Source organism: Devosia ginsengisoli (assembly GCF_007859655.1).
GTDB lineage: Bacteria > Pseudomonadota > Alphaproteobacteria > Rhizobiales > Devosiaceae > Devosia > Devosia ginsengisoli.
Window position 1 is genome coordinate 2,484,001 of sequence record NZ_CP042304.1, and the last position, 115,028, is coordinate 2,599,028.

Annotated in this window: 99 protein-coding genes, 2 tRNA genes and 4 pseudogenes (2 of these 105 only partly in view); 56 read left to right on the top strand and 49 right to left on the bottom strand. The window is 64.1% G+C overall.

Annotation, left to right across the window (positions count from 1 at the left end; genetic code table 11):
- The 5 genes in view from FPZ08_RS12180 to dgoD are tightly spaced (at most 47 nt apart) and all read left to right on the top strand, a layout consistent with a single transcriptional unit that may run on beyond the window.
- Window positions 1-1,245, top strand: the 3' portion of a protein-coding gene (locus FPZ08_RS12180) for a tripartite tricarboxylate transporter permease (RefSeq protein WP_246132638.1). It extends 219 nt beyond the left edge of the window; the window shows 1,245 of its 1,464 coding nt (coding positions 220-1,464); its start codon lies beyond the left edge, outside the window; its stop codon occupies window positions 1,243-1,245.
- Entirely contained in the window at window positions 1,242-1,919 is a 678-nt protein-coding gene (locus FPZ08_RS12185; RefSeq protein WP_146290276.1) for a GntR family transcriptional regulator, read from the top strand. Before FPZ08_RS12180 ends, FPZ08_RS12185 begins: the two co-directional genes overlap by 4 nt.
- On the top strand, window positions 1,909-2,925 hold the full coding sequence (locus FPZ08_RS12190; protein ID WP_186766970.1) for a 2-hydroxyacid dehydrogenase: 1,017 nt from the start codon (window positions 1,909-1,911) through the stop codon (window positions 2,923-2,925). Before FPZ08_RS12185 ends, FPZ08_RS12190 begins: the two co-directional genes overlap by 11 nt.
- Before the next feature lie 47 nt (window positions 2,926-2,972).
- The gene (locus tag FPZ08_RS12195; RefSeq protein ID WP_186766971.1) at window positions 2,973-3,920 is read left to right on the top strand and encodes a dihydrodipicolinate synthase family protein; all 948 of its coding nucleotides are present in this window, start codon (window positions 2,973-2,975) and stop codon (window positions 3,918-3,920) included.
- Window positions 3,917-5,065, top strand: a complete 1,149-nt coding sequence (dgoD, locus tag FPZ08_RS12200; protein WP_146290279.1) for a galactonate dehydratase — start codon at window positions 3,917-3,919, stop codon at window positions 5,063-5,065. The genes FPZ08_RS12195 and dgoD overlap by 4 nt, the downstream gene beginning before the upstream one ends.
- A gap of 39 nt (window positions 5,066-5,104) precedes the next feature.
- Here dgoD and FPZ08_RS12205 read toward each other — a convergent pair whose 3' ends face one another.
- From FPZ08_RS12205 to FPZ08_RS12225, 5 genes are read right to left on the bottom strand one after another with little or no spacing between them, the layout of a single operon-like run.
- Window positions 5,105-6,010 carry a nucleoside hydrolase gene (locus FPZ08_RS12205; protein WP_146290280.1) on the bottom strand — a complete coding sequence of 302 codons (906 nt, stop codon included), beginning with the start codon at window positions 6,008-6,010 and terminating at the stop codon, window positions 5,105-5,107.
- Window positions 6,011-6,023: 13 nt separating this feature from the next.
- Window positions 6,024-7,004: a sugar phosphate isomerase/epimerase family protein gene (locus FPZ08_RS12210; RefSeq protein ID WP_146290281.1), complete on the bottom strand. Its 981-nt coding sequence runs from the start codon at window positions 7,002-7,004 to the stop codon at window positions 6,024-6,026.
- Window positions 7,001-8,500, bottom strand: coding sequence for an FGGY family carbohydrate kinase (locus tag FPZ08_RS12215; protein WP_210246790.1), 1,500 nt, complete (start codon window positions 8,498-8,500; stop codon window positions 7,001-7,003). Before FPZ08_RS12215 ends, FPZ08_RS12210 begins: the two co-directional genes overlap by 4 nt.
- A 5-nt stretch (window positions 8,501-8,505) precedes the next feature.
- Entirely contained in the window at window positions 8,506-9,459 is a 954-nt protein-coding gene (locus tag FPZ08_RS12220) for a transketolase family protein (RefSeq protein ID WP_146290283.1), read from the bottom strand.
- Complete coding sequence (locus tag FPZ08_RS12225) at window positions 9,459-10,307, bottom strand: transketolase (RefSeq protein ID WP_246132639.1); 849 nt, start codon at window positions 10,305-10,307, stop codon at window positions 9,459-9,461. The genes FPZ08_RS12220 and FPZ08_RS12225 overlap by 1 nt, the downstream gene beginning before the upstream one ends.
- Window positions 10,308-10,575: 268 nt before the next feature.
- On the opposite strand from FPZ08_RS12225, the gene FPZ08_RS12230 reads away from it, so the two are divergent.
- The 11 genes from FPZ08_RS12230 (at window position 10,576) to dxs (ending at window position 26,923) form a co-directional block, all read left to right on the top strand.
- Window positions 10,576-11,433: a DeoR/GlpR family DNA-binding transcription regulator gene (locus FPZ08_RS12230; protein WP_246132640.1), complete on the top strand. Its 858-nt coding sequence runs from the start codon at window positions 10,576-10,578 to the stop codon at window positions 11,431-11,433.
- A 301-nt stretch (window positions 11,434-11,734) separates the two neighbouring features.
- Entirely contained in the window at window positions 11,735-13,639 is a 1,905-nt protein-coding gene (locus FPZ08_RS12235; RefSeq protein ID WP_186766972.1) for an ABC transporter substrate-binding protein, read from the top strand.
- Window positions 13,640-13,710: 71 nt separating this feature from the next.
- Window positions 13,711-14,712: an ABC transporter permease gene (locus tag FPZ08_RS12240; protein ID WP_146290285.1), complete on the top strand. Its 1,002-nt coding sequence runs from the start codon at window positions 13,711-13,713 to the stop codon at window positions 14,710-14,712.
- Window positions 14,709-15,626: an ABC transporter permease gene (locus FPZ08_RS12245; protein ID WP_146290286.1), complete on the top strand. Its 918-nt coding sequence runs from the start codon at window positions 14,709-14,711 to the stop codon at window positions 15,624-15,626. Before FPZ08_RS12240 ends, FPZ08_RS12245 begins: the two co-directional genes overlap by 4 nt.
- Entirely contained in the window at window positions 15,623-16,531 is a 909-nt protein-coding gene (locus FPZ08_RS12250) for an ABC transporter ATP-binding protein (protein ID WP_146290287.1), read from the top strand. Before FPZ08_RS12245 ends, FPZ08_RS12250 begins: the two co-directional genes overlap by 4 nt.
- Window positions 16,528-17,352 (top strand): ABC transporter ATP-binding protein, encoded by an 825-nt coding sequence (locus tag FPZ08_RS12255; protein WP_146290288.1) that lies wholly within the window; start codon window positions 16,528-16,530, stop codon window positions 17,350-17,352. The genes FPZ08_RS12250 and FPZ08_RS12255 overlap by 4 nt, the downstream gene beginning before the upstream one ends.
- A 27-nt stretch (window positions 17,353-17,379) precedes the next feature.
- The gene (locus FPZ08_RS12260; protein WP_146290289.1) at window positions 17,380-18,978 is read left to right on the top strand and encodes a DUF5060 domain-containing protein; all 1,599 of its coding nucleotides are present in this window, start codon (window positions 17,380-17,382) and stop codon (window positions 18,976-18,978) included.
- A 5-nt stretch (window positions 18,979-18,983) separates the two neighbouring features.
- Window positions 18,984-20,495 carry a DUF5060 domain-containing protein gene (locus FPZ08_RS12265; RefSeq protein WP_425457540.1) on the top strand — a complete coding sequence of 504 codons (1,512 nt, stop codon included), beginning with the start codon at window positions 18,984-18,986 and terminating at the stop codon, window positions 20,493-20,495.
- Window positions 20,496-20,740: 245 nt separating this feature from the next.
- Window positions 20,741-22,441 carry a L,D-transpeptidase family protein gene (locus FPZ08_RS12270; protein WP_186766973.1) on the top strand — a complete coding sequence of 567 codons (1,701 nt, stop codon included), beginning with the start codon at window positions 20,741-20,743 and terminating at the stop codon, window positions 22,439-22,441.
- Between the two features lie 402 nt (window positions 22,442-22,843).
- Window positions 22,844-24,457, top strand: coding sequence for a peptidoglycan L,D-endopeptidase MepK (locus FPZ08_RS12275; protein WP_146290292.1), 1,614 nt, complete (start codon window positions 22,844-22,846; stop codon window positions 24,455-24,457).
- 597 nt (window positions 24,458-25,054) lie between these two features.
- Window positions 25,055-26,923: a 1-deoxy-D-xylulose-5-phosphate synthase gene (gene dxs / locus FPZ08_RS12280; RefSeq protein ID WP_246132906.1), complete on the top strand. Its 1,869-nt coding sequence runs from the start codon at window positions 25,055-25,057 to the stop codon at window positions 26,921-26,923.
- Here the strand turns inward: dxs and FPZ08_RS12285 are convergent.
- Complete coding sequence (locus tag FPZ08_RS12285) at window positions 26,920-27,270, bottom strand: hypothetical protein (RefSeq protein ID WP_146290294.1); 351 nt, start codon at window positions 27,268-27,270, stop codon at window positions 26,920-26,922. The two genes, dxs and FPZ08_RS12285, sit on opposite strands and share 4 nt — an antisense overlap.
- Before the next feature lie 7 nt (window positions 27,271-27,277).
- Window positions 27,278-27,742 (bottom strand): Lrp/AsnC family transcriptional regulator, encoded by a 465-nt coding sequence (locus FPZ08_RS12290; protein WP_146290295.1) that lies wholly within the window; start codon window positions 27,740-27,742, stop codon window positions 27,278-27,280.
- A 160-nt stretch (window positions 27,743-27,902) separates the two neighbouring features.
- Between FPZ08_RS12290 and FPZ08_RS12295 the strand changes: the two genes are divergently transcribed.
- Complete coding sequence (locus FPZ08_RS12295; protein WP_146290296.1) at window positions 27,903-28,613, top strand: aspartate/glutamate racemase family protein; 711 nt, start codon at window positions 27,903-27,905, stop codon at window positions 28,611-28,613.
- A 1-nt stretch (window position 28,614) separates the two neighbouring features.
- Window positions 28,615-29,388, top strand: a complete 774-nt coding sequence (locus FPZ08_RS12300) for a class II glutamine amidotransferase (RefSeq protein ID WP_146290297.1) — start codon at window positions 28,615-28,617, stop codon at window positions 29,386-29,388.
- Between the two features lie 158 nt (window positions 29,389-29,546).
- Here the strand turns inward: FPZ08_RS12300 and FPZ08_RS12305 are convergent, their stop codons facing one another.
- Window positions 29,547-29,810 carry a DUF2312 domain-containing protein gene (locus FPZ08_RS12305; protein ID WP_146290298.1) on the bottom strand — a complete coding sequence of 88 codons (264 nt, stop codon included), beginning with the start codon at window positions 29,808-29,810 and terminating at the stop codon, window positions 29,547-29,549.
- Between the two features lie 174 nt (window positions 29,811-29,984).
- Here FPZ08_RS12305 and FPZ08_RS12310 point away from each other — a divergent pair, with 174 nt between their 5' ends.
- The gene (locus FPZ08_RS12310) at window positions 29,985-30,554 is read left to right on the top strand and encodes a DUF1036 domain-containing protein (RefSeq protein ID WP_146290299.1); all 570 of its coding nucleotides are present in this window, start codon (window positions 29,985-29,987) and stop codon (window positions 30,552-30,554) included.
- A complete protein-coding gene (gene pyk / locus FPZ08_RS12315; protein WP_146290300.1) occupies window positions 30,551-31,990 on the top strand; it encodes a pyruvate kinase in 1,440 nt (479 codons plus the stop codon). The genes FPZ08_RS12310 and pyk overlap by 4 nt, the downstream gene beginning before the upstream one ends.
- Window positions 31,991-32,053: 63 nt before the next feature.
- Here pyk and FPZ08_RS12320 read toward each other — a convergent pair whose 3' ends face one another.
- From FPZ08_RS12320 to FPZ08_RS12330, 3 genes are all read right to left on the bottom strand, one after another.
- Window positions 32,054-32,740, bottom strand: a complete 687-nt coding sequence (locus FPZ08_RS12320; protein WP_146290301.1) for an outer membrane protein — start codon at window positions 32,738-32,740, stop codon at window positions 32,054-32,056.
- 56 nt (window positions 32,741-32,796) lie between these two features.
- The gene (locus tag FPZ08_RS12325) at window positions 32,797-33,198 is read right to left on the bottom strand and encodes an SRPBCC family protein (RefSeq protein ID WP_146290302.1); all 402 of its coding nucleotides are present in this window, start codon (window positions 33,196-33,198) and stop codon (window positions 32,797-32,799) included.
- Window positions 33,199-33,279: 81 nt separating this feature from the next.
- Window positions 33,280-33,756 carry a MarR family winged helix-turn-helix transcriptional regulator gene (locus tag FPZ08_RS12330; RefSeq protein WP_146290303.1) on the bottom strand — a complete coding sequence of 159 codons (477 nt, stop codon included), beginning with the start codon at window positions 33,754-33,756 and terminating at the stop codon, window positions 33,280-33,282.
- Window positions 33,757-33,816: 60 nt separating this feature from the next.
- On the opposite strand from FPZ08_RS12330, the gene FPZ08_RS12335 reads away from it, so the two are divergent.
- The gene (locus FPZ08_RS12335) at window positions 33,817-34,755 is read left to right on the top strand and encodes a quinone oxidoreductase family protein (protein ID WP_146290304.1); all 939 of its coding nucleotides are present in this window, start codon (window positions 33,817-33,819) and stop codon (window positions 34,753-34,755) included.
- 117 nt (window positions 34,756-34,872) lie between these two features.
- On the opposite strand, the gene ykgO is transcribed toward FPZ08_RS12335, so the two are convergent.
- The gene (gene ykgO, locus FPZ08_RS12340; RefSeq protein ID WP_046105532.1) at window positions 34,873-34,998 is read right to left on the bottom strand and encodes a type B 50S ribosomal protein L36; all 126 of its coding nucleotides are present in this window, start codon (window positions 34,996-34,998) and stop codon (window positions 34,873-34,875) included.
- A 201-nt stretch (window positions 34,999-35,199) separates the two neighbouring features.
- Between ykgO and FPZ08_RS12345 the strand changes: the two genes are divergently transcribed.
- Window positions 35,200-35,712 (top strand): response regulator, encoded by a 513-nt coding sequence (locus FPZ08_RS12345; protein WP_146290305.1) that lies wholly within the window; start codon window positions 35,200-35,202, stop codon window positions 35,710-35,712.
- A gap of 173 nt (window positions 35,713-35,885) precedes the next feature.
- Here FPZ08_RS12345 and FPZ08_RS12350 read toward each other — a convergent pair.
- From FPZ08_RS12350 to FPZ08_RS12385, 9 genes and pseudogenes are all read right to left on the bottom strand, one after another.
- Window positions 35,886-36,904 (bottom strand): annotated as a pseudogene (locus FPZ08_RS12350) (ABC transporter ATP-binding protein).
- Window positions 36,904-37,887 carry an ABC transporter ATP-binding protein gene (locus FPZ08_RS12355; RefSeq protein WP_146290306.1) on the bottom strand — a complete coding sequence of 328 codons (984 nt, stop codon included), beginning with the start codon at window positions 37,885-37,887 and terminating at the stop codon, window positions 36,904-36,906. Before FPZ08_RS12355 ends, FPZ08_RS12350 begins: the two are co-directional and overlap by 1 nt.
- Window position 37,888: 1 nt before the next feature.
- The gene (locus FPZ08_RS12360; RefSeq protein ID WP_146290307.1) at window positions 37,889-38,809 is read right to left on the bottom strand and encodes an ABC transporter permease; all 921 of its coding nucleotides are present in this window, start codon (window positions 38,807-38,809) and stop codon (window positions 37,889-37,891) included.
- Window positions 38,809-39,732, bottom strand: a complete 924-nt coding sequence (locus FPZ08_RS12365) for an ABC transporter permease subunit (RefSeq protein WP_056235791.1) — start codon at window positions 39,730-39,732, stop codon at window positions 38,809-38,811. The genes FPZ08_RS12360 and FPZ08_RS12365 overlap by 1 nt, the downstream gene beginning before the upstream one ends.
- A gap of 105 nt (window positions 39,733-39,837) precedes the next feature.
- Entirely contained in the window at window positions 39,838-41,454 is a 1,617-nt protein-coding gene (locus tag FPZ08_RS12370) for a peptide ABC transporter substrate-binding protein (RefSeq protein WP_246132641.1), read from the bottom strand.
- Window positions 41,455-41,714: 260 nt separating this feature from the next.
- The gene (locus FPZ08_RS21975) at window positions 41,715-41,870 is read right to left on the bottom strand and encodes a hypothetical protein (RefSeq protein ID WP_186766974.1); all 156 of its coding nucleotides are present in this window, start codon (window positions 41,868-41,870) and stop codon (window positions 41,715-41,717) included.
- Window positions 41,867-43,150: an acetyl-CoA C-acetyltransferase gene (locus FPZ08_RS12375; protein ID WP_146290308.1), complete on the bottom strand. Its 1,284-nt coding sequence runs from the start codon at window positions 43,148-43,150 to the stop codon at window positions 41,867-41,869. Before FPZ08_RS12375 ends, FPZ08_RS21975 begins: the two co-directional genes overlap by 4 nt.
- A 1-nt stretch (window position 43,151) precedes the next feature.
- On the bottom strand, window positions 43,152-45,113 hold the full coding sequence (locus tag FPZ08_RS12380; RefSeq protein ID WP_146290309.1) for a 3-hydroxyacyl-CoA dehydrogenase NAD-binding domain-containing protein: 1,962 nt from the start codon (window positions 45,111-45,113) through the stop codon (window positions 43,152-43,154).
- Between the two features lie 178 nt (window positions 45,114-45,291).
- Window positions 45,292-47,748 (bottom strand): acyl-CoA dehydrogenase, encoded by a 2,457-nt coding sequence (locus tag FPZ08_RS12385; RefSeq protein ID WP_146290310.1) that lies wholly within the window; start codon window positions 47,746-47,748, stop codon window positions 45,292-45,294.
- A gap of 463 nt (window positions 47,749-48,211) precedes the next feature.
- On the opposite strand from FPZ08_RS12385, the gene FPZ08_RS12390 reads away from it, so the two are divergent.
- The 3 genes and pseudogenes from FPZ08_RS12390 (at window position 48,212) to FPZ08_RS22360 (ending at window position 50,309) form a co-directional block, all read left to right on the top strand.
- A complete protein-coding gene (locus tag FPZ08_RS12390; protein WP_146290311.1) occupies window positions 48,212-49,921 on the top strand; it encodes a long-chain-fatty-acid--CoA ligase in 1,710 nt (569 codons plus the stop codon).
- An 8-nt stretch (window positions 49,922-49,929) separates the two neighbouring features.
- A pseudogene (locus FPZ08_RS22355) lies at window positions 49,930-50,067 on the top strand (MerR family DNA-binding transcriptional regulator); the annotation flags it as partial.
- Window positions 50,068-50,129: 62 nt separating this feature from the next.
- Window positions 50,130-50,309 (top strand): MerR family DNA-binding protein, encoded by a 180-nt coding sequence (locus FPZ08_RS22360; protein WP_246132907.1) that lies wholly within the window; start codon window positions 50,130-50,132, stop codon window positions 50,307-50,309.
- A 109-nt stretch (window positions 50,310-50,418) separates the two neighbouring features.
- On the opposite strand, the gene FPZ08_RS12400 is transcribed toward FPZ08_RS22360, so the two are convergent.
- The 3 genes from FPZ08_RS12400 to FPZ08_RS12410 all read right to left on the bottom strand — a co-directional run bounded on the left by FPZ08_RS12400 (window position 50,419) and on the right by FPZ08_RS12410 (window position 53,453).
- The gene (locus FPZ08_RS12400) at window positions 50,419-50,706 is read right to left on the bottom strand and encodes a UvrB/UvrC motif-containing protein (protein WP_210246791.1); all 288 of its coding nucleotides are present in this window, start codon (window positions 50,704-50,706) and stop codon (window positions 50,419-50,421) included.
- Window positions 50,707-50,871: 165 nt separating this feature from the next.
- Window positions 50,872-52,449: a cisplatin damage response ATP-dependent DNA ligase gene (locus tag FPZ08_RS12405; protein ID WP_146290312.1), complete on the bottom strand. Its 1,578-nt coding sequence runs from the start codon at window positions 52,447-52,449 to the stop codon at window positions 50,872-50,874.
- Complete coding sequence (locus tag FPZ08_RS12410) at window positions 52,446-53,453, bottom strand: ligase-associated DNA damage response exonuclease (RefSeq protein ID WP_146290313.1); 1,008 nt, start codon at window positions 53,451-53,453, stop codon at window positions 52,446-52,448. Before FPZ08_RS12410 ends, FPZ08_RS12405 begins: the two co-directional genes overlap by 4 nt.
- A gap of 256 nt (window positions 53,454-53,709) precedes the next feature.
- On the opposite strand from FPZ08_RS12410, the gene FPZ08_RS12415 reads away from it, so the two are divergent.
- Complete coding sequence (locus tag FPZ08_RS12415) at window positions 53,710-54,042, top strand: hypothetical protein (RefSeq protein WP_146290314.1); 333 nt, start codon at window positions 53,710-53,712, stop codon at window positions 54,040-54,042.
- 139 nt (window positions 54,043-54,181) lie between these two features.
- Here FPZ08_RS12415 and FPZ08_RS12420 read toward each other — a convergent pair whose 3' ends face one another.
- The 3 genes from FPZ08_RS12420 to FPZ08_RS12430 all read right to left on the bottom strand — a co-directional run bounded on the left by FPZ08_RS12420 (window position 54,182) and on the right by FPZ08_RS12430 (window position 59,362).
- Complete coding sequence (locus FPZ08_RS12420) at window positions 54,182-57,088, bottom strand: insulinase family protein (RefSeq protein ID WP_146290315.1); 2,907 nt, start codon at window positions 57,086-57,088, stop codon at window positions 54,182-54,184.
- A 251-nt stretch (window positions 57,089-57,339) separates the two neighbouring features.
- Window positions 57,340-58,314: an aldo/keto reductase gene (locus FPZ08_RS12425; protein WP_146290316.1), complete on the bottom strand. Its 975-nt coding sequence runs from the start codon at window positions 58,312-58,314 to the stop codon at window positions 57,340-57,342.
- Window positions 58,315-58,324: 10 nt separating this feature from the next.
- Entirely contained in the window at window positions 58,325-59,362 is a 1,038-nt protein-coding gene (locus tag FPZ08_RS12430; protein ID WP_146290317.1) for an aldo/keto reductase, read from the bottom strand.
- Window positions 59,363-59,444: 82 nt separating this feature from the next.
- Between FPZ08_RS12430 and trhO the strand changes: the two are divergent.
- Window positions 59,445-60,465: pseudogene (gene trhO, locus FPZ08_RS12435) on the top strand (oxygen-dependent tRNA uridine(34) hydroxylase TrhO).
- On the opposite strand, the gene FPZ08_RS12440 reads toward trhO, so the two are convergent.
- Both FPZ08_RS12440 and FPZ08_RS12445 read right to left on the bottom strand, forming a co-directional pair.
- Complete coding sequence (locus tag FPZ08_RS12440) at window positions 60,462-60,776, bottom strand: HigA family addiction module antitoxin (RefSeq protein WP_146290318.1); 315 nt, start codon at window positions 60,774-60,776, stop codon at window positions 60,462-60,464. The pseudogene trhO and the gene FPZ08_RS12440 sit on opposite strands and share 4 nt — an antisense overlap.
- The gene (locus FPZ08_RS12445; RefSeq protein WP_146290319.1) at window positions 60,748-61,032 is read right to left on the bottom strand and encodes a type II toxin-antitoxin system RelE/ParE family toxin; all 285 of its coding nucleotides are present in this window, start codon (window positions 61,030-61,032) and stop codon (window positions 60,748-60,750) included. Before FPZ08_RS12445 ends, FPZ08_RS12440 begins: the two co-directional genes overlap by 29 nt.
- A 125-nt stretch (window positions 61,033-61,157) precedes the next feature.
- Here FPZ08_RS12445 and FPZ08_RS12450 point away from each other — a divergent pair, with 125 nt between their 5' ends.
- Entirely contained in the window at window positions 61,158-62,087 is a 930-nt protein-coding gene (locus FPZ08_RS12450; RefSeq protein WP_146290320.1) for a LysR family transcriptional regulator, read from the top strand.
- A gap of 29 nt (window positions 62,088-62,116) precedes the next feature.
- On the opposite strand, the gene FPZ08_RS12455 is transcribed toward FPZ08_RS12450, so the two are convergent.
- Window positions 62,117-62,842 (bottom strand): LytTR family DNA-binding domain-containing protein, encoded by a 726-nt coding sequence (locus tag FPZ08_RS12455; protein ID WP_146290321.1) that lies wholly within the window; start codon window positions 62,840-62,842, stop codon window positions 62,117-62,119.
- 110 nt (window positions 62,843-62,952) lie between these two features.
- On the opposite strand from FPZ08_RS12455, the gene FPZ08_RS12460 reads away from it, so the two are divergent.
- On the top strand, window positions 62,953-63,465 hold the full coding sequence (locus tag FPZ08_RS12460; RefSeq protein ID WP_246132642.1) for a DUF2306 domain-containing protein: 513 nt from the start codon (window positions 62,953-62,955) through the stop codon (window positions 63,463-63,465).
- Here the strand turns inward: FPZ08_RS12460 and FPZ08_RS12465 are convergent.
- The 5 genes and pseudogenes from FPZ08_RS12465 to FPZ08_RS23025 all read right to left on the bottom strand — a co-directional run.
- A complete protein-coding gene (locus tag FPZ08_RS12465) occupies window positions 63,398-64,282 on the bottom strand; it encodes an alpha/beta fold hydrolase (RefSeq protein WP_146290322.1) in 885 nt (294 codons plus the stop codon). The genes FPZ08_RS12460 and FPZ08_RS12465 overlap by 68 nt on opposite strands.
- Window positions 64,275-65,255, bottom strand: coding sequence for an iron exporter MbfA (gene mbfA / locus FPZ08_RS12470; RefSeq protein WP_146290323.1), 981 nt, complete (start codon window positions 65,253-65,255; stop codon window positions 64,275-64,277). The genes FPZ08_RS12465 and mbfA overlap by 8 nt, the downstream gene beginning before the upstream one ends.
- A gap of 316 nt (window positions 65,256-65,571) precedes the next feature.
- A complete protein-coding gene (locus tag FPZ08_RS22365) occupies window positions 65,572-66,462 on the bottom strand; it encodes an NAD(P)/FAD-dependent oxidoreductase (protein ID WP_246132643.1) in 891 nt (296 codons plus the stop codon).
- A complete protein-coding gene (locus tag FPZ08_RS22635) occupies window positions 66,455-66,586 on the bottom strand; it encodes a hypothetical protein (protein ID WP_281285630.1) in 132 nt (43 codons plus the stop codon). The genes FPZ08_RS22365 and FPZ08_RS22635 overlap by 8 nt, the downstream gene beginning before the upstream one ends.
- 109 nt (window positions 66,587-66,695) lie before the next feature.
- Window positions 66,696-66,911, bottom strand: a pseudogene (locus FPZ08_RS23025) (RrF2 family transcriptional regulator); the annotation flags it as partial.
- 112 nt (window positions 66,912-67,023) lie between these two features.
- On the opposite strand from FPZ08_RS23025, the gene FPZ08_RS12485 reads away from it, so the two are divergent.
- Window positions 67,024-67,626, top strand: coding sequence for a hypothetical protein (locus FPZ08_RS12485; RefSeq protein ID WP_146290326.1), 603 nt, complete (start codon window positions 67,024-67,026; stop codon window positions 67,624-67,626).
- A 140-nt stretch (window positions 67,627-67,766) separates the two neighbouring features.
- Here the strand turns inward: FPZ08_RS12485 and FPZ08_RS12490 are convergent, their stop codons facing one another.
- Both FPZ08_RS12490 and FPZ08_RS12495 read right to left on the bottom strand, forming a co-directional pair.
- Window positions 67,767-68,891 carry a Gfo/Idh/MocA family protein gene (locus tag FPZ08_RS12490; RefSeq protein WP_146290327.1) on the bottom strand — a complete coding sequence of 375 codons (1,125 nt, stop codon included), beginning with the start codon at window positions 68,889-68,891 and terminating at the stop codon, window positions 67,767-67,769.
- A gap of 82 nt (window positions 68,892-68,973) precedes the next feature.
- Window positions 68,974-69,384: a VOC family protein gene (locus tag FPZ08_RS12495; RefSeq protein WP_146290328.1), complete on the bottom strand. Its 411-nt coding sequence runs from the start codon at window positions 69,382-69,384 to the stop codon at window positions 68,974-68,976.
- Between the two features lie 79 nt (window positions 69,385-69,463).
- Here FPZ08_RS12495 and FPZ08_RS12500 point away from each other — a divergent pair, with 79 nt between their 5' ends.
- Entirely contained in the window at window positions 69,464-70,048 is a 585-nt protein-coding gene (locus FPZ08_RS12500; RefSeq protein ID WP_146290329.1) for a TetR/AcrR family transcriptional regulator, read from the top strand.
- Between the two features lie 200 nt (window positions 70,049-70,248).
- On the opposite strand, the gene FPZ08_RS12505 is transcribed toward FPZ08_RS12500, so the two are convergent.
- A complete protein-coding gene (locus FPZ08_RS12505; protein ID WP_186766975.1) occupies window positions 70,249-70,911 on the bottom strand; it encodes a GntR family transcriptional regulator in 663 nt (220 codons plus the stop codon).
- Between the two features lie 222 nt (window positions 70,912-71,133).
- Here FPZ08_RS12505 and FPZ08_RS12510 point away from each other — a divergent pair, with 222 nt between their 5' ends.
- Complete coding sequence (locus tag FPZ08_RS12510) at window positions 71,134-72,414, top strand: Gfo/Idh/MocA family oxidoreductase (RefSeq protein WP_146290331.1); 1,281 nt, start codon at window positions 71,134-71,136, stop codon at window positions 72,412-72,414.
- A gap of 438 nt (window positions 72,415-72,852) precedes the next feature.
- Here FPZ08_RS12510 and FPZ08_RS12515 read toward each other — a convergent pair whose 3' ends face one another.
- Complete coding sequence (locus FPZ08_RS12515) at window positions 72,853-73,365, bottom strand: heme-binding beta-barrel domain-containing protein (RefSeq protein WP_186766976.1); 513 nt, start codon at window positions 73,363-73,365, stop codon at window positions 72,853-72,855.
- 200 nt (window positions 73,366-73,565) lie between these two features.
- Between FPZ08_RS12515 and FPZ08_RS12520 the strand changes: the two genes are divergently transcribed.
- From FPZ08_RS12520 to FPZ08_RS12560, 9 genes are all read left to right on the top strand, one after another.
- Window positions 73,566-74,270 carry an ABC transporter ATP-binding protein gene (locus FPZ08_RS12520; protein WP_210246792.1) on the top strand — a complete coding sequence of 235 codons (705 nt, stop codon included), beginning with the start codon at window positions 73,566-73,568 and terminating at the stop codon, window positions 74,268-74,270.
- Entirely contained in the window at window positions 74,270-74,590 is a 321-nt protein-coding gene (locus FPZ08_RS12525) for a hypothetical protein (protein WP_146290333.1), read from the top strand. The genes FPZ08_RS12520 and FPZ08_RS12525 overlap by 1 nt, the downstream gene beginning before the upstream one ends.
- A gap of 49 nt (window positions 74,591-74,639) precedes the next feature.
- The gene (locus FPZ08_RS12530) at window positions 74,640-76,817 is read left to right on the top strand and encodes an ABC transporter permease (RefSeq protein ID WP_146290334.1); all 2,178 of its coding nucleotides are present in this window, start codon (window positions 74,640-74,642) and stop codon (window positions 76,815-76,817) included.
- Window positions 76,818-77,812: 995 nt separating this feature from the next.
- The gene (locus tag FPZ08_RS12535) at window positions 77,813-79,114 is read left to right on the top strand and encodes an ABC transporter substrate-binding protein (RefSeq protein WP_146293130.1); all 1,302 of its coding nucleotides are present in this window, start codon (window positions 77,813-77,815) and stop codon (window positions 79,112-79,114) included.
- A 146-nt stretch (window positions 79,115-79,260) separates the two neighbouring features.
- Complete coding sequence (locus FPZ08_RS12540) at window positions 79,261-80,154, top strand: carbohydrate ABC transporter permease (protein ID WP_146290335.1); 894 nt, start codon at window positions 79,261-79,263, stop codon at window positions 80,152-80,154.
- Window positions 80,155-80,157: 3 nt separating this feature from the next.
- Window positions 80,158-81,051, top strand: coding sequence for a carbohydrate ABC transporter permease (locus FPZ08_RS12545; RefSeq protein ID WP_146290336.1), 894 nt, complete (start codon window positions 80,158-80,160; stop codon window positions 81,049-81,051).
- 189 nt (window positions 81,052-81,240) lie between these two features.
- Window positions 81,241-82,458: an ABC transporter ATP-binding protein gene (locus FPZ08_RS12550; RefSeq protein WP_146290337.1), complete on the top strand. Its 1,218-nt coding sequence runs from the start codon at window positions 81,241-81,243 to the stop codon at window positions 82,456-82,458.
- A gap of 70 nt (window positions 82,459-82,528) precedes the next feature.
- Entirely contained in the window at window positions 82,529-84,076 is a 1,548-nt protein-coding gene (locus FPZ08_RS12555) for an MGH1-like glycoside hydrolase domain-containing protein (RefSeq protein WP_425457541.1), read from the top strand.
- Window positions 84,077-84,410: 334 nt separating this feature from the next.
- A complete protein-coding gene (locus FPZ08_RS12560) occupies window positions 84,411-85,919 on the top strand; it encodes a helicase HerA domain-containing protein (protein ID WP_146290338.1) in 1,509 nt (502 codons plus the stop codon).
- A 153-nt stretch (window positions 85,920-86,072) separates the two neighbouring features.
- Here the strand turns inward: FPZ08_RS12560 and FPZ08_RS12565 are convergent, their stop codons facing one another.
- The 3 genes from FPZ08_RS12565 to FPZ08_RS12575 form a co-directional block, all read right to left on the bottom strand.
- Window positions 86,073-87,578, bottom strand: a complete 1,506-nt coding sequence (locus FPZ08_RS12565; RefSeq protein ID WP_146290339.1) for a tripartite tricarboxylate transporter permease — start codon at window positions 87,576-87,578, stop codon at window positions 86,073-86,075.
- A gap of 14 nt (window positions 87,579-87,592) precedes the next feature.
- Complete coding sequence (locus FPZ08_RS12570) at window positions 87,593-88,054, bottom strand: tripartite tricarboxylate transporter TctB family protein (RefSeq protein ID WP_146290340.1); 462 nt, start codon at window positions 88,052-88,054, stop codon at window positions 87,593-87,595.
- 64 nt (window positions 88,055-88,118) lie between these two features.
- Window positions 88,119-89,102, bottom strand: coding sequence for a tripartite tricarboxylate transporter substrate-binding protein (locus FPZ08_RS12575; protein ID WP_146290341.1), 984 nt, complete (start codon window positions 89,100-89,102; stop codon window positions 88,119-88,121).
- A gap of 207 nt (window positions 89,103-89,309) precedes the next feature.
- Here FPZ08_RS12575 and FPZ08_RS12580 point away from each other — a divergent pair, with 207 nt between their 5' ends.
- On the top strand, window positions 89,310-91,169 hold the full coding sequence (locus tag FPZ08_RS12580; protein WP_186766977.1) for a sensor histidine kinase: 1,860 nt from the start codon (window positions 89,310-89,312) through the stop codon (window positions 91,167-91,169).
- Entirely contained in the window at window positions 91,166-92,515 is a 1,350-nt protein-coding gene (locus FPZ08_RS12585) for a sigma-54-dependent transcriptional regulator (protein WP_146290343.1), read from the top strand. The genes FPZ08_RS12580 and FPZ08_RS12585 overlap by 4 nt, the downstream gene beginning before the upstream one ends.
- A 113-nt stretch (window positions 92,516-92,628) precedes the next feature.
- Here the strand turns inward: FPZ08_RS12585 and FPZ08_RS12590 are convergent, their stop codons facing one another.
- Window positions 92,629-93,492 (bottom strand): aldose 1-epimerase family protein, encoded by an 864-nt coding sequence (locus FPZ08_RS12590; protein ID WP_146290344.1) that lies wholly within the window; start codon window positions 93,490-93,492, stop codon window positions 92,629-92,631.
- Window positions 93,493-93,755: 263 nt separating this feature from the next.
- On the opposite strand from FPZ08_RS12590, the gene hrpB reads away from it, so the two are divergent.
- Entirely contained in the window at window positions 93,756-96,197 is a 2,442-nt protein-coding gene (gene hrpB / locus FPZ08_RS12595; protein ID WP_146290345.1) for an ATP-dependent helicase HrpB, read from the top strand.
- Window positions 96,198-96,576: 379 nt separating this feature from the next.
- Here the strand turns inward: hrpB and msrB are convergent, their stop codons facing one another.
- Window positions 96,577-96,981 (bottom strand): peptide-methionine (R)-S-oxide reductase MsrB, encoded by a 405-nt coding sequence (gene msrB, locus FPZ08_RS12600; protein ID WP_146290346.1) that lies wholly within the window; start codon window positions 96,979-96,981, stop codon window positions 96,577-96,579.
- A gap of 168 nt (window positions 96,982-97,149) precedes the next feature.
- Between msrB and FPZ08_RS12605 the strand changes: the two genes are divergently transcribed.
- Window positions 97,150-97,764: a pyridoxamine 5'-phosphate oxidase family protein gene (locus FPZ08_RS12605; protein WP_146290347.1), complete on the top strand. Its 615-nt coding sequence runs from the start codon at window positions 97,150-97,152 to the stop codon at window positions 97,762-97,764.
- Window positions 97,765-97,767: 3 nt separating this feature from the next.
- On the opposite strand, the gene FPZ08_RS12610 is transcribed toward FPZ08_RS12605, so the two are convergent.
- On the bottom strand, window positions 97,768-98,361 hold the full coding sequence (locus tag FPZ08_RS12610) for an NADPH-dependent FMN reductase (protein WP_146290348.1): 594 nt from the start codon (window positions 98,359-98,361) through the stop codon (window positions 97,768-97,770).
- Between the two features lie 124 nt (window positions 98,362-98,485).
- Here FPZ08_RS12610 and FPZ08_RS12615 point away from each other — a divergent pair, with 124 nt between their 5' ends.
- A complete protein-coding gene (locus tag FPZ08_RS12615; protein ID WP_146290349.1) occupies window positions 98,486-98,887 on the top strand; it encodes a winged helix-turn-helix transcriptional regulator in 402 nt (133 codons plus the stop codon).
- A gap of 66 nt (window positions 98,888-98,953) precedes the next feature.
- Window positions 98,954-99,742 carry a metallophosphoesterase gene (locus FPZ08_RS12620; protein WP_186766978.1) on the top strand — a complete coding sequence of 263 codons (789 nt, stop codon included), beginning with the start codon at window positions 98,954-98,956 and terminating at the stop codon, window positions 99,740-99,742.
- 158 nt (window positions 99,743-99,900) lie between these two features.
- On the opposite strand, the gene FPZ08_RS12625 is transcribed toward FPZ08_RS12620, so the two are convergent.
- The 3 genes from FPZ08_RS12625 to cpdR form a co-directional block, all read right to left on the bottom strand.
- A tRNA-Val gene (locus FPZ08_RS12625) sits at window positions 99,901-99,975 on the bottom strand.
- Window positions 99,976-100,004: 29 nt separating this feature from the next.
- Window positions 100,005-100,079, bottom strand: a tRNA-Val gene (locus tag FPZ08_RS12630).
- Between the two features lie 291 nt (window positions 100,080-100,370).
- Window positions 100,371-100,730, bottom strand: coding sequence for a cell cycle two-component system response regulator CpdR (cpdR, locus tag FPZ08_RS12635; protein WP_046105558.1), 360 nt, complete (start codon window positions 100,728-100,730; stop codon window positions 100,371-100,373).
- Between the two features lie 268 nt (window positions 100,731-100,998).
- Here cpdR and FPZ08_RS12640 point away from each other — a divergent pair, with 268 nt between their 5' ends.
- Both FPZ08_RS12640 and hisN read left to right on the top strand, forming a co-directional pair.
- Window positions 100,999-101,895, top strand: coding sequence for an N-formylglutamate amidohydrolase (locus FPZ08_RS12640; RefSeq protein WP_246132645.1), 897 nt, complete (start codon window positions 100,999-101,001; stop codon window positions 101,893-101,895).
- Window positions 101,896-102,133: 238 nt separating this feature from the next.
- Window positions 102,134-102,922: a histidinol-phosphatase gene (gene hisN, locus FPZ08_RS12645; RefSeq protein WP_146290352.1), complete on the top strand. Its 789-nt coding sequence runs from the start codon at window positions 102,134-102,136 to the stop codon at window positions 102,920-102,922.
- 218 nt (window positions 102,923-103,140) lie between these two features.
- On the opposite strand, the gene FPZ08_RS12650 is transcribed toward hisN, so the two are convergent.
- Window positions 103,141-104,115, bottom strand: a complete 975-nt coding sequence (locus FPZ08_RS12650) for an alpha/beta fold hydrolase (protein WP_186766979.1) — start codon at window positions 104,113-104,115, stop codon at window positions 103,141-103,143.
- A 523-nt stretch (window positions 104,116-104,638) separates the two neighbouring features.
- On the opposite strand from FPZ08_RS12650, the gene FPZ08_RS12655 reads away from it, so the two are divergent.
- From FPZ08_RS12655 to hpt, 7 genes are all read left to right on the top strand, one after another.
- Window positions 104,639-105,097 (top strand): Hsp20 family protein, encoded by a 459-nt coding sequence (locus FPZ08_RS12655; protein WP_146290354.1) that lies wholly within the window; start codon window positions 104,639-104,641, stop codon window positions 105,095-105,097.
- 267 nt (window positions 105,098-105,364) lie between these two features.
- Window positions 105,365-105,838, top strand: a complete 474-nt coding sequence (dps, locus tag FPZ08_RS12660; RefSeq protein WP_146290355.1) for a DNA starvation/stationary phase protection protein Dps — start codon at window positions 105,365-105,367, stop codon at window positions 105,836-105,838.
- Between the two features lie 317 nt (window positions 105,839-106,155).
- The gene (locus tag FPZ08_RS12665) at window positions 106,156-107,214 is read left to right on the top strand and encodes a hypothetical protein (RefSeq protein ID WP_146290356.1); all 1,059 of its coding nucleotides are present in this window, start codon (window positions 106,156-106,158) and stop codon (window positions 107,212-107,214) included.
- Between the two features lie 62 nt (window positions 107,215-107,276).
- A complete protein-coding gene (locus FPZ08_RS12670) occupies window positions 107,277-107,876 on the top strand; it encodes a class I SAM-dependent methyltransferase (RefSeq protein WP_146290357.1) in 600 nt (199 codons plus the stop codon).
- 595 nt (window positions 107,877-108,471) lie between these two features.
- A complete protein-coding gene (gltB, locus tag FPZ08_RS12675; protein ID WP_146290358.1) occupies window positions 108,472-113,217 on the top strand; it encodes a glutamate synthase large subunit in 4,746 nt (1,581 codons plus the stop codon).
- Between the two features lie 165 nt (window positions 113,218-113,382).
- A complete protein-coding gene (locus FPZ08_RS12680) occupies window positions 113,383-114,810 on the top strand; it encodes a glutamate synthase subunit beta (RefSeq protein WP_146290359.1) in 1,428 nt (475 codons plus the stop codon).
- 161 nt (window positions 114,811-114,971) lie between these two features.
- Window positions 114,972-115,028 carry the 5' portion of a hypoxanthine phosphoribosyltransferase gene (hpt, locus tag FPZ08_RS12685; RefSeq protein WP_146290360.1) on the top strand. Its footprint extends 483 nt past the window's final position, so only the first 57 of its 540 coding nucleotides appear in the window; it begins with the start codon at window positions 114,972-114,974; its stop codon lies off the right edge, out of view.

Consider the following 115,028-nt stretch of genomic DNA (forward strand, 5'->3'; position numbering starts at 1 on the left):
CCGGCTTCTGCCGCCTATGTCGATGATTCCTACCTCATGGTGCGCAGGGGCCAGGGCGGGCTGGCTCTGGGCCTGTGCGTGATCTGCTCGGCCATTGGCGGTGTCGTCGGTGCGCTGGTGCTCATGGGTGCGGCCCCCGCCGTCGCCCGGATCGCGTTGCAGTTTTCCAGCTACGAAAAATTCTGGCTCGCCTGTCTTGGCCTGACGGCCGCCGTCGCCGTGAGCGGCGGCAAGTGGTATAAGGGCGGCATCAGCCTGATGCTCGGTCTTGCCATCGCCCAGGTCGGCCTCGATCCGGTTTCGGGACAGATGCGTCTGACCTTCGGAAACAGCAATCTCATCGGTGGCCTGGCCTTCATTCCGGTCCTCATCGGCATGTTCGCCATCCCCGAAGTGCTGCGCTATGCCCTGGCCCCGCGCGAAATCGCGCCGCCGCCGATCCAGGCACTCGGCAACCTGCTGGCCGGCGTCGGCTCGACGCTCCGCCGCCTCAAGGGTGACCTGGTGCAGGGCTCGGCGGTCGGTGTGGTGATCGGCGCCATTCCCGGTGCCGGAGCCGACATTGCCGCCTACATTTCCTACGCAATTTCGAAGCGTTTCTCCAAGGTCGGCGACGAGTACGGCAAGGGCGTTCCCGATGCGCTGGTTGCGGCCACGACCTCGAACAATGCCGCAGTCGGCGGCGCCATGATTCCGGCCACCGTCTTCGGCATTCCCGGCGACAGCCTGACCGCGATCATCATCGGCGTCTTCTTCCTCAAGGGACTCAATCCCGGGCCGACGGTCTTCATCGAGAATGCGCTGCTGATCAATACCGTGTTCATGGCGTTCTTTGTCGCCAATATACTGATGGTGCCGCTCGGCCTGCTCGCGACCAGTGCCTTCCAGCGCGTGATCCGCGTGCCGCGCTACATGCTGATGCCGGCGGTGCTGGCCTTCTGCATCATCGGTGCCTTCGCCGTCGAAAACACGCATTTCGCCATCGTCACCATGCTGATCCTCGGGCTCGTGGCCTTCGTGATGGAGAAGTATCAATATCCCCTGGCGCCGGCGATCCTCGGCCTGGTTCTGGGACCGATGCTCGAGGAGACGTTCCTCAATTCGCTCATCCGGGCGCGCGGAAACGTCCTGGCCTTTGTCGAGCGTCCGCTCTCCATGGGCCTGGCAGCGCTGACGCTCGTTATCTGCATCACACCCTTGGCCATGTTCATCTGGCGCAAGGCCCGGAGCACACGAACCGCATGAGCGCCGTTGGCTATCTGACCGAAAGTCTGGCGGATGCCGCCTTCCAGGTGATCGAGGAAAAGATCGTCACGCTGGAACTGGCGCCGGGCAGCCGGGTTACCGAGCGGGCATTGTGCGACCTGACCGGTTTCGGCCGCACGCCGGTGCGCGAGGCGCTACTGCGCCTGTCGCAGGGCTTCCTGATCGAAATCCTGCCGCGCAACGGCATCCTGATCGCGCCGATGGATTTCGAGGTGATCGTGATGACGCTCGAAGTGCGCCGCCATGTCGAGCGCCTGATCGTCGAGCGCGCCGCGCGCTATTCCGACGACCGCGACCGGCGCAAGCTCGATAGCCTGCGCGCCGCGTTCCAGGACGCGACCGATCGCGGGGACGCACTGGCCTTCATTCGCACCGACAATCTGCTGAACCAGACCCTCAATGCGGCGGCGCGGCATCCGGTCGCCACCAAGGTTGCCCAGCCATTGCACAGCGTCAGCCGGCGCATGGGCTTCGCGATCGGCCGGGCCAATGGGGCAGGCTTCGATGTGACGGGACCGGGGCATCAGCGGCTGATCCAGGCGGTGGTAGCGGGCGACGTGCCGGCCAGCCTCACGGCGCTCGATGAATTGCTCGACGCTGTCGATGCGCTCAAGCAGATCTATTCGGCGATGGGAGAACCGCGTGCCTTCTGATCCAGCCTCCGCACTCAGGCGCATCGCCTTATACGGCTCGGCCTTCGCCGACCGGCTGGATCAGGTGCAGGCTCTGCTGGGGGACGGCTTTGAAACCGTTCACGTGCCGGCCGATCTCGGCCAGGCCGAAACTGCGCAGGCGCTCGGCGACGCCTACGCCGTGATTGCAGTCAGCACGGTGGAAGGATTGCCGCTGCCGCAGGGCTTGAAGCTGCTGCAGGTGCCCGGGATCGGCTGGGACGGCGTCAAGGTCGAGCATGTGCCGGCTTCGGCCAGCATCGCCAATGTGGCGGGGCACGAGATCGCCGTTGCCGAATATTGCCTCGCCCAGATGCTCGACTGGTGCCACCGGCTGCGCGCAGCGGATGCGGAATTTCGCGCCGGCTCGTGGGCGCGCTCGAGCCGCTATGGCGGCGGGCCGCATCGCGAACTGCGCGGCTCGACAGTCGGCATCATCGGCTATGGCGGCATCGGCCGCGAGCTGGCGCGGATGCTGAAAGCCCTCGGCGTGCGCGTCGTTGCGGCCAATCGGAGCGCATCGGCATTCGACGACCTGGTCGATGCGGGCTTCGCCCTTGCCGATATCCCGGCAATGCTGGAGCAATGCAATTTCGCCATCGTCGCGGCAGCGCTGACGCCACAAACCGAAGGCCTGATCGGCCAGGAGGCACTCGAAGCGCTCGGCCCCGATGGCGTGCTGGTGAATGTGGCACGAGGCCCCGTTGTCGCCGAACAGGCGCTCTATGATTCACTTGCCGATGGGCGGCTGGGCGGCGCGGTGATCGACGTCTGGTATCGCTATCCCGACCGGCTCGACGCTGCCGACCGCGCGCCGTCGCGGTTCGATTTCGCGGCGCTGCCCAATGTGGTGATGACGCCGCACATCTCGGGATGGACAGAGGGCACCGCGTCCCGGCGCGTCGCCATCATCGCGGAAAACCTGCGTCGCGCGGCGGCCGGCGATCCACTGCTTAACGTCGTGGCCATGGGAACGCGCACCGCGTGATCGCAATCGGGCGACCGTTTTGGCGCGCCCTTTCAGGAGGAAAAAGAGTGTCGCTGCTGCCAGGGGGCGTCCATCCCATTATCTATGCCTTGTTCGATGCCGAGGGGCAGCTCGACCGGCAGGCCATGCGCCGCCAGGTCGAGGTCTGCATCGCGCAGGGTGCCGTCGGCATCGCCACGCTCGGCCTTGCCACCGAGGTGCGCTTCCTCAGCGATGCCCAGCAGCGCCAGCTTGTCGAATGGAATGTCGAAGACATAGCCGGGCGGGTGCCGCTCGGCGTGACGATCTTCGCACAGACGCCGGATGAGCAGATCGAGCGCGTTCATCATGCCGCCGCCGCGGGTGCCGACTGGGTGGTGTTGCAGCCGCCTGCCAGTGCCGTGGACGAGACGAGCCTGGTTGCCGCCTTTTCGCGCGTGCTCGAAGCCTCGACAATGCCGGCGGCCCTGCAGAACATGCCGCAATTCATCGGCGTGGGATTGGGCGTCGAGGCCATTGCCGACCTTGCGGCGCGACACAAGCGGCTCATCGGGGTCAAGCAGGAGGTTTCGGCAACCGAAACGGCCGAACTCGTCGCCCGGCTTGCGGGACGTGCGCAGGTCTTGTCGGGACGTGGCGGCATCGAACTTGTCGACTGCATGGCGGCGGGGGTCGCGGGAAATATTCCGGCGCCCGAATATGCCGACTACCTCGTCACGCTGTGGGATCATATGAGCGCTGGCCGCGAAGACGAAGCGCGCGACGTCTATCGGCGCATATTGCCGATAGCGACCTTCGTGCTGCAATCGCTCGAGGCGCTGACGACCTATGGCAAGCTGCTGTTCTGCCTGCGTTACGATATCGCCTTCCACCAGCGCGCCGGCGCCATGGCCCCTACCGCCTTCGGGCTGAAGGCACTGGAAGGCCACGCGCGCGGACTGGGGATCGACACCTCCAGCTGGCATGCGCAGCTGGCATCGGTTCTCGACACGCAAAACCAGGGCTCGCAGCAATGAAGATCACCGCGCTCAAGACCTATCTCGTCGCGCCACGCTGGCTGTTCCTCAAGGTCGAGACCGATGAGGGCATATCGGGCTGGGGCGAGCCGGTGCTCGAAGGCCATGCCGAGACGCTGGCGACCAAGATTTCCGAACTCGCCGATTTCGTCATCGGGCTCGACCCGCGCCGGATCGAGGACATCTGGCAGATGCTGTACCGCAATGGCTGCTATCGCGGCGGGCCGGTGCTGATGAGCGCGATTTCCGGGCTCGACATGGCGCTATGGGATATCAAGGGCCGCGCCCTCGGCGTCCCCATTCATGAACTGCTCGGCGGCCCAGTGCGCGACCGGGTGCGCACCTATTGCTGGATCGGCGGTGACCGGCCAGAGAACCTGATCGCGGGTGCATTGGCGCTGCGCGACAAGGGCTACGATGCCTGCAAGTTGAACATCTGCTCGGAGCTGCAGATCGTCGACAGCTACGCCAAGGTGGATGGCATCATCCGCAACCTGTTCGAACTGCGCGAGGCCGTGGGCACGAGCATGGACCTTGCCTTCGACTTCCACGGGCGCGTCCATGCCCCCATGGCCCGCGTGCTGCTCAAGGAACTGGAGCCGTTGCGCCCGATGTTTGTCGAGGATGCGGTGGTTTCCACCATGGTCGAGACCATGGCCGACCTGGCGCGCGCCACCTCGATCCCGCTCTGCATCGGCGAGCGACTGCACAGCCGCTACGACTTCAAGCGCGTGTTCGAGCTGCGCGCCGCCCAGGTAATCAACCCCGACACAGCCCATGTCGGCGGCATTTCGGAAATGGTGCGCATCGGCCATTGGGCCGAGGCCTATGACGTCGCCTTCGCGCCGCATTGCCCCCTTGGGCCGATCGCGCTGGCGGCCAGCCTGCAGGTTGACGCCATCTGCCACAATGCCTTCATCCAGGAACAGAGCCTCGGGATCCACTACAACCAGCAGGGCGATCTCGGCGACTACACCCTTCCCGGCCGCGGCTTCAGCTTCGCCGACGGCATGCTGGCGATCCCTCAGGGCCCCGGCCTGGGCATCGAGGTGGACGAGGATGCCGTCATCCACGCGGCCCAGACCGGCCACCGCTGGCGCGCCCCGGTCTGGCGGCACAAGGACGGCTCGATCGCCGAGTGGTGATGAAACGCCCGTGATGTTGTAGGCACGCGACGCGCCGTATCAGCCGTAATTGGCCAGCTCCTGCAGGCCGCGATGAAAGCGGCTGAGCTTGGCATAGAAATCCTCCAGGATATAGCGGATGTCGATAGTGTCGTAGACCTTGATCGGCCGGTTCTGGCCGGTATGGACATAGTTCATGTGGCTGGTGAATTCAGGCGCCGGCCGCCAGTCGGACACGCCGCCATTCGGATTGAGGATGACCGACAGAGCCGGTGTATCGCCGAGCGAGCGATGCTCGATCGGACCCGGATGGACTCGGAAATTCCAGTCGATCAACTGCTCGACGAGATAGTCGCCGATCGCTCCCTTGCCGGCGCAGCGTTCCTGCAGTTCGGCATAGCTCACCGCCATCATGCGGTAGACCGTGGACGGGATTTGCCAGACCTGGATTTTCGAGCGCATCACCACATTGGCGGCGGCGATGTCATTCATCAGGTTGAATTCGCGCCCGCCCACCGGCCAGACGCCACCGCCGATCCAGACGCAGATGACATTGCGCTCGTTGAGCCGTGGCTCCGTCAGCAAGGCCGAGGCCATGTCGGTCAGCGGACCGAGAAAAGCCACGTAGAGCGGCCGGTCGTCATCGGCCATGGCCTGGTCGATGATCATCTGCGCGCCGGGCGAGGGCACGGGCGTGGTCTCGTCGGGCAGCGCCGTCGCCGCGCCATTGGCCACCGGGATACGACCCGAAAGCTCCATGAGTTGGAGCAGCTTGTCGATCTCGGCCCGGCTATCCAGCATGCTGGTCTGCGAGCGATGCGCGCCGAAATGGGCGGCGATGATGCCGTGGAAATCGAACGTCGGCGTCAGCAGGGCATGAACGATGGTGAACTGGTCGTCGGCCTCGTTCTTGGCATCGGTATTGAGGATGAGGCGGGCGCGCTTTTCGCGGGGCAGCGTGGTCATATTTCCAACTCCGTCAGAATGAGCCGAACAGGGCTCTTTGCGCGATCTTCAGCGCGCCGATGGCGTCATGCTTGCTCTGGGCCTCCTTGAGCGCATCGATATCGAGGGCGTCGAGCCCCTTCGAGGCGGCCTTGAGGAAGTCGATGGCATGGTTCGCGGTCGCGACGCTGTCCTCGCGGAACGGGAACTGGTCGAGTTGCCAGACGCCCTCCCACTTGTTCTTGCGCAGCACGTAGAAGAATTCGAACAGCTCGATGGGATGCAGGCTCCCCGCGACCAGGTCATCGTCCCAGGAGCGGTAATTGTCGTTGACGTCCATGCCGAAAAGGCGGCCGTAATCGATAGCCATCTGGGCGGAATCGGCGGCCGACTCCCCGCCGAACAGGGCATGGCCGAAATCGAGCAGGATGCCGACATTGGGCAGGCCGATCTTCTCGATGCCGAGTAGCGTGCGGGCGAGCGAGTCGAAGCTCATATGCACGCGCGGCTCACGCGGCTTGTATTCGATGACGAATTTGAGGTCTGGATTCTCGCTGGCGAGCTGGCCGACGCCATCGAGTGAGTGCTTCCACAGCGTGCCGTGATCGACCTGGAACGGATAGTCCCACCCATCCTGGCCCGGCCACAGCTTGACATAGTCGGCATTGAAGAAGCGGACCACGTCGCAGGCTTCGGTGATCAGCTCATGGGCCCGGCGGCGCACCCCGGCATCCGGGTTGGTGAAGGCACCCTTGGCAAATTCGCGGGTGTAGATTTCGGGCGTGATGCCTATGACCCCGAGCCTGTTGCGGTCGAGCGCCGCCTTGATCTGGGCGTTGCTGAACGCCCCGCCGAAGAACGGATAGTTGATGTCCACGACCGAAAGGTCTTTCACCTGGCCGGCTAGGTCGATGGCCTCGATGACGCTGCGCGGCGCGCCATAGCCGTCGGTGGCGTAGCGATCGACATAGGTGGCGAAGTGCCAGATGCCGGCACCGAAACGCTGGCTGCTCATTGTTGTCCTCCATGGGTCGGCCCGTTCGGGGCTTGTATGTTCAAGGTCTGGGTGATGGCAGCGCTCCAGCGGGCGCGATGCGCGATGCGGTCGGCCTCGGCCATGGCGGGTTCGCAGCGGCCGGCGGCAGGCACCGGGGCCATGGCGACCCCAAGGCGGGCAAAGGCCAGGGCGGCCGCGCCGAGTGCGCTGACCTCGGGCGCCGCCGCCATGGCGACGGGCCGCGCGATGATATCGGCCTGGAACTGCATCAGCAGCGGATTGCGCGAGGCGCCGCCATCGGCACGCAGCTCGGCTATGGGCAGACCCATATCCTGCTCCATGGCACTAACCACATCGGCCACCTGGAACGCGATTGCCTCGATGGCCGCCCGCGCCAGGTGCGCCGGTTTCGTGCCCAGCGACAGGCCGGTAATGGTGCCCCTTGCATCGGAGCGCCAATAGGGCGCGCCAAGCCCGACCAGGGCCGGGACGAAGGCGACGCCATTGCTGTCGGGCACGCTCTCGGCAAGGGCGGACAAGGCGGCTGAATCGGCCAGTCCCAGCATGTCGGCCATGAAGGCGGCACTCTGGCCCGAAACCGAAATATTGCCCTCGAGCGCATGCGCAACCATGCCGCCCTGGCTCCAGGCGATGGTGCTGGACAGGCCGTGCCGCGACAGCACGCGGCCCGGCGTGAGGGCCATCAGTGACGTGCCGGTGCCATAGGTCGCCTTGACCATGCCCGGACTGCGCACGCCGTGGCCGAATAGGGCGGCGTGGGAGTCGCCGATCATGGCATGGATCGGGATGCCGGCCGGAAGCGCCGTAGCGCCGGCAGCGAGACTGCCGAAATTGCTGTCGGACGATCGCACCTCGGGCAACAGCGCCATGGGCACGCCGAACAGGTCCGCCAGCTCTTCGTCCCAGTGCAAAGCCGAGGTGTCGAAGAGCTGGGTCCGCGCGGCGTTGGAATGGTCGGTGGCGTGCATGGCGCCCGCCGTCAGCGACCAGAGCAGCCAGCTATCGACCGTACCGGCGCGCAGCTCGCCCCGCTCGGCGCGCCGGCGCGCGCCTGGAACATTGTCCAGCAGCCAGGCAATCTTGGCTGCGGGAAAGAGCGGATCGAGGGCAAGCCCGGTTTTCTGCTCGATCATCCCGGCATGCCCCTGCCCCCGCAGCGTCTCGCAGGCTGGAGCCGAGCGGCGACATTGCCAGATGATACAGGGGCCGATGGGCTCGCCCGTGGCCGCGTCCCAGACAACGATGGATTCGCGCTGGTTGGAGATGGCAAGGGCGGCGATCCCCGCGCTGCCGCCCGCCTTGGAGACAATTTCGGCGATCACCTGGCGCACGCCCTCGACCAAAGCCGTGGCCGATTGCTCAGCCCAACCCGGCTGGGGATAGGTCACCACATTGGGCACCGCGGCCTGGTGCAACACGCGTCCATCCGCGCCCACCAGCAGCGCCTTGGTGTTCGACGTGCCCTGGTCGATGGCGAGAATGCGGCCGGTCATGCTCATCACTTGCGGGCGATGGTCTGCCGCACGGCGTCGGCTATGCCGGTTTCGGTCAGGCCAAAATGCTCCATCAGCCATGCTGCCGAACCAGTTGGCACGAAACCGGGAAAGCCCATGATGCGCATGGGGACGGGCGTATTGGCGGTGACGATTTCGGCCACCGCACCACCCAGTCCGCCGCGCACCGAATGCTCTTCCACCGTGACGATGGCGCCGGTTTCGGCCGCCGCGAGAATGGCGGCCTCGTCGAGCGGATTGACCGTCGCCATGTTGATCACCCGCGCCGAGATGCCCTCGACCGCCAGCGCTCGAGCCGCCGCCACCGCGCGATGCACCATGGTGCCATTGGCGATGATGGCGGCATCATTGCCTTCCATCAGCGTCTCGGCCTTGCCGATTTCGAAGCGCGCATGTTTACGCGCCAGCGCCGGCACCGGCATGCGGCTGATGCGCACGAAGACCGGGCCATCCATGACCGCGGCAGCGCGAATGGCCTGCTCGGTCTGCCAGGGATCGGCCGGCACGATCAGCGTCAGGTTGTTGAACAGGCGCAGCCAGGCCATGTCCTCGATGGAGTGATGCGTCGGCCCCAGTTCGCCATAGGCGACGCCGCTTGACTGGCCGATCAGCTTCACATTGACATTGGAATAGGCAATGTCGGCCTTGACCTGTTCCATGGCACGGCCGGTGATGAAACAGGAAGCGGCCGACACGAAGGGCACCTTGCCGCCATTGGCCAGGCCCGCGCCGACGGCCACCAGGGTTTGTTCGGCAATGCCGACATTGACCATGCGCTCGGGCCATTTCTTCCTGAAACCGGCCAGTTTGGACGAGCCGACACTGTCGCTGACCACCGTGACGATGCGAGCGTCCTGCTCGGCCAGTGACTCGATGGTGGCGGCGAAACTGTCGCGGCAATCGAACAGGCCAGCTTCGGCCGGGGCTGCTGCACTCATCAAACCAACTCCGCCATGGCCTGCTCGTATTGTTCCTTGTTGGGCACGCCATGATGCCAGTCAACATTGTCATGCATGAAGCTCACGCCCTTGCCCTTGATGGTATTGGCGATGACGCAAAGCGGCTTGCCGCGGCCCTTCGGGCTGGCGCTGAGCATGGCCAGCAGTTGATCGGGATCGTGCCCGTCAATGGTTTCGACATGCCAGCCGAAGGCCCGCCATTTGTCGTCGAGCGGGTCGAGCGAGGCCGTCTCCTCGGTGCGCGCGCCCTGCTGCAGGCGGTTGCGATCGATGATAACCGTCAGGTTCTCGAGCTTGCGATGGCCCGCCGTCAGGGCCGCTTCCCAATTACTGCCTTCCTGCAATTCACCGTCGCCGGTCAACACGAAGGTACGGAAATCGGCGCCGTCCATCTGGCCGGCAATGGCGATGCCGGTGGCAACGGGCAGGCCATGCCCCAGCGGGCCGGTATTGGTTTCGACGCCGGGCAGGTAATTGCGGTTGGGGTGGCCATTGAGCCGGCTCTGCGGCTCCATATACGTCGTCAGCTCCGCCTCGGGGAAATAGCCGGCCGCCGCCAGCACCGCATAGAACGCGCCGGTGCAATGGCCCTTGCTCATCACGAAGCGGTCGCGCCCTGGATCGCCGGGCTTTGTCGGGTCGAAGCGCAGCACGCCGAAATAGAGGGCGGCAAGAATGTCGGCCGAACTGAAATCGCCGCCGGGATGGCCCAGTTGCGCCTCATAGACCATCTGGAAGCTGCGACGGCGGATCCAGAGGGCCTTGTCGCGGACAATCCTGGCCAGATCATTGGGCAGAGTGGTTTGAACCGGCGCGGTCGATAGCAAAGCGGGCCTCCAGGCGACAGCAGCGAGCCGGCGTCAGCGTCCGCGAGCGATGCTACCTGTGCGGGTTCCCTCGGGGCGCGGCAATGTGGGTCGCCGTCTCTTGTTTAGGCGGAAGCTATAATGCACTTTGTTTTCGCGCAATACGGAAAAGTTTCGATTTATGCGTTTTCCTTTCGATATCTTTTGGCGCTGAGAGTGATTTGCCGCGTTGAATCCGTTGCATTCCGGCGCCGCCGATGACAAACAGGATTGGCAGGCAGGGGCGGAAATGCCTCGTCATATTGGGGTGATGATGCAAAAGGGCGGGACGAACAGGCCCATTCGCGAGCGGATTGCAGCGTCCGATACCGGGCGCCCGCAATTGCTGGCCGAGCCGCGGCGCATGAAAATTCTCGAATGGCTGCAGGAAGAGGGCAGCGCACGCGTGCGCGACCTGTCCGCCGCCTTTGCCGTGTCGGAGGCCACCATAAGGCAGGACCTCGAGCGCCTCGACAGCGACGGCTATATCACCCGCGAGCATGGCGGCGCCTATCTCCGCTCCGTGCCGCAGCAGGTGCAGTCCATGACGCTGCAGCACGGCCAGAACATGGACAAGAAACTGCGCATCGGCATGGCCGCCGCAGCCTTGGTCGGTGACAGCGAAACCATCATCATCGACTCGGGCACCACCACCACGCAATTCGCGGAAAACCTCAAGTCCCGCCGCGATCTCAACATCATCACCAATGCGCTCAACATCGCGCTGATCCTCGGCGCGATCCCCACCAATACCGTTCACATGCCGGCCGGCCAGTTCAAGGCGCCGACCCTGTCGCTGAGCGGGGAGAAGTCGGCGGAATTCTTCGTCGGCATCTATGCGCAAAAACTGTTCCTGGCCACGGCAGGAATATCCTTCGAGGCCGGCCTCACCTATCCCGCCATCGGCGACATCTACGTCAAGCGCTCGATGGTCAAGGCGGCCTCGCATATCTACCTGCTCGCCGACTCGACCAAGATCGGCCGCGTCTCCTTCTCCGCCCTGGGCGGTGTCGAGATTGTGCACACGCTGATCACCGATAGCGGCATCCGCGACGAAGACCGCGCAGAATTCGAGCGTCGCGGCGTCGACGTCATCGTCGCGGTCTGAGTTTCGACTTCCATTTTTTGGTATTTGCGCCGCTGGTTGCCGCCAGGGGCATTGACATCGCATATTCTCAATCATATTCGTTAGAAATCGCAAGGAAACGAAACTAGTCAAAAACACCTGCGATGCGCGTCAGGGTATGCGCGAAGGCCCGAGGGAGGCTCTGCTCAACCAACAATTGCCCGCCATGACATCCGTGGCGGCGGCATTGACGAGCAGGCGTGCCAGCCAATGGGTCTCGGAAGCACCCAAACAAGAGACGGCTCGGCCGAGAGGGATCCGGGTCAGTCGAGGAGGACGTAACATGGCACGGCTTGGCCGATTTCTGATGGCGCCCCTGATGGGCGCGCTTCTGACCACCACCGCCTTTGCGCAGACGATGACCGATGTCGGCACCCCGCGCGCCGAAACACTGATCGTACAGACCTTCGATGGTCGCGCCGCCAACGCTTCGGCACAGAACCCGATGAATTCCTATGCCATCTGGCGCGGTTTCCGCGAACTCGGCTGGAGCTGGCTGTGGGAAATGGATACGGCCACCGGCCAGTCCTATCCCGAGCTCGCCGCCGGACCGGTCGAAGTGCTTAACGACGAACACACCCAGTTCCGGGTGAAGCTGCGTGAAGGCGTCTACTGGAGCGATGGCACCGAATTCACCGCCGCCGACGTGATCTATTCGCTCGATACCTATGTGAAATATCGCAGCCAGCTCGGTCGCGTGGCGGTGATCGCCAACTTCGTCAAGAGCTGGAAGCAGATCGACGACTACACGTTCGAGGTCGAAACGATCAATCCGTCCTACGACTTCCAGACGGTGATGGGCGTCTATACCTGGGGTTCGCAATTCGTCATCGTTCCCAAGCATGTCTACGAGCCGCTTGGCGACGATGTGGTGACCTTCCAGAACACCAATGCGGTGACGCTCGGGCCCTACAAGATCAAGGAATTCGATCCCAACGGCTCGTGGCAGCTCTGGGAACTCCGCGAAGATTGGGAACGCTCCGGCTGGGGCAATCTCGGCCAGCCCAAGCCCAAATTCATCCTCTACAAGGATTTCGGCGCCGAAGAGACGCGTGCCCTGGCTTTCGTGCAGAACCAGTACGATGTCGACACCTTCATGAGCCCCGACTCCATCGAGGCCGCCAAGGCGCGCAATCCCAATGTCGAGAGCTTCTCGCCGACCTTCCCCTATCACGATATGAACGACGCCTGCTCCTATGGCGTCTATATCAACGGCCAGCGGGCACCCTACGACAAGCCCGAGGTGCGCTGGGCCCTGGCGCTCGCCCTCGACATGCAGCAGGTCGGCATTTCTTCGATGAGCGGTCAGTTCAAGGCCGGGGCACTGCCGCTGGCCGATACGCCGATCACCAACCCGCTCTACTACGCGCCGCTCCAGTCCTGGCTCGAAGAGCTGACCCTGCCGGACGGCTACAAGCCCTACAACACCAATTTCGGCGCCGAACTGGCCGAAGCCCTGGCCGCGCAGGGCGTCGATGCCGCCCAGTTGCCCACGGGCGATGCCATCGAAACCGGCTTCGGCATGGGCTGGTGGAAGCATGATCCGGCGGAGGCGGCAAAGCTGCTGGAATCGGTCGGCATGAAGAAGGGATCCGATGGCTTCTTCGCCCTCGAAGACGGCTCGCCATGGGTCATCGAATTCGTCATTCCAGGCGACTGGAACAAGGTCATCCAGCGCATCGGCTTCTCGATCGCCGATAGCTGGCGCCAGGCCGGGTTCAACATCAATACCCGCCAGGTGGACAATGGCGAATGGACCACGGTCCAGAACACCAATGCCCGCAACCAGCTGATGATCAACTGGGGGCAGTCCTGCACCTATAACTCCAACTGGCAGAATTCCTGGCGTCAGTTCGCCGAGACCTATGTCCTGCCGCCCGACTCGACCGATGCGCTCAACGGCAACTTCATGCGCGTCACCGACCAGCGGATTTTCGACATCGTGGCCGACAGCGCCCAGCTGCCGACCGACGATCCGCAATTCCTCGAGAACGGCCGGCAGATCGCGCAATATCTCACGGAAGATATGCAGATGATCAATCTGATGAACATTCCGACGACGATCCCGACCAACAAGACCTATTGGACCAACTTCCCCAAGCAGGACAACTTCTACGCTGCGCCCTACACCTGGTGGAGTTCCTTCAAGCAGACGGTCGTCAATATCGAACCCACTGGCCAGCAATAAGCTGACCGAGGGCGAGGCAGCCCATGTCCTCCCGGGCTGCCTCGTCACTTTTTCTCCTTGAGGTTTGACCTATGGGTGTCCTGGGCTTCGTGGCCAAACGCATCGGCCTTTATCTGGCGGTGCTGTTTATCGGCCTCACCATCACTTTCATGCTGCCCCGCCTCATGCCGATCAACCCGGTCGATGGCTATATCGGGCAGATCCAGAGCCGCGCCAATGGCACGCTGACGCCCGAGGCCATTGCCGAGATGCGCGCCAATCTCGAAGTGCTCTACGGCCTCAAGGGCGACCTGTTCACCCAGTATGTTTCCTATCTCAAGCGCGTCGTCATCGACTTCGATTTCGGGCCGTCCTTCACCTACTATCCCGCCGAAGTCTCGACCATGATCACCACGGCGCTGCCCTGGACGCTGGGCCTGCTGCTCACCGCCACGGTCATCGCCTGGCTGCTGGGCAATATGGTGGGCCTGGTCGCCGGCTACTTCCACAAGAAGAAAGCCGCCTCGATCCTCGAATTCGTCGGCATCCTGCTCTACCCGATCCCCTATTACATCCTCGCCGTTACCGTGCTGCTGGTGCTGGCCTACATTTTCCCGATCTTCCCGCTCTCGCCCACCTTCCCGGTCGGAGAGCTGACGCCCGCCAAGATGGGCATGATCGTCTACAATTCACTGCTCCCCGCCATCACGCTGGTGCTGGCTGGCTTTGGCTGGAACATCCTGTCGATGAAGGCGCTGGCGGTGGCGACCACTGAGGAGCCCTATGTCACCTATGCGCGGCTCAAGGGCGCGTCGAACTGGACGCGCATGACGCGCTACGTGTTCCGCAACGCGCTACTGCCGCAGGTGACCGCTCTGGCCCTGTCGCTGGGCATGATCTTCAACGGCGCGCTGCTGACCGAGATCATCTTCTCCTATCCCGGCATCGGGCTGATCATGCGCACCGCGGCGACGGGTGGCGACTACAACGTCCTCTATGGCGCGATCACGCTCTCCATCCTGGCTGTCGCCACGGCGGGCCTCGTCATCGACCTCATCTATCCTCTCCTCGATCCCCGGATCCGCAGCAAATGAGTATCGACGCCAACAATGCCGATCCGGTTGCGCTGGTCGTTGCGCCACCCGTTGCCGGCAAGCCCGGACCGCAGAAATCGGGGCTGCTCTGGCTCCTCAACGGCCGCCTCGCCGTGGGCCTTGTCATCCTTGTCGTCATGGGGCTCGGCAGCTTCATCCTGCCGCTCTTCGCGCCAGCCGACCCGTCGGTTCAGGCGACCTATATGCGCAACCTGCCGATGTCGGGCATCCACTGGCTCGGCACCAATGCCCTGGGCCAGGACATCTTCTGGTTCCTGGTGTTTTCCGTGCGCAATTCGCTGATGCTCGGCATCCTCGTGGCCGTGGGCGTGACCATCATCGCCACCATTGTCGGCCTCAGCGCCGGCTATATCGGCGGCACCTTCGAACGGCTGGTCATGCTGATCGTGGATACGTTCATCACCATCCCGCTGCTGCCCATCCTCATCATCCTGGGCGCGCTTATTCGCGGCAATACCAGCTTCTTCACGGTCGGGGTGATCATCATCATCTTCGGCTGGGCCTGGGACGCCCGCACGGTGCGGTCCATGGCGCTCTCGCTGCGCGAGCGCGAATTCATCAACATGGCCCGCTTTTCGGGCGCCAATACCTTCAATGTCCTGACCCGGGAAATCTTGCCCTATGTGTCGGCCTATATTCTGGTTGGCTTCATCAACACGGTGCTCTTTGCCATCAATACCGAGGCCACGCTGGCGGTGATCGGCCTGTCCAAGGTGGAGGTTCCGACGCTCGGTTCGATCATCTTCTGGGCGCTGAGCTACAACGCGCTGTTCACCGGGCAATATCCCTGGATCGTGGCGCCGATCGTCGCCACCGTGACCCTGTTCCTTGGCCTGTTCCTGACCTCCACCGGCTTCAACCAGGCCTTTGCCAGCAAGCGTGGTGTGTCATGATCCGCCTCAACGACCTCAAGATCAGCTATCGCATCGGCAACCGGGTCATCGACGCGGTGGACGGCGTGAACCTGACTATTCCGGACCGCTGCGTCGTGGGCATTGCCGGCGAGTCAGGGTCCGGCAAATCGACCCTGATGAAGGCCATCTATGGCGACATCCAGTCGCCGATGTACCTGTCGCGCGGCTCGATCGACTATGGCCTCAAGGGGAGCGACGGCCAGCCGGTGACGACTGCGAATGTGCGGCGGGAATGGTTCAAGTCCATGTCCTATATTCCGCAGAGCTCGATGAACTCGCTCAATCCGGTCATCCGCATTCGCGACCAGTTCATCGACTTCCCCGGCGCCGACAGCAACAAGAAGCGCGTGCTGGAACGGGCCCGCGACTATATCGGCAAGCTGGGCCTGCCGCCCGAAGCGCTCGATTCCTATCCCCATCAGCTCTCGGGTGGCATGCGCCAGCGCGTGATGATCGCGCTCGCCACCTTCTTCCAACCCGAACTGATCATCGCCGACGAGCCCACCACGGCGCTCGACGTGGTGGTGCAGAAGGAAATCCTGATGCTGCTGATGGAACTGCAGGAGCAGATGGGCAATACCATCCTCGTGGTCTCGCACGACATGGGCGTGCACTATCAGGTCACCCACAAGATGCTGATCATGTATGCCGGTCGCGTCGTCGAATATGGCGACACCGACAGTGTCTTCGCCGACCCGCAGCACCCCTATACCCGGATGCTGATCGACTCCCTGCCCACCATTGGCGACGACAGCATGCGCGGCGTCCTGGCCAGCGCCGCCGGAGCCGGTGGCGACCGCGCCTACGGGGTGACGCCGGACCTGATCGAGGTCAAGCCAGGCCACTTTGCGGCGCGCGCCGAGGAAGCGGGAGTCTCGGCATGACGATCATCCTCAAGACCGAAGGGCTCAACAAGGTCTACCGTCAGGGCGGGCTGGTCCGTGCCCGCCAGATTCATGCCCTCAACGAGGTCAACATCACGGTCGAGAGTGACAAGCCCGTGGTGATCGCCGTCGTCGGCGAGTCCGGCAGCGGCAAGACCACCCTGGCCAAGACGCTGCTGCGCCTGGAAACCCCGACCTCCGGCCGGGCCATCGTCTATGACAGCGTCGTGGCCGGCAAAGGCGCGACGCCCTCAAGGCGGGAATTCCTCGGCCTGGTGCAGCCCATCTTCCAGAATCCGTTCGAGGCCTTCAGCCGCTATCGACCCGTCGATGCCTATCTCCACGAAACGGCGCGACGCGTTGCCGGCATGGACGAAAGCCAGGCGGAGGCGGCCGTAGCCGAAGCGCTGCACAGCGTGGGCCTCGACGCTGTCGAGGTCCGCGGCAAATATAGCGGCCAGTTCTCGGGGGGCGAGTTGCAGCGCATTTCAGTCGCGCGGGCGCTCATCCCGCAACCCCGGCTCATCGTCGCCGACGAGCCGGTCAGCATGATCGATGCGTCCCGGCGCATGATCATCATCAACCTGTTCAAGCGCCTGCGCGACGAGCAGGGCCGCAGCTTCCTCTACATCACCCATGACCTTGCCACGGCCTATTACATCAGCGATTTCGTGGCCGTGATGAACAAGGGGCAGGTGGTCGAATTCGGCCCGGCGCGCCAGGTAATGTCCGACCCCCAGCACGCCTATACGCGCCTGCTGCTCGATTCCATTCCCACCATAGGCTCCCGCTGGCGCCCCCGCGCGCCGGCCGCCGCCTGACCAATTTCCTTGAAGACGGGATAGCAAATGACCAGTTCCGCCATTGCCGACAGCGCCGCGTCGCTGTGGGCCACCTATGAGCTCACCCTTGCCGGCCCTTCGGAGGGCAATCCGTTCCAGGATGTCGAACTGCGCGCAATCTTCCAGCAGGGCGACCGCCAAGTTCGGGTCGATGGCTTCTATGACGGGGACGGCACCTACAAGCTGCGCTTCCTGCCCGATACGACGGGAACCTGGACCTATCAGACGTCGAGCAACAGCCCGGCGCTGGATGGCGCGAGCGGTTCGCTCGATGTCGGCCCCGCCAGGCCCGGCCATCATGGTCCGGTCCGCGTCTCCAACCGCCACCATTTCCGCCACGCCGACGGCACCCGCTACATCAATATCGGCACCACCGCCTATGTATGGAACCTGCAGGGCGACGCGCTGGAGGAAGAGACCCTGGCGACCCTGGCCGAGGCGCCCTTCACCAAGATCCGCATGTGCGTCTTCCCCAAGCACTACCGCTACAACGAGAACGAGCCCGATCACTATCCCTTCCCGCTGATGAAACAGGGCGAAAGCAAGTGGACCGGCAGCTTTGCCGGCAGCGGTGCGGGCTGGCAATTCGATCTCGAACGTTTCGAGCCGGCCTATTTCCGCCATCTCGAAAAGCGCATCAATCAATTGGCCGAAATCGGCGTCGAGGCGGACCTGATCATCTTCCACCCCTATGACCGCTGGGGCTTTTCGAAGATGTCGCCGGCCCAGGACGATCGCTATCTCAGATACCTGGTCGCGCGGCTGGCGGCTTTGCCCAACGTCTGGTGGTCGATGGCCAACGAATACGACCTCATGCCGAGCAAGACGCTGGCCGATTGGGACCGCTTCATTCACATCGTGTCGGACAGCGATCCCTATGGGCACCTGCTGGGCGTCCATAACTGCTTCGCCTTTTACGATCACAACCATCCGCGCATCACCCATGCGAGCATCCAGCGCTCGGCCGCGGCCAATTCGGCGCTGTGGCGCGAAAAATACGGCAAGCCGGTGTCGATCGACGAATGCTGTTACGAGGGCGACATTGCCGAGCTCTGGGGCAATATCTCCGCGCAGAAAATGGTGCGCCGCTTCTGGGACGGCACGGTCAATGGCGGCTATGTCACCCATGGCGAAACCTACGGCAATGATAGTGACACCATCTGGTGGGCCAAGGGCGGCAAGCTGACCGGCGAGAGCGTCGCGCGCATCGCCTTCCTCAAACGCATTCTCGAGGAAGGGCCGGACGAGGGGCTCGACCCGGTCAAGTCGACCGGTGCCTATCGCATCCAGTTGAGCGGCGGGCTCGACAATGTCGTGCTGCAGCAACTCTTCATCCCGCCGGTGGGCGAGGAAGACTGGCCGCGGGTCCAGGCCTGGTTCGCCACGGCAGGTCAGCCGCATCGCTACTACCTGACCTATCTCGGCGAGAACACGCCCAGCGAATTCGCCGTCGCCGTCCCGCCCGGCGAGCGCTATTCGGCAACCCTGATCGACACCTGGCACATGACCGAGACCGCCATTGCCGACGGCGTGCAGCGTGGCGACCTGCTGCATTTCGCCCCCAAGCCTTATCAGGCGCTGCTGTTCAAGCGCATCGACGGATGACGATCATGACCACTATTGCCCAATGGGATATGTTCGAGGCCAGCTTCAACGGACCAGCCGACGGCAATCCGTTCCGCGACGTGCAGCTTGAAGCCACGTTTCGACAGCATGGCCGCAGCGTGCGCGTACCCGGCTTCTACGATGGAGAAGGCGTCTACAAGGTCCGCTTCATGCCCGACAATGCCGGGGCGTGGAGCTTCGTCACGAAATCGGGGGCCGCCGAACTCGACGGCCAGGCCGGCAGCGTCACAGTCACTGCGCCGCGACCGGGCAATCATGGCCCGGTACAGGTCGCCAATCGCTTCCATTTCGCCCATGCCGACGGCACGCCATTCCTGTCCTTCGGCACTACCTGCTACGCCTGGACACACCAGCCGCTAACCGAGCAGCAGAAGACCCTCGCAACCCTGGCCTGGACGCGCTTCAACAAGCTGCGCATGGGCGTCTTCCCCAAGGACTATCCCTACAATGTCAACGAGGCACTGCACGACGTCTACCAGCGCGATGCCAGCGGCAATCTCGATTTCGACCGGCCCAATCCCGAGAGCTTCCGCCACTTCGAAAACCAGGTGAAGGCGCTCGGCGACATGGGCATCCAGGCCGACATCATCATGCTGCATCCTTATGACCGCTGGGGCTATAGCGGCATGAGCGAAGCGCAGGACTACCGCTATTTCGCCTACCTGACGGCGCGCCTGGCCGCCTATCACAACGTGTGGTGGTCCCTCGCCAACGAATACGATTTCCTCCTCGACACCAAGCCGATGCACCAATGGGACCGCTACTTCCACATCATCGAGGAAAACGACCCCTATGGTCACCTGCGCTCGATCCACAATGGCGATCCCGAGGCCAATTACGATCACCGCAAGGCCTGGGTCACCCATGTCTGCATCCAGAACTGGGACGTGAAGCGCACGGGCGAATGGCGCGCCGCCTATGGCAAGCCCGTGGTCAATGACGAGCCGGAATATGAGGGCAACATCATCCAGAGCTGGGGCAATATCTCGGCCGGGGAACTGGTGCACCGCTTCTGGACCACGGCCATGCGCGGCGGCTATGCCGGCCATGGCGAAACCTTCAGCCATCCTCAGGACCTGATCTGGTGGGCCAAGGGCGGCGAATTGCATGGCGAGGCATGGCAGCGCATCGGCTTCCTGCGCGACGTGATGGAGGAGAGCGTCACCAACGGCTTCGATCCCATCGATCCGAAAATGGGCTTTCCCTGGAATCGCATTTCGGGCGCCCGCGACGGCGACACCACCATCATCTATTTGGGCGAGCACCAGCCCGTCATCTGGGCCGCCGGCCTGCCGCAGGACGACCGAAACTATGCGGTCGACCTGATCGACACCTGGAACATGACGGTCACCCCGGCCAGGATCGTACCCGCACCGGAAAACCACCCGACTCGCCACGGGACGCATGTTCGACCGCGCAAACCGGATGCCGCCTTTGCGGTGGAACTGCCCGGCAAACCGAACCTCGCCATCCGCATCCGGCCAGCCGGCAACTGAACCACGCCGCGTAGCCAGCGGTGACGCCGGCGCAGCCCAACACGTGACGTTTGTTGCACATCGGCACGGCCCGGTCGGGCCGCACAGCCGTTGCAGGCGCACCACAAATTCTGCTCACAACTTTGCGAGCGATTGCTCCCGTTAAGGTTTGCAGAGTATTGATTTTTGGTGCGGTGCGGCCCGCCGAGTCTGGTGCAATGACGTGGTGGAGAGGCCGCTGCAGCGTTGCCGTGCATGGAGTTCCGATGAACAAGTTCCTGGTCTGCCTCGTCGCCGCCCTTGCCGGTGCTGGTAGCGCATTGCCCGCTTTGGCGCAGGATGTCGCCGGTCTTGCCGCCGGCCCGGTCATCATCGCCCCACCCCAGACGCCCCTGGCCCAGACCATCAAGTCGGGCCTCGGCGCCGTCTATTACAGCGCCTCGCGCGACAGCACCGCCTATAACGAAGCCCAGAAACTCTATTTCTTCTATGGCAGCCGCCATTTCGAGCCCATCTGGCTCGATGAGGCCGCCAAGGGCGAGGTGGTCTTTTCCGAACCCGCTCGCAAGATTCTCAAGCTCTTCGAAAATGCCGCCAGCGAGGGCCTGCGCCCCTCCGACTACCTGACATCAGATCTCAACCCGGCCGGCGCCAAGGGCGACCCGATCAAGATGGCCGCGCTCGAAACCGCCTTTTCCGGCGCTGCCCTGCGCTATGCCGACCATATCTATAATGGCCGCATCAAGCCGCAATCGGTCAGCGCAAATCTCGATATAACGCCCAAGCCGCTCGACACCGCCGCCCTCCTGGTGCAACTCGCCACCAGCGCCGATCCGGTTGCCGTGCTGACCGCGCTCGAGCCCACCCATCCCGAATTCCTGGCCCTCAAGGCCGCCCTCGCCACTTTCGACGATACCAGCCTCGAGCGGCCGACGCCCATTGCCGAAGGCCCCACCTTGCGCCCCGGCATGAGCGATCCGCGCGTGCCGCTGCTGCGCGCCCGCCTCGACCTGCCGCCCGCCGACGGCCTCGTCTATGACGATGCTCTCGTCGATGCGCTCAAGGCCTTCCAGGCGACGCTCGATCTCGATGTCGACGGCGTCATGGGCCCGGCTACCCTCGCCGCACTCAATGGCGGCATCCCGGTCACCCGTGCCGATATCCTGGCCAATATGGAGCGCTGGCGCTGGATGCCGCGCGACCTCGGCCAGTTCAACGTCATGGTCAACGTCCCCGAATTCCGCCTGGCTATCAACCGCGACGGACGCGAGGAATACACGACCCGCGTCGTTGTCGGCACCACCAAGAACCAGACCCCGATCTTCTCGGACAATATCCGCCACATCGTGGTGAACCCCTATTGGAACGTGCCCTCGTCCATCATCAAGGGCGAAGTCGCACCCGCCGTGCTGCGCAATCCGGGCTATATCGACAACCAGAACATGGACCTGCTCTATAACGGCACGCCGGTCAGCCCCTGGCAGGTCGACTGGACCCAAGTCTCCACCAGTAATTTCCCCTTCCGCGTGCGCCAGCGCCCCGGTCCGGGCAATGCGCTGGGGCAGATCAAGTTCCTCTTCCCCAACAAGCACGACGTCTATCTCCACGATACGCCGTCCAAGTCGCTGTTCGCCCGCTCCTTCCGCGCCTATAGCCATGGCTGCGTGCGCGTGCAGAACCCGATGGAATTTGCCGATGCGCTGATGGCCAACGAGGCCAATATCTCGCGCGCCTCGCTCGAAGCCATGTTCGGCCCCTCCGAGCGCTGGGTAAATCCGGAACACCAGATTCCGGTGCACATCGCCTATTTCACCATCCGCGTCGAAGCCGACGGCTCCCTGCGCTCCTTCGGCGACGTCTATGGCCACAACGCCAAGCTGATAGCCGCCATGGGCCTCGACAAGCCCGACCTCGCCCGCGAAATCATCGCCGACGCCGAACCCGTCGTGGACGAACTGTCCCCCTGAAGTTGTCCATCCACCAGCCCCACCCTCCCCCTTGAGGGGAGGGTAGCGCCGCTCGGCCCAAAGGGCCGTAGCAGAGCTAGGGAGGGGGTGTCGGCGCCACGCCGGACTACAATGCCTGCGGCCCCCCACCCTGAATCCTCAACGGGAGGGTAACGACTGCAACCGCCTACCCCTTAACACCCCGTTTACAATTTCGCCTTGGTTGCGCCCGCTTTTGCTCGTAATAACATATGCGTGAGGGGTCCAGCTCAATGTGGTTGTGATCTTGTTAGCGTTAATCAATTCGACGAATTTTCGCGCTAACGTCCGACGACAACTGGCAATTACCGGGCAGAGTTTGGCGTGACGGGGACTTACCTTTTGATACGGCACCATATCGTGCGGCTTCTTGCAGCCGCCCTTATGAGCATCACCGTTATCCTGCCGCAGGCCATCGTGCCGGCCGCAGCCGCCTCCGAGCGCGCCCTCTATCTCTATTACACCCATACCAAGGAGACGGCGCGCATCGTCTTCAAGCGCAATGGGCAATATGTGCAGTCGGGCCTCAACGAGCTCAACCAGTTCCTGCGCGACTGGCGCCGCAATGAGCCCACCAAGATGGACCCGCGCCTGTTCGACCTGATCTGGGAAGTCTACCAGGAAGTGGGCGCCTCCCAGCCGATCAACATCGTCTCCGCCTACCGCTCGCCCGCCACCAATGCCATGCTGGCCGCCAATTCGTCTGGCGTCGCCGACAATTCCCAGCATATGCGCGGCACCGCGATGGATTTCTTCATTCCCGGCGTGCCCCTGGCCCGCCTGCGCGCCACTGCCATGAAAAAGCAGGTCGGCGGCGTCGGCTATTACCCCACCTCGGGCAGCCCCTTCGTTCACCTCGATACCGGTTCCGTCCGCGCCTGGCCGCGCATGACCCGCGCCCAGCTCAAGGACATCTTCCCCGACGGCAAGACCATGCACGTCCCTACCGATGGCAAGCCGCTGTCGCAGGAGGGCTATCAGGTCGCCCTGGCCGAGTGGAAGAAGTGCCACGCCTATCCTTGCAATGGCAGTTCCTCGTCCGGCACCCAGGTTGCCGAAAGCGGCGGCAGCGGCCGCACGCTGATGGACCTGTTCTTCGGCGGCAATGACAATCAGCCTGCCGCCAGCGCCGCCGCGCCTGCCCCGGTGCAGGTCGCCGCCGTCGCGCCGCAATCCGCCACGCCGCATGTCGCGCCCGTCCCGGCCCTGCGGCCCGCCTCGCTGGGCGGCGCCGCCGCCTCGGTCGATGTCGCGGCTGCCCCGGCCATGGGCGCCATTCCCTTCTCGACCGTGGGCAGTGCCCCGCTCGATCCATCCGAACTGGCCACCGCCGAAATCGCGCCCCTGCCGATGGCGAAGTCCCAGGCCCTGCAGCTGGCAACCGCCGGCGCCCTGCCCGCCGGCGACGCCGTCACCGCGCTGGCTGCCCTGACCGCCCCGGTGCCGCAGCCGCGCCTCATCATGACCGACCAGCCGGCAACCATGACCGCCTATCTGCCGGCGACCGCGCCGGACCCCGAGGCCCAGCGCGCGCTCGAAATGATCATCCAGCGCGAAACCACCGCCGTCGTCACGCCACAGGCGCCCGCCGCGCGCCCGGCCATCCTGCCCCCGCTCACCGCGGCCACCGGCCTGCGCACCGCCTCGCTCGGCGGTGACCTGGTCGGCCTGTTCAGCGGCACCTTCGGCGCCGCCCAGCAGAATGAGCCCGTCGCCGCCGCTTTGGCCGAGCATATCGCCAAGCTCCCCGAGCCGGGCGCCATGCGCAAACCCGACCTGATCGCCCCCGATCTCGAGCATATTGCCGAAGTCTTCATCACCCCCGCAGCGATGACCTCGTCCCACTTCGCCGTCATCTGGGACCACGACGAAGCCGATTTCGACCCCACCGCCGAAATGGGCCGCTACGTCACCGTCATGGGCGTCGGCGATTTTCCCACCGGCCTGTCCCACACCCGCTTCGTCACCGCCCGCCCGGTAGCCTTGGCCTCAAACTAGGCCAATCTGGCGCCCCCACCTCAATGCGATATCCGCAGCTCCTGCCCACCCTCCCCTTTGAGGGGAGGGTAGCGCCGCCTGGCCCATAGGGCCTTGGCAAAGCTGGGGAGGGGGTGTCGGGGCCTCATCCTGGCACCGAAATCGGGACGGCCTCGACACCCCCCACCCTCACTCCCCTCCCCACAAGGGGGAGGGAAGCCTGTCCCGTGCACGAGGCTATATTGGACCACTGTCATCGCCCATGCGCCTCCCTCCCCTTGATGGGGAGGGAATGAGGGTGGGGTGGAGTCCCTCGCACCGATCCGAGTAACAAGCACCAGACACCCCGCCTCAATTCAGTCCTCTTGCGCCTCTAGCACGCCCCTGCCGCAGTTTGGCGCAGGTGGTCTTGTTGCAAACCACAGGCCTGCGGCCTAAAGAATTGATAGAAGCGCTTCCAGGAAAAGTGCGTTAGCGGTTTTCCGGTTCGGAAGCGCGACAGTAAAAGAAATGGAGCGACTCCCGCTCCCGCCGTTTTGGCAAAGGACCGCCCGCTTGGCCGACAAGCCCTCCACGCCCCTGCTCGATACCGTCCAGTCGCCTGCCGACCTGCGCGCCATGCCGCGCGAAAACCTGCGGCAACTGGCTGACGAGCTGCGCGCGGAGATGATCGACGCGGTCTCGGTCACCGGCGGTCATCTGGGCGCCGGCCTTGGCGTGGTGGAACTGACCGTTGCCCTCCACTCTGTCTTCGACACCCCGCACGATCGCATCATCTGGGATGTCGGCCACCAGGCCTACCCGCACAAGATCCTGACCGGCCGCCGCGACCGCATCCGCACCCTGCGCCAGAAGGACGGCCTTTCCGGTTTCACCCGCCGCGCCGAAAGCGAATACGATCCCTTCGGCGCCGGCCATTCCTCCACCTCGATTTCCGCCGGCCTCGGCATGGCCGTCGCCAGCCAGTTGCAGGACAAGCCCCGCAATGTCGTCGCCGTCATCGGCGATGGCGCCATGTCGGCCGGCATGGCCTACGAAGCCATGAACAATGCCGGCGCCATGGATGCCCGCCTCATCGTCGTACTCAACGACAATGACATGTCCATCGCTCCGCCCACCGGCGCGCTGCGCACCTATCTCGCCCGCCTCGTTTCCGGACCGGTCTATCGCGGCACGCGAGAAGCGGCCAAGACTGTCGTGAGCAAGCTCCCGTCTTTCCTGCATGAACCGGCAAGAAAGACCGAGGAATTCGCGCGCTCGTTCTTCACCGGCGGCACGCTGTTCGAGGAGCTGGGCTTCTACTATGTCGGCCCGGTCGACGGGCACGACCTGGAAAACCTGGTCCCCATCCTCGAAAACGTCCGCGACGCCGCCGAGGGCCCGATCCTGGTCCATCTGGTCACCCAGAAGGGCAAGGGCTATGGCCCCGCCGAACACTCGGCCGACAAATATCATGGCGTGTCCAAGTTCAACGTCATTACCGGCGCCCAGGCCAAGCCCGCCTCCAACGCGCCGTCCTACACGTCCGTCTTCGCCGAAACGCTGATCCAGGAAGCCAACGACGATCCGCGCATCGTCGCGGTGACCGCCGCCATGCCCTCGGGCACTGGCCTCGACAAATTCGCCGAAATCCACCCCAGCCGCATCTTTGATGTCGGCATTGCCGAACAGCATGCCGTGACCTTCGCGGCGGGCATGGCCAGCGAGGGCATGCGCCCCTTCTGCGCCATCTATTCCACCTTCCTGCAGCGCGCCTATGACCAGGTCGTGCATGACGTGGCCATCCAGCACCTGCCGGTGCGCTTCGCCATCGATCGCGCCGGCTATGTCGGCGCCGACGGCCCCACCCATGCCGGCAATTACGACGCCGCCTATCTCGGCGCCATTCCCGGCATCGTGCAGATGGCCGCGGCTGACGAGGCCGAGCTGCGCCACATGGTGGCCACCGCTGCCGCCTATGACAACGGCCCCATCGCCTTCCGCTATCCGCGCGGCGACGGCATGGGCGTCGACATGCCCGCCCGCGGCGAAAAGCTCGCCATCGGCAAGGGCCGCGTGGTCCGTCAGGGCGCCACCATCGCCATCCTCTCCTACGGCACGCGCCTGGGCGAAGTCCTCGCCGCCGCCGACAAGCTGGCAGCCCTGGGCCTCAACCCCACCGTCGCTGATGCCCGCTTTTTGAAACCCCTCGACGAGGAACTGATCGCCAAGCTGGCCACCACGCATGACGTGCTGCTGACCACAGAAGAAGGCGCCATCGGCGGCTTCGGCAGCCATGTCGCCACCTTCCTGGCCAGCAATGGAATGCTGGACGGCAAGCTGCGCTTCCGCCCGCTGATGATCCCCGATCGCTTCGTCGAACATGCCAGCCAGGCCGACATGTATGCCGATGCCGGCCTCGACCGGTCAGGCATCGTCGCCACCGCCCTGACCACCCTCGGCTATGACGAAGCCGCCATGGCCAAGGCGCTCAGCGCTATCAGCTAAAGCTGCTCACCAGTTGGAGCATTGGCCGCCTGGGCCTTCCTGGCGGCGAAACGCATGATGGCCCCGATCGGGGCAAACAGCACAGCCAGCGCCCAGACCACGAAGTAAAACACTGCCAGCACCAGCCAGACGATCACCCCATAGATTTCCACCGGCGACCAGAGCGCTGCGGAATGCACGACCGCATCCGCCGGCAGGCGCGCGAGCGGAAAGACCATCGTCGCCAGCGTGAGATAGGCCAGCAGCGGCAGCTTGATCGCCCAGTGCCAATCCCAGGCGAGCCAGCCCATGCCCGCCAGAAAGGCCAGCCCGATCAGGTAGGAAACGGCAAGATAGGTCTTCGACATCGTTCCACTACTCCGCATATTTCGTCGGCACGCCCGTCGCCAGCTTTACCGTCTCCATCGAGATATAGGCCGACATGTCGAACAGCTCGACCCGCCGCACCAGTTGGCGATAGATCACGTCGTAATGCTCCACATTGGGCAGCACGAGCTTGATGATATAATCAAAATTCCCGGTCAGCCGGTGCACCTCGACAATTTCGGGGATCGTGCTCACCGCGGCATGGAATTCGTCCAGCCACCCCGCCTCATGCTTGCCCGTCCGCACGATGACGAAAACCGTGGTCGGCAGCCCCACCTTGCGCCGATCCAGCACCGCCACGCTGCGGGCGATATAGCCCTCTTCGCGCAACCGCGCGATGCGCCGCGAACAGGCCGAAGCCGACAAAGCCACCGCATCGGCAATATCGTTCACCGCCATTTCGGCATTGGCCTGCATCAGGTCGAGAATTTTGCGGTCTCTTTCGTCAAGCATGACCCATTTTTGCACGATTTTTTATGATGGCGCAATCTGGACGCACAACAATCCAAAAACACGCCGTAAGATTGCACACAGATTCTCGCCGCCCTCCGATTTCGCACGCCGCTTGCACGCGACCTGCTCCACACTGGATTTCAGCACAGGGAGCATATCCATGAAGACCATTGGCCTCATCGGCGGCATGAGCTGGGAATCCACCGCCACCTATTATCGTCTCATCAACGAGGCGGTGCGGCGCCAGCGCGGCGGTCTCCACTCCGCCGAGATCGCCATGCGCTCGCTCGATTTCGTCAATGTCGTCGAATTGCAGAAGGCCGGTCGCTGGGACGATGCAGGAAAACTGCTCGGCGAAGCCGGCGCCGGCCTGGCCCGATCAGGCGCCGCCTGCGTGCTCATCTGCACCAATACCATGCATCTGGTCGCCGACCCCGTCGCCGCCATGAGCGGCGTGCCGCTAATCGATATCATCGACGAAACCGCCAAGACCCTGCGCGTCGACGGCCGCCGCAAGCCCCTGCTGCTGGCCACCCGCTACACCATGGAACACGGCTTCTACACCGAACGCATGGCCCGCCACGGGCTGGAAGTCGTCACCCCCGATTGCGACGATCGCGGCGTGGTGCATGACGTCATTTTCAACGAACTCTGCCAGGGCCAGGTCCGCGACGCCTCCCGCGCCCGCTACCTCGCCATCATCGAGGCGGCTCGCGGCCAGGGCATCGACTCGGTCATCCTCGGCTGCACCGAAATCTCGCTGCTGGTCGATCCCGACGCCCTGCCTTTGCCCGGCTACGATTCCACCGCCATCCACGCCGATGCGGCCGTCCGCTTCGCCCTCAGCGACACCATGGAGCGCGCCGCCTGAAATGTGTCGCTTCCTGGCCTATACAGGCGAGCCGGTCTTTCTCGATACATTGCTGATCGAGCCGGCTTCCTCGCTGGTCAGCCAGTCCCTCGCCGCCCGCGAGGCCAAGACCTTGGTCAATGGCGATGGCTGCGGTGTCGGCTGGTATGGCGCCCGTGCCGAGCCCGGTGTCTATCGCGGCACCCTGCCCGCCTGGTCCGATGCCAATCTCGCCTCGCTCTGCCATCAGGTCGAGGCGCCCATGTTCCTCGCCCATGTCCGCTCGGCCACGTCAGGCGAAGTCTCCATGGCCAATTGCCACCCCTTCGCCGCCGGCCGGCATCTCTTCATGCATAATGGCCAGATCGGCGGCTATGACCGCATTCGCCGCTCGGTCGAAGCCATGATTCCCGACGATCTCTATGCCCGCCGCCGCGGCAATGGCGACAGCGAAGCCATTTTCCTCGCCGCCCTCGGCCACGGTCTCGATGCCGATCCGGTTACGGCCCTGGCCCGCACGCTCGCCGTCTGCACCCGCATGATGCATGCCAATGCCATTGCCAGCGCCTTGCGCTTCACCGCCATCCTGGCCGATGGCGACAGCCTCATCGCCATCCGCTGGGCCAGCGACGACCACCCGCCCTCGCTCTATTGGCGCCAGCTCGACACCGGCATCGCCATCGCCTCCGAACCCTTCGGCGACCCCGGCGATGCCTGGCACCCGGTCCCGCCGGGCAGCGTCATGACCGCCGGCCGCGGCGAAGTTTCGTTCAACGATTTCGTGGTGGCTGCCTAGCCACTACTCCCACTCCACCGGCCGTCACCCTCGGGCTTGACCCGAGGGCCCTACACTGACCGCCCGCTCAGCAAGTAAAGTGCCCTCGGGTCAAGCCCGAGGGTGACGCGCAGTGGGTGCGGGTATCGCCGCCTTTCAGAACCACTGCGAGCATCACCTCAATCCTCCGGAGGAGCGGCGACCATGCCCAATGCGCTCATATACAGCTCCAGCAGCGCTTCCTGCTCCATGCGCTCATTGGCATCCTGCTTGCGGATGGTCACGATCTTGCGCAGGATCTTGGTGTCGAAGCCGTTGCCCTTGGCTTCGGCGTAGATTTCCTTGATATCGGCAGCGATGGCGGCCTTTTCTTCTTCCATGCGCTCGATGCGTTCGATGAACGCCCTGAGCTGATCCTGGGCAACGCTGTCTTCGACGGCCATGGCATAGTCCTTTAAGTTTGCTGGCCCCGTTCAATCGTACCCGGAGGCATGGTTCAACCCCTTTGTCCGCCAATCCACATCGCTGCGCCGCTGCATGGCCGCAATTCCGTCAAATCGCCCCTTTTGCCATTGACCAATGCGTCACCATGGGCTCAAAGAAGGCACGTTTTTCCGATGTTTGCTGGCACCAGATTGCATATCCCCCGTCTCGGCATGACCCTGATCGGCGCGATGCTCGCAAGCCTCGCCTTTTTCGCCACGCCTGCTCATGCCGATCTGCGCATCTGCAACGAAACCAGCAATCTGGTTTCGGTATCTCTCGGCTATCGCGCCGAGCGTGGCTGGATGAGCGAAGGCTGGTGGGCCACCCCGCCCGGCGATTGCCGCACCCTCTATCAGGGCGATCTGGAAAAGCGCTTTTATTACATCTACGCTGTGGACGACATTGGCGGCGGGGCCTGGGACGGCTCGGTCTTCATGTGCACGCGTGACGAAACCTTCACAATATTCGGGGTTGAGGATTGCCTCGCCCGCGGTTATGAGCGCACCGGTTTCTTTGAAATCGATACCCAGAACCGCACCGATTGGACCCTGCAGCTCACCGAGAGCGCCGATGGCCCTGCCGTTGTCGGGCCTGATGCCAGCGAAGACCTCGAAGACCCCACATTCCTTGTCGATCCCGACGATGTCACGATCGATGTCCCCCAGGACGATATAGATACGCAGGAAACGGACACGCAATGAGACGCATGCGACGCGCGAAGATCATCGCCACCCTCGGGCCCGCCAGCCACGAAGAAAAGATGATCGAGGAACTGGCCAAGGCCGGCGCGGACGTGTTCCGCATCAATATGAGCCATGCCAGCCACGACCTGCTCAAGCAGACTGTCGAACGCATCCGCAATGTCGAAAAGCGTCTCAACCATCCCCTCGGCATCTTGGTCGACCTGCAGGGTCCCAAGCTGCGCGTGTGGAAATTCGCCGATGGCGCCATCAATCTGGTCGCCGGGCAGAAATTCACCCTCGACAGCAATGCCGACGCCCCCGGTACGGCCGAACGCGTCTACCTGCCCCATCCCGAAATCATCGAGAATGTCTCGGTCGGCGATCGCCTGCTGCTCGATGACGGCAAGCTGGCCCTCAAGGCCACCAAGGTCGGCAATGGCGCCATCGAGACCGAGGTCATCTATGGCGGCCGGCTCTCCGACAAGAAGGGCGTGTCCCTGCCCGATACGCTGCTGCCAACCGGCGCGCTGACCGAAAAGGACCATGCCGATCTGCTGGCCGGCCTCGCTGCCGAGGCCGACTGGATCGCGCTGAGCTTCGTGCAGCGCCCCGAAGACATCATCGATGTGCGCAAGATCGTGCAGGGTCGCGCCGGCGTCATGGCCAAGATCGAAAAGCCGCAGGCCATCGATCGCCTCGAAGAAATCATCAAGCTCTGCGACGCCATCATGGTGGCCCGCGGCGATCTCGGCGTCGAACTGCCGCTCGAAACCGTACCGGGCCTGCAGAAGCGCATGATCCGCATGGCCCGCCGCTACGGCAAGCCGGTAGTGGTCGCCACCCAGATGCTGGAATCGATGATCTCGGCTCCAGTGCCGACCCGCGCCGAAGTCTCCGACGTCTCCATCGCCGTCTTCGAGGGCGCCGACGCCATCATGCTCTCGGCCGAATCCGCCTCCGGCCAATATCCGGTCGAAGCCGTCGCGACCATGAACAAGGTCGCCGTGGCCGTCGAGGGCGATGCCAATTATCGCGGCATTATCCGCGCCGCCCAGACCGAGCCGGAAGCCACAGCCGCCGACGCCATTTCGGCCGCCACGCGCCAGGTTGCCGAAACGCTCGATCTGGCCGCCATCGTCACCTACACCGCCTCGGGCTCCACCGGCATCCGCGCTGCCCGCGAACGGCCCAGCAAGCCCATCATCGTGCTCTCGCCCAATATGCGCACCATCCGCCGCATGTCGGTGGTCTGGGGCGTCCATTGCGTACAGACCGAGGATGCCGTCAGCCTCGAAGACATGGTCGATCGCGCCTGTGTCATCGCCTATCAGGAAGGCTTTGCTCGCCCCGGCGACCGCATCGCCATCACCGCCGGCATTCCCCTGGGCACGCCAGGCGCCACCAACATGCTCCGCATCGCCTTCGTCCGCCAGGACGGCGCCGGCTCCAGCTGAGCCAGGCAGGCCACCAGTAAAAAAGCCCGGCGCTGCCGGGCTTTTTTTGTTTGAGAACTTGCCTCAGAAGTGGAAGTTCAGGCCCACCTTGACCGCATGAACGGCGGGCGAGACCGTGAAGGTCTGGATCGTGCCCAGCGTACCCAACGGCGCCGTGCGGCTGCCGAGGTTGGAATAGCTATATTCCGCCTTGACCGTCATAGAGTCGGTCACCGCGACTTCCACGCCCGCGCCGGCGGTCCAGCCGACAAAGGTGTCGCTGAACGTGCTGGTCGTGCCGGGGAAGGTCGGCGTGATCGTGCCCGTGCCGCCCGCCGCGGCGAGACCGCCCGTCACGAACAGCAGCACATTGTCCATCGCCACACCCGCACGGCCGCGCAGGCTTCCCAGCCAGTCCACCGAGGCATTGCAATCATAGGCCGGCACAGCCGTACAGGCCGTGGTGCCACCCATCCCCGACCACAGCACGTCGCCTTCAATGCCCAGGACGAACGAGTCGTATTGCACATTGCCGCCCAGCGTGACCCCGACCAGACCCCCATTGAGCGGCGTGTCGGTCGTGGTGCCGGTAACATCGCCCACCGAGCGGGCCGTGCCCGAGCCATAGCCGGCCGCCAGCCCGGCATAGAAGCCGCTCCAGTCAAAGCCGGCATCGGTGTAGTAAACCGGATCGTCAATAATCAGGTCGGCTGCCACTGCAGGCGCCGACAACGCGGTCATCGCCGCAGCCGCCAGGATAAACTTGTTCAACTGAGCCCCCACCAAAGCAATGTCAGTATTAGAGCTTTGTTATCCTTAAGGGAGCGTTACGATCGCTCCATCAATGTTTTGAGCACCAGCAGATCGGACATCATCCACTCCTCTTCCGAGGCAAACATCGCATCCGACACCAGCGGTTGCTGCACCGATGTATGGGTCAGCACGGTCCCCGCGCCATTGCGGATCACCCGCACATGCGCCGCATGGATCACCTGCGGCCCCACCTGCATGCGATAGTCCAGCACGAAAAAATCATTTGCCGGGGTGAAATGCACCACCACCGTGTCGCGCGGCCCGTCGAAGGCCCAGCTGTTCGGTCCGGCCGCCGGGTCCGGACGCCCATTCTGCACCAGTGTCCAGCCCGCCAGGTTGGCGGGATCGACCAGGAAATTATAGACGTCCTCGGGCGGGCGAGCGATCTGGATCGTCAATGTACGTGCCTTGAGCACAGTGCACCTCCCGCTCAGCGGCGGCACATTTGCGCAATCATCCTGCAATATCAAGGCCTTCTGCAAGAATCCGCCAACAGGCTATTCGGGCTCTGCCATCAGCGTATCGGCAAATTTGCGCATCAGCCGAACCAGTTCGGCGATATCCTCTTCCAGCCAATTCTGGAACACGGCGCTGCCGATACGCTCGCGCGCCGCATCGAGGGCATCGAGCATTGCCCGGCCCTGAGCGCTTATCACGGCCTCCCTCACGCGCCGGTCTGTGGCGCTTTCCTGCCGCAACACCAGTCCCAGCATTTCGAGCTTGCCGATCTGCCGGCTGACTGTGGTGTAGTCCCGCCCGACCCTGTCGGCCAGGTCCACGACGCCCACCGGACCCAGGCGACCGATGCCCACCAGCAGCGGAAACAGCGCCCGATCCAGCTTTATGCCGGCCGCATGGATAAGTGCATCGTCGCGCTGCGGCCGATTCATCACGCTGACAATATCGAGCAAAGCCCCGTGCAACTGCCGTAACTGACTCTTGATATGTGTATTTTGCACGCTTTCTCTTGACATGTTTTGATGCCTCTAATTATGTGCATATTACACATAATGACACATAGAGAAAGCCCCGCGATGAAAGCCGCAATCGTATCAGGCGCCGGTCAGGCGCCGATCTATGGAGATTTTCCGTCGCCCGAAGCGCAAGCGGGTGAAGAACGCGTAACAATCATCGCCGCCGCGCTTAGTCCGGTCGTCAGGGGTCGGGCCGCCGGCAAGCACTACAGTGCCCCGGGTGCCTACCCCTTCATCGCGGGCGTCGATGGCGTGGGCCGGCTCGATAGCGGGCGCCGGGTCCTCTTCTTTGGCTCGCGCCAGCCCTATGGCAGCATGGCTGAAGCTACCGTCGTGCCCACCGGCCAATGCGTGGCAATTCCCGACGCGCTGGACGGTGCCCTCGCAGCCGCCATTGCCAATCCCGGCGTATCGTCCTGGGCCGCCCTCCGGCTGCGCGCCGGACTCAAACCGGGCGAGACCGTGCTGATCAATGGCGCCACCGGCACGTCCGGCCGCCTCGCCGTGCAGATCGCCCGCCATCTCGGCGCCGGCAAGGTCATTGCCACCGCCCGCAATGCCGAGGCATTGCAATCGCTCGGTGCCGACGAAACCATCCAGCTGACCCAGGACCAGGATGCCATGGAACAGCGCTTTCAATCCGCATTCGCTCATGGCGTGGATGTGGTCATCGACTATCTGTGGGGGCAGAGCGCGGAACGCCTGTTGATGGCGGCGGCCCGGGCCGAGGGCGTGCCGATCCGCTTCGTCCAGGTCGGCTCGATCAGCGGACCGGACATAACGCTGCCGAGCGCCGTGCTTCGCTCATCCTCCATCACGCTGATGGGCAGCGGGCTGGGTGGCATTCCGCTGGACAATCTCATCACCTCGGTGGCCGAACTGCTGCAGGCCGCCGCCACCGCTGGCTTCACCATAGCGACCAGGTCCGTGCCCCTGGCCCAGCTCGATCAGGCCTGGAATGCCCCGGACGACGGCAGGCGCATTGTGTTCACCGTCTGACTCAAGGGTCTGCTCAGGCGCTGCCGCGCATCAGGGTGCCAGCATACCGGTAACCAGCTGCCGGAAAAATAAAAGCCCGCTTGCGCGGGCTTTTATCAATTCGATGCTGGATTGCGCTCAGCCCTGGCGGGCCTTGAAGCGCTTGTCCACCTTGTTGATGATGTAAACCCGGCCGCGACGGCGGACGAGCTTGTTCGCGCGGTGGCGAGTCATCAGCGCCTTCAGCGAGTTGCGGATCTTCATCTCTTGTATCCTCAGTCAAACAAAATGGGCGCCTGCGCGCCCGGAAACTTGGCGCATACATATGGAAATTGCCCCGGCCTGTCAACGCGCAAGGGGCCGGGAAATTGCGCTCCCGCACCGCTTTCCCACGCCAGCGTGACGCCGTGGCGATTAACGCCCTGTAGGGAAAGCTAAGCTACTGTAGTCCCTGTCAAATAGCCCATGAAGCGAAACCGCATGGCCAATGAGGAAATCACCAAGCGCGGCGTCCTGATCGCCGATCACAGCCAGAACATGGCCGCGCTTGTCGCCGTCATGCTGCGCAGCCTGGGCCGCAAGGATATCCGCGAGGCCTATGACGCCAACAAGGCCATGACCGAGCTCAAGCGCCGCGTCTTCGACGTGCTCATCATCGATGACGCCCTCGACGGCATGGATGGCGTGGCCTTTACCCGCAAGCTCCGCGCCAGCACCGATTGCCAGAACCGCCTTGTGCCCATCATCATGATGAGCGCCCTGCCCGACGCCAAACGCATCGCCGAGGCCCGCGATGCCGGCGTCACCGAATTCCTGCGCAAGCCCTTCGCCGCCAACCACCTGCTGGCCCGCCTCACCAGCATCGAAACCAATCCCCGCTCCTTCATCGAGGCCGAGCAATACAAAGGCCCCGACCGCCGCCGCCGCACCGTGGATATCGGCGAAAACGAGCGGCGGGAAGCCGGCAAGGCAAGTTAGCGGATACCCCCTCCTAACCTCCCCCTGATAGGGGGAGGACCAGATCGAGCTTGTGGCATGATCCAGCCAAACCCACCGAGTGGATTCCTCCCCCTATCAGGGGGAGGCCAGGAGGGGGTATCCCACCAAAAACAAAAGGCCCGCCAAAGCGGGCCTTTCCATTTCCTTGGATCCTATTCCCCCAGCACCGCCTCTTCCGGCACCTCGATCTCCCGCCAGCGGTGGCAGGCCACCAGCCGGCCATCCTCGATCGTCTCCAGCGGCGGCCGCGTTTCGGCGCAGAAGGGCTTGGCGAAGCGGCAGCGTGTGCGGAACGTGCAGCCCGAAGGCGGATTGATCGGCGAGGGGATTTCCCCTTGAGCGCGTCGATATTGCGCTGTCGCGCCAGCTTGGGGTCGGGAATCGGCACCGCCGTCAGCAGCGCCCGCGTATAGGGATGCTTGGGGTCCTCGTAGATTTTATCGCCCGTCGCCAGCTCCACGATCCGCCCCAGATAGAGCACCAGGATGCGGTCCGACACATGCCGCACCACGCTCAGATTGTGCGAGATGAAGATCAGTGTCAGCCCGAACTCATCCTTGAGCTCGGCCAGCAGGTTCAGGATCTGCGCCTGGATCGACACGTCCAGCGCCGAAACCGGCTCGTCGCAGACGATCAGCTTGGGCTCGGTGATCAGCGCCCTGGCAATGCCGATGCGCTGCGCCTGCCCGCCCGAGAATTCGTGCGGGTAGCGGTTGATCATTTCGGGCAGCAGCCCCACCGCTTCCATGATCTTGAGCACGCGCGCGCGGCGCTCGTCCTTGTTCAGCTCCGGTCGCAGGGTCCGCAGCGGATCGGCGATGATCTCGCCCACGGTCATGCGCGGATTGAGCGAGGCCAGCGGGTCCTGGAAGATGATCTGCAGGTCCGCCCGGCGCTGCCGCATCTCCTCGGCCGGCAGCCGCGTCAGGTCCTGGCCCAGCCACAGCACCTGTCCCTCGTCGGGCGAGAGCAGTTGCAGGATGCAGCGGCCCAAAGTGGACTTGCCACAGCCGCTTTCCCCCACAATGCCCAGCGTTTCGCCCTGGCGGATGTTGAAGTTGATATTTTCGAGCGCCGTCAGCGTCAGCCGCCGGCTGAACAGGCCGCCGGTCAGCGAGAACGTCTTCTTGAGGTCCTTGATCTCGAGCAGGTTGATCGGGGTCTGGTCCATCAGGCGACCTTTCCATAGGTCATCGGGCCCTCATAGAAACAGGCCTTTTCGCGGCCATTGCCGGTCTCGGCCAGCGGCGGCCGTTCGACGAGGCACCGATCGAAGGCAAAGGCGCAGCGCGGATTGAACGAGCAGCCCTTGGGCAAATGTTCCAGGCTCGGCGGCAGTCCCTGGATCGGGTCGAGCCGCGCCGCGCGATGGGCGATATGCGGCGTCGAATGCAGCAGGCCCAGCGTATAGGGATGGCGCGGATCGTAGAACAGGTCGTCGACCGTCCCCTTCTCCACCGCGCGCCCGCCATACATCACCATCATGCGGTCGGCCACACCAGCGACGACGCCGAGGTCATGGGTGATCAGCACCAGCGACGTGCCGAAATCCTCGGTCAGCGTCTTGAACAGGTCGAGCATCTGCGCCTGCACGGTCACGTCGAGCGCCGTGGTCGGCTCGTCCGCGATCAGGATCTTGGGCTGGCACAATAGCGCCATGGCGATCATCACGCGCTGCCGCATGCCGCCCGAAAGTTCGTGCGGATAGGCATTGGCGCGCTTCACCGGTTCGGGGATACCCACCCGCTCCAGCATCTCGATAGCCGCATTCGTCGCCTTCTGCTTGTCGAAGTCGCGATGCTTGACCAGCACTTCGGCCAGTTGCGTCCGCACTTTCAGCGTCGGATTGAGTGACGTCATCGGGTCCTGGAAAATCATCGCGATATCCTTGCCGCGATGCTTGTCCAGCTGCCCTGCCGGCATGCCGATCAGGTTGATATCGCCCATCATGGCCCGGCCACCGGCCCGGCCATTCTTGGCCAGCAGGCCCATAATGGCCAGGAAGGCCTGGCTCTTGCCCGAGCCCGATTCACCCACCACGGCCAGCGTCTCGCCCTCGGCGAGAGAAAAGTTCATGTCGCGCACGGCATGCACTTCGCTCTGGTGCAGTTCGAACGTGACCGACATGTCTTCGACTTTGAGGACTTCTTTCATGTCAGCGATCCTTGGGGTCGAGAGCGTCGCGCAACCCGTCGCCGATATAGGTGAGGCACAGCAACAGGCTCACCAGCACCACGGCGGGGCCGATCAGCATCCAGGGCAGCGTCTCGGCCACGGGCGAACCGAAGCTGATCAGCGTGCCGAGCGATGTCTGCGGCTCCTGCACGCCCAGGCCCAGATAGGAAAGGAAGCTCTCGGTCAGAATGATTTCCGGAATGGTCAGCGTGGCATAGATCACCACGGGGCCCGTCAGGTTGGGCACGATATGCCGGAAGATGATGGTCCAGGGCTTGGCGCCGCCGGCCTTGGCCGCCTCGACGAATTCGCGCTCTTTGATGGAGAGCGTCTGCCCGCGCACGATACGCGCCATGGTCAGCCATTCCAGGCACCCGATACCCACGAAGAGCAGCACCGGATTGCGCCCGAAGATCACCACCAGGATGATCACGAAGAGGATATAGGGCAGCGCATACATGATATCGACGAAACGCATCATAACCGCGTCGACCTTGCCGCCGAAATAGCCGGCAATGGCCCCGTAGCACACCCCGATGAACACCGAGACCAGCGTCGCGACGCCAGCCACGATCAGGCTCATCTGCGTGCCCTGCATGATGCGAGCCAGCATGTCGCGGCCATTCTGGTCGGTGCCGGCAAAGTGGCCGGCCTCGAAATTGGGCGGCTTGCGGATGCCGCTCCAATCGATCTTGTCATAGGTCCAGGGCAGGAAATACGGCCCGACAAATGCGAACAGCACGATGAAGATCACGACGAAGATCGAGACCAACGCCGCCTTGTTGCGCACCAGGCGCCGCATGGCGTCCTGGGTCAGCGAGCGGCCCTTGGGGGCGTCGATGGTTTCGAGCTTGCGCGCATACTCGGTGAGCACCGCGTCCTTGCCAGTAATGCCGGCCATCAGCGGTACCTCACCTTCGGGTCGAGCCAGGCATAGAGAATGTCGACCAGCAGGTTCACCGCCAGGATGATGAACATGTACAGAATGGTCGTCCCCAGCACGAGGCCATAGTCACGGTTGAGCGCGGCGCCGATGAAATACTTGCCGATGCCCGGCAGCGCGAACACCTGTTCCACCACCAGCGAGCCGGTGAGCAGGTAGCTCAGACCCGGTCCGAGATAGCTCACCACAGGCAGCAGAGCCGGCTTGATGGCATGCCGCGCCAGGATCAGCCGCTGGCCGAGCCCCTTGGATTTGGCGGTGCGCACATAATTGGTGCCCAGCACTTCGATCATCGAGCCGCGCATCAGCCGCGCCGTACGCCCGGCATGGGGCAGCACCAGCACCGTGACCGGCAGCACCAGATGGGCAATCGATCCGTTCCGCCAGCCGCCGGCCGGGAACCAGTCGAGATAGACGCCGAATACCAGCTGCATCAGCGCAGCCATCAGGAAATTGGGCACCACCAGGCCGATCATGACAAGGAAGACCAGCATATAATCCGGCCACTTGTTCTGGTTGACGGCGGAGAGCGCGCCGGCGACGAGGCCGACAACCGTCCCGATGATGAAGGCGGAAAAGCCCAGCATCAGGGTAAAGGGCAGGCCGATCCAGATCATCTCGGCCACGGTGAAGTCGTTATAGACCATCGAGGGGCCGAAATCGCCCTGCAGCAGCCGTCCGACATAGATGAAATATTGCTGGATCAGCGGCAGGTCGAGATTGTAATGCGCCCGCAGGTTGGCCAGCGTCACGGGAGGCAGCGCGCGTTCACCGTCAAAGGGACCGCCGGGCGCCAGCCGCAAAATGAAGAAACAGGCAGTAACGGCAATCAGCGCTATCGGAATCGCCGACAGCACACGCCGCGTCACATATCCAAACATGGATTCGGACCTTTCACATCCACGCCATCGGCCGCTCGCGCGCCGTCAGGTGGATAAAATACGGCGCCGCCCCTCCCAAGGGGCGACGCCGCCGGTTCTAGGCGATTACTCGGACTTGGACAGCCAGCGCGTACGGTGAATATCCGACGCGTTGCTGACGAAGCCGGTGACCTTCGGCGACACCACGTTCTGGGCGATGTACCAGTAGATCGGGAAAGCGGCAGTTTCATCCATCGCGATCGTCTCGGCCTGGCCCAGCAGCTTGGCGCGGGCGGCCAGGTCCTGCTCGGTGGTGGCCTGGTCCATCAGCGCGTCGAACTCTTCGTTCGAGTAGCGGCCGTAGTTGTTGCCCCAGTTCATCGCGCCGTCCTGCATGATGCCCGTGCGCAGCAGGTCGAGCGTGTTGGACGGGTCCGAATAGTCCAGCAGCCAGCCGGCACGACCGATATCGAAGTCACCGGCGCGCAGGGCGTCGTAGTGAACGGCGGTTTCGGAGTTGAACAGCTCGGTCTTCACACCGATCTGCTCCCACATGGACGCGATCGCCACGGCGATGCGCTGGTGGTTGTCATTGGTGTTGTACTTGAGCTGCACGGCCAGCGGAGAAGCCGAGGTATAGCCCAGGCCTTCCATGATGCCCTTGGCTTCCGCCACGCGCTCTTCGTAGGAGAGGCCGATCCATTCGGGCTGGTAGGGCTCGACGCCTTCATAATTGGCAGTGCCTTCCGGCACCCAGCCATAGGCCGGCAGTTCGCCGGTGCCCAGCACGTCGGGGCCGATCACGTCGCGATTGATCGCCATGGACAGGGCCTTGCGCACGTCGGCATTGTCGAACGGCGCCTTTTCCTGGTTGATCACGTAGTAGTAGATGCCCAGGAACGGGGCGAAATAGTCCTGGCCCGGCAGGTTTTCCTTGATCCAGTCAGCCTGGTCCGACGGAATGTCGGTCAGGATGTCGTATTCACCGGCGCGGTAGCGCGACAGGGCGGCGGCCAGGTCGTCCTGCACGAAGTAGTTCACTTCGTCGATCTGGACATTGGCGGCATCCCAGTAGGTCTCGGACTTGACCGACTTGATGTAGCTGCCCGGCACCCACTCGGTGGGGGTATAGGGGCCGTTCGAAACGATGTTCTCGACCTTGGTCCATTCGCTGCCGACCTTGTCGATCACGTGCTTCGGCACGGGATAGGCGGTGTAGTGCGTCAGCGCCTGCAGGAAGAACGGCGTCGGGCCTTCGAGGCTGATCTCGACGGTCTTGTCGTCGAGGGCCTTCACACCCAGTTCGTTGAAATCGGTCACGGTGCCTTCGGCGATTTCCGAACCGTTGACGATCGGGAACTGCAGGTAGGCATAGTCCGAAGCGGTCTTGGGATCGAACAGGCGCTGGAAGGCGAACACGAAGTCGCCGGCAGTCACCGGGGTGCCATCCGACCACTGGATGCCGTCACGCAAGGTGAAGGTATAGACCAGGCCGTCGTCGGAGATGGTGTAGCTTTCGGCTTGGCCGGGAACGGCCTCGGCATTGGCGTCTTCCGTCATCAGGCCTTCGATATAGTCGCCGATGATGCGGTTTTCCCAGTCGCCCGACGCCTGATGCGGGTCGATCGAACCAGGCTCGGAGCCGTTCATCATGTTGAGCGTTACGGCCGAGGCAGCGCTGCTCATGAGCAGCGCCATGGCGCCGGCGGTCGCTACCGCGGTCAGGGTTTGCGTGATTTTCATTCTCGTCCCATCTCCTTGTGGAATTCCCGAAATCGTCTTTTTCCCGCAGTCGTAGGCGCTGCGGAGTTCAAAAGCTCTTGCGGCCGGCGGATTTTATCCCCCGGTCAAGATTGCTGGACGGTATTACGCAAATCCGTCCACTGACAAGCAAAAGATTGACCTAAGCGTCAAGGCTGGCCGGATTATTAACACACTGTGCACACCAAAAAACCCGGAATGGCTTTGCACCCCGATCACGATCCGCGGAACAGCGTGCTAATTTAGCCGCCCAACCACCCTGCCTGCTGCACGGCCGTGATCGCCACCGCAGCGGCGATCAGCACCACCCAGGGCAGCCAGCCCGGCATGCCGGGCTTGGGCTTGTTGGGGTCCGGCTTCTTCTCGATCGGGCGGAATTTGACGACATTATCGCTCATGCGGCGCTTTCAACCAATGCAGCGACACCCATGCCGCCGGCAGTACAGACGCTCAGCAAAGCGCGTTTTCCCGGCTCCGTCGAGAGCATCTTGGCCGTCAGCCCCAGAATGCGCGCACCGGTCGCAGCAAACGGGTGCCCATAGGCCAGGCTCGATCCCTTGATATTGATCTTGCCGGGATCGACCGGCCCCAGCGGCGCATCACGCCCCAGCACCGTCTTGCAGTAATCCGCATCGTCCCAGGCCTTGAGCGTACACAGCACCTGCGCCGCAAACGCCTCATGCAGCTCGAAATAGTCGATATCGGCAAAGCCCAGATTGTGCCGCGCCAACATCTCGCTCACCGCAATGGTCGGCGCCATCAGCAACCCCTCGCCATGGGCGAAGTCATTGCCCGCCACCCGACCGGTGGTGAGATAGGCCAGGATGGGCAGCCCCCGCGCCTTGGCCCACTCTTCGCTCGCCAGCAGCACCGACGATGCTCCGTCGGTCAGCGGCGTCGAATTACCCGCCGTCAGCGTGCCGTGGCCGCTCGACTTGTCGAAAGCCGGCTTCAGCGTCGCCATCTTTTCGATATTGGCGTCGGCCCGCACATTATTGTCCCGCACGAGGCCCGCGCATTGCACCAGCAAATCGTCGTGGAACCCCTCGTCATAGGCCTTGGCGGCATTGCGATGGCTGGCCACCGCCAGCGCATCCTGCGCCTGCCGCGTAATGCCCCATTCGCGCGCCATCAATTCGCAATGCTGGCCCATGGACAGCCCGGTACGCGGCTCGTTGACCGAAGGCGCCACCGGCGTCAGCTCACCGAAGGAAAATCCCTTGAACGCCTTAAATTTCTCGCCCGTGCTGCGCGCCTTGTTCACGTCGAGCAGCCGATGCTGGAACTTGTTGCCAAAAACGATCGGGCTGTCGCTCACTGTATCCGACCCCGCGGCAATGCCGCTGTCGATCTCGCCCGCGGCGATCTTGGCCGCCAGCACCAGCGCCGCCTGCAGGCTCGTGCCGCAGGCAATCTGCATCGTCGTGCCCGGCGTGCGCGGCGACAGCCCGGCATCCAGCAGCGCCTCGCGCGCCAGGTTGAAATCCCTGGAATGATTGATGACGGCCCCCGCCATCACCTCATCCACCTTGTCACCCCTAAGCCCATATTTGTCGGCCAGCCCCGCCAGCACCGTGCCCAGCATGGAGAGATTGGTTTCCGCCACATAGGCGGTATTGCCTCGCGCAAACGGAATGCGTGCCGAACCGACAATGGCAACCTTGCGAAGTTCAGTCATCTTACGCCTTCCCGTCTTTTCTTGCCTTGAGCGGGCCACCAAGGAACGGCGCAAAGCCCGTCCCCAGGATCACCCCGATATCGGCCAGCCCCTCATTGGCGACGACGCCCTCGGCCACCACCACCTCGGTCATGTCGACCAGCGGCTTGACCAGTTCACGCCCCAGCCCTGCGAGGTCGGCATGCGCGGGCGTCTCGCCCTTCTGCGCCTTGCCATCGACCCATTTATAGAAGCCCTCGCCCGTCTTGCGACCCAGCTTGCCCGCCTTGACCAACGCGTCGAATTTGGACCCCTCGGGCACAGCGTGCCCCAGCTCGGTTGCCACCGACTTGCCGACATCGAGCCCGACAGTATCCATCAATTCGATCGGCCCCATCGGCATGCCGAAGGCCATGGCCGCCGCATCGAGCAATTCCTTGCTTTCGCCCCGCTCCACCCGCTCCACCGCGCCCAGCATGTAGGGCATCAGCACCCGGTTCACGAGGAACCCCGGCGCCGACTTCACCACGACCGGACTCTTGCCGATGGCCAGCGCAAAGGCCGCCCCCTTGCCGATTTCGGCATCGGTATTGAACGTCGAGCGGATCACCTCGACCAGCGGCAATTGCGCCACCGGGTTGAAGAAATGCAGCCCGATCAGCCGCTCCGGCGCCTTCAGCTTTTCCGCAATCCGTTCCAGCTCGATGGACGACGTATTCGTGGCCAGGATCGCCCCCGGCTTGAGCCGGTCTTCCAGCCCGCCAAAGATCGATTGCTTGACCTCGAGCTTTTCCACCACCGCCTCGATAATCACATCGGCCCGGCCAACCCCCTTGCCCTCCGGGTCGGCCTCCAGCCGCAGCACCGCCGCATCCACCTCGTGCTTTTTCTTCAGCCGCTTCTTGAACAGCTTCTTGCCGCGATCCAGCGCCGGCTTGATACGCTCCATGTCGAGATCCTGCAGCGTCACGCTCATGCCGCGCAAGGCGCACCAGGCGGCAATATCCCCGCCCATCACGCCCGCCCCGATCACATGCACCCGGGCAAACTTAACGCCCTTGGTCCCCTGCTTCTTGAGCGCTTCGGAGGCAAAGAACACCCGCCGCAGATTGCTCGCCGTATCGCTTCCCATCAGCGGCACGAAGGCGTCGATCTCGCCGCGGATCATCGCCTTCCAGTCGTCGCCATGCTTCTCGAACAGGTCGATCAGCGCAAACGGCGCCGGATAATGCTCCTTGCGCGCCTTCTTGCCCGCCTGGTCGCGCATCTTGCCGACCACATAGCTGCGCAACGGCCCCATCGCCATCAGCTTCTGGAACGGCGCCGCACCCACCGCTTTCCGCTTCTGCAACACCGCCTTGCGCGCTTCCCATGCCAGCATGTCGCGGTGGCGCACCAGCTTGTCGACCAGGTTCATGCCCTTGGCCGCACCGGCCTTGAGCATGCGCCCGGTGAGCATGATCCCCATCGCATCGACCGGCCCCGCCTGGCGGATGGACCTTCCGGTGCCGCCAAAGCCCGGAAAGATGCCCAGATTCACTTCCGGAAACCCGATCCGCGTCTTGTCGTCATTGACCACCACCCGATAATGGCAGGCCAGCGCCAGTTCGAGCCCGCCGCCCAGGCAGAAGCCATGGATCCCGGCCACCATGGGTATCTTCAGCGCCTCGATCCGCGCGAACAAAGCATGCGTGCGCTTCAGCGCCTCCGGCAGCACCGAAAAATCGCTCATCGCGTCGAATTCGGAAACATCCGCGCCGGCAATGAATCCGCTATCCTTGCCACTCAGCAGGATCACGCCCACCAGTTCCCCGGTCTGCGCCAGTTCCTCGAACCGTTCCACGAGCTGTTCGAGCTCCATGATGGCCTGCCGGCTCAGCGTATTCACCGGCGCGCCGGGCGTATCCATGGTGAGCCAACCCAGATTCTCCACATCGCGGTGGAAGCGCCAGTTCTTCGTCTCGGGCATCTGCGGCTGGATCATTTTCGCTCCTCTGCGTCTTGGACTTTGCGCCATTCCCGCCCATCCACCGGCCAGGCTTCCCTCCCCCTTGTGGGGAGGGAATGAGGGTGGGGGTATTCCACGCTCCGCGTTTGCTGCCAGAACCCCCACCCTTGATCCCTCCCCACAAGGGGGAGGGAGTCGACTGCAAACGCAGTCCCTATTCCGCCGCCACCTTGTGCTTGCTCTCCGAAGCCAACTCATCCGGCGCAAAGTCGTTCACTGCCACGGCCCGATCGGTCGCCTCATCCGCCGCCCGCATGATCCCGGCCTCATTGCCATTCAGCACCCCGGCCGCCACCGCATCGTCGATCGCATCGCGGTCCAGCCGCCGTTCGATCACGCCCTTGCGCGCCGCCTTGACGAACTTGGCCTCCACTTCCTCGGCCTCGGTCACCTTGATGAAGGCATCTTCCAGCACGCCCGTAACGTCCTGCGGGTCCATGGATACATAGGTCCCCGTGGTCAGCCGGTCGCGGAACGCCCCCGGCCGCAGCACGGCCCGCACGAAGCGATAGTTCACCCGATCACTCGCCGGCTTGGCATGCCGCCCCAGCGGGAAACACAGCACCCGCATGGCCCAGGCAAACAGTGCATTGGGGAAGTTGGCGAACACTTCGCCAAACGTCGTTTCGATCGCCGCGATCCGGTCCGCCATGATGGCGTCGACCAGCGGCTTGTCCTCGGCGATCTGCCCTTCGTCCTCGAAGCGGCGCAGGGTCGCCGACATGAGATAGAGGTCGCTCAATATATCGGCCATGCGGCCGGAAATCTTCTGCTTGCGCTTGAGCTGCCCGCCCAGGAACACCGTGGTCCAGTCGGCGGTGAGCGCAAAGGCCTGCGCATAGCGATGGAGCTTGCGATACCAGCCCGCCATCACCCCCTGGTTCGGCGTCGAAGCGAAGGCACCATTGGTCAGACCATGCAGGAAGCTGGCCACGATATTGCGCAGCATGAATTTCGTGTGGCCACCGAACGCGCTGTCGAACTGGTCGAGCCCCGCCTTCCGGTCCGCATTCTGCGCCGCCTCGATTTCCTTGTAGAGAAACGGATGCGCCCGCAGCACGCCTTGTGCAAAGGTCATCAGCGTGCGCGTCAATATATTAGCGCCTTCCACCGTGATGGCCACCGGCGTCGCCATATAGCCGCCGAACAGGTAATTGCCCGGCCCGTCCTGGATGGCGCGGCCACCATGAATATCGAAAGCATCGTCCACGCTGTCGCGCATCGCTTCGGTCGTCCGGTATTTCAGCAGCGCCGAAATCACCGCCGGCCGCTGCCCTTCGTCCACCATGGATGCCGTCAGCCGCCGCGCCGCTTCGAACGTATAGGCGCGCTTGATCATCTCGCCCAAGGGCTCGGCCACGCCTTCCATGATGCCGACCGGAATGCCGAACTGCCGCCGCACCCGCGCATAGGCCGACGTGACCCGCAGGCTCTGCTTGATCGAAATGGACCCGATGGCCGGCAGCGAAATGGCGCGCCCGGTCGACAGGCATTCCATCAGCATGCGCCAGCCCTGCCCAACATAGTCGGTGCCCCCGATCAGGAAATCCATCGGAATGAACACATCCGTGCCGCTGGTCGGCCCGTTCATGAAGGCCTGCCGCGCCGGGAAATGCCGGCGGCCGATTTCGACGCCGGGATGGTCATGCGGCACCAGCGCCAGCGTGATGCCGATATTCTCGCCCTTGCCGAGCAGATTGTCCGGATCCTTGAGAATGAAGGCCAGCCCCACCAAAGTGGCGATCGGCGCCAGCGTGATATAGCGCTTGTCCCAGCTCAGGCGCACGCCCAGCACGTCCTTGCCCTGATAATTCCCCCGGGTGACCACGCCGATATCGCGCATCCCGCCGGCATCCGACCCCGAATGCACGCCGGTCAGCGCAAAGCACGGCACTTCCTGGCCCCTGGCCAGCCGCCCCAGATACTTTTCCTTCTGTTCCGTCGTGCCGTATTTTTCCAGCAGCTCGCCCGGCCCGAGCGAATTGGGCACCATGACCGTGATCCCCGCCGCCACCGAGCGGCTGGCGATCTTGGAAACGATCATCGACTGTGCCTGCGCCCCGAAGCCCAGTCCGCCATGCTCCTTGGCAATCAGCATGCCGAGGAAACCCTTGTCCTTGAGGAACTGCCAGACTTCGGGCGAAAGATCCGCGCGATTATTGCGCGTATCCCAATCGTCGATCATGGCGCAGACCTCGTTGGTCGGCCCATCGAGGAAAGCCTGCTCTTCCTCCGTCAGGGTCAGCGGACGAATTGACGTCAGCTTGCTCCAGTCCGGGCGCCCCGAGAACAGCTCGGCATCCCAGCCCACCGTCCCGGCATCGAGCGCTTCCTGTTCGGTGCGGCTCACGCGCGGCAATATGGATTTGACCGCCCCATAGATCGGCGTGATCAGCAGCGGCTTGCGGATGGCAGCGACGCTCAGCAGCAGCATCACCGCGCCGATGACCAGCAGCACGATGCTCCCCGCCCCCAGCCCATAGCCGGCCGCGCTGATGCCGGACAGCAATCCGATGGCCAATACGGCTAGTCCCCACTGCCATAGCGGACTTTCCCGCATGGCCAGCACGGCGAAGATGACGAGGCTGATGGCGATAAGCGCAAAGATCACGACATGCCCTCCATGGCGTCGCTCGCGCCAGCAGGGCCGAGCAACTCAATCCCCGGAACGTCAGACCTCGCCGAATCGTTCGGCCGATCGGCCCGTCGCACCGGGATCATAGCGCGACCAGCCCTGATTGTTGAGGCCAGTCTAGCAAGGTTTACGTATACGTCAACTAAATGCCGATTACGTCTGTTTGAACTCAATCGCTCCGCGCTCACCGCGCGTCACCCTCGGGCTTGACCCGAGGGGTCTGCACTTGCTGTGCGTCCGATAAGTAAAGAGCCCTCGGGTCAAGCCCGAGGGTGACGATCGAGCTTATACGCCTCCCCCCTGCCCCATACGTCCAACCCCCACCCCATCCACAGGCTCGGGCATCTGTTTGACGCTAACGTAAAGCCATGAAATATTCGTCACACAACTGGGCAGCAAGCCCGTGCCAGAATCGGCACATTCCGGAGGAACCCTAGCCATGACGACGACCGATACCGCCGCCCCGCTCCGTCCCTGGATTGCCAACTACCCCGACGGCATGGTCTGGGACATCCAGGTCGATACCCGACCCATGCATGAACAGGTCCTCGCCGCCTGCGCCCGGACGCCTTCCGCCACCGCCCTCGATTTCCTGGGCGGCACCACCACCTTCGGCGACCTGGCCAAGAAGATCATCGCCTTTGCCGGCGCCCTGCAGCGCCAGTTCGGTGTCACCAAGGGCAGCCGCGTCGCGCTGATGCTGCCCAATACGCCCTTCTACCCCATCGCCTATTATGGCGTGCTCCGTGCCGGCGGCACCGTGGTCAATTGCAACCCGCTCTACACCGTCCCCGAACTTGGCCACATCACCGCCAATGCCGGCGCCGAGATCATGATCACGCTGGACCTGCAGCAGATCTACGAAAAGGCCGAAAAGCTGGTCGAGGCCGGCCAGGTCAAATCCATCATCCTCTGCCATTTCCCCGATGCGCTGCCGCTGGTGAAGAAAATCCTCTTCTCCGTGGCGAAGCGCAAGGACCTGGCTAGGCTGAGCGCCTCCCCGATCCGCGACCGGGTCACCTGGTTCCACGACATGCTCGACCGCAACGAGACCCCGGACGCCGTGGTCATCGACCCAGAAAACGATATCGCCGTCCAGCAATATACCGGCGGCACGACCGGCATTCCCAAGGGCGCCCTGCTCACGCACGCCAATATCGCCGCCAATGCCGATCAGTCGGCCAAGTGGTTCACCACCATGTTCAAGCCGGGCAACAAGGCCATCGCCGTCCTGCCCTTCTTCCACATCTTCGCCATGACCACCTGCCTCAACATGCCACTACGATCAGGCATGGTCGTCTACATGCTGCCGCGCTTCGAGCTGAAGGGCTTCCTGGCTCTACTGGTGCGCGCCAAGCCCAACCTCATGCCCGCCGTGCCGACGCTGATCTCTGCTTTGGCCAACAACGCCACCGTGACTCGCGAGCAGCTGGACAGTATCGAGCTGATCGTCTCCGGCGGCGCCGCCCTGCCCGGCGAATTGCGCGTGGCCTTCGCCAAAAAATCCAGCGCCCAGCTCATCGAGGGCTATGGTCTGACCGAGGCCTCCCCGGTGGTCTGCTGCGGCCAGTTCCACGGCGTGAACAAGGACATGTCCATCGGCCAGCCCCTCCCCGGCACCGATATCCGCTTCGTCGACGTCGATAGCGGCAAGCCCGTGGGCATTGGCGAGGATGGCGAATTGCAGGTCAAGGGCGCCCAGGTCATGGCCGGCTACTACGACGATCCCCAAGCGACAAGCGACGCCTTCATGGATGGCTGGCTGCGCACCGGCGATGTCGGCCATATGGACGAAGAGGGCTATGTCTTCCTCGTCGATCGCATCAAGGATCTCATCATCTGTTCGGGCTTCAACGTCTATCCCCGCACCATCGAGGAAGCGCTGATGACCCATGACGCCGTCGAGGAAACCAATGTCATCGGCGTCCCCGACGAATATCGCGGCGAGGCGCCCGTCGCCTATGTCAAGCTGAAGGCCGACCACGCCGTCACCGAAGACGACTTGAAGAAATTTCTTGCCGAGCGCCTCAACAAGATCGAAATGCCCAAGGAAATCATCTTCAAGGATACCCTCCCCAAGACCCTCATCGGCAAGCTCTCCAAGAAAGAGCTGCGTGAGGAATACGCCCAGACGAGAGCCAGGAAGTGAACCGTCCCGTGTCCGAAAACCGCGACCTGTTCGCCATTGCCGACCTCGCCAAGGAGTTCGGCATCTCCACCCGCGCCATCCGCTTCTACGAAGCCAAGGGCCTGCTCGCCCCCGAACGCGTCGGCGCCACCCGCATCTTCCGCCGCCGGGATCGCGCCCGGTTGATCCTCATCCTGCGCGGCAAGCGCCTCGGCTTTCGCTGCGCGACATCTCCGACTATCTCAGCCTCTACGACGCCAATCGCTCCCAGCAGGTCCACCTCCTCACCGCCAAGGTCGACGAACGCCTCGCCTCCCTCGAAGCCCAGCTCCAGGATTTGCAGACCACCATCGCCGAACTGAAAGAAATCCGGAAACTCGCCGACGAACGCCTGGACAAGGCGGGGTAACGCGGAGCCCGCGGCTTTCCCCTTCTCCCCTTGAGGGAGAAGGTGCCCGAAGGGCGGATGAGGGGTGTCGGGCTCTCCTCACGTTCAGAAGCGGGGAAAGCGTAGCGCCCTACTTCCGCCCCTTCACATTCTTCGTCATCAAATCCGGCTTCTTCGGCTTCACCCACCCCTTGGGCGGCTGCCGCACCGGCACCTGCGTACCCAGCCCCATCGCCCCCGGCGGCGGCTGGCTGACCGTCACCGTATCGGGATCACCCGCCTGCACCGGCGCCTCCCCCTTGATCCGCGCCATCTCATTGCGCAGCGCAGTCGCCTTCTCGAAATCCATTGCCTCAGCCGCCTCAGCCATCTGCTTGCCCAGCACCACAAGGCGCTCATGAATGGATCGTGATGACATCTATGCCTCCTTGGTTAGGCACGGAGAATGCGTTGAGATGCAGGTCAGGCCGAGTCGAAAACGGTGGGCTTCGAGAACCGGAGCGGAGCGTACTCCAGTACGTGAGCACCGGAAGCGCAGAAGCCTGCCGTTTGCAGGCCGGCATCACCTGCACATCAATGCATTCTAAGTCGTCCCAATAAACACCATCATATCCTCCAGCGTCGCCGCCTCGCTCGCCGGCTTGTCCCACCGTATCCGGCTGATCCGCGGAAACCGCAAAGCCACCCCCGACTTATGCCGCGTACTCTCCTGCGCCGAGTCAAACGCCACCTCGAACACCAGCTCCTTCTTCACCTCGCGCACCGGCCCGAACGCCGCCGTGGTATTGGCCCTGATCCACTTGTCGAGCAGTTTTAGCTCCTCATCGGTGAACCCGAAATAGGCCTTTCCAACCGGCACGATCTCATTCCCCTTCCACACGCCGAACGTATAGTCCGAATAGAACGAACTCCGCTTGCCATGCCCGCGCTGCGCATACATCAGCACCGCATCGACCACATTGGGGTCCCGCTTCCACTTGAACCAATAGCCCTTGGGCCGCCCCGGCACATAGGGCGAGGTTCTGAGCTTGATCATCACCCCCTCATGACCATGCTCATCGGCCCCCTGCCGCCTTTGCCGCGCCAGGTCCTCCCAATCCGCAAACGGCAGCACCTCCGACAGATCAAGCCTGCTCTGCGGATTGCCCGCAAACCACGCCTCCAGCCGCGCCCGTCTTTCGGTCCAACCCAGCGCCCTGATATCCTCCCGCCCATCGAACAGCATGTCATAGACCCGGATAAACGCCGGGCTTTCCTTGAGATGTTTGGCGCTCGCCACCTTCTTGTTTAGCCGCTGCTGCAAATCGTTGAACGAACCCGCCTCGAAATCCCGTCCCACCAGCAATTCGCCATCCAGCACGCCCAGCCCTTGCACATTCTCGACCACATCGGGGAAGGCCGCCGCGATATCGTCCCCCGTGCGCGAAAACAGCGACACCGTGCCCCCGCCCAACACCAGTTGCACCCGTATCCCGTCCCACTTCCACTCCGCCGAAAAATCCTGCGGATCGAGCTTGCCGAGGTCCTTCTCCTCGTCGATAGGATTGCTCAGCATCAGCGGATGAAACCGCGCCGACTGGTCGATATCCGGCCGCCCCGCCTTCCCATCCAGCCAGGCAAACAGATCGAGATAAGGCACCTTGAGCCCATGCCACACTTCCTCGATCTCCTGCACATCAACCCCGCTCATTTCGCTCAGCGCCGTCTTGGCCAGCCGCGCCGAAACCCCGATCCGCAAGGCCCCCGTCGCCAGCTTCACCAGCGCCCAGCGCTCATTGATCCCCGCCTGCGTCAGCAGCCCCGCAATCAGCTTCGGCAGCTCAGCCTTCGATGTCGTATTGAACAACTCGATGAGCTTGGTGAGTGACGGCAGATCGCCCTCCGCCCCATGATGCGGCCAGATCAGCGCGATCGTCTCGCCCAGATCCCCGACATAATCATAGCTCATGGCGAACAGCGTCTCATCCACCTCGCGCAGCACGGTCTCCTTGAGCAAAGCCGGCTTCACATTGCGAAAGCTCAGCGCCCCCGTGAGAACCGCCAGCGCATAGCCACGGTCCGGGTCCGGCACTTCGCGGAAATACTGCGTCAGTGCCGTCAGCTTGCGCGTCCGCGACGGCGTCAGCGCCAGCAGTTCCAGCAATTGGGCAAAGCGCTTCATTCCTCTGCGCCCTCCCCGCCATCGTCCTCGAAGCCCTGGATGTTGAGCGGCTCGGCCTGCAATCCCTGCGTCCGGCACCAATAGACCAGCGCATCCTCCCGCCCATGCGTCACCCACACGGTCTCCGCGTGCGTCTCATGGATGGTCTGCTGCAACTCGCCCCAGTCGCAATGGTCCGAAATTACCAGCGGCAATTCCACCAGCGCCTGCCGTGCCCGCTGCTTGACGCTCATCCAGCCCGACGCCTGGCACGTCACCGGATCGGGAAAGCGCCGGCTCCACCGGTCCCGGATCGCCGAGGGCGGCGCGATCACGATCTGCCCCGCCAGGTCCGCCTTGGGCACATCCAGCGCCGGCCGCAAATCCCCCAGCGACACCCCCAATTCCTCATAGAGCGCACACAGCCGCAGCATCGCCCCATGCAGATAAATCGGCGCGTCCCACCCCGCATCGCGCAGCAGCGCAATCACCCTCTGCGCCTTACCCAGCGCATAGCACCCGACCAGATGGCTCCGCTCGGGCTGGTCCGCCACCGATTTCAGCAGCCGCGCAATCTCCACACTCGGATGGGGATGCTGAAACACCGGCAGCCCGAACGTCGCCTCCGTCACCAGCAGGTCGCATTCCACCAGCTCATAGGGCTGCGCCGTCCGATCAGCGAGCCGCTTGTAGTCGCCGGTCACGACCACCCTTTGCCCGCTTTGCTCCACCAGCACTTGTGCCGACCCCAGAATATGCCCGGCCGGATAAAACGTGATCGTCACATCCTCGATCCGATACGGCACCCCAAAATCCAGCGCCTCGAAACTGCCGGCGCAATCCTCGCCATAGCGCACCTTCATGATGGCAATCGTATCCGGCGTCGCCAGCACCGCGCCATGCCCGCTCCGCGCATGGTCCGCATGCCCATGCGTAACAATCGCCCGCTCCCGCGGCACCGAGGGGTCGATATAGGCGTCGATCGCCCTGATATGCAGGTTCCGGTCAAGGATAGGACTGGCCATGGCACTTCCTAACGCAAATTGCCCAGATCAGGTTCACACCGAAGCCGCAGTCATCACCCCTCGCCCCTTGCGGGAGAGGGGGTAATTTCTTCGTCCAGAAGAAATTACGGGTGAGGGGTCCTGCGCCATCCCATGCTCCGATTGTCCCAACAGGCAGATATGAACCGGCACAATCTGCCGCCCAGCCCTGCCAGCCCCTGTCAGCAGCGGCCAAAACCCAACAATTCCGCCGCCCCGACAATGGCATAAAACTTGAATGACTTCCGGCATCTATCCCGCCGAGGCAACCATGTCCTTTTCCGTTTCCGCCAATATGCGGTCCTTCCCGCTGAGCAACCAGTTCGGCTCAAAGGATAGCGCCCCGCTCCAGCCCAAAACCGCCGAGGAAGAATTCCTCGAAATCGCCAGAAAATCCCCGCTGGAACGCCTGCGCGACAAGATCCTCGAAGACATGAAAATGAGCGAAGCGGACGTCGCCGGCATGACCCCCGAAGACCGCCAGGTCGTCGAAGACGAAATCAAGCGCCGCATGATGGAAGCCCTCCAGGCCTCCACCGATACCGGGGCCGTGGTGGACAAGACGGCTTAGTGCCACGCCCGCGTGGTTCGAGGGTCGCTACGCTCCCGCCTCACCATGAGGGCTACTCTTGGCGCGGTGTCCCAGTAGCCCTCATGGTGAGGTGCGCTTCTTCAGCGCCTCGAACCACGAGGGCGTGCCCGCAAAGCCCTCACATCACCTTGCTGACCTCAAGCAGCCCCGGCCGCTTCTCGTTCGCCGCCGTGATCGCCGCTTCCCCGCCCAGCACCACCACATGCCCATGCTGCGCCACCGCGTCCACCGCCTCCGCCATGCGCCGGAAATCGGCCACCGATGTCCCCAATATCTCATCCCGCCGCTGCTGGCGGATCGCATCCGTCGTCCCGGTCAACTGCCGCCACATCGACGAATAGCCCTTGGCATCGGGGAATTCATACCCGTCCACATCCCCGATCACCCCGATGATCGAGCGCGTCAGGTCATTCTCGCCAATCCCGGCCTTGAGCGCCTTGCTCGCCCCATCATAGGCGTCCAGCGTCTTCAGCAGGTTCGGATCGCGATAGCTCAAGAAGCTGAAATTGCCCGAGGTCAGGTCGAACCGGCTCGACCCGCCATAGGCCCCGCCCTGCACCCGCACCTTGTCCCACAGATAGGTCGTGTTGAGGAATTTCAGCACCACCGCCGACGCGCCTGTCATCTCGAAGCCGAGCGCCCGCAGATTGGCCCCCTTGCCCACATAATTGACCTGCGCTGGAATGATCAGCCCCTCCGACTTCGGCGCATAGTCGATTCCCCAGTCGGCAAAGGCAAAATCCCCATCCGGCAGCCGCTCCAGGAAGCCCTCGATCTCCCCGCGCGCCCGGTTCCACAGCGCCCCATCGGCGGTCACATTCACCACCATGCGCCCACGGTTGAACAGCGTATCGCGAATGCGCTTCAGCGCCGCCTCGACCGAGTCCCAGTCGTTCTCCACCCGCTGCACCAGCTCGCGCAGGAATTGCAGATAGCTCACCCCGCCCAACTGCTCGGCAATCCAGCTCGCCTCGGTCAGCCCGGCATTGAGCCGCGTATTGACGATGGCATTGCCCGAGGGCACCAGCCGCGCCTCGAAACCGGCCTTTTCCTCCAGCGCCATCTGCTTGAACCGCGCCCGGTTATCCAGTCGCGCATCGAGCAGCACATCGCCCATGATGGCGAGCATTTCTTCATGCTTGTCCGGCACCGCCTTGCCCGACAGGAAAAACCACGCCGCGCTACCATCGCTGCCCTGCCGCGCCGACAGGCCCCGATGCTGCGCAATGCCGCCCGTCGAACGCCCGATGCGCTGCGTCAGCGAAACGAAGTCTTCCTTGCTGGTCCCGGTCTGCAACAGCGCCCGCCCGAACAGCGGCAGATAGGGCAGCAGGTCCTTCTCCAGCACATGCAGGTCAAAACCCAGATCGAGATAGACGATCCCGAGCGTCGGCAGGTCGTGGTAGAATAGCCGCGCCTCGCCTAGATGCCCGACCTCGATCGGCACCGTCCGCGATTGCCGCGGCAAATCCCCCAGACCAAGCGTCGGAATCTTCGCCAGCAGCGCCGGATCATCCACCTCTTCCTGCAACGCCTTGAGCCGCTCGGTCTCGGCGACAGTGGCTTGCAGCGCCGTCTCATCCAGCCCGGCCCGCACCCCGGCCAGGATCTCAGCTTCCTTCGCCGCCTCCCGCGCCCCCTGCTCCGGGTCGGCGCTCAGCGTCACCGTGGTGCGATGCATATTGTCGAGGAACAACCGGCGGATTTCGCCCGCGAAATGCCCCTTGCCGGCCTTCTCCTTGAGCGCGGCCAGCGCCTCCTCGAACTTGAGCTGCCCCAAGGGATCCCCCTCATGCAGCCACGTCCCCAGCGCGTTGAACATGTACACCATGCCGCGCGGATAGGACCCGGTATTGTTCTCGCGCAGCGAAAACTCGAACGTATTGGCTGCCGCCTCGAGCTGCTCGGGGGCGAAGCCCTTCTCGGCAATTTCTTCCAACGTCGACAGGATCAGCGCCTCGACCTTGCCGGCATCCTGGGGGTCGATCCCCTTCATGCCAAAGCTCGCCATCGGCTGCCGCAGCCCCGAGCCGATCCCGCCGCCGGTGATGCCTTCGCCCAGCCCACTCTCGGTCAGCGCCTTGCGCAGGGGCGCGGCCGGATTGCCCGCCAGCAGATAGCTCAGCATGCCGTGGCTCAGCGCCTCGGTCCGATCCTCGGGCGGATCGATCATCCAGTTGACCGACACCATCCCGTCCCGCGCCTTGCCCTCATCTTTCGTGCCGGCATAGGTCGCCACCACCGACCGCGGCGCATTGAACCGCGGCTGCAGCTTCACCTCCGCATCGACAGGCGCCCGCTCGAACTGGCTGAAATACGCATCGAGTATCGCCAGCCGCTGCCCCGCATCGTCATCGCCGGAGAAGAACGCCCGCGTGTTGGACGGATGATAGAAGGTCTGGTGAAATTTCTTGAACTGCTGGTAGCTCAGCGCGGGAATGGCCTTGGGGTCGCCCCCCGAGCTCTTGCCATAGGTCACGTCAGGATAAAGCGAGCGCTGCGAAATATCGCGCATGACAGCGTCGGGCGACGAAAACACGCCCTTCATCTCGTTGAATACCACGCCCTTATAGACTAGGGGCGAGCCGGCATCCTCCAGCTCGTAATGCCAGCCTTCCTGCCGGAACGTGTCTTCCGAAATCAGCGGAAAGAACACCGCGTCCAGATACACATCGACCAGGTTGTAGAAATCCTTGAGATTCTGGCTCGCCACCGGATAGGCCGTCTTGTCCGGGAAGGTCATGGCATTGAGGAAGGTGTTGAGGCTCCCCTTGATCAGCTCCACGAACGGCTTCTTCACCGGATATTTCCGGCTCCCGCACAGCACCGAATGTTCCAGGATATGCGCCACGCCGGTCGAATCCTCCGGCGGCGTCTTGAAGGTGATACCGAACACCTTGTTCTCGTCGTCATTGACGAGGCTCAGCACCTCCGCCCCGGTCTTGCGATGCCGATACAGCAGCGCCTGACTGTTCACCTCCGCGATCTGTTCGTCGCGGATGAGTTCGAAAGCAGGATGGGACATGAAACTACTCGGCAGGGTTCTTGTTGTTAGGGACAAGGTAGGGACGTGAAGCGCAATGCGCTAGGGGCTCACCAAACTCTGAGCCTCTCCCCTTCCAGAACGTGGCACAGAGGGCATGTTGAGCTTCGTGTCAGGCCGAGTCGAAAATGGCTGTGCCCGAGAACCGGAGCGGAGCGTACTCCAGTACGTGAGCACCGGAAGCGCAGGGCACGGCCATTTGCAGGCCGGCATGGCGCGAAGATCGGCGTGCCCTAAACCTCGCCCCGGATCGCCGGCTTCACTTCTTTCTCATACCACTCCCCCAGCTGCCCTATCAGCGCGGGGAACAGGCTCTTGTGCGTGCTGGCCGCCACATTGTCCGCCAGTTGCTCCGGCTTGCTCACCCCGGCAATGACCGTGCTCACCTGCGGATGGTCCAATATCCACCGCAGCGCAAACTGGCTCATCGGCATGGCCTCGGGCGCCAGCCCGCGCAATTCACCCACCAGTTCCACCCCGCGTTCGAAGCGGATGCCCGAAAACGTCTCGCCCACCGAAAAAGCCTCGCCATCGGCATTGTAATTGCGGTGGTCGCTGGCATCGAACCGCGTCGTCTTGTCGAACTTGCCACTCAGCAGCCCGCTGGCCAGCGGCAGCCGCACGATGATGCCGACATTTTTCTCCGCCGCCCTGGGCAACAAGTCCTTGGCCGCATCCTGCCGGAACAGGTTGAAGATGATCTGCAGAGTGGCGCAACCGGGCTGTTCCAGGCAGATCAGCCCCTCCGCGATCGTCTCGACGCTGGCGCCCCAATGGCGCACCAGCCCTTCGGCCTTGAGTTCGTCCATCCAGCCGAAAATGGCGCCATCCTCCAGCACGGCCCGCGGCACGCAATGCAGTTGCGCCAGGTCTAGCACCGCCACGCCCAGCCTTTCGGCCGATCCCTTGAGGCTCGCGCGAATGCCGTCCTTGGAATATTTGTCGGGAAACAGCCCGCTGCCACGCCCCAGCTTGGTCGCCACATGCACGCCGGGCCCCTTGGCATGCGCCCCGATCCGGCTTTCGCTCAGCCCCCCGCCATAGACATCGGCCGTATCCCAGAAGTTGACGCCGGCAGCATTGGCCGCATCGAGAATAGCCCCCGCCGTCTCGTCCCCCACCGGCCCGAAATCCCCGCCAAGCTGCCAGCAGCCCAACCCGATTTCGCTGACTTCGTAACCCGTCTTACCCAGCAGCCGTGTCTTCATCTTTGTCCTCCTACCTCAGCCAACCGGTGGGGCGTGGATGCAGTTCCATCTGCCCGTCCTTCGTCGCTTCGTCGATAGCGGCGATTTCCTCGCCCGACAGGCTCAGATTGTTGAGCACGCCCAGATTGTCCTTGAGCTGGTCGAGATTGCGCACCCCGATCAGTGCCGAGGTCATTTCCGGCCGCCGCAGCACCCAGGATAGCGCCAGTTGCACCATGGTCTGGCCGCGGCTATGAGCGATATCCCCCAGCCGGTCGACCGCCGCGAGCACGCGCGGCTCGATATGGCTGGCGCGCAGCGACCCATTGGGATTTTCCCCGCGCGTGCCCGATTTGTTGCCCGAATTATACTTGCCCGACACCACGCCCTGCGCCAGCGGCGAAAAGGCGATGATGCCGATGCCCAGTTCCCCGCAGGCCTCGATCGTATGATCCTTCTCGATCCAGCGATTGATCATCGAATAGCTGGGCTGGTGGATGGTGGTCGCCACGCCCATTTCCTTGAGGATGCGATGGGCCTCGCGCGTTTCGGCTTCCGGATAGCTGGAAATGCCGACATAGAGCGCCTTGCCTGATCGCACCGCATGGGCCAGCGCCCCCATGGTTTCCTCCAGCGGCGTTTCGGGATCGTAGCGGTGCGAATAGAAGATATCGACATAGTCGAGCCCCATCCGCTTGAGCGACTGGTCGAGGCTGGCCAGCACATATTTGCGGCTGCCGAATTCGCCATAAGGCCCCGGCCACATATTATAGCCAGCCTTGGTGGAAACGATCATCTCATCGCGATACGGCCGGAAATCGCGGGTGATGACCTGGCCGAACAATTCCTCCGATGAGCCGGCCGGCGGCCCATAATTATTGGCGAGATCGAAATGGGTAATGCCCTGGTCGAAGGCATAGCCGAGGATTTCCATGGCGCTGGGATAGTCGCGCGTACCACCGAAATTCTGCCACAACCCGAGGCTGATGACAGGCAGCTTGAGCCCGGACCGGCCCGAGCGCCGGTATTGCATCGTGTCATAGCGCGCCGTATCGGCCCGATAGGTCATGGTCGTCTCCCGGTGATTTCTCGATTTGGCCCGGTGAGCGGGCAATGGTATGAGCGGGCCGATGACGAAACCGACGCGCAATATGAACGCTAATCTGCCCCAAGCCATCCAGCCATACAAGGTGATGGCAATCTATAAATTCGCCGACCTGCCTGATGCCGAAGCCATCCAGCCGCTCCTGGCCCAGTTCTGCTGCGCCCGCGACATCAAGGGCACGCTGATCCTGGCCCCCGAAGGCATCAACGGCACGGTGGCGGGCACCGCGGAAGCCATCGATGCATTGGCCGACCTGCTGTTGTCGGGCACGCTATTCGCCGGTCGGCTGGCCGGCGCCGAAGTCAAATATTCCACCGCCAGCGCCATGCCCTTCCTGCGCATGAAAGTGCGGCTGAAGCCCGAAATCGTCACCCTGCGTGCCCCCGAGGCCAACCCTTCCAAGACGGTCGGCACCTATGTCGAGCCCGAGGACTGGAACGGCCTCATCGCCCGCAACGACGTGGTGCTGGTCGATACGCGCAACGACTACGAAGTCGGCCTGGGCACCTTCCAGCGCGCACTGGATCCGGCGACCAGGAACTTCACCGAGTTCAAGCATTACGTGGCCACCCATCTCGATCCCGTCAGGGACAAGAAGGTCGCCATGTTCTGCACCGGCGGCATCCGCTGCGAAAAGGCCTCGAGCTATCTGCTCAGCCAGGGCTTCGAGGAAGTGTTCCACCTCAAGGGCGGCATTCTCAAATATCTCGAAACCGTGCCCGAAAGCGAAAGCCGCTTCAGCGGCGAATGCTTCGTCTTCGACGAACGCGTTTCGGTCACCCATGGCCTCGTCGAAGGCGACGCCACCCTGTGCCGCGCCTGCCGCCACCCGCTCACGGCAGCCGACCGCGCCACCCCGGACTATGTCGAGGGCGTCGAGCTGCCCCCATTGCGCCGGCGACACCGAAAAACACGCCGCCGCCACCGAACGCCAACGCCAGATCGACCTCGCCCGCCAACGCGGCACCGCCCATCTCGGCGACGACGCCGCAACCGTGGCAACAGCACGCAAAGCCGCCAAACAGGCTCTGGCCGAAGCCTCACGAGTACGGAACAAGGCGGGCTAAGCTGCCCGCGGCTCGATGGCGCTCAGATCGTCCCCAAGTTCCCGCCGCCGCTCCATCAGGTCGTAGTCGGCCTGCAGGCCGAGGAAAAAGCCCTCTGACATGCCGAAATACCGCGCCAGCCGCAGGTCGGTATCAGCCGTGACGGCCCGCTTGCCGAGCACGATCTCGTTGATACGGCGCGGCGGTACATGCACCGCCCGCGCCAAGGCGTTCTGGCTCAGCAGCAGGGGCTTGAGAAACTCTTCGAGCAGGATTTCGCCCGGATGCGGATTGGGCAGCAATTCAGTCATGGTAGTCGACGATTTCGACATCGCTCGGGCCTCCTTCCTGCCAGATGAAGCAGATGCGCCACTGATCGTTGATCCTGATGCTGTGCCGGCCGGCGCGATTGCCCTTGAGCGCTTCGAGGCGGTTACCGGGTGGAACGCGCAAATCCTGCAACACCTGCGCCTGATTGAGCAGACGCAGTTTGCGCAAGGCGACAGCCTGGATTTCGGGCGGCAGCTTGCGGCTGCGGCGGCCCGACCAGATCAATTCCGTCTCGACACTGGCAAAGCCACGGATCATGCGGAACTATAACGCTATCCGTTATATAACGCAACTCGTTACAGCTAAGCCTCTTTCCCATCATATTTACCAATGCTAAGGTCAAATTCTTCCCTGATAGACCACCGACATCATAAGAAAATCCAATGGACCTCGACCAGCTTCGCACCTTTGACCGCATCGTGCGGGAGCAGAGTTTTACCCGCGCGGCCGCCTATCTGAACATCACCCAGGCCACTGCCTCGATGCGCATCAGGGCGCTGGAAAACCTGCTCGGCGTCTCCCTGTTCCGGCGCGGTCGCACATTGTCGCTGACCGATCAGGGCATGACCTTCCTGCCCTTTGCCCGGCGCATCATCGGCACGGCGCAGGAGGGCCGCGAGGCCCTGCGGCGGGTGGAACGCGGCCGCATCGCCATCGCCTCGCTGCGCAGCCTCGTCTCGCCGCTGATCACCGAGCCCCTGTTGCGCTTCCAGGAGCAATATCCCGGTGTCGATGTCGTGGTCAGCGAAGGCCGCCAGGCCCAGATCGCCGCCATGCTGCATGAGCGCGACGTCGAAATGGGCATCCTGTGCTGGCCCAATATCGATCCGCTGGTGGTCGATCTGGTGCCGTTGGTCATTATGCGCGAGCGCGTGCCGCTGGTCGTCGCGCCCGAAATCGCAGCGCAACTCCCGACCCAGCCAGGCATCGAGGACGTGCTGGCGCTGGTCCCGCGCGTCATCTCGCTGCGCTGGTGGCAGGCCGAGCCCGAAACCGCCGCCGCCCTGGTGCGCCTGGCCCGGACCAGCGTCGAACTGCCCACCGGCCCGGCACGACGGCTGGCCATCAAGGGCCAGGGCCTGGGCTTTTTCGTCAATTCGGCGGTGGCCGACGATGTGAAGGCCGGCCGGCTGGTGGAAATCGCCCCCGTCGATTTCGAACCGCTGCACCGCGACACCGCCATGGTCGTGCGCTCCGCCGCCGCGCTGGAGCGCCCCATGCTATCGGCCTTCGTGGCCGAGATTGCCCGCGAATGCGAAAGCGTCGGCGTGATCGTGGACAACCGGCTGGAGACATTGAAGGGGGCGGCGTGAAAGGCCTCACCCGGCGCTGCGCGCCGACCTCATAAAAGCCCCGCGGCCTTCGCGTCGGCGAGATAGCTGCGGCTGATGGGGATGATGGTGCCGTTTTCCAGTTCAAGCACCGGCTTGCCGGACTGGCGGGCAGTCTTGCGCACGGCGTCGAGCGCGACCCAGTGGGAGCGGTGGACTTGCAGGCCCGCGACAGGGGCGGTTTCGCGGATAGCGTCGGAGAGGCGCATGAGCAGGAGCGCCCTGCCCCGATCGGTGGTGACTTCGACATAATGATCGGCCACCGCCAGATGCAGCAGGCGGCCGCGTTGCGGCAAGGCGAGCCGTTCGAGCAAAGCCGGGCCGGCTTCGGCCGCTGCGGGCACGGATGCACGCGCCGAGAGAAAGGCGCTGAGCATGGTGACGGCGGCGGATATGAGCGCGCAATAGACCAGCAGCGTCGCGGTATCGATAGCCTCGAAGGAAAGGCCATAGACAACGGCATTGATGAGCATGACGACGAGCGTGATCGGCAAGCCGGCAATGGCGCCGGCCAGGGCGGCGCCCACCAGGGGCGGCAGGCGATCCCCCAGCAGGCGCTCGCCGAGGCTGGCAAACAACGTGCCCGCTGCCGCCGTGCCGAAGACCACCGAGGTCCAATAGGCCAGGCGCCCGGGCACCGGCATGGCGAAGGTACCGAACGGACCGACGAGCCCGACAACCAGGCTCAGCACGGCCAGCGCCACCCAGCTACGAATATCGGTGGCAAGGACGCGCATTTCACGAAGCGTGGATTGCAAAGCGGGGAAATTCACGTAGCGGGCCGACCATTGGCGAAGGAGCGATTGCAGAGCGGAGTCTACAAGGCCATCGGGGACTGGCAAACCCCATGAAGGAGACCGCCCCGATGTCGCTCGACCCGCTGCTTGAGGCCGATTTGGCCATCCGGATCCACGCCTTTTCCGCCATCGCGGCCTTTGCCATCGGTGGCTTCGTGCTGTGGCGCAGGAAGGGCACCACGCTGCACAAGGCGCTGGGGCGGCTCTGGGTCGTGCTGATGCTGGTGGTGGCGACCAGTTCGCTGTTCATCAACGAAATAAGGCTGGTCGGGCCGTTCAGCCCGATCCATATTTTCGCAGTGATGACCTATCTGGGCATCGGGCAGGCGCTGTGGGCGATCCGCGTGAAGCGGGACGTGGCCGCGCATCGGGCCAATATGCAGGGCACCTATCTCGGGGCGCTGCTGCTGGCCGGAGCCTTCACCTTCCTGCCGGGGCGACGAATGCATGACGTGCTGTTCGGGCCCGATGCGGGTTGGACGCCATCGCTGATCGTTATCGGGGCGGCACTGGCGGCGACGGGATTGCTGTGGCGGCGGCTGATGCCGAGGGCAGCGGATTAACCGCCCAGAACGCCAGCAGCGCCGTCCGCAACGCCTCGGCAGCATCCAGATTGGCCATATGCCCGCCCTCGGGCAATTCGACCACGCTCAGGTTCGCCCGCGGCACGACCCGCGCCAGCGTCGGCCGCAGCCGGCGATTGACCGCAATGTCACGCCCACCCACCAGCACCAGCATGGGTCCGGCAAAGGCCAGCGCATTGGCGGTGAGATCGTAGCGGCGCACCTGATCGGAGATGACCCGCCCCACCTTCGGATCGAAACCGGCCAGCATATCGGCCACCAGCGGCCGCGCCGGACGATGCCGCGTCGTGCCCGCGGCCGCCATGCGCGCCAGCAGGCTCGCCCCGAACAACCGATAGAGCACGGTCACGGCCGGGCCGGATATGGCCGGCAGGTCGAGCGACCAGGACGTACCGAATGTCGTGAAACTGGCGAAGCGCCCGCCATGCCGCTCCAGCATATGCAGCGCCAGGATACCGCCCAGCGAATTGCCGACCCAATGCACCCGATCGGCCCCGGCATGGTCGAGCAGCCCCACCAGATCTTCAGCCATCGCGGCAATGGTAAACCCCTCCGCCGGATAGCCCGCCGGCGCGTCCGACAGGCCATGCCCCCGCAGATCCGGCACCAGCACGCGATAGCCGTGTCCGGCAAAGCAAGCCGCATCCGCCAAAAACTGCCGGCCGTTGGCGCCCAGGCCATGGCACAGCACCACGACCGGCGCATCCCGCCGGCCGAATTTCCGATAGGCCAGCCGCGTCCCGTCAACCGCCGCGAAGCGGCGCTCCGCCCCGGACGGATCGTCAAAATTAGGCATTACCGATGAGAATTCCTGCCGCAAAAACCAGCGAGCCCCCCAGCACCACCTGCAACACCGCCCGCCAGAACGGCGTCTGCATATAGCGGTTCTGGATGAAGGCGATAGCCCACAATTCCACGAGAACCACGATAATGGCAACCGTGGTCGCCGTCATGAAGTCGGCAATGAGATAGGGCAGCGCATGGCCCAGCCCGCCAATCGCGGTCATGATGCCGGCCGCCAGCCCCCGCTTGATCGGCGACCCACGCCCGGTCAGCTTGCCATCGTCGGAAGCCGCTTCGGTAAAGCCCATGGAAATGCCGGCGCCCACGGCCGCCGCGAGGCCGACGAGAAACGTCTGGTGCGTATCGCCCGTGGCAAAGGCTGCGGCAAATACCGGCGCCAGCGTCGACACCGACCCATCCATCAGCCCGGCCAGCCCCGGCTGCACATAGGTCAGCACGAACTGCCGATGCGCTTCGGTGGATTCACTGTCGCGGCCCTCCGCGCCGAGCACCTTGGCATCGATCCTGTCGGCGGCATCGGCATGCTTGCGCTCCTGCGCCGCCAGGTCTCCGAGCAGCTTGCGAATACCGGCATCAGTCGCCTGCTTGGCCGCCTCCATATAGAAGCGATAGGCGCCCTCCTCCATTTCCCACACCTGCTGGCGCACCGCCTCCAGCGTCAGCGTCTTCATCAGCCACAGCGGCTTGCGCGGCACGAAGCCCCGCACATGCTCGCGCCTGATCGGCACCAGCCGCTTGCCGAACCGTTCGACATAAAGATCGAGCAGGCGCCGGCGATGCTCGTCCTCCTCGGCCGCCATGGCTTCGAACAAGGCCGCCGAACCGGGATAGGTCTCGGCCAGCCGCGTGGCGAATTCGGAATAGATGCGCCCATCCTCCTCCTCGGCCGCCACCGCCAGCGACAGGATTTCCCGCTCGGACAGGGAGGAAAAGGCGCGGCGGGCATCGGGACGGAGAGAAAACATGGCGCTTCACACTTTGGAACGGTTCTAAACAATGATTAGAACCATTCTAATGTGTTGGCAAGAGTGCGTGACGGTGGAAGGGGTTGGGAACATTGATGTGGTGCCTGGGCGCTTTCCCTTCTCCCCTTGAGGGAGAAGGTGCCCGAAGGGCGGATGAGGGGTGCCGAGCCTTCAGCCGACATAGAAGCAAGGGAGAACGCAGCACCCCTCACCCGGAAATCCGCTGAACGCGGATTTCCACCCTCTCCCACAAGGGGATAGGGGTCGGGCCGCCTCACGCATCCAAGTCACACTCCCGCGAAGTTGAGGCAGCCCCCTAAACCAGCATCGACTGCTGCGCGAAAATCGCCGCCATCGCCCCGTGCGAACTGGCCAGCGTCACCGACGCCATCGGATTAGCCAGATCCCCCGCCGCATAGATACCGGACACACTGGTCTCGCGCCGCTCGTCCACCTTCAGCGCAATGCCCGCAGGCGTATCCACCACCTCCAGCCCCAGCGTCTCATGCAGGTTCGCCGAAGGCCGGTTGCGCGGATGCGCGAACAGCACATCCACCGCCACGGCCCTGCCCGTATCGAGATTGACCGCAGAAATCTGCCCATCCACATGGCCGATTTCAGCCACCCGCCCATCGACAACAGGCACATTGCGGCGCGCCAGTTCCGCCCGCTCATCGGCGGAAATCTCATGCCCATCGGCAAACAGCGTCAGCCGGTCGGTCCAGTCATGAAACAGCGACACCGCATGCATGGCCTGTGGCCCCGACCAGACCAGCCCCCAATGCTGCCCCGCCACCTCGAACCCGTCGCAATAGGGACACGGCACGATGGACTTGCCCCAGCATTCGGCAAAGCCCGGTATGTCGGGCATCTGGTCGCTCACCCCATAGCTGAGCAACAGGCGCCGCGCCCCAAGGCTTTCCCCGTCATCGGTCAGCACCGAAAAGTCGTCCAGCGCCCCGCTGACCCTATCGGCCCGCGCCTTGACCAGCTTGACGCTGGGATAGCGCGCCAACTGCTGGCGCGCCTGCGCCAGAATATCCAGCGGCGGCTTGTGGTCATGCCCGAGCAGGCCATGCGAATGCCCGGCAAAGCGATTGCGCGGCAGGCCGGTGTCGAGCACCGTGACCTTGCGCCTTGCGCGGCCGAGCTGCAGCGCGCCGGCCAGGCCGGCAAAGCTGCCGCCGATAATGATGACGTCATCCATGATTGTCGGCTCCGGAATGGGGATGGAGGGGATTGGGCGTGGCCTGCTGCGCGATGTCGTCGAGCGACACCCGTTCCAGCCGCGCCGCCAGCAGCGCTTCGGCATCGGCCAGGAAGTCGCCCATGACCGAATTGACCGTGCGGACAATGCCGCACTGGATATCGCCCGGATCGCTTTCGGTGCGGATCAGCAGGCTCTCCCCCTATGGCGGCATAGATCTGGCGCAGGCTGATTTCGGCCGCCGGCCGCAACAGCCGCCAGCCGCCATCATGCCCCTTGCTGGCCGTAACGATGCCGGCCTCGCGCAATGTGCCCAGCACCCGGCGCACCACGACCGGATTGGTCATCAGGCACTGGGCAAGGGTGGTCGAGGTAATGGCCTCGTCGGGCTGCTTGTGCAGATGGACGAGCGCGTGCAGGGCGAGCGAAAGGCGGCTGGAACGTTTCATGTAACTTTTATTGTTACATTAATCGAGCTTGTCAACCCTGATCCCGCTCGGCGCTTTCCTCGCACGGCTGGGATGCTATGCTGCCCTCTCTGCGGCCGACGGAGGATGGATGATGAAGACACTGCTTGCCGCCCTGGCAATCGCAACGGTAACGGCCTCGACCGCCATGGCTTTCGATGCCGATAGCCAGGCCATCATCGACAGGCACAAATCCGGCAAGCTCGTCGCTATCCATGACGTGGCCACGCTGATGCGCTCCAGCGCGCAATGGTGCTACCTCAACCAGGACCACACCTGCGCCTGGACCGACATCTATCTCGACGTCACCGATACCGGTGCCACCTTCGAAATCGGCAATGCCTGGGATGCCGATACCGATATCGCCTTCACCGACAAGGGCGTGTTCGAGGACGATCGCTACATCTGCGAAACCGATTACGACTGGGTGCCCAGCGTCCGCGCCACACGCCGCAGCGACGGCAGCGTCATCACCGGCCGCCTGCTCTGGGACCTCAAAGCCGACATCTACGCCATCCGCGCCGGCGATATCCAGAACTGCTTCGACTACCTCTACCTGCGCGCCGACCCCGACTACGAGCAGATCACCCTGCTGCAGCGCCAATATGCCGACGGCGTCCACGACGAAACCCGCGACGTCGAAGTCACACTCCACATGAACTCCGAAGACGCCGCCGGCCTCTCCTGGCGGTGGTGAGCATCGGGGCACGCCCTCGTGGTTCGAGGGTCGCTACGCTCCCGCCTCACCATGAGGGCTACTTTTAGTGCGGTGTTCCAGTAGCCCTCATGGTGAGGTGCGAGCCCTTCGCGAGCCTCGAACCACGAGGGTGTGGCACCCTAAACCCGCCCATCCCGCAACGAAGTCGCCAGCGGCTCCGGCCGCGTCACCGGCGTCCTGATCTCCACGGTCCGCCCCGCGGCCGAGGCCATCCCAAACGCCTCCATCACCTCGAGCACATGCAGCGCCAGCTCGCCGCTGGCCCGGTGCGGGCGGTTGTCGAGAATGCCCTGCGCCATGTCGGCCACCCCGAGCGAGCGATAATTGCCGTCGGCATAGGGCTGGGTAACCTCGACCCTGGTCCATTCCTCGCCCTTGCCGCGCTTGCGGATTTCCACATCCCCGCCGAAGAAGTTCGGATCGGGCACGATCAGGCTGGCTTCGGTGCCATAGAGCTCCAGCGGCACATGCTTGTGCGCCGGCACGTCGAACGACAGCCCCATCTGCACGATGGCCCCATTGGCAAAGCCCAGTAGCGCCGTGGCATGGGTATCGACATGCACATCCATCACCTGCCCCTTCCTGGGCTCGGAGAGGATTGGCCGCTGGCTGCGCAGCCGCGACCCCATGGCCGAAACCCGCGCCACCGGCCCGAGCAGGTTCACCAGGTCGGTAATGTAATAGGGCCCCATATCGAGCACCGGCCCACCCCCGATATCGTAATAGAAACCCGGATCGGGGTGCCAGGCTTCATGCCCCGGGCACTGGAAAAAGCCGGTGCCGCCAACCAGCTGCCCGAGCACGCCGCTATCCACCACCGCCCGCGCCTGCTGATGCGACCCACCCAGGAACGTATCGGGCGCCGAGCCGATGCGCAGGCCGGCCTTGTTGGCCGCATCGAGCAGCTTGCGCCCCTCGGCATAGGTAATGCCGAGCGGCTTTTCGGAATAGACATGCTTGCCCGCCGCCAACGCCTTGAGTCCCACCTCCACATGCGCCCGCGGAATGGTCAGGTTGACGATAAGCTGGATGTCAGGACTACCAAGCATCTCCTCCACGCTCATCGCCTTGAGCCCGAATTCGCCAGCCCGCGCCTGCGCCGCCTCGGGGCGCATATCGGCCAGCCCCTTGATATCCAGCACCGGGAAACCGGCCATGGTTTCATGACCGGTCATGGCCCGCAGATAGGCCGACGAAATATTGCCGGTGCCGATGAAGCCGACACCGAGGCGCTTGGTGGTCACAGCGCGATCCTCCCTGACGTACGTACTGCAAACTAGCGAGGAGAATCGCGCCGCACCAGCCGGTCAGGCCAATTTATTTGGATCACGCAGAATTTGCCGCCAGCCATTCCGGATCGGGCTCGATCGGCGTGATGATGTCGAGCAGGATGCCATTGGGATCGGCAGCAATGAAGTGCCGCTGCCCGAACACCTCGTCGCGCAAGGGCTGGGCAATGGCGAGCGCGCCATCCGAAAGCCGGGCATATTCGGCCGCCGCATCCTCCACGTAAAAGCTCAGGATCACGTTCCGGCTCGGCCCGCGCGCCGGCTCCGGAATCGAGTCGTGGTCCTGGTCGATCAGCGCAATCTCGAACGGATGCTCCGAGGCGGCGCGCAGCTGCACATACCAGTCGCTCGAAAAGATACGGGTAAAGCCCAGAGTGGTTTCGTAAAACCGGGCCGTGGCTTCGACGTCACCCACCTGGATGAGGGGATAAAGGCTGCTGGTCTGCATGGGAAACTCCTTGTTTCACTCTCGCATTCAAGATACAAACTGCATGTATGTATCTTGAATTAACATACAGGCTGTATGTATGCAAGTGGAATCGAGACGAACCCAGGCTGAACGCCGGGCCGAGACGCGGGGGCTATTGCTCGCAGCAGCACGAAAGCTCTTTGCCGAGCGCGGCTTCGCCGAAACCGGCACCCCCGATATCGTGGCCGCAGCCGGCGTCACGCGCGGCGCGCTCTATCACCATTTCGCCGATAAAACGGCACTCTTCGCCGCCGTGGTCGAGGCCGAACATGCCGCCGTGGCAGAGGGTATCGAGACCGCCGGCGACGCCATGCCGACTGATCCGGTCGCCGCCCTGCTGGCCGGCGGCAACGCCTTTTTCGCCGCCATGCGCGACGAGGGCCGCCGCCGCATCCTGCTGGTGGACGCCCCCGCCGTGCTCGGCCGCGCCGCTCTGGACGAGATCGATGCCCGCCATGGCCTCGAAACCCTGGTCTGCGGCCTGCGCGACGCCATGGATGCCGGCGCCATCCGCCGCCTCCCCGTGGAGCCCCTGGCCCAACTCTTCGGCGCCCTCTTCGACCGCGCCGCCCTGGCCCCGCTCGACCGCCAGGAAGAATTCCAGCAAGCCATGGCCGCCATGGTAGAAGGCCTGCGGGCTTAGCGCGCACCTATCGCCGGCGCGTGCGGCCCACCCCCACCCTTGATCCCTCCCCACAAGGGGGAGGGAGACGATGAACACGGACATCAGAGCTGGCGCCTCCCTCCCCTGAATGGGGAGGGAATGAGGGTGGGGTGGTAGGAGCCACAGAATCCGAGGCAAGCCCCCTATGGGAAGCAACGGTATCGCCCCTACGCCGCCACCTACTCGAAATAATCCGGATGATCGTCGATCGTCTGCGTCAGCAACACTTCGGCCCGCGCCAGGTGCCCGCGCATCGCCGCCTCCGCGCCCGCGACATCGCCATCAGCCACTGCCGCGGCAATCGCCTTGTGCTCGCCGATCGCCACCTGCGACGACGACACGCCCAGCGTCAGGTAGCGCACCCGGTCGAGCTGCATCTTGTGGTCGTCGATCAACTGCCACGCATATTCCACCCCCGCCAGCCGCGCCAACGTGCGGTGAAACAACTCGTCCAGCGTATGAAAGCGCCGGCTGTCACCGGCATTCGAGGCCGCTTCCTGCTCGGCGATGAGGTCGCCCAGCACCGCCTTGGCCTCGCCCGGATGGCTCGCCACCCGGCGGATGATCTCGACCTCGATACTCTCGCGGATGAACCGGCTCTGCCGCACGCCCTCGGGCGAGATTTTCTTGACCACCGTGGCCCGCTTGGGCCGGATCAACAGCAGCCCCTGCTGCGCCAGCCGGATGAACGCCTCGCGTACCGGCTGCCGCGACACGCCATAGCGGCCGGCAATATCGCTCTCGGAAATCACGTCGCCGGGCTTCAGCGCCATGGTCACGATATCGTCGCGCAGCGCGCCGACGACGCGCAGCGCCATGGTCTCCTCACTCGCTTCGAGCACGCTGGCCACTTCTCCTGATTCCCCTCCCCGACCATGTGCCGGATATCTGTTGCGCGGTTCCTGTTGTTTGCCAGCTTCCACAGGAATCTGACCCCGAAGCCCCACTCCCCGCCATCTGCTGCGATGGCGAAAAGAAATAGTGCCTCCCGCAATCTTGTATGGTAGATGCATTCCCGGCGCTCGTCCATGGGCGCGCTATTGCATCGAGACCGGAGAAATCGAATGGCCAAGACCTACGCGCTGGTGGGAACAGGGGGTCGGGCACGGATGTTCTATCAGGCCATCCTGGGGCCGCATCGCGAACATTCCCGTCTCGTCGCGCTCTGCGACACCAATCAGGTCCGCATGGATTACACCAATGGGGTGATCGAGCAGGAACTGTCCGGCCAGCCGGTCCCCACCTACAAGGCCGACCGCTTCGCCGCCATGATCGCCGAAACGAAACCCGATACGGTCATCGTCACCTCCATCGATCGCACGCATCACAAATACATCATCGCCGCGCTCGAGGCCGGTTGCGACGTCATCACCGAAAAGCCGATGACCACCGACCCCGAAAAGTGCCAGGCCATCCTCGACGCCGTCGAGCGCACTGGCCGCGATGTCCGCGTCACCTTCAACTACCGCTACGCCCCGCACAATTCGGCCCTGCGCGAGCTGGTCGCCTCCGGCGCCATCGGCACCCCCACTTCGGTGCATTTCGAATGGCTGCTCGACACCCGCCACGGCGCCGACTATTTCCGCCGCTGGCACCGCGACAAGCGCAATTCCGGTGGCCTCATGGTCCACAAGTCCACCCACCATTTCGACCTGGTCAATTTCTGGCTCGGCTCCCAGCCCGACATCGTCTTCGGCATGGGGGACCTGAAATTCTACGGCCGCGCCAATGCCGAGGAGCGCGGCGTCTTCACCCCCTATACCCGCACGACAGGCGTCGATGCCGCCCACGACGACAAATTCGCCATCGACCTCACCGCCAACCCGGTGCAGAAGGGCCTCTACTGGGACGGCGAGAAGGAAGACGGCTACCAGCGCGACCAGAATGTCTTCGGCGACGGCATTTCCATCGAGGACACGATGAATGTCATGGTCCGCTACCGCAACAAGGCGGTCATGACCTATTCGCTCTACGCCTATGCCCCCTGGGAAGGCTTCAACGTCGCCATCAACGGCACCGGCGGCCGTCTCGAACTGACCGTGCATGAGAATTCATACATCAATGCCGGCTCCACCTCCGACACCGAAGGCGCCGCCAAGGGCGTCAAGCTCTACCACTTCCCCCTGCATGGCGAACCGCGCGTCGTCCCGATCCAGGCCGGCGAAGGCGGCCATGGCGGTGGCGACAAGATCATGCTCGAGGAAATCTTCGGCAACGCCACCCCCCGCCCCGGCTACGGCGCCAACCACCGCGACGGCGCCCTCTCCATCCTCACCGGCATCGCCGCCAACCAGTCCTTCGCCACCGGCCTGCCGGTAGACGTGAAAACCTTGGTGAAACTGTAGGTCTCGTCACCCTCCTGTCGGCTCTGGCCCACCCTCCCCCTTGAGGGGAGGGTGGCGACGCCTGGCCCAAAGGGCCTGGCAAAGCTAGGGAGGGGGTGTCGCGGTTCCCACAAGCTCAATGCCTGTCGGCGCCCCCTCAATCCCCGCATTGTTTACATCGAATGCTTCGGCTCTTTGCCTTCTCCCCTTGCGGGAGAAGGTGCCCGAAGGGCGGATGAGGGGTCCTGCGCTATCCACCAACATTGAAGCATGGGATGGCGCAGAACCCCTCACCCGGAAATCCGCTGAACGCGGATTTCCACCCTCTCCCTCAAGGGGGAGAGGGCAACCCAGAGGGTCATCTCAATATCTTCGTATGCACGGAGCAAGCTTCCCTCCCCCTTGTGGGGAGGGACTGAGGGTGGGGGTAAACCACGCGCACCGGTCCTGCCGGAACCCCTACTGCGCAAACGGCACACTCGCCGTCAGCACATTGCCCGAATTGTTGAACTCAACCTCGAAGTCCACGGTAATATTGCCGTTGACCAGCAGGATCCGCGAGCCGATGCGCACATCGCTGCCGCCCCGATCTTTCTGCTGCTCCCGCAAATCGAAGCTGATCTGCCCGCCCCGCTCCTGGCCGATGGCCAGCCCGGTGAACCCGGCATTGGAGCTCATCGCCGCCTCATAGCGCCTGGCAGTCTCGTTGAAGGCGATGGTGCCGCTGATCGAGAGCGTGGCATTCACCAGCGCGCAGCGCCCGGTATAGTTCACCTTGGCCTGGTTGCCCTTGGCAATGGTCAGTCGGCAGCGGAACGGCTCGGGTCTGTCCCCGCCAACCAGCGCGCCTTCGCCCTGCCAGTTGCCGATATAGGATTCGAGCAAGGCCACTTCGCCGGCCGCCTGTGCCGGCGCCAGCCCCACGAATGACATCGACAGCAATACGACGCCAATTCTCCACCACGTCTTCATCGCGAAAAGCATCCTCCAGCCGCCCCGTGACATCTGATTCTGTTTATGTCTGCCAGTGCAGAGATATCGAAGCCAGTAGAAATCTGACACTTCTGACGCAGTTGTTACGATTTCGCTACTGACTGGGCGTTACAAATCACGGTCAATGGGCAGTCGGGATACATCGACGCCCAAACGAACCACGAAGGGGAACGGTTCAGGTGACTACGGATGCGCCGATCATTGATGCCAGGGACGTGACCTATAGCCTTGAGGTCGCGGGCCGCCCGCTCCACATCCTCAAGGGCGTCTCCCTGCGCGTCGCGCCGGCCGAAGTCGTCGCCATTGTCGGCCCATCGGGCAGCGGCAAGACTTCCCTGCTCATGCTGCTGGCCGGCCTCGAACGTGCCACAACAGGCACGGTCACGGTCAATGGCGCCGAACTGGGCGGTCTCAACGAGGACGATCTGGCCCGCTTCCGCCGCCGCACTTTGGGCATCGTCTTCCAGAGCTTCCACCTCATTCCCTCGCTGGCTGCGCATGACAATGTGGGCCTCGCCCTCGAAATCGCCGCGCCCGAACTCACCCAGGCGCAGATCCGCGACAAGGCCGCCGCCGCCCTCGCCGCCGTCGGCCTGGCCGACCGGCTCGATCACCGCCCCTCGGCTTTGTCGGGCGGCGAACAGCAGCGCGTCGGCCTCGCCCGCGCCATGGTCGCCAATCCCCCGCTCCTGCTGGCCGACGAGCCCACCGGCAATCTCGACCAGAAGACCGGCGCCCTCGTCGTCGAACTGATGTTCGACCTGGCCCGCAAGCAGGGCACCGCAGTCCTGCTCATCACCCACGATCCGGCCCTCGCCGCCCGCGCCGACCGCGTCTTCACCATGACGGCAGGCGAATTGACCGAAACCACGGGGCAGAAGTGATGGGCTCCTTCTGGGGCGCCGTCCGCATCGGCCTGCTCGACATGCGCGGCGACCTGCGCCGCTTCCTGCTGCTCGTGGTCTGCCTCGCCGTCGGCACCGCACTGATCTCGGGCGTTAATTCCGTAGGCGCCAGCATTACCCGCGCCATCGATGACGGCGCCGCCGAATTGATGGGTGGCGATGTGGAACTCTCCCGCGCCGACCGCCTCGCCACGGCGGATGAATTGGCCACCATGGCCGGCTTCGGCACCATCTCGACGACAATAGATACCAATCTGCGCGCCGAATCCCCCCCAGGCCGACGCCTTTGTCGACCTTAGCGCCATCGGCCCCACCTATCCCCTGCTCGGCCGCGTGCTGAGCCCGCAATTGCCGGATGGCGCCTCGCTCTATGACCTGCTCGCGCCCCGCGACGATACGCCCGGCGCCCTGCTCGATCCCATCCTGCTCGACCAACTCGGCCTGGCCATAGGCGACAGCTTCCGCCTCGGCGGCACCGATTTCCAGGTCCGCGGCACCCTCTCTAAGCTCCCCGATGGTCCGGTGCGCGGCTTCCGCCTCGGCCTTACCGCTTTGGTCACCGACCAGGGCTTTGCCGCCGTCTCCGACCGCACTTCGCCCCTGCCGGGCCTCGGCACCTGGTTCCGCTACAAGCTCCTGCTCAATGATCGCGACGCCGAAGCCGGCAAGGCCGCGCTCGAAACCGGTTTTGCCGATAGCGGCTGGACCGTCCGCTCCGCCCGCGACGGCCTGGGCGACATGGTGCGCTACTACGATCTCTTCATGCGCTTCCTGGTCATTGTCGGTCTCGGTTCCCTGCTGATCGGCGGCGTGTCCGTCTGGACCGGCATGCAGGCCTATATCGCCGAGCGCGCCAGCGTCATCGCCATCCTGCGCTCCATGGGCGCCACCAGGGGCCGCATCTTCGTCCACTTCTTCGCCCAGGTCGCGGCCCTCGCCGCCGTCGGCGTCGGCATTGGCCTCCTCATCGGCGGTGGCGCCGCCTTTGCCGTCCTCCCCATGATCGGCCGCGCCGTGGGCATAGACCTTGCCGCCACCATCCACATCCAGGCGCTCGCCGTGGCCGCTGCCGCCGGCCTCGTCACCGCCTTCGCCTTCGCCTACCTGCCTTTGCAGCAGGCCCAGACCATCAGGCCCGTCCTGCTCTTCCGCTCCAAGGGCCTCTCGGCCCCGCCGGTCGATTGGGCCGCGCTCCTGCTCTCCTGGCAGGTCGTCCCGCTCATTCTCGCCACCCTGGCCTTCTTCCTCCTCGCCTGGCTCATGACGGGTGACGCCATGCTGGTCGCCGCCTTCGGCCTCGCCGCCGCGGCCGCCGCCGTGGTGTTCCAGCTCTTCATCCGCGCCATCCAGCTCGCGCTCGCCCATCTGCCCGAGCCGCGCGCCCGCATTCCGCGCCACGCTCTGCGCGCCATTTCCGGCTCCGGCCAGAATGCCGCCTCGGTCGTGGTCTCGGCCGGCATGGCGCTCGCCATGCTCGTCGTCGTCCTCGTGCTGCAGGCCAATCTGCGTCAGGAATTCCTCGGCGCCTCGGCCTTCGACGTCCCGACCCTGGTCGCCTCCGACCTCTTCCCCGACGAGGTGGAATCCCTGGCCGCCATATCAGGCGAAGGCACCGACATAGTCAGATTCGTCGCCACCCCCATGCTGCGCGGCGCCCTGACCGAGATTGCCGGCCAACCCGCCGAATCCGTCCGCACCAATGGCCCCGAAGCCACCTTCCTGCTGGCCGGCGAAGTGCCCCTCACCTTCCGCTCCGAACTCCCCGCTTCCTCCCGCGTCACCTCGGGCGAGTGGTGGCCATCCGACTATGCCGGCCCGGGCCTGGTCTCCCTGCACCAGAGCCTGCGCTCCGGCCTCGGCGTCGATCTCGGCGATACCTTGACCTTCACCATCTTCGGCGAACAGGTCACCGCCACCATCGCCTCCTTCCGCGATTACTCCTGGCAGGGCGGCATCGACTTCCTCGCCACCTTCTCGCCCGGCGTCATCGAGAGCTATCCCACCACGCTCTTCGCCGCCGTCACCGCCCTGCCCGGCCGCGAGGAAGCCGTCGAACGCCAGCTCGCCGCCGACTTCCCCGACCTGCGCTTCATCGCCATCGGCGACACCCTCAAGCAGATCACCGACGCCCTGAGCCAGCTCTCCTTCGCCGCCGTCCTGGTCGGGGGCCTGGCCGTCGGCAATGGCCTGCTCGTCCTGGTCGGCAGCCTCTCCACCGGCCGCCGCCAGCGCGAAGCCGATACGGTCATCACAAAAGTCCTCGGCGCCACCCGCTTCGAGCTCATGGCCACCGCCTTCACCCAATACCTGATCCTGGCCGTCCTCGCCGCCATCCCCGCCATCCTGCTCGGTATCGGCCTGGGCTGGCTGGTCAGCATGGTCATGCTCAATGTCGACTTCACCCTCAACCTCGACGCCCTCCTCGTCGTCCTCCTGATCGCCATCGCCATCACCGCCCTGCTCGGCGCCCTGACCATTTTGCGCGCAGCATCGGCCAGACCGGCACGGCTTTTGCGGGATTTGTAGGGAAGTTCCAAAAGAGTGGAGCCCCCCTCGCCCCTTGCGGGAGAGGGGGTAATTTCCTTGTTCAGAGGAAATTACGGGTGAGGGGTCCTGCGCCCTCTCATGCTTCACGGCTCATGGATAACCCGGCACCCCTCATCCGCCCTCCGGGCACCTTCTCCCGCAAGGGGAGAAGGGAGATTCAGCGCCAGCAGCACAATCCAGCCAACCCACCAGACCCACCCTCCCCTTGAGGGGAGGGCAGCGCAGCTAGGCCCGACGGGCCGTAGCGAAGCTGGGTGGGGGTGTCGCGCCATCCACGAACACAATATGCAGAACCCCACACCTCCCCACCCCAAAAACCCCAACAAAATCCATCTTGTATGGAAGAATCCCTTCCCTAACCCCTTGCTCACCCATCATTATTTCCGCATCCCAAATTTTATGATTGACGCCGCCCCGCGCGCTTGCCAATCTCGCCCCATCTGAGCGGGAACAATCCCCCAGGATCGGCCGGAGACACGTCATGGACCCCAAGGGTCCAGCCAGGGTATGTGGTCAAGCGTGAGCTACGCGGTATGTCTTCGGTCTGACCGTTCAACAACGGACCGATGCTCGTATCGACCTTCTGAGAGACCCGCAAAATCGATCTCAACCGTGCGGTCGCGGTTGGCGGGACGGTCTCCACCCTCACCCCAGCTTCCCCGCACGATGATCCCGGAAAACCGGGCAATGCGGGAGGACGGAATGAGCGAGCGGCCGGTCAGCATCAGCGCCATCGAGTGTCACCCATCCGCCCTGCCCCGCCCCAGGATCGCTTCCACCCGCCCGATCGTCGCCACCCTATAGCCTGCCACTCCGCAGGCTGCCGCGCCGGGCAGTCTCCAAGCATCTCTCCCGGCCCGGCGCGGCCACTGACATCAGCCTTCGGGAGGCAAAGAGGTACGTAAGTCGGCAGCGCCGGGAGGAGGGAACCGCCCGCATTGCCAGCCAGCCAAGCTCAACAGGGAGGACACCATATGAGCAGATTGAATCGCAGAACCTTCATGACCAAGGCCGGCGCCGCTGCCGGCTCGGTTGCCGTGCTGTCGGCCCTCGGCCCCCAGGCCTTCGGCCAGGACAAGCAGGTCCGCCACTTCTGGTGGGGCAATCCCGAGCGCGACAAGCGCACCTTCGCCGTCATCGACCTCTACAATTCCAAGACTCCGGGCACGGTCGTTTCGGGCGAAACCCTCGGCTTCGCCGACTATTTCACCAAGCTCACCACCCAGATTGCCGGCGGCAACATGCCCGACGTGATCCAGCAGGGCTATGGCGTGCTGTTCGAGTATATCGCCAATGGCGCCGTCGTCCCGCTCGACGACTATGTCGGCAAGAGCCTCGATATCTCCAAGATCGACCAGTCGGCCATCGATGCCGGCACCGTGGATGGCAAGTTCTACGCCCTCTCCATCGGCGCCAATTCCCACATGGCCATCTTCAATTCCCGCCTCTTCGAAGAAGCCGGCGTGGTCCCCGGCACGGATTTCGACCCCTATGGCTATACCTATGACGACCTCGCCCGCATCGGCGCGCAGGTGAAAGAGGCCACCGGCATCCCCGGCACCGACGACAACACCGCCGATTACCAGAACTTCTCCGATTTCATCGCCCAGAAGGGCGTCAAGATGTACAGCCCGGACGGCACCTATAACGCCACCCAGGACATCGTCGAGGAATACTGGAGCACCTGGGCCGCTATCCGCGAAGCTGGCGCCACCCCTCCGGGCCCCGAATCCGCAGGCCTGGCCGGCGTGGCCGATCTCAGCCAGCTCGGCGTCGTCACCGGCAAGTCGGCCATGTCCTACCTCTGGAGCAACCAGCTCGTCGGCGCCCAGAGCCTGATGCAGGATACGCTCGGCGTCGCCATGTATCCCAATACCCCGGCCATGGTCCCCGGCTCGATCGTCCAGCCGAGCCAGTTCATCTGCCTCACCCGCGACAGCGTCGATCCCGAAGCCGCCACCGCCTATATGAGCGCCTTCGTCAACGACCTCGACATCACGGCCATTCTCGGCCTCGAACGCGGCATCCCGAGCCAGGTCGACGTCCGCGAGGCCCTGCAGCCCAACCTGTCGCCCGCCGAAGCCCTCTCCGTCGAATTCTTCGCCGGCATCCAGGGCAAGACCGCGCCCCTCGATCCCCCGCCCCCCTCTGGCAGCAACGAAGTCGAACAAACCTTCGAGCGCGTTGCCGTCTCGGTCCTGCTGGGCGAAAAATCCATCCCCGAAGTCGCCACCGACTTCCTGGCCCAGGCCAAGGCGATTCTGGCGCGGGCCTGATAGGATCGGGACCATCAGTCGTCTCCCTCCCCCTTGTGGGGAGGGATCAAGGGTGGGGGTGAGTCACACGCGCCGAGCTTGTGGCCCCACCCCACCCTAACCCTCCCCATCAAGGGGAGGGAATCGCATCGAGCAGGACCACGCCCATGGAAAAATTCTTCCGACGCAATTTCGCCGGCTATGCTTTCCTGGCGCCCTGGCTCATCGGCTTTTTCCTGCTCGCCATCGGCCCCATCCTGGCCTCGCTCTGGCTGAGCTTCACCAAATACAACATCGTCCGCCCACCCCAGTGGATCGGCCTCGACAACTATTTTTACATGTTCGAGCTCGATGACCGCTTCAAGAAGGCGCTGCAGGTCACCTTCACCTTCGTCGTCATCTCGGTGCCGGCAAAGCTCATCTTCGCCCTCGGCGTCGCCATGGCGCTCGACAAGGGCATTCGCGCCATCGGCTGGTATCGCGCCCTCTTCTACCTGCCCTCCATCCTGGGCGGCTCCATCGCCGTCGCCATCCTCTGGCGCCAACTCTTCAACTATGATGGCGTCGTCAATTCGGCCCTGCGCCTTGTCGGCCTCGACGGTCCCTATTGGCTGGCCGACCCCAAATATTCGCTCTGGACCCTCATTGTCCTGGCCGTCTGGCAGTTCGGCTCGCCCATGCTCATCTTCCTCGCCGGCCTGCGCGCCATTCCCACCGAGCTCTACGAAGCCGCCGAGATCGACGCCGCCGGCCCGGTGCGCAAATTCTTCGCCATCACCGTGCCCCTGCTCGCCCCCGTCATCTTCTTCAATCTGGTCCTGCAGATGATCGAAGCCTTCAAGAGCTTCTCGGGCGCCTTCATCATTTCCGGCGGCTCCGGCGCCCCGCTCGACAGCCTCCTCTTCTTCACCGTCTACCTTTACGAGGAAGCCTTCTCCTACCTCCGCATGGGCTATGCCTCCGCGCTCGCCTGGGTCCTGCTGCTGATCATCGCCGCCTTCACCGCCATCGCCTTCTGGACCTCCAAATACTGGGTCCACTACGAAAACGAGCGGGGCTGAACCATGACCGATACCGCCATCAGCACCACCGCCCTGACCGCGAAACAATACCGCGAAGCCCGCACACGCCGCGCCAAACGCGCCGGCCTGCTCAAGCACGTCTTCCTGATCCTGACCTCGCTGATCATGATCTACCCGCTGATCTGGATGGTCTCGGCTTCCTTCAAACCCGACAACCAGATTTTCGGCAGCCTCTCGCTCTGGCCCGCAACCTTCGATTGGGACAATTACGGCCAGGGCTGGACCGCCCTCTCGGTCAGCTTCACCCGCTTCTTCCTCAATTCCACCCTGGTGACCGTGCTCTCGGTCATCGGCAATGTCATCTCCTGCTCCTTCGCGGCCTATGCCTTCGCCCGCCTCGAATTTACCGGCAAGAATATGTGGTTCGCCTTGATGATGATGACGCTGATGGTGCCCTATCACGTCGTCCTCATCCCCCAATATCTGCTCTTTCTCAACCTGGGCTGGGTCAACACCTACCTGCCCCTCATCGTGCCCAAATTCCTCGCCGGCGAGGCCTTCTTCATCTTCCTGATGATCCAGTTCTTCCGCCAGCTCCCGCGCGAGCTCGACGAAGCCGCCATGATCGACGGCTGCTCACCCTTCAAGATCTACTGGGCCATCATCATGCCGCTATCGCTGCCGGCCATGGCCACCGCCGCCATTTTCAGCTTCATCTGGACCTGGGAGGATTTCCTGGGCCCGCTGGTCTATCTCAACAAGGTCGAGGACTACACCGTCCCCCTGGCCCTGCGCATGTTCCTCAGCCAGGACGGCGCCAGCCAGTATGGCCCCATGTTCGCCATGTCGATCCTCTCCATCCTGCCCATCTTCCTGTTCTTCCTCATCTTCCAACGCCTCATCATCCGCGGCATCGCCATGAGCGGGTTGAAATGAGCATAGATCGTTCTCGGACCACCGGATGTGCAGTCGACACCCTCCCCCTTGCGGGGAGGGATCAAGGGTGGGGGTGTTTAGCCCCGATATCAGGGCTCTCACACCCCCCTCCCAGCCTCCCCCGTCGAGGGGGAGGTGCCGCCCGGTGGCTAAACCCACATCCTGCCCCTCGCCTCAAGGACTAACCCCATGGCCTCAGTCACCCTCAGCGAAGTCCGCAAGGCCTATTCCGGCTTCGAGGTCATCCACGGCATTGATCTCGACATCCGCTCCGGCGAATTCCTCGTCCTGGTCGGCCCCTCCGGCTGCGGCAAGTCCACCCTGTTGCGCATGATTGCCGGCCTCGAAGACATCACCGACGGCACCATTTCCATCGGCGACCGCGTGGTCAACGACCTGCCCGCCTCCCAGCGCAACCTCTCCATGGTCTTCCAGTCCTACGCGCTCTACCCACACATGAGCGTGCGCAAGAATCTCGCCTTCGGCCTGGGCAACCTGCGCATGCCCAAACCCGAAATCGCCCGCCGCGTCGCCGAAGCGGCCAAAATCCTCCAGATCGAGGAACTGCTCGAGCGCAAGCCGCGCCAGCTTTCCGGCGGCCAGAAGCAGCGCGTCGCCATCGGCCGCGCCATCGTGCGCGAGCCCCAGCTTTTCCTCTTCGACGAACCGCTTTCCAATCTCGATGCCGAACTGCGCGTCCAGATGCGCGTCGAGCTCGCCGGCCTCTACCAGCGCCTGGGCACGACCATGATCTACGTCACCCACGACCAGATCGAGGCCATGACCATGGCCACCCGCATCGTCGTGCTCAACAAGGGCAATGTCGAACAGGTCGGCACCCCCTTCGAGCTCTACAATTTTCCACGCAATCTCTTCGTCGCCAGCTTCATCGGCTCCCCCCGCATGAACCTGCTGTCAGCCAGTGCCATCGATGGCAAAGCCGACATTCCCGGCCTCGGAACCATCGCCCTGCCCGAGGGCATCGAGGCCACCGGCCCCACCACCATCGGCCTCCGCCCAGAACAGCTCACCATCGATGCCACCGGTCCCCTTACCGTCACCGGCACCATCACCCTGGTCGAATATCTCGGCTCGGAAGTCTTCATCTATCTCCGCCTCGAAACCGGCCAGACCGTGCTGGTCAAGGCCCCCGGCAAATCCAGCCACCACAACGGCGAAAACCTCACCATCTCCCTCCACCCCGACGACGCCCACTATTTCGACGCCGAAGGCCAGCGCCTGGCCAAGGCGGGGGGAATGATGCCCCTCTACCTTCACCTCCATCGGCTCCTGCCCACCCTCCCCCTTGAGGGGAGGGTAGCGACGCTAGGCCCAAAGGGCCGTAGCAAAGCTGGGGAGGGGGTGGCGAAGTCGCATACTGCTACCAGCTTCGAGCAGCCCAAATGAGCGACCTCCTCACCCGCCTCCGCACCACCAGTCTCGCCACCCATGTCGGCGACCACCCCGCGCTCGCCGAATGGCAAACCGCCGACGTCGCCTTCGCGTCCTCCACCCCCCGCCTCGAAGCCCGCTACCACCAGGCCGTCAGCGAACTCTTCGATTGCATCAAACCCACCGAAGTCACCGGCCCCATCCTCCACGAGGGCGGCGTCTATCACGGCTGCTGGCTCGAAAGCACCGGCACCATCAATACCGAGCTGATGGCCCGCTTCCTGCCATCAGTCGCCGCCGAAACCTATGCCGCCTTCGCGACCCACCAGCGCGAAGACGGCCTCATCCCCTACAAGATCACCCAGACCGGCCCCGCCTTCGCCCAGATCCAGCTTGTCACCCCCTGGCGCGCTCCGTTTGGAACCACTACAGCCTCAACCACGACCGCGCCCACCTCGCCCGCCTATACGCCGCCATGGCCCGCTACGACGCCTGGCTCACCACCTACCGCGACACGCGCGGCACCGGCGGTGTCGAAGCCTTCTGCACCTACGACACCGGCCACGATCTCTCGGCCCGCTTCTGGCACGTCCCCGACAGCCCCTTCGGCAACGACCCCACCCGCTGCGATCCAGACAATCCCGTCCTGCCCTTTATCGCGCCGGACCTCACCGCCAATGTCATCTGCCAGCGCCTCTACCTCGCCCGCATTGCCGAGGAACTGGGCGAAGACCCCCAGCCCTGGCGCGACAAGGCGCAAGCCAGCCTCAAGGCCCTGTTCACGCACTGCTATGACCCCGACGATCATTTCTTCTATGACCGCGACCGCAACGGCACTCTGGTCCGCGTCCAGTCCGATGTCCTGCTCCGCGTCCTCGCCTGCGAGGTCGGCGACGACGCCTTCTTCGCCGAAGCCCTCAGCCGCTACCTGCTGAACACCGCCAAATTCTTCGCCAAATACCCCTTCACCTCCATGGCCCTGGACGATCCGCGCTTCGACCCCAGTTTCGGCCAGAACTCCTGGTCAGGCCCCTCCAACTTCCTCTCCATCATCCGCGCCGCCCACGCTTTCGAGCATCACCACCGCCATGTCGAGCTCACCTGGGCCCAGATGCCCGTGCTGTCAGCCCTCTTCGCCATGGACACTTTCCCGCAAACCCTGAGCCCCTTCACCGGCGCCCCCGGCTACACCGAAAAATACGCCCCCGCGATCCTGTGCCTCCTCGACATGGTCGAACGCCTCTGCGGCATCCTCCCCCGCCCCGACGGCACGCTCTGGTTCACCGGCCTCGTCCCCCGCGAAGCCACCCACCGCCACATCGACCACCACACCGCCTACCGCCGCAAAGTCGATGGCCACACCTTCGAACTGCTCAACGACGGCATCACAGCCACCCTCTACCGCGACGGCGAAAAGCGCTTCACCTTCCCCCACGGCACCCGCCTCACCACCGACCGCTCCAGCAAGCTCCAAGCCATCACCGGCATGGTCGCCCGCACGGTGACCGGCACGATCGAAACGCCAAACGGCAACCTCGATGTTTCCATCGGCCCCAACGAAGTGCAGAGCTTCCAGAACGGCCAACTGGCCACCACCCGCACGCCCGACCTCGTGCCGCCCACCTACGGCTAACTGTTCGCCACCCACCGGCCGTCACCCTCGGGCTTGACCCGAGGGCTCTTCACTTAATAACCGCCCGACAAGTACGGGGCCCTCGGGTCAAGCCCGAGGGTGACGTGTGGTGGTTGGGACTCGATCATCCTCCACCCACGGCACAGATTCCTCCCCCTGTCAGGGGGAGGCTAGGAGGGGGTACCCAACAGGGACTCCCTTCCCACCAACCCTGTGCCTTCCCCATCCACCGCCTTTCACGAATCGCCCCCGTCAATGCTAACAGTCTGCTAACCAATTCTTCCCTCGCGTGACTCCCGACTGACCGGGACGTATCCCGCCGTCAGGAGACCGGATGAAGGTAGCAATCGACATGGGCGCGACAACGGGCGCCGCGCCCGCCACGCTCGATCTCGAGGAGCTGCTGGCCACCCGTCTGCTGGTCCAGGGCAATTCGGGCTCCGGCAAGTCGCACCTGTTGCGGCGCCTGCTCGAACAATCCGCCCCCTGGGTGCAGCAATGCATCATCGACCCCGAAGGCGATTTCACAACGCTGTCAGAGCGTTACGGCCATACCGTCGTCGACGCTGACAGAACCGAGGCCGAACTGACCCGCATCGCCGCCCGCGTCCGCCAGCACCGCGTCTCGGTCGTGCTCAATCTCGAAGGCCTTGATGTAGAACAACAAATGCGCGCCGCCGCCGCCTTCCTCGGTGGCATGTTCGATGCCGACCGTGACTATTGGTACCCCGTCCTCGTCGTCGTCGACGAAGCCCAGCTCTTCGCCCCGGCCGCCGCCGGCGAAGTCAGCGACGAAGCCCGCAAGCTCTCGCTCGGCGCCATGACCAACCTCATGTGCCGCGGCCGCAAACGCGGCCTGGCCGGCGTCATCGCCACCCAGCGCCTCGCCAAGCTGGCCAAGAATGTCGCGGCCGAAGCCTCCAACTTCCTGATGGGCCGCACGTTTCTCGATATCGACATGGCCCGCGCCGCCGATCTGCTGGGCATGGAAAAGCGCCAGGCCGAACAGTTCCGCGACCTGGCCCGTGGCCATTTCGTCGCCCTCGGCCCCGCCATTTCCCGCCGGCCTCTGCCGGTCACCATCGGCGCCGTCGAAACTTCGGCCCGCTCCACCAGCCCCAAGCTGGTGCCGTTCGAAGCCCCGGTCGATGCCGCCGATCTCATCTTCACCGCCACGGCCGAAGAGCAGGTCCGCCCGGTGGTCCGCCGCCCCGCGCCGCCCCCGCCACCCTCGACCAATGAGCTGCTGGCCCAGCTCTCCCGCACCCGTCCGCCCGCCGAAGAAGCCCCGCAAAGCCTCTTCCCCGAAATCGACGAAGCCGAGCGCGACCGCCAGATCGACGCCATCATGGCCGAACTACTCGGCGACCCCGATGCCAGCTTCCGCACCGTCGCCGTGCTCTATCAGGATTTCCTGGTGCGCTGCCGCATTCGCCGCGTCCCCGGCGAGCCGCCCGCTTTGCCGGCCTTCAAGCGCCGCCTCGCCGTCGCCCGCGTCGCCCCCGATACCGAAACCGCCCAGTCCGATGGCTGGCAACAGGCCCTCTCCCTGTCCGAAACCCTGACCGACGACGTGCAGGGCGTCTTCCTCGTCCTGGCCCAGGCCGCGCTCACCTCAGCCCCCTGCCCCTCCGACGCCACCCTGGCCCGCCTCTACGGCACCCATTCCGCCAGCCGCGCCCGGCGCCTTTTGACCTGGTTCGAGGAACGCGGCCTCCTCGTCGTGCGCCTCGATTTCCGCAACAACCGCGTCGTCGCCTTCCCCGATCTCGATGCCGAAACCGCCCCCGGCGACCCCAACGGCCCCGACGCCATGGCAGAAGAACGCGGCGCCGCAGAGTGATGTTGCCAGGGATGCCGCACCCTCTCGTCCCACCCACTGCACGTCACCCTCGGGCTTGACCCGAGGGCTCTGCACTGACTCACAAAGTGAAACACCCTCGGGTCAAGCCCGAGGGTGACGATCTATGTGTAGGATGTGTTGTGGTGCGACCCCTCAATCGTCCTCGACAAACACTTCCGCACGCTTCCGCCTGATGCTCGGCAGCACCGCGATCAGCACGGCCAGCAGTGCCAGGCCCAGCAGTGTTGCCGAGATCGGCCGGTGCAGGAAGATCATCGGATCGCCGCGCGAGATGATCATCGCCCGCCGCAAATGCTCTTCCAGCAATGGCCCCAGCACGAAGCCCAGCAGCAGCGGCGCCGGCTCGCAGCCGAAACGGATCAGCAGGTAGCCGAGGATGCCGAAAAAGGCGATCGCGTAGATGTCGTAGATGTTCTGGTTGATCGAGAAGGTCCCGATACAGGCGAACAGCACGATAGCCGGGAACAGCACGCGATAGGGGATGGACAGCATCTTCACCCACAACCCCACCAGCGGCAGGTTGAGGATGACCAGCAGCAGGTTGCCCACCCACATCGAGGCGATGATGCCCCAGAACAAAGCCGGCTGCTCGTTGATCACATTCGGGCCGGGCGTGATGCCCTGCAGGATGAACGCCCCGATCATCAGTGCCATGACGGGATGGGCCGGAATGCCCAGCGTCATCAGCGGGATGAACGACGTCTGCGCCGCCGCATTATTGGCCGATTCCGGTCCGGCCACGCCCTCGATGGCGCCATGCCCAAACTCTTCGGGCGTTTTGGAGAGCCGCTTTTCCGCCGAATAGGAGGCGAAGGACGACAGGATATGCCCGCCCCCCGGCAACACGCCCAGCACCGAGCCGAGCACCGTACCGCGCAGGATGGGTGCAATCACCCGCTTGATGTCGTCACGGGTGAGCCAGAGGTTTTTCACCGCCGTAACGCCCACCTCGCGCTCTTTCTCGTTTTCGAGATTGCGCAGGATTTCGGCGACGCCGAACACGCCCACCGCCACCGCCACGAAGTTGAGGCCCCCGAACAGTTCGCGCACCCCGAAGGTAAAGCGCGGCGTGCCGGTATAGATATCCTGGCCCACCATGCCCAGCAGCAGCCCGAGCACGATCATGCCCAGCGCCTTGAGAATGGAACCATGTGCCAGCGCGATGGAAACCAAAAGGCCCAGCACGATCAGCGAGAAATATTCCGGCGCCCCGAAATTGAGCGCTGCCCGCGCCAAGGGGGGCGCGAAAAAGGCCAGCAGCAGCGTTGCCACCGAACCGGCGAAAAACGAGCCGATGGCCGCCGCGGCCAAAGCCGGCCCGGCCCGGCCCTGGCGGGCCATCTGGTAGCCGTCGATGGCCGTCACCGCCGCCGAACTCTCCCCCGGCAGGTTGATCAGGATGGCCGTGGTCGAGCCGCCATATTGCGCGCCGTAATAGATGCCGGCCAGCATGATCAGTGCCGTTTCCGCATTAAGCGAAAAGGTGATGGGCAGCAGCATGGCGATGGTGGCCGTCGGCCCGATGCCGGGCAGCACGCCCACCAGCGTGCCCAGCAGCACGCCGATGAAACAGTAGAGGATATTGACCGGGTCGAGCGCGACCGAAAAGCCGAGGGCGAGAGACGAAATCAGGTCCATTTATTATCTCCGGCCTAGAAGCGCAGCCACGGGCCGATCCAGGGCACCAGCAGCCCCAGTCCAACCACGAAGATCAACATGCACAACACGCACAGGCCCACGCTGATCACCAGCGCCGAAAGCAGTGAATTGCGGCTGCTCGACAAAGCCGTCGCCAGCCCCGAGATCAGCACGACGGGAATGAAGCCCAGCCCGCGAATGGTGGCAGCAAAGAAAATGATCGTGCCCAGCACCAGCACAATGCCGCGCCATGGCCAGGCCGGGGGTGCCTCGGCATCGGGCTTGCCGAAGCCGGTCGCCGCCACCGCCACGCCCAGCGCCACCAATATGCCGCCGAGCACTACGGGCATGAAGCCCGGGCCCATGCGGAAGGGCGTGCCGAAATCGTATTTCATGGCCTCGAGTGCAAAATAGCCCCCAAGGGCTACGAATATCGCCCCCGAGGCGAGGTCGTTCCGCGAAGCATTGAGTGCCATCTTTTCCCTCCCTGTGGGAGACCCCCGGCCCGTCGGCCGGAGATCTCTGGCTTGGTCCTGTCGCTTACTGCGCCGCAACGCCGGCGGCAGCGATCACCTCGCCCCACAATGCGATCTGGCCTTCGAGCTTCTGCTTCAGTGCCGCCGGAGTGGCCTGGTCGGCCGGCACCGGATAGGTGCCCAGTTCGGCAAAGCTGTTGCCCACGTTTTCGTCGGCCAGGGCCTTCTGCAGCGACGCGCTCAGCCGGTCGATGATGGCCTGGTCAGTGCCGGCAGGCGCATAGAGCCCATGCCAGATGGCCAGGTTGAAGTTGTCCAGCCCGCCTTCATCCAGCGTCGGCAGGTCAGGCAGCACGGCGATGCGCTCGGGCGTCGTCACTGCATAGGCCTTGATTTCGCCGGCCAGGATCTGGCTCGTCGTATTGGTGGTCTGGTCGCACATCATGTCGATCTGGCCGCCCAGCAGGTCGGTCATGGCCGGGCCGGTACCCTGATAGGGCACTTCGGTCATCTTGGTGTCGAGCGCGTCCATGAACAGCAGGCCGCAGAGCTGGCTGGCCGCACCGATGCCGGCATTGGCATAGGTGATGTCCTCGCCCTTTTCCTTCACATAGGCGATGAGGTCTTCCAGCGTTGCCGGCTCGAAATCCTTGCGCGCCACGATGGTCATCGGCACTTCGGTCACCAGCCCGATCGGCGCGAAGTCGGCGATCGGGTCATAGGGCAGGCTGGCATAGAGCGCCGGGGCGGTCGACATGCCGATATGGTGCAGCAGCAGCGTATAGCCGTCCGCATTGGCGGCAGCCACCTGGCCGGCGCCCAGCGTACCGCCGGCGCCGCCGACATTCTGCACCACCACCTGCTGGCCCAGATCCTCGCTCATCGCGGCGGCAACCAGGCGCGTCACCGTATCGGTGGGGCCACCGGCCGAGAACGGCACCACAATGGTCACCGGCTGGGTCGGGTAGTCCTGCGCCACGGCCACGGCCGCAGTCAGTGCCGAACCGGCCACAAGGCCCGCAGCCAGGATTTTAACGAAGCTCTTCATTGAGTCTGTCCTCCCATATTACTTTTGATCCCGGCTTCTCCGCCGGGTCGAAACCACCAATGCAAGCTGCGTGCCACGCACCATACGCAAGGCTGATATGCTATTTTCCGCGAGCATGCTAAGCGTTTCGGCAAGAAATTGCTCATTGCACCGGCTGCCATCGGCAATTTCTTGCCAATGGCCGTGTTGTGGCCGGGAAAGGCGCCTGTGACGATAAGAGCACCCCTGCGGAACTGGTTCGGCCGGCGCCACCTGACTGCCACGGGCATCGGCCTGGTCGCGGTCATGCTGGTGGCCTGGGTGGCCTTCGAGATGACCCTCAACGCCACCATTCTCGATACCCGCGAGCAGGCCCAGCGGCGCCTCGCTCTGTTCGAGCGCACGCTGGAAGCCATCATCGAGCGCTTCCACTATCTGCCCGTGGCCATTTCACAGGCCCGCGAAACCCGCATGGCCCTCACCGATCCGGACGATCCGGCCGCCGTCGAAGCCGCCAACGGCTTTCTCTCCAAGCTCAACGAAACCGCCGGTGCCGGCGAAATTTTCCTCATGGAAGACAATGGCGCAGTGGTTGCCGCCAGCAATTGGTGGACACTGACCAGCCTGGTCGGCACCAATTATTCCTTCCGCCCCTATTTCGCCGACGCCATGCGCTTCGGCCAGGCCGAATATTATGCCTTCGGCATTTCCACCAGCGTGCCGGGCTATTTCCTCTCCCAGCGCGTCGATGGCCCCGATGGCCCGCTGGGCGTGGCCGTTACCAAGATCAACCTGGGCGAGATCGAAGCCGCCTGGTGGCGCTCGGGCGAGCTGATCGGCATTGTCGATCTCAACGACGTGGTGATCCTCTCCACCCGCCCGGACTGGCGCTACCGGCCGCTGCAGACCATTCCGCGCTCACGCGTCGAAGCCATTTCCAGCCAGCTGCGCTATGGCGAGAATGGCGTCGACAATGCCGGCATCATCACCGATCGCTGGTTCTCGCGCGGCGCCGAATTCGCCCTGCTGTCGGGCACCAATCCCGAAACATCGGGCTATTTCGTGCTGCAGGAACTGCGCCTGCCAAAACATGGCTGGGAACTGCTGTCCTTCACCCCGCTGGCCCCGCTCTATGGCGTCGCCTGGACTGCCGCGGCCGCCGCCGGCCTCGGCGCCGCAGCCCTTCTCCTCATCGTCGTGCTGCTGGTGCAGCGCCAGCGCATCGTCGCCCAGCGCCTCGCCGATCATGAGCGGCTCGAACAGCGCGTCGCCGAGCGCACTGAAGACCTGCATATCGCCAATGAGGCCCTGCGCGAGGAAATCGCCGAGCGCATCCGCGCCGAAAAGGCCGAGCGCGAAGCCCAGCACGGCCTGGTGCAGGCCGCCAAGATGGCCAGCCTCGGCCAGGCTTTGGCCGGCGTCGCCCACGAGGTCAGCCAGCCCGTCGCCGCGCTCACCACCCATCTGGCCAGCGCCAAGCTTATTGCCAGCCGCCGTGACGATGCCGACGTCACCACCATCCTCTCCACCATGGACAAGGTGGTCGACCGCCTTGCGGCCCTTACCGGCCACCTCAAGACCTTTGCCCGCAAGGAGACTCGCGTCGAAATGCGGGCCGACCTCGCCACGGTCATCGCCAATGCCCTCGATCTGGTCGATCACAAGCTGCGGGCCTTCGGCGTGGATGTCGAATATCGCCGCCCCGGCCCGCTCATGGTCACGGGCAATCCCGTTCATCTCGAACAGGTGCTGATCAACCTCATTGCCAACGCCGCCGACGCCATGGAGCACAGCGCCGTGCGCGTGCTCTCCATCGGGGTCGCCAGGGCCGCTACCACCGTCGAAATCGCCGTGTCCGACACCGGCTCGGGCATCCCCGCCTCCGAACTCTCCAACCTGTTCGACCCCTTCTATTCCACCAAGCAAGCCGGTCGCGGCCTGGGCCTGGGCCTTTCCATTTCCTACGGCCTTATCCGCGACATCGGCGGCGCCATCACCGTCGACAGCCGCCCCGGCAAGGGCAGCACCTTCACCGTACGTCTGCCTTTGGCTGTCCAATCCACCCCGATCAGAGAAACCACTGCATGACCAACCCTTCCGTTCTCATCGTCGATGACGAGGAAATGGTGCGTACTGCCCTCGAACAATGGCTGCGCCTGTCGGGCTTCACGACCCATGTCGCTACCAGCGCCACCGAAGCCCTGGTCCTGCTCGACGACATCCATCCCCAGGTCATCCTGACCGATGTCCGCATGCCGGGTCTCTCCGGCCTCGACCTGCTGCGCAGCGTGCATGAACGCGCCATGGCCAGCGAAGTCATCCTCATCACCGGCCATGGCGATGTGCCCATGGCGGTCGAAGCCATGCGATCAGGCGCCTTCGATTTCCTGCAAAAGCCCTATGTGCCCGACCAGTTGGTCAAGACCCTGCGCCGCGCCGCCGAACAGGCGGGCCTCAGGCGCGAAGTCGCCGACCTGCGCCGCAAGCTCGATGGCGGCGAAGCCGAGCTCGCCACCCGCCTCGTCGGTTCCTCCCGCGTCATGGAAGACCTGCGCCGCGCCGTGCGCGAACTGGCCTCCATCCCCACCGATGTCATTATCCTGGGCGAAACCGGCACCGGCAAGGAAGTCGTCGCACGCTGCCTGCACGATTTCTCGCCCCGCTCAAAAGGCCCCTTCGTCGCCGTCAACTGCGCCGCCATCCCGGCCGAGCTGATCGAATCCGAACTGTTCGGCCACGAAGCCGGCGCCTTTACCGGCGCCTCCGGCCAGCGCGTCGGCAAGTTCGAATTCGCCAATGGCGGCACGCTGCTGCTCGACGAAATCGAATCCATGCCGCTCCTGGCCCAGGCCAAGGTGCTCCGCGTCATCCAGGAGCGTGTGGTCGAACGCGTCGGCTCCAACAAGCAGATCCCGCTCGACCTGCAGATCGTCGCCGCCTCCAAGGTCGATCTCGCCGCCGAAAGCGAAGCCGGCCGCTTCCGCGCCGACCTCTATTACCGGCTCAACCTCGCCACCATCCACCTCGCCCCCCTGCGCGATCGCGGCGAGGACAGTGTGCTGCTGTTCCATCATTTCCTGGGCATGGCCGCCCAGCGCTTCAACAAGCCCGCGCCGCAACTGCACCCCGCCGACATCAATGCCCTGCTGGTCCACACCTGGCCTGGCAATATCCGTGAACTCAAGGCCGCCGCCGACCGCTTCGCGCTGGGCCTCGACGCTACCGGCCGCTCGCTCGACACCATCCTCGGCCCCAAGGCCAGGCCCCTCTCCTCGTCAGCCAGCCTCGCCGACCGCGTCGCCGCCTACGAACGCCACGTCATCGAAGCCGAACTGGCACGACACGGCGATTCCATCGCGGCGGTCGTGGATGCGCTACAGGTGCCGAGGCGCACGCTGAGCGAAAAAATGACAAGGCTGGGGGTGCGCCGATAGGCACCGACGCGACCCACCCACCGGGCCACCCCTCGCCCCTCGTGGGAGAGGGTGATTTTTGCGGCGTTCAGCCGGAAAATCGGGTGAGGGGGTTTCTCCGCTTGCGACGCACCCTAGCCCACCAGCTCCACCCGAAACCCATACCGCCCCGTCGCCCCCGGCCCGAGCACATCCCCATACGGCCGCTCGCTCAGCTCATCGCTGCCACCAACCTCCGCCGCCGTCCCATGCCACGGCTCGAGACAAACAAACTCCGCCCCCGCCTTCGACCACAGCGCAAAATTCGGCAAATTCTCCCAGGTAAACCGCACCGCCTTGTCACCCGCCGCATAGGTCAGCCCGGCTCCCGCCCCCTCGGGAAACAACATGGCATCAGCCGCGAACAGCCCATGCTCCAGCACCAATTCCCCCGCCCTGAACGGCGAAGCCAGCCGCTCCTTCTGCACCAGTCCGCCCGATAGCCGCACCAGCTCCGGCTCCCCGCCATTATCCAGCACCACCCGGTGCTCCAGCCCAGCGCAGCCGGGCAGCGGCCACACAAAAGCCGGATGAAACCCGATGCCGAACGGCATCGGCCGATGATCCCGATTGGTCACTTCCGCCGTGACACTCACCCCGCGCCCCTCGACGCGATGCTCCAGCTCCAGCAGGAAATCGAACGGAAAGATCGAATGGCTCGCCTGCCCCGCCCGCAGCGCCATCCGGCAGAAATCCGCCCGGCTTTCGACCAGTTCGAACTCGCTGCGCCGCGCAAAGCCGTGCTGCCCCATCGGATAGCGGACCCCCTCGATCCGCACATGATCATCCGGCGCCCGGCCCACGATCGGAAACAGCACCGGCGACCGCCCACCCCAGAATGCCGCATCGCCGTCCCACAGCCAGTCCTGCCCATCGCTGGTCACGATCGACTGCATCTCCGCCCCCAGCGGAGAAACCTCGATACTCACCTGCCCATTGCCGATGCGGATACTGCTCATGCCAAGCTCCTGAACCACGCTCCACCTCTATCAACACCAATGGCTCTTTCCCACCCTCCCCCTTGAGGGGAGGGCAGCGTCGCTAGGCCCATCGGGCCGTAGCAGAGCTAGGGAGGGGGTGTCGGACGGTCCACAAACATTTGCGTCGGTGGAGAACTCGACACCCACCCTCGATCCCTCCCCTCAAGGGGAAGGGAGGCGATGAATACTGGCATCGCAGCCGCCCCCTTGCCCAAACCCCTTCCTTCCGCCAAACACCTCCCATGTCCTTGCCGCCGCTCCCCATCGACGACGCCCTGCCGGCCCTGCAATCGGCGCTGGCCGCCGGGCCATATGCCGTCCTCGTCGCCCCGCCCGGTGCCGGCAAGACCACCCGCGTGCCCCTCGCCCTCCTCGCCGCCCCCTGGCGCGAAGACCGCCGCATCATCATGCTCGAACCGCGCCGCCTCGCCGCCCGCGCCGCCGCCGCGCAGATGGCCCGCCTGCTGAGCGAAGAGGTCGGCCAGACCGTCGGCTACCGCGTCCGCATGGACAGCAAGGTCTCCGCCCGCACCCGCATCGAGATCGTCACCGAGGGCGTCTTCACCCGCATGCTGCTGGACGATCCCGAGCTGTCCGGCGTAGCCGCCGTGCTGTTCGACGAATTCCACGAACGCAGCCTCGATGGCGATCTGGGCCTCGCCCTCACGCTCGACGCAGCAGCGCTCCGCCCCGATCTGCGCGTCCTGGTCATGTCCGCCACGTTAGATGGCGCCCGCGTTTCCCGCCTGCTCGGCGACGCCCCGGTCATCGAAAGCCTTGGTCGCGCCTTCCCGGTCGAAACCATAAGCCGCGAGCCCGATCCCCTGCAGCGCCTCGAAGACCAGGTGGCCAATGCCATCCTGGCCGCCCTGCGCGAACACGAAGGCTCCGCCCTCGTCTTCCTCCCCGGCCAGGGCGAAATCACCCGCGTGGCCGAACGCCTCGCTACCCGCGTCCCCACCAATGTCGACATCGCCCCGCTCTACGGCCAGCTCACGCCATCCGAGCAGGACCGCGCCATCCGCCCCGCCGAACCCGGCCGCCGCAAAGTCGTCCTCGCCACTTCTATCGCCGAAACCTCCCTCACCATCGACGGCGTCCGCATCGTCATCGACAGCGGCTTCCGCCGCGTCCCGGTCTACGAACCCGATACCGGCCTCACCACGCTCGCCACCCGTCGCGTCTCCCGCGCCGCGGCCGACCAGCGCCGCGGCCGCGCCGGCCGCACCAGTCCGGGTGTCGCCATCCGCCTGTGGAATGCCGGCCAGACATCAGCGCTCGACCCCTTCGACACGCCGGAAATCCTCGCCGCCGACCTCGCCGGCTTCGCCCTCGACCTGGCCACTTGGGGCATCACCGACCCGTCCGCGCTGCCCTTCCTCGATCCCCCGCCCGTCCCCGCCTGGGTCGAAGCCATCGCCCTGCTCAAGTCGCTGGACGCGCTCGATCCCGCCGGTCGCATCACCGCCGAAGGCAAGGCCCTCGCCCGCCTGCCGCTGCATCCGCGCCTCGCCCATATGGTCGTCGCCGCTGCCGCCGAAGACGATGCGCTCACCGCTGCCACCCTCGCCGTCCTCATCGCCGAGCGCGGCCTCGGCGGCGATGGCACCGACCTCGCCCACCGCCTCGACCGCTTCCGCACCGACCGCAGCAAGCGCGCCGAGGATGCCCGCGGCCTTGCCCGACGCTGGGCGGGAGCAAACCACAAGAAAACCACAGGCAATCTCCCTGCCGGCCACCACCTCGCTCGCGCCTTTCCCGACCGTGTTGCGCAGGCCACCGGCCGCGGCAAATTCCGCCTCGTCAACGGCCGTCAGGCCAGCCTGGACGAAACCGACGCCCTCGCCGCATCGCCCTTCCTTGTCGTCACCGACCTCACAGGCGCCGCCGCCGCCAGCCGCATCCGCGCCGCCGCCGCCCTCGACCGCTCTGACCTCGAAACCCTCTTCGCCCGCCACATCACCGAGCGGGAAATCCTCAGCTTCGACCCCGCCTCCGCCAGCATCCGCGCCCGCCGCCAGCGCCAGCTCGGCGCCATCAGGCTGGCCGACGATCCCGTCGCCGTCACCGATCTCGACCAGGCCGCCCCCATCCTGGCCGAAGCCGCCCTGCGCCGCCCGGAAGCCCTGCTTTGGAGCAAGGACCAGAAGGCCCTCCGCGCCCGCGCCACCTATCTCCACGAAACCCTTGGCGCCCCCTGGCCCGACCTCTCCGACACCGCCCTCGCCGCCGATCCGGCCTGGCTCGAGCCGCACATATCAGGCGAAACCCGCCTCGCCGCCATCACCGCCGCCCATCTCGGCAATGCCCTCGATACCTTCCTGCCCTGGCCCCAGCGCCAGGAAATCGACAAGTTCCTCCCCAGCCACTTCACCGCCCCCTCAGGCAGCCATCTCCCCATCGACTATGCCGCCGAAAACGGCCCGGCGCTGGAAATCCGCGTACAGGAACTCTTTGGCCTCGACCGTCACCCGTCCGTGGCCGGCGGCAAGGTGCCCCTCCTGCTCATCCTGCTCTCCCCCGCCCACCGCCCCATCCAGACCACGCGCGACCTGCCCGGCTTCTGGCGCGGCTCCTGGAAAGATGTCGCCAAGGATTTGAAGGGCCGCTATCCCCGCCATTTCTGGCCCGACGACCCTGTCCATGCCGCCGCAACGGCTCGCGCCAAGCCGCGCGGAACCTGATCGATCCGCTGCCCTCCGCTATCGCACGGGCATGCCCTCAAAGGGCATCGGGGTACGGGGCAGCGGAAGATTCAGCCCGTTGGGCCTCGGCTTGACATAGCATTGCGGCTTGAGACGGATTTCATATCGTTCGCAATATTCCGCCCTGTGCCCGCCATTGGTCCCCCATATCCATTGGGTACAGACCCGCTCGACGCAGCCGGAGCTGGCCAGGATCGAAGGATTGGCCTGGGCCGTGGCGGTCAACAGGCAGACGACGGCAAGTGCGGTGATGGATCGGATCATGGGGCCTCCTGTCTGCCCAGCATGACCCTGCCTGATCCGCCACGCGTCCATCATTTGAACGATGGCGGATCACATTTCGCGCCCGATCGCCCCCTTAGGCGGCGGGCGAAAAGTTCAGCGCCACGCCATTGATGCAGTAGCGCAGGCCCGTCGGCGGCGGGCCATCGGGGAAGACATGCCCCAGATGGCTGCCGCAGGTGGCGCAATGCACCTCGGTCCGCACCATGCCATAGCTCTTGTCCGTGGTCGTCTCCACCGAACCCGGCAGCGGGTCGTTGAAGCTCGGCCAGCCGGTGCCGCTTTCGAATTTCAGCGTCGACTGGAACAGCGGCGTATCGCAGCCGGCGCAGGCAAACGTGCCCTGCCTGTGCTCGTGCAGCAACGCGCAGGAACCGGGCCGTTCAGTCCCGTGATTGCGCATCACCTGATACTGTTCCGGCGTCAGCTTCGCGCGCCATTCGGCATCGGTATGGGTCACCTTGAAGGCGTGGGTGTCCATGGATTTACTCCCCTAAAGCGTTTCCAGCAAAAGTGGCGAACCGGTTTTGCGGTTCGGAAACGCGTCAAAACGTGTCGCACTGTTATTCGCAATCGATATAGGGTTGGTTACACCCTGCCCATACTGCGCGTCGCATCACTTCTGCCGATCGTATGCCAAAGGCCCGCCATGTCCATCGTTACCTCAGTCGAGCAGCTCGAAGCGCTCTACACGCCCGCTCCCGTCGCCGCCTCGACCACCAAGGTCGCCAACCGCATGACGCCGCATTACCGGCGCCTGATCGAAGCCAGCCCCTTCGTTGTCCTCGCCACGGTCGGCCCTGAAGGCGCGGATTGCTCGCCCCGCGGCGACCGGCCCGGCTTCGTGCGCATCCATGACGATGAAACCCTGATGATGCCCGACCGGCGCGGCAATAACCGTATCGATTCCCTGCGCAATATCGTGCGCGACCCGCGCTGCGCCTTCCTCTTCCTGCTGCCCGGCAGCGGCACCACCTTTCGCGCCCAGGGCCGGGCCCAGCTCAGCATAGACCCCGACCTGCTGGCCAGCTTCGCCGTCGACGACAAGCCGCCCCGTTCGGTCATCGTCATGCAGATCGACGAGCTCTATTTTCAATGCGCCCGCGCCATCGTCCGCTCCGAACTCTGGAATCCCGCCCGCCATATCGATCCGAAAACCCTGCCCACCCCCGGCGAAATCCTTGCCGCCATGACCGATAACCAGGTCGGCGGCCAGGCCTATGACCAGGCCTGGCCCGAGCGGGCAAAACAAACCATGTGGTAGCGACTACGCGGCCTTCAGGTCCGCCGCGTTTCGGCCGGCTCTCAGCGTCTGGGCATACCAGGCCAGTTCTTCCAGCATCGCATCGACCGTCGGCGCCAGATAGGGGTAGTCGGCGAAGTCCTTGCCGTCCATCAGCATGCCCTTGAAGGGCTCCATGTTGATATGCACCGCCCGGTTCAGCGGCACCATGCTCAGTTCCACCGCGATCAGCCGCAACTGCTCCACGGCTCGGGCGCCACCGACAGCACCATAGCCCACAAAGGCGGCCGGCTTGCGCGCCGGCTCGGCGAACACGAAGTCGAGCGCATTCTTGAGCACGCCCGATATTGAATGGTTGTATTCGGCGGTGACGAAGACATAGCCGTCGAGTTCGGCCAGCTTGCCCGCCCATTTCCTGGCTTCCGGCGTGTCGATGGGCGCAAAGCGCGGCGAACTGACCGCTTCAAAAAAGGGCAGCGGATAGTCGCGCAGGTCGACGATTTCGGTCTCGATATCATTGCGGCTGGCGGCCAGTTCGGCCACCCAGTGCGCCGCGCGCTCGCCGAAGCGGCCTTCGCGCGTGGTGGAAATGATGATGCCGATACGCGGTTTGCTCATGGTGTCAGTCTCTTTTATTAAGTGAGGATCGTTTCGAACGCTAGTCACTGAACGTAACCGACGCTATATTCGTGACTATCGACACGCCCGCAAGACGGCACTTTTTCCTCACCTGAGGCACCAGATGGAAACGCTACGCACCCGCACGAAACCACCCGAGACCTTCGCCGAATGCACCCGGGCGGCCGTGCCCATGATCCAGGTCCTCGGCCGGATCAGCGGAAAATGGTCGCTCTACATCATCATGGCGCTGCTGCGTGGTCCGATGCGGTTTTCCGAGCTGCAGCGCCATGTCGAGGGCATTTCCCAGAAAATGCTGACCCAGACGCTGCGGGAGCTGGAAGAAGATGGCATCGTGCACCGCACCGTGACGCCAATCATCCCGCCGCGCGTCGATTATGAACTCTCCGCAATGGGCCGCGAATTGCAGGCCCCGCTGGCCGCGATCAGCGACTGGACGGTCCGCAATGGCGAGCGCGTTGCCGACGCGCGCGAGCGTTACGCCGCGCGCCGCAACGCGGCCTGACCGGCCGTCACAGGCCTTTCATGCGCCGTCTCTAGGAAAACCACTCAACCCGTTCGAGAGGCAATGATGACCCTGAAATTCGTGGTGCTGAGCGACCTGCATGTCATGCCCGAGGGCGAATTGTCGGTCACGCTCGATACCGGCGCAAGGCTGGAACAGGCGGTCGAAGCCGTCATCGCCCGCTATGACCAGGTCGATTTCTGCGTGCTGGCCGGTGACCTGGCCGATCTGGGCCAGCCCGAAGCCTATCGGCGCCTGCAAGCCATCATCGCCCGCCTGCCCATTCCGGTGCATATCACCCTGGGCAATCACGATGACCGCGCCGCATTTCTCGAAATTTTCGGCAATGGTTTCGTTGCCGAGACCGGCAAGATCGACAAGGTCATCGATATCAAGGGCTATCGCATCATCCTGCTCGATTCTTCCGAAGCCGGCCGCGTCGATGGCGTGCTCACCGAAGCCCAGATTTCCTGGCTGCATGCCCGCCTGGCCGAGGCCATGCACCGGCCCGTCATCGTGATCCTCCATCACAATGCCAACGCCCTCCACATCGAATCGGACAATATCCGCATTCTCGAACCCGACGCGTTCATCGACGCGCTCAAGACCCATCCCGATATCCGCCAGGTCATTGCCGGCCATGTCCACCTGACCTCGACCGCCACCTGGCGCGGCCTGAACTTCACCACGCTGTCGGGCAACCACTATTCCTGCAGCGTCGACCAGCCCCACATCCCCATGCGCCGCCTCACCGGCCCCGGCCAACTCGCCTTCGTCATCGCCGACCACGACAGCACCACCGTCCTCTTCGACGACTATATCGACGGCAACGAAGAGATTTTCCTGGAAGACTGACGATCCCCCCGCAGGCACCATTTGCCCATATTTCGGGTCAGGCCGAGGCGAAAATGCCCGTTCCCGAGAACCGGCGCGCAGCGTGCGTTCGGCACGTGAGCACCGGAAGCGGAGGGAATGGGTATTTGCAGACCGGCATGGCCCGAAAGATGGGCGAATGGTGGGAGTAACAAGGATTGAACTTGTGACCCTTCGCGTGTGAAGCGAATGCTCTCCCGCTGAGCTATACTCCCGTCGCCATTGGCGAAGTCTGGTAGAGAGATGGTGGGCGTAACAAGGATCGAACTTGTGACCCCCTCGATGTCAACGAGGTGCTCTCCCGCTGAGCTATACGCCCATCTCTCCGGGATGGAAGAACCGCAAGGTCCGTCCAGTGGCGCGGATAGACCATAAAATGTTGGCGGGGGTCAAGAGGCTTCGACGCGGCCCGCAGGGACAAATTGCTCCTATGGAGCAATTTGAGCGAAGAAGGCCATGAGAGCGACGCTCGGATGGCGGGATCGTCGGATTGTTGAAAGGCGGCCTCAGTAGCCCTCATGGTGAGCCGGTCGAACCACGAGGGCGTGGTAACCGGGCCTCCACTCACCCGACCTCGTGGTTCGACAAGCTCACCATGAGGTCTCGGATACTAAGCCGCCAGCAGCCGCTCGACCTCGTTCACCAGGTCCTTCAAATGAAACGGCTTTGACAACACCGAGGCATCCTTGGGCGCGTCGCTGTCCGGGTTCAGCGCCACGGCGGCAAAGCCGGTGATGAACATCACCTTGAGATCAGGATCGAGCTCGGTGGCGCGCCGCGCCAGCTCGATCCCGTCCATCTCGGGCATCACGATATCGCTGAGCAGCAGCGAGAAGGGTTCCTCGCGCAGCCGCTCATAGGCCGAAAGCCCGTTATCGAACGACACGACCTCATAGCCCGCGTTCTTGAGCGCGCGCGTCAGGAACTGGCGCATGTCGTTATCGTCTTCCGCGAGCAGGATTCGCTTCATCAGGGGTCTCCGGGCATTCAACTTGCGCTGCCGGATCGCTCCATCCGGCGCGGACGCAGGGGCGCGACGCATGCCGCGCTGTGAGTCGGACTATATAGCGCGATGTTTAAGCGAAGTTTGAGGCCATGCAATCGCAACCCGTTCCTCTCAGGGCAATTTTGTCCCGCCAGCAATTTTGCGACAATCTGGACAAGCCGGGCGCAAAGGGCGACACTATAAGGGCAAATCAGTGCGGCGCCCCGCCAGGGCGCCTGTTTGGGGAGGCATCGTGCGGTCCGACTATTGGGATCAGCCGGCATTCGAAACCATCCGGCCCCGCCGGCTGGTCACACCTTTGGTGTTCAATTCGCCCCATTCCGGCCGCGTCTACCCCGAGCGCTTCCTCGCCATGACAAGGCTCGATCATCTCTCCATCCGCCAGTCGGAAGACGCCTGGGTCGACGAACTCTTCGCCCGCGCGCCCCATCTCGGCGCCCCCATGCTGCGCGCCCATTTCCCCCGCGCCTATCTCGACGTGAACCGCGAACCCTGGGAACTCGATCCCACCATGTTCGTCGAGCCGCTGTCCGAGCGCTTCAACACCACTTCGCCCCGCGTCGCTGCGGGTCTGGGCACGCTGGCCCGCGTCGTGGCCGAGAACAAGCCCATCTATCGCGACCGGCTGACGCTCGACGATGCCCGCATGCGCATCGAGGGCATCTATCACCCCTATCACGCCGCTTTGCAGAAGCTCCTGAGCGAAGCCATCGGCGCCTTCGGCATAGCCCTGCTGATCGATTGCCACTCCATGCCGCGCATTACCCGCTCCAACGACAAGGCGGCCCCCGATATCGTGCTGGGCGACCGTTACGGCACCACCTGCGCCCCCGGCCTGGTCGATCTGGCCGAAACCATCTTCGCCAGCGCCGGCCTCAAGGTCGCCCGCAACCGCCCCTATGCCGGGGGCTTCGCCACCCGCACCTATGGCCGCCCGCAACATGGCGTGCATGCCCTCCAGATCGAAATCAGCCGCCACCTCTACATGAACGAGGTCACCCTGGCCCGCAATGACGGCTTCGACGCCATCCGCGCCCTGGTCGAACGCCTGATCTTCGCCCTGATCGGCCTCGACCTGGTCTCGCTCGTCGGCAGCACCCCCGCCCTCACCGAGGAAGCGGCGGAATAGATTTCCTTGTTGGATACCCCCTCCCAACCTCCCCCTGATAGGGGGAGGAGCCGCACTGTGGCTGGAGCGATATAGTGCCAAATCCCCGATCTGTTCCTCCCCCTATCAGGGGAAGGCTAGGAGGGGTATCCAGAAAAGACTCACGTCCCCCGCACCACCCTGTGCTAGTTACGCCCATACCTCAGTAGACCTCATGGTGAGCCTGTCGAACCACGAGGTCGTGGCACGGACCCCGCCCATGACCCTCGATCTCGCCAAAATCGAAGCCACCCTCCTCGCCGCCGCCGAAGCCGCCGCCGCCCACACGCTGCCCCTCTTCCGCACCCCGCTGGCCATCGACAACAAGTTCACCGTGGGCTTCGATCCCGTCACCGAGGCCGATCGCGGTGCTGAAACTGTCATCCGCGCCGTCATCGCGGAAAACTTCCCCGATCACGCTATTATCGGCGAGGAATGGGGCAGCTCCGGCGACAGCGATTACACCTGGATCATCGACCCGGTGGACGGCACCCGCGCCTTCATTTCCGGCGCCCCCGTCTGGGGCACGCTGATCGGCTTCGCCCACAAGGGCGTGGCCATAGCCGGAATCATGAGCCAGCCCTTTATCGGCGAAACCTTCCTCGCCGTGCCCGGCCGCGCCACCTATCGCCGCGGCGACACCACCACGCCCATCCGCACCAGCGGCCAGACCGACCTGGCTCCCTCCCGCGTCTTCACCACCACGCCATCCCTGTTCAACACGCCCGAACTGGCCGGCAAATGGCGCGCCATCGAATCCGCCACCCGCCTGCAACGCTTCGGCATGGATTGCTACGGCTACGCCCTGCTCGCCGCCGGCCACGCCGACCTGGTGATCGAGCCCCACCTCAACACCTACGACATCGCCGCCCTGGTCCCCATCATCCGCGAAGCCGGCGGCGCCATCGCCTGCTGGGACGGCACCGAACCCACCGCCGGCGGCAATGTGGTGGCGGCGGCGACGCCCGAACTGCTGGAAAAAGCGCTGGCGCTGGTCAATGCGTCATAAGGCACTCACACCCTACCCCACCCACGATGTCACCCCGGCCTTGAGCCGGGGCCCATCCCGAGATTGCCCCGCCGCCGCAAGGTGGATCGAGCGACCACCGCACAAGGCCGAGCCATCTCAGGATGGATCCCCGCTTTCGCGGGGATGACATCGAGAGCCAATAGCCCTCATGGTGAGGTGCGAGCTCTTCGCGAGCCTCGAACCACGAGGGCGTGCCCCTAAGCACTTTGTTCCGTAATAAACGCATCGAACGCCGCAAACACCTGCCCGCGGATCGCATCGCTTTCCATGAACAGCTCATGCCGCGCCCCGGCGATCACCACGTGCCGCCCGGTGCGCAGGCGCAGGCCCAATTGCTCGATGGCCGGTGCCGACACCACCTCGTCCCGCGCCGCCGCCAGCATCAGCAGCGGCACGTTGATGCGCGCGGGAAAATTGTCCTCCGCCGCCTCGGCCATGGCCCCGAAAGCCGAGGCCGCCCAGCGCACCGTCGGCACGCCGATTTCCAGCTCCGGCCGTTCCCTGACCACATCCACCGAGCGCATATAGCGGATCATGTCCCCGGTCAGCGGATTGCCCGGAAAGCTCGCTTCCGACACCGGCTTGTCCGCCTTGCGCCCCACCGGCATTTGCCCCAGCCCCAAAAAGCTCAGCGCCTCGCAGACCCGCGCCATGCCCTTCATGCTCAATGGCTGCCGGTCCAGCGCCACCATGGGCGCCGACAAAAACACCCGGTCGAACATCATCCGGTCATTGATCCCGGCAAAGAGCGACGCCAGCCCGCCCATGGAATGCCCCACGAGATAATAGGGCGGCGGACAGTCCGGCAGCAGGATTTCCCCGTGAAAGCTCCGCAAATCCGTCCAGTAATCCTCGAACCGGTCGACATAGCCCAGTTTGCGATTGCCGATCAGCCGGTCCGACCCGCCCTGCCCGCGCCAGTCGAATGTGGCCACGGCAAAGCCGCGCCGGCGGAAATCGGCCACGGTCTCGAAATATTTCTCGATGAATTCGGTGCGCCCCTGCACCAGGCAGATCGTCCCCCGATGCGCCCCCTCCGATTTCGGCCAGGTCGCATAGCGCAGCTGCACATTGTCAGCCGTCTTGAAAAAGCCCACGCGCCCGCCCTCCGGCATGGGGTTGGACGGGATATTGACGAGATCAGGTCCATTGGGATTGACGACGGCGTTCATGGGCACTTCCGCGCAAGAGGTGACCTGTCTTAGCCCAAACAGCTTGAAAAAAGGAAAACCGGCATCTCTTGCGAGATACCGGCTTCCTTGTTGCGGCCCATGCGGGGGGCGGGTGATGGGCCGCATTGGGGTTGTGACGAGGTCTCCCTCAACACATGCCCCCTTCTAGCCGCCCCAGCCTGAACTCGACCGGACTGCGCCGTTCATATTCGGTTCATCTTTTGGCAGGGGTCCGCACCACACCCACCGCGCGTCACCCTCGGGCTTGACCCGAGGGCTCTACACTTGCCCGGCGCTCCGCAAGTAGAGACCCCTCGGGTCAAGCCCGAGGGTGACGATCTGTGATGGACTAGGTCAGCCGTAGTGCAATCAGCACCCTTGAACCCCAAAATCCGCCCCCCATATTTCAATCGTTCGCCGGACTATCCGGGAACCCCGACCTCGCAATCGTCAGCTCGCCTGCAACAGGGAGCCCTGATCGAGACCACCGGGACATCCACGTTGCTCACAGGAGAATGTGACCATGCAGACCATCGATTTTTCCCCCTTCTATCGTTCGACCGTCGGCTTTGACCGCGTCTTCAACCGTCTCGACACCCTTGTCGGGCAGGAAGCCAAAACCTACCCGCCCTACAATATCGAGCGCACCGGCGATGATGCCTACCGCATCTCGATCGCCGTCGCCGGCTTTGCCAATGGCGACATCGCCATCGAGACCAAGGAGAACAACCTGGTCGTGAAGGGCGCCAAGCCCGCCGAGAGCGGCGACAAATCCCGTGAATTCCTCCATCGCGGCATTGCCGAGCGCGCCTTCGAGCTGCGCTTCCAGCTTGCCGACTATGTCGAGGTTCAGGGCGCCAGCCTCGAAAACGGCTTGCTGCACCTGGAACTGAAGCGCGAACTGCCCGAAAGCAAGAAGCCGCGTTCCATCCAGATCAGCGCCGGCACCCAGCCGACCATCGAGGACAAGTCGGTCAACTAAGGCCGGTTTCTCCTTCACGATAGAGGGCGCAGTCCGCAAGGACTGCGCCTTTTTATTGGGATACCCCCTCCCAACCTCCCCCTGATAGGGGGAGGAGCAGATCGAGCTTGGGGCACAACCTCGCCACATCCACCGGCCGGATTCCTCCCCCTGTCAGGGGGAGGCTAGGAGGGGGTACCCACCTTCAAGCAAACAGCCCCACAAACGGAACCTCCACCCAGCCCGCAAGTTGTGTCCCCAGACCACCAGCGTCAAAGGACTCCCCCCATGAAAACCCCCTCCATCGCCCTCAAATCCAATGCCAAATCGGCAGTCATCGATATCCTGAATGCGCGGCTGGCCGATGCCATCGATCTGGCGCTCATCACCAAGCAGGCGCATTGGAACCTCAAGGGCCCCAATTTCATCGCCGTGCACGAAATGCTCGATCCCATGCGCACGGCCATCGACACCCATGTCGACACCATCGCCGAGCGCGTGGCCCAGCTCGACGGCATTGCCCTGGGCACCAGCCAGGTCGTCGCCAAGGCAACCGCCCTCGCCCCCTACCCCACCGATATCCGCAAGGTCGCCGACCATCTCGCCGCGCTGGCCGACCGCTTTTCTACCCTGGCCAACCAGGTCCGCGAAGATATCGACGCCACCGACGAAGCCGGCGATGCCGACGCCGCCGACATCCTCACCGCCTTCTCGCGCGAACTCGACAAGGACCTCTGGTTCATCAAGTCCCACCTCGAATAGCGCGGTTATCTCGGACTTCTATGGCACCCACCGGCCCACCCTCTCCCCTCGTGGGAGAGGGTGGAAATCCGCGTTCAGCGGATTTCCGGGTGAGGGGGTCTGCGCTCCCCCTATGCTTCAATGTCTGCGAATCCCTTGGCGCCCCCTCATCCACCCTTCGGGCACCTTCTCCCACAGGGGGAGAAGGGAAGAGTGGGGTGATTCACGCGCACAGAACTAAAGCCTCTTTCACCCACCTGAACGTCCCGTTCACGCGCTAGTCAGTGCATCCCTCCCAGTCTTGCGCTATATTCGATCCGCGCTCTGAGAGACTTGCCATGTCCTTGCCTCTTCCTCGCCTACGCCCTGCCTGCCTCATTCTGTCCGCCGCTATTCTCGCCGCCATGCCGGCCGCCCGCGCCGCCGATTTTCTCGCCACCGATACCTGGCCCATGGCTGATGCACAGCAGGCCTTGGCCGACGAGCTCGGCACCGCCCTGGTCCACGACATCACCATCGATACCGACAGCATCTCCATCACCGCCGATCACGCCGCCGATCCCGAACAGACCACCGATTATTCCTGGGACGGCGCCAGCGTGCGCCCTGGCATGAGCATGCCCAATTTCGCCGCCCTGGGCATGGGCGACACCAGGCCCTTTCCCCTTGCCGACCTGCCGCTCGATCGCCTGCCCCAGGTCAAGCGCGCGGCCATCGCCGCTTTTGCCCTGTCCGGAGCCCAGATCACCGAGATCGAAGGCACCATGCCGACCACCCGCACCAGCAAGAAGCTCGTTCCCCTCTGGGAAGTGCATTTTGCCCAGCCCGGTGGTGAAGCGGGCTCGGTCCTGCTGACGGGCAATGCCCAGGTCGTCGATATCCTCCTGCCCGCCACCCAGCAGGCCGAGGCCGGCCCCTGGCTCGCCCCCGCCACCGTAGCGGGCACGCTGGCCCGCCTCGGCGCGGAATTCGGCCCCAATGCGCGCTATGCCGAAATCCTGATCGATGACAGCAAGGCGCTGGTGCAGATGGAAGACCCGCGCAGTCCCGGCCAGATCGTCGAGATCTATGTCAACGCCGATTCCATAACGCGCCACGACTCCATGATGAACATGCCCAACCCTTTCGCCGCCTCGCTGGAGCGGGCCTTCACCCTGTCCGACATTGCCGCGCTCGATGCCGACGGGCTAGCCGACCTGGAACAGCGCACCCTCGAGCGCATGGGCATGCCCGGCATGAGCGTCTTCCGCTACACCATCTCCCGCTCCGTCCTGTTCATGACACCGGAGGATGATCGCCTCGTCGTCGAAGTGCGCGCCGAACTGTCCGACGGCTGGACCGGCGGCCGCGTCGCTTATGACATGGCGGGCAACGAGGTCGATGTGGTCACGCCCTGACCCACGGCTTGCCCCCGCCCTCTCGATCCGCCAAGCTGGCTCGGCATCCAGGGAGCCCGGCCATGGCCAAGTTCGCCGACAATTTCGAAGGCTGGTATAAATATGCCGAGCGCGCCGCCGGCCGTCCGCCGCGGCCGCTGCTGGTCGAGGCCGTCACCCTTGCATCCGGCCGCGACGCCGCGCTCGATATCGGTGCCGGCGCCCTCAACGACACTATCCACCTGCTCGGCGCTGGCTTCGCCCATGTCACTGCACTCGATGGCGAACCTATCGCGCAGCAGATCGCCGATACGCTCCCCGCCGACCGCTTCAGCTATGTCATTTCCCGCTTCGAGGATTTCCCCTTTCCGCCAGCGACCTATGACCTACTCAACGCGCAATATGCCCTGCCCTTCATCCGGCCCGACCAGTTCGACCGGGTCTTTGCCGCCATGCTCGCTTCGCTGAAGCCCGGCGCCCTATTCACCGGCCAGCTCTTCGGCGACCGCGACGACTGGGCCGGCACACCGAGCATGACCTTCCACACCCGCGCCGCCGCCGAAGCTCTCCTCGCCCCGCTGACCCTGCTCAGCTTCCGCGAAGAAGACGATCCCGACAGCCAGACCCTCAACGGCACCGCCAAGCACTGGCACCTCTACCACTTCCTCGCCCGCCGCGACTGACTCGGGGCTTTTTCACGACTCAACTCCCCATAAAGTCCTACACGCACCTCAATCCAGAATAGGCAAACCAATCGAAATCCCGCCCAAAATAGGGATTTTGCTCAAAAACTATTCATAATGCCTGCTTTTTAAGCGAAGTAGCCAATTTCACCGCCAGAACTCCTACAAATCCTATAGCGAAATATCGCCTTTCCTATAGATTTTTCACAAAGTCCAGCTTTGGCGCTTGCTCGCAGTTTTGAATTATGCAAATGTGCCGGCGTTAGGGCAGCACGACTGTCCTATCTGACGCGTCGCCCCGCTCTCCGCGGCCAGCGCGCACGCTGGTCCGGCTGGCCCGCTATGCCATTAGCGGAAACGGATAGGCGGGACTAATATAGTCCGAATTTCGAGTGGCCATTTGGATGCAGCGCCACTCCCCACGCATGGACGCGTTTGCGCTTCCGAGCCGTACTGTATAGTACGACCCGCCTGAACAATGCGCCCACAGAGGAACCAACGCATCCAGCCCGCCGCACGCCGGCACCATCAGGATGCACACGACATAGCGACAGCGCCCGGCAACGGGCACGACCCAACGAGTGAGGAACAAGCCATGGCACACGCGCGGAACGGATCCCAGAACCCCGTCACGACGAAGACCGCCACAGCCAAAACCTTGATTCTGAACGGTCGCCGCGTCGCCCCGTCAGGCCGTCCCGCCGCACAGGGCCTCTACGATCCGGCCAACGAGCACGATGCCTGCGGCATCGGCATGATCGCCAATATCAAGAACAGGCCCAGCCACGAAGTGGTCGAGAAGGGTCTCGAAATCCTCGAGAACCTCGAACACCGCGGTGCCGTGGGCGCCGACCCGCTGATGGGCGACGGCGCCGGCATCCTGGTGCAGACCCCGCATGCCTTTTTCAAGAAGGTCCTGCCCTTCGCTTTGCCGGAAAAGCACCACTATGCCGTGGCGCAACTGTTCTATCCCAACACGCCGGGCCTGCGCGACCGCGTGGCCGCGGTGGTCCGTTCCTGCCTTGAGCGCGAAGGCCTGACCCTGCTCGGCGAGCGCGTCGTGCCCACCGATAACAGCAAGCTGAGCGAAGGCGTTATCGCCACCCAGCCTGTTATCGAGCAGATGGTCATCGCCCGCCCCGAAGGCCTCACGCTCGACGAATTCGAGCGCCGCCTGCTCATCACGCGCAAGGTCATTTCCAACACCGTCTATCGGGACGTCCCGGAATCCGACAGCGACAACGGCTTCTATGTCGTCTCCCTCTCGGCCCGCACCATCGTCTACAAGGGCATGTTCCTGGCCTACCAGCTCGGCCCCTTCTATCCCGATCTCGGTGACCCCGATTTCGAGAGCGCCATCGCTTTGGTGCACCAGCGCTTCTCGACCAACACCTTCCCCTCCTGGAAGCTGGCCCATCCCTACCGCATGACCACCCACAATGGTGAAATCAACACCATCCGCGGCAACGTTAACTGGATGGCCGCCCGCCAGGCCTCGGTCTCCTCGCCGCTGTTCGGCGACGACATCACCAAGATCTGGCCCATCTCCTATGAAGGCCAGTCCGACACCGCCTGCTTCGACAACGCGCTCGAATTCCTCGTGCGCGGTGGCTATTCGCTGCCCCATGCGGCCATGATGCTGATCCCCGAAGCCTGGGCCGGCAATCCGCTGATGGATGAGCAGCGCCGCGCCTTCTACGAATATCACGCTGCCCTGATGGAGCCGTGGGACGGCCCCGCCGCCATGTCGCTGTCGGACGGCCGCTATGTCGTCGCCACGCTTGACCGCAACGGCCTGCGCCCCGCCCGTTACCTCGTGACCAAGGAAGGCCACGTCGTCCTCGCCTCGGAATCCGGCGTGCTCGACATTCCCGACGAGGACATTGTCGAGCGCTGGCGCCTGCAGCCCGGCCGCATGCTGCTGCTCGACCTCGAAGAAGGCCGCATCATCTCCGACGAGGAGATCAAGCGGACCCTCGCCACCAGTAACCCCTATGCCGAATGGCTCGCCCGCAGCCAGATCGTGCTCGAAGACCTGCCGGCCGTGCCGCCCAAGGCCCCCGAGCCCACGGATGCGCTGCTCGATCGCATGCAGGCCTTCGGCTATACCCAGGAAGACATCAAGCTGCTGATGACGCCCATGGCCACGACCGGCCAGGAAGCCGTCGGCTCCATGGGCACCGATACGCCCATTTCCGCCCTGAGCCAGAAGTCCAAGCTCCTCTACACCTATTTCAAGCAGAACTTCGCCCAGGTCACCAATCCGCCCATCGACCCGATCCGCGAGGAATCGGTCATGAGCCTAGTCAGCTTCATCGGCCCGCGCCCCAACATCTTCGATCTCGAAGGCGTCTCCCGCGAAAAGCGCCTCGAAGTGCGCCAGCCCATTCTCACCAACGAGGATCTCGAAAAGATCCGCGCCATCGGTGACATGGCGGACAACCAGTTCAAGACCAGGACCATCGACATCACCTACCCCGCCGATATGGGTGCGGCAGGCATGGAAGCGGCCATCGATGCCATCTGCCAGGAGGCCGAGGCGGCCGTCCGGGGCGAATACAACATCATCATCCTGTCCGACCGGCGCATCGCCGCTGACCGGCTGGATATCCCGACCCTGCTGGCGCTGGCCGCCGTGCATCACCACCTGATCCGCAAGGGTCTGCGCACCTCGACGGGCCTGGTCATGGAAACCGGCGAAGCCCGCGAAATGCACCATTTCGCCATGCTGGCCGGCTATGGCGCCGAAGCCGTCAATCCCTACCTGGCCTTCGAAGTGCTCTCCGCGCTCCATGCCGAGGGCGAATTCCCCGACGAGGTGGATGCGTCCGAAGTCGTGCATCGCTACATCAAGTCGGTCGGCAAGGGCCTGCTCAAGGTCATGTCCAAGATGGGCATCTCGACCTACCAGTCCTATTGCGGCGCCCAGATTTTCGACGCCGTTGGCCTCAGCACGGAATTCGTCAACAAGTACTTCTTCGGCACTGCCACCACCATCGAGGGCGTCGGCCTCAAGGAAGTGTCCCAGGAAACCGTGCGCCGCCATGCTTTGGCCTTCGGCGACGACGCCGTCTTGCGCAAGGCGCTCGATGTGGGTGGGGAATATGCCTATCGCATCCGCGGCGAAAAGCACGCCTGGAGCCCCGATGCCGTGGCCGATCTCCAGCATGCCGTACGCACCAAGGCCGAAAATGCCGAAACCGCGCAGGACCGCTACAACAGCTTCGCCGCCCGGGTGAATTCCGGCGAAAACGGCTATCTGGCCATCCGCAACCTCTTCGACATCCGCCCCCTCGGCGAGCCCGTGCCGATCGAGGAAGTCGAGCCGGCGGTCGACATCGTCCGCCGCTTCGTCACCGGCGCCATGAGCTTCGGCTCGATTTCGCGCGAAGCCCACACCACCCTCGCCCAGGCGATGAACCGCATTGGCGGCAAGTCCAACACCGGCGAGGGCGGCGAGGAGCCCGATCGTTACAAGCCCCTGCCCGATGGCTCGCGCAATCCCATGCGCTCGGCCATCAAGCAGATCGCCTCCGGCCGCTTCGGCGTCACCACCGAATATCTGGTCAATGCGGACCAGCTCCAGATCAAGGTCGCGCAGGGTGCCAAGCCCGGCGAGGGCGGCCAATTGCCCGGCCACAAGGTCGACTGGATCGTCGCCAAGACGCGCCATTCCACGCCCGGCGTGGGCCTGATCAGCCCACCGCCGCATCACGACATCTATTCCATCGAAGACCTCGCCCAGCTCATCTACGACCTCAAGAACGTCAATGAGCAGGCCGATATCTCGGTCAAGCTGGTGTCCGAAGTCGGCGTCGGCACGGTTGCGGCAGGCGTGGCCAAGGCCCGCGCCGATCACATCACCGTCTCCGGCTATGATGGCGGCACGGGCGCTTCGCCCCTGACCTCGCTCAAGCATGCCGGCGGCCCCTGGGAAATCGGCCTGGCCGAAACCCACCAGACCCTGGTGCTGAACCGCCTGCGCTCGCGCGTCGTCCTCCAGGTCGATGGCGGCCTCAAGACCGGCCGTGACGTGCTGATCGGCGCCCTGCTCGGCGCCGACGAATTCGGCTTCTCCACCGCACCGCTGATCGCGGCCGGCTGCATCATGATGCGCAAGTGCCACCTCAACACCTGCCCGGTTGGCGTCGCCACCCAGGACCCGGTTTTGCGCAAGCGCTTCAAGGGCACGCCCGAGCACGTCATCAACTACTTCTTCTTCATCGCCGAAGAGCTGCGCGGCCTCATGGCATCTATGGGTGCCCGCAACCTGCGCGACCTCATCGGCCGCTCGGACCTGCTCGACCAGAAGCACCTCGCCGAATATTGGAAGAGCGAAGGCATCGACTTCACCAAGCTCTTCCACAAGCCCGAAGCACTTGGCGGCGACACGCTCTATCACTCCGAGAGCCAGGACCATCACCTCGAAGCCGTGCTCGATCGCCAGCTGATCACCCTGGCCGAGCCCGCCTTGACGCGCGGCCAGCCCGTGCAGATCGAGCTGCCCATCCGCAGCCGCGACCGCTCAACCGGTGCCATGCTGTCCGGCGCCGTGGCCAAGGCGTATGGCCATGAGGGCCTGCCCGAGGACACGATCTCGATCAAGCTGACTGGCACGGCCGGCCAGGCCTTCGGTGCCTTCCTCGCCCGCGGCATTTCCATCGACATGGTGGGCGACGCCAACGACTATGTCGGCAAAGGCCTCAGCGGCGGCCGCATCGTCGTGCGTCCCTCCGACAAGGTGAGCTTCGAACCCTCCAAGTCCATCATCGTCGGCAATACCGTGCTCTACGGCGCCATATCGGGCGAATGCTACTTCCGCGGCATCGCCGGCGAGCGCTTCGCCGTGCGCAATTCCGGCGCCATCGCCGTTGTCGAAGGCACCGGCGATCACGGCTGCGAATACATGACCGGCGGTGTCGTCGTCGTCATCGGCCCCACCGGCCGCAACTTTGCCGCCGGCATGTCCGGCGGCGTCGCCTACGTCCTCGACGAAGACGAAACCTTCCGCCAGCGCTGCAACCTGGCCATGGTCGATCTCGAACCCGTCGCCGAGGAAGAAGCGCTCATGCAGCAGCTCCACCATCACGGCGGAGACCTCGAATGGCATGGCCGGGTCGATATCTCCGGCGACATGACCAAGCACGACGACGAGCGCCTGCACCAACTCATCTCCAACCACCTGCACTATACCGGCTCGGACCGCGCCAAGTTCATCCTCGACCACTGGGTCGAGATGCGCCCCAAATTCGTCAAGGTGATGCCGGTCGAATACCGCCGCGCCATCAAGGAGATGGAAAAGAAGCGGGCATCCGGCATGGGCATGGCGGCTGCGGAATGATGATGACCCGCAGCACTCGGTGGCACCACCTTGCCACTTCCACCACGCCCACCCTCCCCCTTGAGGGGAGGGTAGCGCAGTTAGGCCCGCAGGGCCGTAGCGCAGCTAGGGAGGGGGTAACTCCCACCCACCGTACCAACGACACCAATTCCAGGGAGCAAAGCCATGGGTAAGGTAACAGGCTTTCTCGAAATCGAGCGCGAAGAGCCCCGCTATGAGCCGGCCTCCGACCGCATCCGCCATTTCGGCGAATTCACCATTCCGATGAGCGAAGGCCGCATCATCGATCAGGCAGCGCGCTGCATGGATTGCGGCGTGCCCTTCTGCCACGGCGATACCGGTTGCCCGGTCAACAACCAGATCCCGGACTGGAACGACCTCGTCTATAACGGCGACTGGGAGGAGGCTGCGCGGAACCTCCACTCCACCAACAACTTCCCCGAATTCACCGGCCGCATCTGCCCCGCCCCCTGCGAGGAAGCCTGCACGCTGAACCTGGAAGACGAGCCCGTCGCCATCAAGACGGTGGAACAGGCCATTGCCGACCGCGCCATTCGCAATGGCTGGATCAAGCCGCAAATATCAGCCGACAAGACTGGCAAGTCCGTCGCCATTATCGGCTCCGGCCCCGCAGGCATGGCCGCTGCCCAGCAGCTCGCCCGCGCCGGCCATGACGTCCATGTCTATGAGCGCGAGCCCCGGGCCGGCGGCCTGATGCGCTACGGCATTCCGGACTTCAAGATGGAAAAGGAGCATATCGACTTCCGCGTCACCCAGATGGAAGCCGAAGGCGTCACCTTCCACTTTAACGAAAATATCGGCGTCACCCGCCCGCTCTCCGACCTGCAGTCCCGGCACGACGCCGTCCTGCTCTGCGGCGGCTCGGAAAAGCCGCGGGACGTGGAGTCCGAAGGCACCGAGCTCAATGGCGTCCACTTCGCCATGCCCTTCCTCGTGCAGCAGAACCGCCGCAGCGGCGGCGAGGATGTGTCGAACGAAGTTCAGCTCACCGCAGCCGGCAAGCATGTCGTCGTGGTCGGCGGCGGCGATACTGCCAGCGACTGCGTCGGCACCAGCTTCCGCCAGGGCGCCATCGCCGTCACCCAGCTCGACGTGCGCCCCATGCCGCCCGAACTGGAAAACAAGCTGACCAACTGGCCCAACTGGGCGGTCAAGATGCGGACGTCTTCCTCGCAAGCCGAGGGGGCCATCCGCGAATTCGCCGCCGGCACGATGAAGATCATCGGCAATGCCAAGGGTCAGGTTACCGGCGTCGAATGCGCCCGCGTCGACCGCAAGCGCCAGCCCATTCCCGGCACCGAATTCATCATCAAGGCCGACATCGTCCTCCTCGCCATCGGCTTCGCCCATCCCATCCACGAGGGCATGCTGACCGAGCTGGGCGCCCAGTTCGACAAGCGCGGCAATCTCTTTGCCGATACGATGAGCTACAAGACCACGGTCCCCAAGGTCTACGCCGCTGGCGACATGCGCCGCGGCCAGTCCCTCGTCGTCTGGGCCATCCGCGAAGGCCGCCAGGCCGCCCGCTCCATCGACTACGACCTGATGGGCAAGACCGACCTGCCGCGCTAGGAACGCAGGGCACGATCGCGCCACGACTACCGCACGGATCCCTCCCCCTATCAGGGGGAGGTTAGGAGGGGGTATCCCCCGCAGGAATCATTCACGCTTCCGCCCCGTCGATGCTAACAGTCTGTTAGCGTATTCGACCCCTCTGCTAACCGGAATCGCGCATGACCCAGAAGCCTTACACCGTCGATGAACTGATCTCGGCCAAGGCCATCGCCGCC

Bases quoted from the DNA above. Each gene is read 5' to 3' on its own strand.
- FPZ08_RS12330 (WP_146290303.1), bottom strand. From the start codon at position 33,756: ATGTCAAGAGAAAGCGTGCAAAATACACATATCAAGAGTCAGTTACGG.
- FPZ08_RS12255 (WP_146290288.1), top strand. From the start codon at position 16,528: ATGACGATCATCCTCAAGACCGAAGGGCTCAACAAGGTCTACCGTCAG.
- FPZ08_RS12270 (WP_186766973.1), top strand. From the start codon at position 20,741: ATGAACAAGTTCCTGGTCTGCCTCGTCGCCGCCCTTGCCGGTGCTGGT.
- FPZ08_RS12230 (WP_246132640.1), top strand. From the start codon at position 10,576: ATGCCTCGTCATATTGGGGTGATGATGCAAAAGGGCGGGACGAACAGG.
- FPZ08_RS12185 (WP_146290276.1), top strand. From the start codon at position 1,242: ATGAGCGCCGTTGGCTATCTGACCGAAAGTCTGGCGGATGCCGCCTTC.
- hisN (WP_146290352.1), top strand. From the start codon at position 102,134: ATGACCCTCGATCTCGCCAAAATCGAAGCCACCCTCCTCGCCGCCGCC.
- FPZ08_RS12380 (WP_146290309.1), bottom strand. From the start codon at position 45,113: ATGATCCAGCCGCAGATGCCCGAGACGAAGAACTGGCGCTTCCACCGC.
- FPZ08_RS12440 (WP_146290318.1), bottom strand. From the start codon at position 60,776: ATGTCGAAATCGTCGACTACCATGACTGAATTGCTGCCCAATCCGCAT.
- FPZ08_RS12235 (WP_186766972.1), top strand. From the start codon at position 11,735: ATGGCACGGCTTGGCCGATTTCTGATGGCGCCCCTGATGGGCGCGCTT.
- FPZ08_RS12285 (WP_146290294.1), bottom strand. From the start codon at position 27,270: ATGTCGAAGACCTATCTTGCCGTTTCCTACCTGATCGGGCTGGCCTTT.
- FPZ08_RS12590 (WP_146290344.1), bottom strand. From the start codon at position 93,492: ATGAGCAGTATCCGCATCGGCAATGGGCAGGTGAGTATCGAGGTTTCT.
- FPZ08_RS12355 (WP_146290306.1), bottom strand. From the start codon at position 37,887: ATGAAAGAAGTCCTCAAAGTCGAAGACATGTCGGTCACGTTCGAACTG.
- FPZ08_RS12215 (WP_210246790.1), bottom strand. From the start codon at position 8,500: ATGACCGGCCGCATTCTCGCCATCGACCAGGGCACGTCGAACACCAAG.
- FPZ08_RS12620 (WP_186766978.1), top strand. From the start codon at position 98,954: ATGACCCTGAAATTCGTGGTGCTGAGCGACCTGCATGTCATGCCCGAG.
- FPZ08_RS12680 (WP_146290359.1), top strand. From the start codon at position 113,383: ATGGGTAAGGTAACAGGCTTTCTCGAAATCGAGCGCGAAGAGCCCCGC.
- FPZ08_RS12535 (WP_146293130.1), top strand. From the start codon at position 77,813: ATGAGCAGATTGAATCGCAGAACCTTCATGACCAAGGCCGGCGCCGCT.
- FPZ08_RS12390 (WP_146290311.1), top strand. From the start codon at position 48,212: ATGACGACGACCGATACCGCCGCCCCGCTCCGTCCCTGGATTGCCAAC.
- FPZ08_RS12295 (WP_146290296.1), top strand. From the start codon at position 27,903: ATGAAGACCATTGGCCTCATCGGCGGCATGAGCTGGGAATCCACCGCC.
- FPZ08_RS12300 (WP_146290297.1), top strand. From the start codon at position 28,615: ATGTGTCGCTTCCTGGCCTATACAGGCGAGCCGGTCTTTCTCGATACA.
- FPZ08_RS12240 (WP_146290285.1), top strand. From the start codon at position 13,711: ATGGGTGTCCTGGGCTTCGTGGCCAAACGCATCGGCCTTTATCTGGCG.
- FPZ08_RS12375 (WP_146290308.1), bottom strand. From the start codon at position 43,150: ATGACTGAACTTCGCAAGGTTGCCATTGTCGGTTCGGCACGCATTCCG.
- mbfA (WP_146290323.1), bottom strand. From the start codon at position 65,255: ATGTTTTCTCTCCGTCCCGATGCCCGCCGCGCCTTTTCCTCCCTGTCC.
- FPZ08_RS12655 (WP_146290354.1), top strand. From the start codon at position 104,639: ATGCAGACCATCGATTTTTCCCCCTTCTATCGTTCGACCGTCGGCTTT.
- FPZ08_RS12610 (WP_146290348.1), bottom strand. From the start codon at position 98,361: ATGAGCAAACCGCGTATCGGCATCATCATTTCCACCACGCGCGAAGGC.
- FPZ08_RS12615 (WP_146290349.1), top strand. From the start codon at position 98,486: ATGGAAACGCTACGCACCCGCACGAAACCACCCGAGACCTTCGCCGAA.
- FPZ08_RS12250 (WP_146290287.1), top strand. From the start codon at position 15,623: ATGATCCGCCTCAACGACCTCAAGATCAGCTATCGCATCGGCAACCGG.
- FPZ08_RS12665 (WP_146290356.1), top strand. From the start codon at position 106,156: ATGTCCTTGCCTCTTCCTCGCCTACGCCCTGCCTGCCTCATTCTGTCC.
- FPZ08_RS12585 (WP_146290343.1), top strand. From the start codon at position 91,166: ATGACCAACCCTTCCGTTCTCATCGTCGATGACGAGGAAATGGTGCGT.
- cpdR (WP_046105558.1), bottom strand. From the start codon at position 100,730: ATGAAGCGAATCCTGCTCGCGGAAGACGATAACGACATGCGCCAGTTC.
- FPZ08_RS12510 (WP_146290331.1), top strand. From the start codon at position 71,134: ATGGCCAAGACCTACGCGCTGGTGGGAACAGGGGGTCGGGCACGGATG.
- msrB (WP_146290346.1), bottom strand. From the start codon at position 96,981: ATGGACACCCACGCCTTCAAGGTGACCCATACCGATGCCGAATGGCGC.
- FPZ08_RS21975 (WP_186766974.1), bottom strand. From the start codon at position 41,870: ATGAGCGATAATGTCGTCAAATTCCGCCCGATCGAGAAGAAGCCGGAC.
- FPZ08_RS12670 (WP_146290357.1), top strand. From the start codon at position 107,277: ATGGCCAAGTTCGCCGACAATTTCGAAGGCTGGTATAAATATGCCGAG.
- FPZ08_RS12425 (WP_146290316.1), bottom strand. From the start codon at position 58,314: ATGAAGACACGGCTGCTGGGTAAGACGGGTTACGAAGTCAGCGAAATC.
- FPZ08_RS12525 (WP_146290333.1), top strand. From the start codon at position 74,270: ATGGGCTCCTTCTGGGGCGCCGTCCGCATCGGCCTGCTCGACATGCGC.
- FPZ08_RS12605 (WP_146290347.1), top strand. From the start codon at position 97,150: ATGTCCATCGTTACCTCAGTCGAGCAGCTCGAAGCGCTCTACACGCCC.
- FPZ08_RS22365 (WP_246132643.1), bottom strand. From the start codon at position 66,462: ATGGATGACGTCATCATTATCGGCGGCAGCTTTGCCGGCCTGGCCGGC.
- FPZ08_RS12305 (WP_146290298.1), bottom strand. From the start codon at position 29,810: ATGGCCGTCGAAGACAGCGTTGCCCAGGATCAGCTCAGGGCGTTCATC.
- FPZ08_RS12495 (WP_146290328.1), bottom strand. From the start codon at position 69,384: ATGCAGACCAGCAGCCTTTATCCCCTCATCCAGGTGGGTGACGTCGAA.
- FPZ08_RS12555 (WP_425457541.1), top strand. From the start codon at position 82,529: ATGGCAAACCGCCGACGTCGCCTTCGCGTCCTCCACCCCCCGCCTCGA.
- FPZ08_RS12545 (WP_146290336.1), top strand. From the start codon at position 80,158: ATGACCGATACCGCCATCAGCACCACCGCCCTGACCGCGAAACAATAC.
- FPZ08_RS12205 (WP_146290280.1), bottom strand. From the start codon at position 6,010: ATGACCACGCTGCCCCGCGAAAAGCGCGCCCGCCTCATCCTCAATACC.
- FPZ08_RS12290 (WP_146290295.1), bottom strand. From the start codon at position 27,742: ATGCTTGACGAAAGAGACCGCAAAATTCTCGACCTGATGCAGGCCAAT.
- dgoD (WP_146290279.1), top strand. From the start codon at position 3,917: ATGAAGATCACCGCGCTCAAGACCTATCTCGTCGCGCCACGCTGGCTG.
- FPZ08_RS12220 (WP_146290283.1), bottom strand. From the start codon at position 9,459: ATGAGTGCAGCAGCCCCGGCCGAAGCTGGCCTGTTCGATTGCCGCGAC.
- FPZ08_RS12210 (WP_146290281.1), bottom strand. From the start codon at position 7,004: ATGAGCAGCCAGCGTTTCGGTGCCGGCATCTGGCACTTCGCCACCTAT.
- FPZ08_RS12460 (WP_246132642.1), top strand. From the start codon at position 62,953: ATGAAGGAGACCGCCCCGATGTCGCTCGACCCGCTGCTTGAGGCCGAT.
- hrpB (WP_146290345.1), top strand. From the start codon at position 93,756: ATGTCCTTGCCGCCGCTCCCCATCGACGACGCCCTGCCGGCCCTGCAA.
- FPZ08_RS12275 (WP_146290292.1), top strand. From the start codon at position 22,844: ATGAGCATCACCGTTATCCTGCCGCAGGCCATCGTGCCGGCCGCAGCC.
- FPZ08_RS12370 (WP_246132641.1), bottom strand. From the start codon at position 41,454: ATGAAAATCACGCAAACCCTGACCGCGGTAGCGACCGCCGGCGCCATG.
- FPZ08_RS12335 (WP_146290304.1), top strand. From the start codon at position 33,817: ATGAAAGCCGCAATCGTATCAGGCGCCGGTCAGGCGCCGATCTATGGA.
- FPZ08_RS12430 (WP_146290317.1), bottom strand. From the start codon at position 59,362: ATGACCTATCGGGCCGATACGGCGCGCTATGACACGATGCAATACCGG.
- FPZ08_RS12560 (WP_146290338.1), top strand. From the start codon at position 84,411: ATGAAGGTAGCAATCGACATGGGCGCGACAACGGGCGCCGCGCCCGCC.
- FPZ08_RS12540 (WP_146290335.1), top strand. From the start codon at position 79,261: ATGGAAAAATTCTTCCGACGCAATTTCGCCGGCTATGCTTTCCTGGCG.
- FPZ08_RS12420 (WP_146290315.1), bottom strand. From the start codon at position 57,088: ATGTCCCATCCTGCTTTCGAACTCATCCGCGACGAACAGATCGCGGAG.
- FPZ08_RS12405 (WP_146290312.1), bottom strand. From the start codon at position 52,449: ATGAAGCGCTTTGCCCAATTGCTGGAACTGCTGGCGCTGACGCCGTCG.
- FPZ08_RS12415 (WP_146290314.1), top strand. From the start codon at position 53,710: ATGACTTCCGGCATCTATCCCGCCGAGGCAACCATGTCCTTTTCCGTT.
- FPZ08_RS12575 (WP_146290341.1), bottom strand. From the start codon at position 89,102: ATGAAGAGCTTCGTTAAAATCCTGGCTGCGGGCCTTGTGGCCGGTTCG.
- FPZ08_RS12570 (WP_146290340.1), bottom strand. From the start codon at position 88,054: ATGGCACTCAATGCTTCGCGGAACGACCTCGCCTCGGGGGCGATATTC.
- gltB (WP_146290358.1), top strand. From the start codon at position 108,472: ATGGCACACGCGCGGAACGGATCCCAGAACCCCGTCACGACGAAGACC.
- FPZ08_RS12400 (WP_210246791.1), bottom strand. From the start codon at position 50,706: ATGTCATCACGATCCATTCATGAGCGCCTTGTGGTGCTGGGCAAGCAG.
- FPZ08_RS12450 (WP_146290320.1), top strand. From the start codon at position 61,158: ATGGACCTCGACCAGCTTCGCACCTTTGACCGCATCGTGCGGGAGCAG.
- FPZ08_RS12485 (WP_146290326.1), top strand. From the start codon at position 67,024: ATGAAGACACTGCTTGCCGCCCTGGCAATCGCAACGGTAACGGCCTCG.
- FPZ08_RS12360 (WP_146290307.1), bottom strand. From the start codon at position 38,809: ATGGCCGGCATTACTGGCAAGGACGCGGTGCTCACCGAGTATGCGCGC.
- dps (WP_146290355.1), top strand. From the start codon at position 105,365: ATGAAAACCCCCTCCATCGCCCTCAAATCCAATGCCAAATCGGCAGTC.
- FPZ08_RS22635 (WP_281285630.1), bottom strand. From the start codon at position 66,586: ATGGGCGACTTCCTGGCCGATGCCGAAGCGCTGCTGGCGGCGCGGCTG.
- FPZ08_RS12455 (WP_146290321.1), bottom strand. From the start codon at position 62,842: ATGCGCGTCCTTGCCACCGATATTCGTAGCTGGGTGGCGCTGGCCGTG.
- FPZ08_RS12565 (WP_146290339.1), bottom strand. From the start codon at position 87,578: ATGGACCTGATTTCGTCTCTCGCCCTCGGCTTTTCGGTCGCGCTCGAC.
- pyk (WP_146290300.1), top strand. From the start codon at position 30,551: ATGAGACGCATGCGACGCGCGAAGATCATCGCCACCCTCGGGCCCGCC.
- FPZ08_RS12500 (WP_146290329.1), top strand. From the start codon at position 69,464: ATGCAAGTGGAATCGAGACGAACCCAGGCTGAACGCCGGGCCGAGACG.
- FPZ08_RS12265 (WP_425457540.1), top strand. From the start codon at position 18,984: ATGACCACTATTGCCCAATGGGATATGTTCGAGGCCAGCTTCAACGGA.
- FPZ08_RS12410 (WP_146290313.1), bottom strand. From the start codon at position 53,453: ATGGCCAGTCCTATCCTTGACCGGAACCTGCATATCAGGGCGATCGAC.
- ykgO (WP_046105532.1), bottom strand. From the start codon at position 34,998: ATGAAGATCCGCAACTCGCTGAAGGCGCTGATGACTCGCCACCGCGCG.
- FPZ08_RS12465 (WP_146290322.1), bottom strand. From the start codon at position 64,282: ATGCCTAATTTTGACGATCCGTCCGGGGCGGAGCGCCGCTTCGCGGCG.
- FPZ08_RS12445 (WP_146290319.1), bottom strand. From the start codon at position 61,032: ATGATCCGTGGCTTTGCCAGTGTCGAGACGGAATTGATCTGGTCGGGC.
- dxs (WP_246132906.1), top strand. From the start codon at position 25,055: ATGCCGCGCGAAAACCTGCGGCAACTGGCTGACGAGCTGCGCGCGGAG.
- FPZ08_RS12515 (WP_186766976.1), bottom strand. From the start codon at position 73,365: ATGAAGACGTGGTGGAGAATTGGCGTCGTATTGCTGTCGATGTCATTC.
- FPZ08_RS12550 (WP_146290337.1), top strand. From the start codon at position 81,241: ATGGCCTCAGTCACCCTCAGCGAAGTCCGCAAGGCCTATTCCGGCTTC.
- FPZ08_RS12310 (WP_146290299.1), top strand. From the start codon at position 29,985: ATGTTTGCTGGCACCAGATTGCATATCCCCCGTCTCGGCATGACCCTG.
- FPZ08_RS12260 (WP_146290289.1), top strand. From the start codon at position 17,380: ATGACCAGTTCCGCCATTGCCGACAGCGCCGCGTCGCTGTGGGCCACC.
- FPZ08_RS12365 (WP_056235791.1), bottom strand. From the start codon at position 39,732: ATGTTTGGATATGTGACGCGGCGTGTGCTGTCGGCGATTCCGATAGCG.
- FPZ08_RS12650 (WP_186766979.1), bottom strand. From the start codon at position 104,115: ATGAACGCCGTCGTCAATCCCAATGGACCTGATCTCGTCAATATCCCG.
- FPZ08_RS12245 (WP_146290286.1), top strand. From the start codon at position 14,709: ATGAGTATCGACGCCAACAATGCCGATCCGGTTGCGCTGGTCGTTGCG.
- FPZ08_RS12345 (WP_146290305.1), top strand. From the start codon at position 35,200: ATGAAGCGAAACCGCATGGCCAATGAGGAAATCACCAAGCGCGGCGTC.